101 protein-coding genes and 4 tRNA genes (2 of these 105 cut by a window edge) are annotated in these 114,863 nt (G+C 56.6%); 45 read left to right on the top strand and 60 right to left on the bottom strand.

The features are described from left to right. Nucleotides 1–2,721, top strand: the 3' portion of a protein-coding gene (locus ACP4CD_RS06715) for a hypothetical protein (protein ID WP_426994022.1). 510 nt of this gene lie to the left of the window's left edge; 2,721 of the gene's 3,231 nt are visible here — the last part of the coding sequence; its start codon lies beyond the left edge, outside the window; it ends in the stop codon at nt 2,719–2,721. A 141-nt stretch (nt 2,722–2,862) separates the two neighbouring features. Here the strand turns inward: ACP4CD_RS06715 and tnpA are convergent, their stop codons facing one another. The 3 genes from tnpA to ACP4CD_RS06700 all read right to left on the bottom strand — a co-directional run bounded on the left by tnpA (nt 2,863) and on the right by ACP4CD_RS06700 (nt 7,252). Further along, nucleotides 2,863–3,294: an IS200/IS605 family transposase gene (gene tnpA / locus ACP4CD_RS06710; protein ID WP_426994021.1), complete on the bottom strand. Its 432-nt coding sequence runs from the start codon at nt 3,292–3,294 to the stop codon at nt 2,863–2,865. A gap of 890 nt (nt 3,295–4,184) precedes the next feature. Next, nucleotides 4,185–5,828 (bottom strand): methyl-accepting chemotaxis protein, encoded by a 1,644-nt coding sequence (locus ACP4CD_RS06705; RefSeq protein ID WP_426994020.1) that lies wholly within the window; start codon nt 5,826–5,828, stop codon nt 4,185–4,187. Nucleotides 5,829–6,754: 926 nt separating this feature from the next. Next, complete coding sequence (locus tag ACP4CD_RS06700) at nt 6,755–7,252, bottom strand: DUF3016 domain-containing protein (protein WP_426994019.1); 498 nt, start codon at nt 7,250–7,252, stop codon at nt 6,755–6,757. Between the two features lie 736 nt (nt 7,253–7,988). On the opposite strand from ACP4CD_RS06700, the gene ACP4CD_RS06695 reads away from it, so the two are divergent. Next, nucleotides 7,989–9,083, top strand: a complete 1,095-nt coding sequence (locus ACP4CD_RS06695; RefSeq protein ID WP_426994018.1) for an L-dopachrome tautomerase-related protein — start codon at nt 7,989–7,991, stop codon at nt 9,081–9,083. Here ACP4CD_RS06695 and ACP4CD_RS06690 read toward each other — a convergent pair. After that, entirely contained in the window at nt 9,080–10,015 is a 936-nt protein-coding gene (locus ACP4CD_RS06690; protein WP_426994017.1) for a LysR family transcriptional regulator, read from the bottom strand. The two genes, ACP4CD_RS06695 and ACP4CD_RS06690, sit on opposite strands and share 4 nt — an antisense overlap. A 251-nt stretch (nt 10,016–10,266) precedes the next feature. Between ACP4CD_RS06690 and amoA the strand changes: the two genes are divergently transcribed. The 4 genes from amoA to ACP4CD_RS06670 are packed head-to-tail and all read left to right on the top strand — an operon-like array spanning nt 10,267 to nt 14,341. Then, nucleotides 10,267–11,019 carry a bacterial ammonia monooxygenase, subunit AmoA gene (gene amoA, locus ACP4CD_RS06685; protein ID WP_426994016.1) on the top strand — a complete coding sequence of 251 codons (753 nt, stop codon included), beginning with the start codon at nt 10,267–10,269 and terminating at the stop codon, nt 11,017–11,019. A 12-nt stretch (nt 11,020–11,031) separates the two neighbouring features. Further along, nucleotides 11,032–12,270: a bacterial ammonia monooxygenase, subunit AmoB gene (gene amoB, locus ACP4CD_RS06680; RefSeq protein WP_426994015.1), complete on the top strand. Its 1,239-nt coding sequence runs from the start codon at nt 11,032–11,034 to the stop codon at nt 12,268–12,270. A gap of 15 nt (nt 12,271–12,285) precedes the next feature. Then, a complete protein-coding gene (gene amoC, locus ACP4CD_RS06675; protein ID WP_426994014.1) occupies nt 12,286–13,059 on the top strand; it encodes a bacterial ammonia monooxygenase, subunit AmoC in 774 nt (257 codons plus the stop codon). 28 nt (nt 13,060–13,087) lie between these two features. Continuing rightward, nucleotides 13,088–14,341, top strand: coding sequence for an MFS transporter (locus ACP4CD_RS06670; RefSeq protein ID WP_426994013.1), 1,254 nt, complete (start codon nt 13,088–13,090; stop codon nt 14,339–14,341). A gap of 271 nt (nt 14,342–14,612) precedes the next feature. Here the strand turns inward: ACP4CD_RS06670 and ACP4CD_RS06665 are convergent, their stop codons facing one another. The 7 genes from ACP4CD_RS06665 to ACP4CD_RS06635 form a co-directional block, all read right to left on the bottom strand. Then, a complete protein-coding gene (locus tag ACP4CD_RS06665) occupies nt 14,613–15,077 on the bottom strand; it encodes a c-type cytochrome (protein ID WP_426994012.1) in 465 nt (154 codons plus the stop codon). A 65-nt stretch (nt 15,078–15,142) separates the two neighbouring features. Further along, nucleotides 15,143–15,850, bottom strand: a complete 708-nt coding sequence (locus ACP4CD_RS06660) for a cytochrome b/b6 domain-containing protein (protein ID WP_426994011.1) — start codon at nt 15,848–15,850, stop codon at nt 15,143–15,145. Nucleotides 15,851–15,865: 15 nt separating this feature from the next. Further along, the gene (locus ACP4CD_RS06655; RefSeq protein ID WP_426994010.1) at nt 15,866–16,759 is read right to left on the bottom strand and encodes a dienelactone hydrolase family protein; all 894 of its coding nucleotides are present in this window, start codon (nt 16,757–16,759) and stop codon (nt 15,866–15,868) included. 168 nt (nt 16,760–16,927) lie between these two features. Next, nucleotides 16,928–17,341: an ExbD/TolR family protein gene (locus ACP4CD_RS06650; protein WP_426994009.1), complete on the bottom strand. Its 414-nt coding sequence runs from the start codon at nt 17,339–17,341 to the stop codon at nt 16,928–16,930. Further along, complete coding sequence (locus ACP4CD_RS06645; protein WP_426994008.1) at nt 17,341–18,099, bottom strand: MotA/TolQ/ExbB proton channel family protein; 759 nt, start codon at nt 18,097–18,099, stop codon at nt 17,341–17,343. Before ACP4CD_RS06645 ends, ACP4CD_RS06650 begins: the two co-directional genes overlap by 1 nt. Before the next feature lie 8 nt (nt 18,100–18,107). Next, nucleotides 18,108–18,293: an energy transducer TonB family protein gene (locus ACP4CD_RS06640; RefSeq protein ID WP_426994007.1), complete on the bottom strand. Its 186-nt coding sequence runs from the start codon at nt 18,291–18,293 to the stop codon at nt 18,108–18,110. Between the two features lie 62 nt (nt 18,294–18,355). Then, nucleotides 18,356–18,919 (bottom strand): hypothetical protein, encoded by a 564-nt coding sequence (locus tag ACP4CD_RS06635; protein ID WP_426994006.1) that lies wholly within the window; start codon nt 18,917–18,919, stop codon nt 18,356–18,358. A 910-nt stretch (nt 18,920–19,829) separates the two neighbouring features. On the opposite strand from ACP4CD_RS06635, the gene ACP4CD_RS06630 reads away from it, so the two are divergent. Beyond that, a complete protein-coding gene (locus ACP4CD_RS06630; RefSeq protein ID WP_426994005.1) occupies nt 19,830–20,894 on the top strand; it encodes a sigma-54 interaction domain-containing protein in 1,065 nt (354 codons plus the stop codon). 315 nt (nt 20,895–21,209) lie between these two features. Here ACP4CD_RS06630 and ACP4CD_RS06625 read toward each other — a convergent pair whose 3' ends face one another. The 5 genes from ACP4CD_RS06625 to ACP4CD_RS06605 form a co-directional block, all read right to left on the bottom strand. Then, nucleotides 21,210–21,392 carry a hypothetical protein gene (locus tag ACP4CD_RS06625; protein ID WP_064025595.1) on the bottom strand — a complete coding sequence of 61 codons (183 nt, stop codon included), beginning with the start codon at nt 21,390–21,392 and terminating at the stop codon, nt 21,210–21,212. Between the two features lie 74 nt (nt 21,393–21,466). After that, complete coding sequence (locus ACP4CD_RS06620; RefSeq protein WP_281023080.1) at nt 21,467–22,150, bottom strand: Fe2+-dependent dioxygenase; 684 nt, start codon at nt 22,148–22,150, stop codon at nt 21,467–21,469. 3 nt (nt 22,151–22,153) lie between these two features. After that, entirely contained in the window at nt 22,154–22,699 is a 546-nt protein-coding gene (locus tag ACP4CD_RS06615) for a PepSY-associated TM helix domain-containing protein (protein WP_426994004.1), read from the bottom strand. Between the two features lie 270 nt (nt 22,700–22,969). Further along, entirely contained in the window at nt 22,970–24,637 is a 1,668-nt protein-coding gene (locus ACP4CD_RS06610; RefSeq protein WP_426994003.1) for a TonB-dependent receptor, read from the bottom strand. Further along, on the bottom strand, nt 24,634–25,170 hold the full coding sequence (locus ACP4CD_RS06605; protein WP_426994002.1) for a TonB-dependent receptor plug domain-containing protein: 537 nt from the start codon (nt 25,168–25,170) through the stop codon (nt 24,634–24,636). The genes ACP4CD_RS06610 and ACP4CD_RS06605 overlap by 4 nt, the downstream gene beginning before the upstream one ends. A gap of 576 nt (nt 25,171–25,746) precedes the next feature. On the opposite strand from ACP4CD_RS06605, the gene ACP4CD_RS06600 reads away from it, so the two are divergent. Genes ACP4CD_RS06600 through ACP4CD_RS06590 form a run of 3 tightly spaced genes read left to right on the top strand, consistent with a single transcriptional unit; the run spans nt 25,747 to nt 26,531 of the window. Continuing rightward, nucleotides 25,747–25,953, top strand: a complete 207-nt coding sequence (locus ACP4CD_RS06600; RefSeq protein ID WP_426994001.1) for a hypothetical protein — start codon at nt 25,747–25,749, stop codon at nt 25,951–25,953. A gap of 26 nt (nt 25,954–25,979) precedes the next feature. After that, complete coding sequence (locus ACP4CD_RS06595) at nt 25,980–26,228, top strand: hypothetical protein (RefSeq protein WP_064025606.1); 249 nt, start codon at nt 25,980–25,982, stop codon at nt 26,226–26,228. Between the two features lie 9 nt (nt 26,229–26,237). Next, nucleotides 26,238–26,531, top strand: coding sequence for a hypothetical protein (locus ACP4CD_RS06590; protein WP_281023083.1), 294 nt, complete (start codon nt 26,238–26,240; stop codon nt 26,529–26,531). Between the two features lie 36 nt (nt 26,532–26,567). Here ACP4CD_RS06590 and ACP4CD_RS06585 read toward each other — a convergent pair whose 3' ends face one another. From ACP4CD_RS06585 to ACP4CD_RS06565, 5 genes are all read right to left on the bottom strand, one after another. After that, a complete protein-coding gene (locus ACP4CD_RS06585; protein ID WP_426994661.1) occupies nt 26,568–28,142 on the bottom strand; it encodes a TonB-dependent siderophore receptor in 1,575 nt (524 codons plus the stop codon). Continuing rightward, entirely contained in the window at nt 28,028–28,546 is a 519-nt protein-coding gene (locus tag ACP4CD_RS06580; protein WP_426994000.1) for a TonB-dependent receptor plug domain-containing protein, read from the bottom strand. The genes ACP4CD_RS06585 and ACP4CD_RS06580 overlap by 115 nt, the downstream gene beginning before the upstream one ends. Nucleotides 28,547–29,352: 806 nt before the next feature. Then, the gene (gene glyA / locus ACP4CD_RS06575; protein WP_281023085.1) at nt 29,353–30,612 is read right to left on the bottom strand and encodes a serine hydroxymethyltransferase; all 1,260 of its coding nucleotides are present in this window, start codon (nt 30,610–30,612) and stop codon (nt 29,353–29,355) included. A gap of 24 nt (nt 30,613–30,636) precedes the next feature. Beyond that, nucleotides 30,637–31,977 (bottom strand): glycerate kinase type-2 family protein, encoded by a 1,341-nt coding sequence (locus ACP4CD_RS06570; RefSeq protein WP_426993999.1) that lies wholly within the window; start codon nt 31,975–31,977, stop codon nt 30,637–30,639. Between the two features lie 17 nt (nt 31,978–31,994). After that, nucleotides 31,995–32,852, bottom strand: a complete 858-nt coding sequence (locus ACP4CD_RS06565) for an NADP-dependent methylenetetrahydromethanopterin/methylenetetrahydrofolate dehydrogenase (RefSeq protein ID WP_064025617.1) — start codon at nt 32,850–32,852, stop codon at nt 31,995–31,997. A 212-nt stretch (nt 32,853–33,064) separates the two neighbouring features. On the opposite strand from ACP4CD_RS06565, the gene ACP4CD_RS06560 reads away from it, so the two are divergent. Further along, nucleotides 33,065–34,042, top strand: a complete 978-nt coding sequence (locus tag ACP4CD_RS06560) for a malate dehydrogenase (RefSeq protein ID WP_064025619.1) — start codon at nt 33,065–33,067, stop codon at nt 34,040–34,042. A 144-nt stretch (nt 34,043–34,186) separates the two neighbouring features. Here the strand turns inward: ACP4CD_RS06560 and ACP4CD_RS06555 are convergent, their stop codons facing one another. The 4 genes from ACP4CD_RS06555 to ACP4CD_RS06540 form a co-directional block, all read right to left on the bottom strand. Then, on the bottom strand, nt 34,187–35,101 hold the full coding sequence (locus ACP4CD_RS06555; RefSeq protein ID WP_426993998.1) for a hypothetical protein: 915 nt from the start codon (nt 35,099–35,101) through the stop codon (nt 34,187–34,189). Between the two features lie 528 nt (nt 35,102–35,629). Then, nucleotides 35,630–37,105, bottom strand: a complete 1,476-nt coding sequence (locus ACP4CD_RS06550) for an efflux transporter outer membrane subunit (protein ID WP_426993997.1) — start codon at nt 37,103–37,105, stop codon at nt 35,630–35,632. Then, the gene (locus ACP4CD_RS06545) at nt 37,098–40,280 is read right to left on the bottom strand and encodes an efflux RND transporter permease subunit (RefSeq protein ID WP_071160679.1); all 3,183 of its coding nucleotides are present in this window, start codon (nt 40,278–40,280) and stop codon (nt 37,098–37,100) included. Before ACP4CD_RS06545 ends, ACP4CD_RS06550 begins: the two co-directional genes overlap by 8 nt. Before the next feature lie 3 nt (nt 40,281–40,283). Next, complete coding sequence (locus ACP4CD_RS06540) at nt 40,284–41,492, bottom strand: efflux RND transporter periplasmic adaptor subunit (protein WP_426993996.1); 1,209 nt, start codon at nt 41,490–41,492, stop codon at nt 40,284–40,286. Nucleotides 41,493–41,594: 102 nt separating this feature from the next. Between ACP4CD_RS06540 and ACP4CD_RS06535 the strand changes: the two genes are divergently transcribed. Then, nucleotides 41,595–42,215 carry a TetR/AcrR family transcriptional regulator gene (locus ACP4CD_RS06535; RefSeq protein WP_064025625.1) on the top strand — a complete coding sequence of 207 codons (621 nt, stop codon included), beginning with the start codon at nt 41,595–41,597 and terminating at the stop codon, nt 42,213–42,215. A gap of 153 nt (nt 42,216–42,368) precedes the next feature. Beyond that, nucleotides 42,369–42,896 carry an SRPBCC family protein gene (locus ACP4CD_RS06530; protein ID WP_064025627.1) on the top strand — a complete coding sequence of 176 codons (528 nt, stop codon included), beginning with the start codon at nt 42,369–42,371 and terminating at the stop codon, nt 42,894–42,896. Nucleotides 42,897–43,373: 477 nt separating this feature from the next. Here ACP4CD_RS06530 and ACP4CD_RS06525 read toward each other — a convergent pair whose 3' ends face one another. From ACP4CD_RS06525 to ACP4CD_RS06500, 6 genes are all read right to left on the bottom strand, one after another. Next, complete coding sequence (locus ACP4CD_RS06525; RefSeq protein ID WP_426993995.1) at nt 43,374–45,815, bottom strand: TonB-dependent siderophore receptor; 2,442 nt, start codon at nt 45,813–45,815, stop codon at nt 43,374–43,376. 756 nt (nt 45,816–46,571) lie between these two features. Continuing rightward, nucleotides 46,572–47,582: a FecR family protein gene (locus tag ACP4CD_RS06520; protein WP_426993994.1), complete on the bottom strand. Its 1,011-nt coding sequence runs from the start codon at nt 47,580–47,582 to the stop codon at nt 46,572–46,574. A gap of 6 nt (nt 47,583–47,588) precedes the next feature. After that, nucleotides 47,589–48,086, bottom strand: a complete 498-nt coding sequence (locus ACP4CD_RS06515) for an RNA polymerase sigma factor (RefSeq protein WP_426993993.1) — start codon at nt 48,084–48,086, stop codon at nt 47,589–47,591. Nucleotides 48,087–48,366: 280 nt separating this feature from the next. Next, nucleotides 48,367–48,822, bottom strand: coding sequence for a hypothetical protein (locus ACP4CD_RS06510; protein ID WP_426993992.1), 456 nt, complete (start codon nt 48,820–48,822; stop codon nt 48,367–48,369). Between the two features lie 332 nt (nt 48,823–49,154). Continuing rightward, the gene (locus ACP4CD_RS06505) at nt 49,155–50,015 is read right to left on the bottom strand and encodes a transglutaminase family protein (RefSeq protein ID WP_064026146.1); all 861 of its coding nucleotides are present in this window, start codon (nt 50,013–50,015) and stop codon (nt 49,155–49,157) included. 4 nt (nt 50,016–50,019) lie between these two features. Further along, the gene (locus ACP4CD_RS06500; protein ID WP_064026148.1) at nt 50,020–50,817 is read right to left on the bottom strand and encodes a transglutaminase domain-containing protein; all 798 of its coding nucleotides are present in this window, start codon (nt 50,815–50,817) and stop codon (nt 50,020–50,022) included. Nucleotides 50,818–51,170: 353 nt separating this feature from the next. Here ACP4CD_RS06500 and ACP4CD_RS06495 point away from each other — a divergent pair, with 353 nt between their 5' ends. Beyond that, nucleotides 51,171–51,869: a 4'-phosphopantetheinyl transferase family protein gene (locus ACP4CD_RS06495; protein ID WP_064026150.1), complete on the top strand. Its 699-nt coding sequence runs from the start codon at nt 51,171–51,173 to the stop codon at nt 51,867–51,869. A 940-nt stretch (nt 51,870–52,809) separates the two neighbouring features. On the opposite strand, the gene ACP4CD_RS06490 is transcribed toward ACP4CD_RS06495, so the two are convergent. Together ACP4CD_RS06490 and ACP4CD_RS06485 are read right to left on the bottom strand one after the other, a co-directional pair. Beyond that, entirely contained in the window at nt 52,810–53,940 is a 1,131-nt protein-coding gene (locus ACP4CD_RS06490) for a hypothetical protein (protein ID WP_426993991.1), read from the bottom strand. A gap of 265 nt (nt 53,941–54,205) precedes the next feature. Then, nucleotides 54,206–57,826 (bottom strand): hydantoinase B/oxoprolinase family protein, encoded by a 3,621-nt coding sequence (locus ACP4CD_RS06485; protein WP_426993990.1) that lies wholly within the window; start codon nt 57,824–57,826, stop codon nt 54,206–54,208. A 152-nt stretch (nt 57,827–57,978) separates the two neighbouring features. On the opposite strand from ACP4CD_RS06485, the gene ACP4CD_RS06480 reads away from it, so the two are divergent. Next, nucleotides 57,979–58,761, top strand: coding sequence for a hypothetical protein (locus ACP4CD_RS06480; protein WP_426993989.1), 783 nt, complete (start codon nt 57,979–57,981; stop codon nt 58,759–58,761). 40 nt (nt 58,762–58,801) lie between these two features. On the opposite strand, the gene ACP4CD_RS06475 is transcribed toward ACP4CD_RS06480, so the two are convergent. Continuing rightward, on the bottom strand, nt 58,802–59,647 hold the full coding sequence (locus tag ACP4CD_RS06475; protein WP_426993988.1) for a PEP-CTERM sorting domain-containing protein: 846 nt from the start codon (nt 59,645–59,647) through the stop codon (nt 58,802–58,804). A 378-nt stretch (nt 59,648–60,025) separates the two neighbouring features. On the opposite strand from ACP4CD_RS06475, the gene ACP4CD_RS06470 reads away from it, so the two are divergent. Genes ACP4CD_RS06470 through ACP4CD_RS06455 form a run of 4 tightly spaced genes read left to right on the top strand, consistent with a single transcriptional unit; the run spans nt 60,026 to nt 64,479 of the window. Next, entirely contained in the window at nt 60,026–61,006 is a 981-nt protein-coding gene (locus ACP4CD_RS06470; protein ID WP_426993987.1) for a cytochrome-c peroxidase, read from the top strand. Further along, the gene (locus ACP4CD_RS06465) at nt 61,003–61,554 is read left to right on the top strand and encodes a DAHL domain-containing protein (protein WP_426993986.1); all 552 of its coding nucleotides are present in this window, start codon (nt 61,003–61,005) and stop codon (nt 61,552–61,554) included. The genes ACP4CD_RS06470 and ACP4CD_RS06465 overlap by 4 nt, the downstream gene beginning before the upstream one ends. Continuing rightward, nucleotides 61,488–63,065 (top strand): ATP-binding protein, encoded by a 1,578-nt coding sequence (locus tag ACP4CD_RS06460; protein WP_426993985.1) that lies wholly within the window; start codon nt 61,488–61,490, stop codon nt 63,063–63,065. The genes ACP4CD_RS06465 and ACP4CD_RS06460 overlap by 67 nt, the downstream gene beginning before the upstream one ends. Further along, complete coding sequence (locus ACP4CD_RS06455) at nt 63,055–64,479, top strand: sigma-54-dependent transcriptional regulator (protein ID WP_426993984.1); 1,425 nt, start codon at nt 63,055–63,057, stop codon at nt 64,477–64,479. Before ACP4CD_RS06460 ends, ACP4CD_RS06455 begins: the two co-directional genes overlap by 11 nt. Nucleotides 64,480–64,570: 91 nt before the next feature. On the opposite strand, the gene ACP4CD_RS06450 is transcribed toward ACP4CD_RS06455, so the two are convergent. Beyond that, on the bottom strand, nt 64,571–65,758 hold the full coding sequence (locus tag ACP4CD_RS06450; RefSeq protein ID WP_426993983.1) for an OmpA family protein: 1,188 nt from the start codon (nt 65,756–65,758) through the stop codon (nt 64,571–64,573). Nucleotides 65,759–65,919: 161 nt separating this feature from the next. Here ACP4CD_RS06450 and ACP4CD_RS06445 point away from each other — a divergent pair, with 161 nt between their 5' ends. From ACP4CD_RS06445 to ACP4CD_RS06425, 5 genes are all read left to right on the top strand, one after another. Beyond that, nucleotides 65,920–66,363 (top strand): tetratricopeptide repeat protein, encoded by a 444-nt coding sequence (locus ACP4CD_RS06445; protein ID WP_281023101.1) that lies wholly within the window; start codon nt 65,920–65,922, stop codon nt 66,361–66,363. 6 nt (nt 66,364–66,369) lie between these two features. Further along, complete coding sequence (gene gltX, locus ACP4CD_RS06440) at nt 66,370–67,773, top strand: glutamate--tRNA ligase (protein WP_426993982.1); 1,404 nt, start codon at nt 66,370–66,372, stop codon at nt 67,771–67,773. Between the two features lie 44 nt (nt 67,774–67,817). Next, nucleotides 67,818–67,893 (top strand) — tRNA-Ala (locus tag ACP4CD_RS06435). An 18-nt stretch (nt 67,894–67,911) separates the two neighbouring features. Then, nucleotides 67,912–67,987 (top strand) — tRNA-Glu (locus tag ACP4CD_RS06430). A gap of 58 nt (nt 67,988–68,045) precedes the next feature. Continuing rightward, nucleotides 68,046–68,121, top strand: a tRNA-Glu gene (locus ACP4CD_RS06425). 214 nt (nt 68,122–68,335) lie between these two features. Here ACP4CD_RS06425 and ACP4CD_RS06420 read toward each other — a convergent pair. The 5 genes from ACP4CD_RS06420 to gshA are packed head-to-tail and all read right to left on the bottom strand — an operon-like array spanning nt 68,336 to nt 72,666. Next, nucleotides 68,336–68,611, bottom strand: coding sequence for an SGNH hydrolase domain-containing protein (locus tag ACP4CD_RS06420; protein ID WP_426993981.1), 276 nt, complete (start codon nt 68,609–68,611; stop codon nt 68,336–68,338). Continuing rightward, a complete protein-coding gene (locus ACP4CD_RS06415) occupies nt 68,536–69,675 on the bottom strand; it encodes an acyltransferase family protein (protein WP_426993980.1) in 1,140 nt (379 codons plus the stop codon). Before ACP4CD_RS06415 ends, ACP4CD_RS06420 begins: the two co-directional genes overlap by 76 nt. Beyond that, complete coding sequence (locus ACP4CD_RS06410) at nt 69,669–70,301, bottom strand: acyltransferase family protein (RefSeq protein ID WP_426993979.1); 633 nt, start codon at nt 70,299–70,301, stop codon at nt 69,669–69,671. The genes ACP4CD_RS06415 and ACP4CD_RS06410 overlap by 7 nt, the downstream gene beginning before the upstream one ends. Nucleotides 70,302–70,346: 45 nt before the next feature. Further along, nucleotides 70,347–71,075 (bottom strand): phosphoadenylyl-sulfate reductase, encoded by a 729-nt coding sequence (locus tag ACP4CD_RS06405; RefSeq protein ID WP_426993978.1) that lies wholly within the window; start codon nt 71,073–71,075, stop codon nt 70,347–70,349. Nucleotides 71,076–71,079: 4 nt separating this feature from the next. After that, nucleotides 71,080–72,666 carry a glutamate--cysteine ligase gene (gshA, locus tag ACP4CD_RS06400; RefSeq protein WP_064024848.1) on the bottom strand — a complete coding sequence of 529 codons (1,587 nt, stop codon included), beginning with the start codon at nt 72,664–72,666 and terminating at the stop codon, nt 71,080–71,082. Between the two features lie 197 nt (nt 72,667–72,863). Here gshA and recQ point away from each other — a divergent pair, with 197 nt between their 5' ends. Then, complete coding sequence (gene recQ, locus ACP4CD_RS06395) at nt 72,864–74,987, top strand: DNA helicase RecQ (protein ID WP_426993977.1); 2,124 nt, start codon at nt 72,864–72,866, stop codon at nt 74,985–74,987. Here recQ and ACP4CD_RS06390 read toward each other — a convergent pair. From ACP4CD_RS06390 to ACP4CD_RS06380, 3 genes are read right to left on the bottom strand one after another with little or no spacing between them, the layout of a single operon-like run. Continuing rightward, the gene (locus ACP4CD_RS06390) at nt 74,975–75,418 is read right to left on the bottom strand and encodes a DUF1249 domain-containing protein (RefSeq protein ID WP_064024830.1); all 444 of its coding nucleotides are present in this window, start codon (nt 75,416–75,418) and stop codon (nt 74,975–74,977) included. The two genes, recQ and ACP4CD_RS06390, sit on opposite strands and share 13 nt — an antisense overlap. Nucleotide 75,419: 1 nt before the next feature. Further along, nucleotides 75,420–75,824, bottom strand: coding sequence for a 6-pyruvoyl trahydropterin synthase family protein (locus ACP4CD_RS06385; protein WP_426993976.1), 405 nt, complete (start codon nt 75,822–75,824; stop codon nt 75,420–75,422). 35 nt (nt 75,825–75,859) lie between these two features. Beyond that, complete coding sequence (locus ACP4CD_RS06380) at nt 75,860–76,159, bottom strand: PilZ domain-containing protein (protein ID WP_064024826.1); 300 nt, start codon at nt 76,157–76,159, stop codon at nt 75,860–75,862. A gap of 238 nt (nt 76,160–76,397) precedes the next feature. Here ACP4CD_RS06380 and ACP4CD_RS06375 point away from each other — a divergent pair, with 238 nt between their 5' ends. From ACP4CD_RS06375 to ACP4CD_RS06325, 11 genes are all read left to right on the top strand, one after another. Then, nucleotides 76,398–77,411 carry a tryptophan--tRNA ligase gene (locus tag ACP4CD_RS06375; RefSeq protein WP_426993975.1) on the top strand — a complete coding sequence of 338 codons (1,014 nt, stop codon included), beginning with the start codon at nt 76,398–76,400 and terminating at the stop codon, nt 77,409–77,411. Nucleotides 77,412–77,452: 41 nt separating this feature from the next. After that, on the top strand, nt 77,453–78,208 hold the full coding sequence (locus tag ACP4CD_RS06370) for a YdcF family protein (protein WP_426993974.1): 756 nt from the start codon (nt 77,453–77,455) through the stop codon (nt 78,206–78,208). A gap of 73 nt (nt 78,209–78,281) precedes the next feature. Further along, nucleotides 78,282–80,096: an ABC transporter ATP-binding protein gene (locus ACP4CD_RS06365; protein ID WP_426993973.1), complete on the top strand. Its 1,815-nt coding sequence runs from the start codon at nt 78,282–78,284 to the stop codon at nt 80,094–80,096. A gap of 593 nt (nt 80,097–80,689) precedes the next feature. Continuing rightward, a complete protein-coding gene (locus tag ACP4CD_RS06360) occupies nt 80,690–80,920 on the top strand; it encodes a hypothetical protein (RefSeq protein WP_426993972.1) in 231 nt (76 codons plus the stop codon). Nucleotides 80,921–80,933: 13 nt separating this feature from the next. Next, nucleotides 80,934–81,164: a hypothetical protein gene (locus ACP4CD_RS06355; RefSeq protein WP_426993971.1), complete on the top strand. Its 231-nt coding sequence runs from the start codon at nt 80,934–80,936 to the stop codon at nt 81,162–81,164. A 13-nt stretch (nt 81,165–81,177) separates the two neighbouring features. After that, on the top strand, nt 81,178–81,417 hold the full coding sequence (locus tag ACP4CD_RS06350; RefSeq protein ID WP_426993970.1) for a hypothetical protein: 240 nt from the start codon (nt 81,178–81,180) through the stop codon (nt 81,415–81,417). Between the two features lie 3 nt (nt 81,418–81,420). Beyond that, complete coding sequence (locus tag ACP4CD_RS06345) at nt 81,421–81,951, top strand: REP-associated tyrosine transposase (RefSeq protein ID WP_426993969.1); 531 nt, start codon at nt 81,421–81,423, stop codon at nt 81,949–81,951. 35 nt (nt 81,952–81,986) lie between these two features. Beyond that, nucleotides 81,987–82,226 carry a hypothetical protein gene (locus ACP4CD_RS06340; RefSeq protein WP_426993968.1) on the top strand — a complete coding sequence of 80 codons (240 nt, stop codon included), beginning with the start codon at nt 81,987–81,989 and terminating at the stop codon, nt 82,224–82,226. Nucleotides 82,227–82,229: 3 nt separating this feature from the next. Next, on the top strand, nt 82,230–82,760 hold the full coding sequence (locus tag ACP4CD_RS06335; RefSeq protein ID WP_426993967.1) for an REP-associated tyrosine transposase: 531 nt from the start codon (nt 82,230–82,232) through the stop codon (nt 82,758–82,760). 101 nt (nt 82,761–82,861) lie between these two features. Then, entirely contained in the window at nt 82,862–83,098 is a 237-nt protein-coding gene (locus ACP4CD_RS06330; protein ID WP_426993966.1) for a type II toxin-antitoxin system VapB family antitoxin, read from the top strand. Beyond that, nucleotides 83,067–83,450, top strand: a complete 384-nt coding sequence (locus ACP4CD_RS06325; RefSeq protein WP_426993965.1) for a type II toxin-antitoxin system VapC family toxin — start codon at nt 83,067–83,069, stop codon at nt 83,448–83,450. The genes ACP4CD_RS06330 and ACP4CD_RS06325 overlap by 32 nt, the downstream gene beginning before the upstream one ends. Nucleotides 83,451–83,507: 57 nt before the next feature. On the opposite strand, the gene ACP4CD_RS06320 is transcribed toward ACP4CD_RS06325, so the two are convergent. The 7 genes from ACP4CD_RS06320 to ACP4CD_RS06290 form a co-directional block, all read right to left on the bottom strand. Next, complete coding sequence (locus tag ACP4CD_RS06320; RefSeq protein WP_426993964.1) at nt 83,508–84,359, bottom strand: DUF4435 domain-containing protein; 852 nt, start codon at nt 84,357–84,359, stop codon at nt 83,508–83,510. Then, on the bottom strand, nt 84,343–85,713 hold the full coding sequence (locus ACP4CD_RS06315; protein WP_426993963.1) for an AAA family ATPase: 1,371 nt from the start codon (nt 85,711–85,713) through the stop codon (nt 84,343–84,345). The genes ACP4CD_RS06320 and ACP4CD_RS06315 overlap by 17 nt, the downstream gene beginning before the upstream one ends. A 24-nt stretch (nt 85,714–85,737) precedes the next feature. Then, complete coding sequence (locus ACP4CD_RS06310) at nt 85,738–85,899, bottom strand: hypothetical protein (RefSeq protein ID WP_426993962.1); 162 nt, start codon at nt 85,897–85,899, stop codon at nt 85,738–85,740. 11 nt (nt 85,900–85,910) lie between these two features. Beyond that, nucleotides 85,911–86,306 carry a type II toxin-antitoxin system VapC family toxin gene (locus ACP4CD_RS06305; protein WP_426993961.1) on the bottom strand — a complete coding sequence of 132 codons (396 nt, stop codon included), beginning with the start codon at nt 86,304–86,306 and terminating at the stop codon, nt 85,911–85,913. Further along, nucleotides 86,303–86,569, bottom strand: coding sequence for an AbrB/MazE/SpoVT family DNA-binding domain-containing protein (locus ACP4CD_RS06300; RefSeq protein ID WP_426993960.1), 267 nt, complete (start codon nt 86,567–86,569; stop codon nt 86,303–86,305). Before ACP4CD_RS06300 ends, ACP4CD_RS06305 begins: the two co-directional genes overlap by 4 nt. Nucleotides 86,570–87,115: 546 nt before the next feature. Further along, nucleotides 87,116–89,479, bottom strand: a complete 2,364-nt coding sequence (locus tag ACP4CD_RS06295) for a TOTE conflict system archaeo-eukaryotic primase domain-containing protein (RefSeq protein WP_426993959.1) — start codon at nt 89,477–89,479, stop codon at nt 87,116–87,118. Then, nucleotides 89,472–90,023: a hypothetical protein gene (locus ACP4CD_RS06290; RefSeq protein WP_426993958.1), complete on the bottom strand. Its 552-nt coding sequence runs from the start codon at nt 90,021–90,023 to the stop codon at nt 89,472–89,474. Before ACP4CD_RS06290 ends, ACP4CD_RS06295 begins: the two co-directional genes overlap by 8 nt. 234 nt (nt 90,024–90,257) lie before the next feature. On the opposite strand from ACP4CD_RS06290, the gene ACP4CD_RS06285 reads away from it, so the two are divergent. Beyond that, entirely contained in the window at nt 90,258–90,491 is a 234-nt protein-coding gene (locus ACP4CD_RS06285) for a helix-turn-helix transcriptional regulator (RefSeq protein WP_426993957.1), read from the top strand. After that, nucleotides 90,488–91,750: a type II toxin-antitoxin system HipA family toxin gene (locus ACP4CD_RS06280; protein WP_426993956.1), complete on the top strand. Its 1,263-nt coding sequence runs from the start codon at nt 90,488–90,490 to the stop codon at nt 91,748–91,750. The genes ACP4CD_RS06285 and ACP4CD_RS06280 overlap by 4 nt, the downstream gene beginning before the upstream one ends. A gap of 146 nt (nt 91,751–91,896) precedes the next feature. Here ACP4CD_RS06280 and ACP4CD_RS06275 read toward each other — a convergent pair. The 3 genes from ACP4CD_RS06275 to sbcB all read right to left on the bottom strand — a co-directional run bounded on the left by ACP4CD_RS06275 (nt 91,897) and on the right by sbcB (nt 94,788). Next, nucleotides 91,897–91,983 (bottom strand) — tRNA-Leu (locus tag ACP4CD_RS06275). Nucleotides 91,984–92,071: 88 nt separating this feature from the next. Then, nucleotides 92,072–93,253 carry a pyridoxal phosphate-dependent aminotransferase gene (locus ACP4CD_RS06270; RefSeq protein ID WP_426993955.1) on the bottom strand — a complete coding sequence of 394 codons (1,182 nt, stop codon included), beginning with the start codon at nt 93,251–93,253 and terminating at the stop codon, nt 92,072–92,074. A gap of 83 nt (nt 93,254–93,336) precedes the next feature. Further along, on the bottom strand, nt 93,337–94,788 hold the full coding sequence (gene sbcB, locus ACP4CD_RS06265; protein ID WP_426993954.1) for an exodeoxyribonuclease I: 1,452 nt from the start codon (nt 94,786–94,788) through the stop codon (nt 93,337–93,339). 114 nt (nt 94,789–94,902) lie between these two features. On the opposite strand from sbcB, the gene ACP4CD_RS06260 reads away from it, so the two are divergent. From ACP4CD_RS06260 to ACP4CD_RS06250, 3 genes are all read left to right on the top strand, one after another. Further along, nucleotides 94,903–95,496 carry an SRPBCC family protein gene (locus tag ACP4CD_RS06260; RefSeq protein ID WP_281023122.1) on the top strand — a complete coding sequence of 198 codons (594 nt, stop codon included), beginning with the start codon at nt 94,903–94,905 and terminating at the stop codon, nt 95,494–95,496. An 87-nt stretch (nt 95,497–95,583) separates the two neighbouring features. Next, entirely contained in the window at nt 95,584–96,537 is a 954-nt protein-coding gene (locus ACP4CD_RS06255) for a beta-propeller fold lactonase family protein (RefSeq protein WP_426993953.1), read from the top strand. Between the two features lie 62 nt (nt 96,538–96,599). Next, on the top strand, nt 96,600–96,884 hold the full coding sequence (locus tag ACP4CD_RS06250) for a hypothetical protein (RefSeq protein WP_064029855.1): 285 nt from the start codon (nt 96,600–96,602) through the stop codon (nt 96,882–96,884). Between the two features lie 128 nt (nt 96,885–97,012). On the opposite strand, the gene ACP4CD_RS06245 is transcribed toward ACP4CD_RS06250, so the two are convergent. From ACP4CD_RS06245 to lexA, 4 genes are read right to left on the bottom strand one after another with little or no spacing between them, the layout of a single operon-like run. Continuing rightward, a complete protein-coding gene (locus ACP4CD_RS06245; RefSeq protein WP_426993952.1) occupies nt 97,013–100,237 on the bottom strand; it encodes an error-prone DNA polymerase in 3,225 nt (1,074 codons plus the stop codon). Next, complete coding sequence (locus ACP4CD_RS06240) at nt 100,221–101,702, bottom strand: Y-family DNA polymerase (RefSeq protein WP_426993951.1); 1,482 nt, start codon at nt 101,700–101,702, stop codon at nt 100,221–100,223. Before ACP4CD_RS06240 ends, ACP4CD_RS06245 begins: the two co-directional genes overlap by 17 nt. Next, a complete protein-coding gene (imuA, locus tag ACP4CD_RS06235) occupies nt 101,702–102,313 on the bottom strand; it encodes a translesion DNA synthesis-associated protein ImuA (protein WP_426993950.1) in 612 nt (203 codons plus the stop codon). The genes ACP4CD_RS06240 and imuA overlap by 1 nt, the downstream gene beginning before the upstream one ends. Then, the gene (gene lexA, locus ACP4CD_RS06230) at nt 102,310–102,918 is read right to left on the bottom strand and encodes a transcriptional repressor LexA (protein ID WP_426993949.1); all 609 of its coding nucleotides are present in this window, start codon (nt 102,916–102,918) and stop codon (nt 102,310–102,312) included. Before lexA ends, imuA begins: the two co-directional genes overlap by 4 nt. A gap of 326 nt (nt 102,919–103,244) precedes the next feature. On the opposite strand from lexA, the gene ACP4CD_RS06225 reads away from it, so the two are divergent. From ACP4CD_RS06225 to ACP4CD_RS06215, 3 genes are all read left to right on the top strand, one after another. After that, nucleotides 103,245–105,794 (top strand): bifunctional diguanylate cyclase/phosphodiesterase, encoded by a 2,550-nt coding sequence (locus ACP4CD_RS06225; RefSeq protein WP_426993948.1) that lies wholly within the window; start codon nt 103,245–103,247, stop codon nt 105,792–105,794. Between the two features lie 917 nt (nt 105,795–106,711). Further along, nucleotides 106,712–109,621, top strand: a complete 2,910-nt coding sequence (locus ACP4CD_RS06220; RefSeq protein ID WP_426993947.1) for a hypothetical protein — start codon at nt 106,712–106,714, stop codon at nt 109,619–109,621. Beyond that, nucleotides 109,564–111,321 carry a hypothetical protein gene (locus ACP4CD_RS06215; protein ID WP_426993946.1) on the top strand — a complete coding sequence of 586 codons (1,758 nt, stop codon included), beginning with the start codon at nt 109,564–109,566 and terminating at the stop codon, nt 111,319–111,321. The genes ACP4CD_RS06220 and ACP4CD_RS06215 overlap by 58 nt, the downstream gene beginning before the upstream one ends. 405 nt (nt 111,322–111,726) lie before the next feature. Here the strand turns inward: ACP4CD_RS06215 and ACP4CD_RS06210 are convergent, their stop codons facing one another. Together ACP4CD_RS06210 and ACP4CD_RS06205 are read right to left on the bottom strand one after the other, a co-directional pair. Then, nucleotides 111,727–112,875 carry a GGDEF domain-containing protein gene (locus ACP4CD_RS06210; protein WP_313728068.1) on the bottom strand — a complete coding sequence of 383 codons (1,149 nt, stop codon included), beginning with the start codon at nt 112,873–112,875 and terminating at the stop codon, nt 111,727–111,729. Further along, nucleotides 112,868–114,016 carry an FIST N-terminal domain-containing protein gene (locus tag ACP4CD_RS06205; protein ID WP_426993945.1) on the bottom strand — a complete coding sequence of 383 codons (1,149 nt, stop codon included), beginning with the start codon at nt 114,014–114,016 and terminating at the stop codon, nt 112,868–112,870. The genes ACP4CD_RS06210 and ACP4CD_RS06205 overlap by 8 nt, the downstream gene beginning before the upstream one ends. Before the next feature lie 432 nt (nt 114,017–114,448). Here ACP4CD_RS06205 and ACP4CD_RS06200 point away from each other — a divergent pair, with 432 nt between their 5' ends. Further along, entirely contained in the window at nt 114,449–114,715 is a 267-nt protein-coding gene (locus ACP4CD_RS06200) for a hypothetical protein (protein ID WP_426993944.1), read from the top strand. Between the two features lie 82 nt (nt 114,716–114,797). Here ACP4CD_RS06200 and ACP4CD_RS06195 read toward each other — a convergent pair whose 3' ends face one another. Then, nucleotides 114,798–114,863, bottom strand: the 3' end of a protein-coding gene (locus ACP4CD_RS06195; protein WP_313728064.1) for a peroxiredoxin. The gene runs 414 nt beyond the window's last position; only the last 66 of its 480 coding nucleotides appear in the window; the start codon falls outside the window, past its right edge; the stop codon is at nt 114,798–114,800.

The raw sequence follows: 114,863 nt of genomic DNA, 5'->3' as shown, positions 1-114,863 counted from the left end.
GATAGCCGGAATGAAAACGATAAACGCATACTCTCAAAACTCGCGGGTGATCGGCCTTATGATGAGTTAGAACAAGAATTTCAAATTCTTACTCAACTAGATGACGCACCCGTTTGGTCAATAGATTCAATCCGAGGCGTCATTTCAAAAATTGATCTTATTTATGCAATTAAAGGCGTAGTAACTAGCGCAGATTTATCAAGGTATTTTGAAGTCGCACGACTAGTGCTTGGCGAAGACGATCCGTCATTAGATTTGGAAGAAAGCAAAAGATGGATCGCCAATATATATGGTAAAACTCGAGTATTTTCTAGTATATTAAGAAAAAGTATCTCAGAAACTTTGGTTTTACTGTCTGTTAATGCATCTTTATTTAATAAGCGGCTTGGCTTTGATGCCGAAATGGAAGCGGCAAAAGTGGTGCGTGACTTAATGTCTACACCACTCACAGCACGCACTCTTGAAGCTAATAATTACGATCTTTCTACCTACGCAGAAGCTGCACCGGATACGTTTTTATCCATTTTAGAGAGTGATTTAAAATCAGGAAAACCGGCTGCATTGGAACTCATGCGCCCAGTTGCGTCGGGAATATTTGGAAACACTCCCAGTCGCTCAGGATTACTTTGGGCGCTTGAAAGCTTGGCTTGGAATCCTGAGACATTGTTACGCACAACTCGTATCCTTGCCAGACTTGCCCAAATTCAAATAAACGACAACTGGAGCAACAAGCCAATTAATTCGCTGAAGTCGATTTATCGATCTTGGATGCCGCAAACTGCGGCTAATCATCAACAACGATTTGGTTGTATTAGAAAACTAGTAAAAGAATTTCAAGATATTGCATGGGAACTTTGTTTAGATCAATTCGGGCAATTTTACGGAACTGGAGAATACACTCAAAAACCACGCTGGAGACATGATGGTTATGGCTTTGGCGAGCCGTTGTCGAATACAAATGAAATTAATGCTTTCGTTAAAGATATAGTTGAAATGGCTTTGACTTGGCAAAACTATTCGCTGGAAATGCTGCGCGAATTGGTGACGCGTCTTTATGGTTTAAGTCCTCAAGACCAAGATCGTGCATGGGAGCTGATTGTGAAATGGGCCAAAACCAAAGCTACAGACGATGAAAAAGCTGCGCTGCGCGAACACATTCGAGTTTCCACGTTGTCCAGAACCGCAGCTATGCGCGCTAAAAGAATGGGCCATACAGTAGGATTAACTTCCAATGGTTCAGCGGCCTACCAAGCACTTGAGCCCAGAGATATTCTGAACAAGCACGCTTGGTTATTTCGTGAAACTTGGGTTGCCGAGTCGGCAGACGAGATTGAAGAAATTGATGATCTCGATATAGTTAAACGTAATATGCGCATTAACAAATTGAGAAGCGATGCATTACGACAAATTTTAGCGGAGCGAGGAATAGACGGAATTTTAACGCTTGCAGCACGCGGCAAAGCTGATTTAGTGATTGGTGATATTTTGGTTACTCAAGCAATTGTTTCAGAACAGTCACTGCTAGAGATAATACAGCTTGCATTTCAGAAGATTACTAATGCTAAGCATGATAGTGTTAGCGCTAAAAACCTAATAAGAGGTGCATTACACGCTATATCTGACGAACATACTCGAGAAGCACTGATTTGTGCATTTATGACAAATCATGGGGAAAAAGAAGCAATCCAACTTTTTTTGTTGGCTCCATTTTGTCATAGCACATGGAAAATGATTGATAAACTAAGTGAAACATCAATTCCACAATATTGGGCGGAAGTGACGCCACAAAATATAAGTAACAATGAAATGGAAGCCCGCGAAGCCGTTGAACGACTTTTAAAAGCCGAACGCCCTCGCGCTGCATTTTGGTATATTCAATATCATCCAGAGCAATTAGAGACAATTACGCTGTTTAAATTACTGACAAAAATAACTCAAGGCGGTAAAGACAAGTCTGGGGAGTATATGCTCGATGAATATCGTCTTGAAGAAGCATTTAAACTATTGAACAATTGTTCGGAATTAACTATAGAGCAAAAAGCTAGTTTAGAGTTTTATTATATAGATGCCCTGGGAAAACCAATCGGACTAAGAAGCGGTTATGGTATCCCAAACCTTGAACGTTACATTCAAGAGCATCCTGAGTTTTTTGCACATGCCGTTGCCTTTATCTATAAGCGCAAAGACGAAAAACCTGACCCTGCAGAATTACAGATTCCAGCAGATCAAGTAACAGCAATGGCGGAGCGGTGTTATAAGCTGTTGGAGGCAATTGAAAGAATACCAGGACGGAATGAATTCGATGAATTGAACACAAATTATCTTGCAAAATGGATAGCCACCGTGCGTCAGTTGGGCAGAGAGTTAGGGCGGGCGGATATTACCGATGATTGGATTGGCAGGTTATTATCGCAAGCACCTTTAGGAAAGGATGACGTATGGCCTTGCGAACAAGTACGAGAAGTATTGGAAGAAATTCAATCGATTCCGATGATTGAGGGTATGCGCGTAGGGGTTTACAACGCAAGAGGTGCACATTGGCGTGCTGAAGGAGGCAGTCAGGAACGCGTACTTGCCGAGAAATACCACAAATGGGGTAATGCACTTCGGGTAAGTCATCAATTTGTAGCGACTAGCTTATTGTTTGCCTTAGCTAAAGATTATGAACGAGATGCAAATAGAGAAGATACCGAAGCAGATATTAATAGGCGTATTTCTTGAAATCTATTGGAAGTTATTTGTACACACCATCCTAGTAAATATCCACCGGCAAAGCCGGGGGCTTTATGTTGTGAACCGCTCAAAGCGGTAAATAGGGTCGCTAACGCGGCCCTTTAACTTTAGCCGCCAATAGGCGGCGACTCATTGCCAAAGGTTCATTTGTTCGATTCGTTGGTCTTCCTGTTCTTGATGACGGATATACTCCCGTATCATCCTTTCGTCCCGGCCCACCGTCGAAACAAAATACCCTCGCGCCCAGAAATGTTGACCGACAAAGTTACGCTTCTTTTCACCATAAACACGGGCCAAGTGAATCGCACTCTTCCCTTTGACGTAGCCAATCACCTGCGACACCGCATATTTCGGTGGAATCGATATCAACATATGCACATGATCCGGCATCAAATGCCCTTCCAATATTCGGCTTTCTTTCTGGCTCGCTAACCTTCGAAACACCTCGCCCAAATGCTTGCGCAACGCCCTATACAGCGTTCGGCGACGGCACTTGGGAATAAACACAACGTGATATTTGCACCCCCATTTCGAGTGGCTTAAGCTTTCGTTCTCGTCCATCAGGTTCTCCTCTTGCGTTTACTTGGCGGCTCACGCTCTCGAGTTTCCTGATGGACTCCTCTAAATGTCAAACTCCTGCTGTCTCCCCGGCAGAGCCGGGGATTTCTCATTTTTGGTTAATTGGTTAAGAAAATAATATTTTCTTTATGTAAAATTTTTCAATAAGGCCACCCTTTCAGCCCTAGTTAAAGTGCCAATCAAACTGGCAGCTAGTTGTAAAGTGTTGGTGACGGGTGGATTGATCCAGCGTTGGAAGCCGAGTTTCATGACGAAGCGCGGGATGCAGGCAAGTTTGCATGTTGGTCGTTGATTTGTTTATGATCTTTCCGACCGGATACCCCGACGGGGCAAAAAGCGGGTTTCGTCAGCTCGTTTCCGGTTTTCCATCCTGACAGCTTCACTTTGACGGAGTAGCAATGCTGCTGGCGTATTTTTTCCGGATACTGCAATTGGTATCTTGCCGGCGCAACGGGCGTTTCGAAATCAGAAAACCGGGGTGAGCATCGAGAATCTTTGGGATGGAATTTGCGTTTAGCTTCAAACCGATTCAGCATACAGCGAAACGTATAAGGAACATCTGTTAAAGCAACTAGCTTTTTTGTTGCTTAACTCCCCGAGCTTGACAGCATATGTTGTGGTTGAAGACTTCTTGGGGCGAATGTTTTCCATAGCCCGAGGAACGGCAAAAATTCGATTCCAATTCTACTTTGTCAGATTTGTGCAAGATCGGCATGTCTGTCGGGAAACGGGCATTCGGTGCCATGATGGGTAGGCTTAAATCCGTCCATGGCGTCCGGATTCGCTCCGCGCTCTAACGGGGCCTGCGATCCAGGCCGGAATCACGAGGTTTATTCAGTCATCCGACAACGTAGAATTGGTGTCAGACCCTATCAGACCACGGTAAAGCCGGACACGATACTTTCCAAGTTGCGAGCCAACGCCGCCAATTCCTGAGCCGAGCGCGCGGCGCCGCCGGCGGTTCGGCTATTTTCGGCGGCGCTATCGGCGATCAGTTTAATCCGGTGAGCCATTTCTCGGGTCGCGGCGGATTGCTCAGCTAGAATCCGAGTCATGTCGCCGATCGCTTCGGCCACCTGTTGGCTGCTATCGCGGATTTCCGAAATCGAGTCGGCGGCCTGGTTCGCCAAGTCAACGCCGTCGCCGACCCGACTGACGCCGGCTTCGATTTCCTTGGCCGCGCGTTGCGTGTTGACTTGGATTTTTCCGACCATATCGGTGATTTCCTGCGTTGAACTGGCCGTGCGTTTCGCCAACTCCCGGACCTCTTCGGCCACCACGGCAAAGCCGCGGCCTTGTTCGCCGGCGCGAGCGGCCTCGATCGCGGCATTTAGGGCCAGCATGTTGGTCTGATCGGCTATACCGCTAATGATGTTGACGATGCCGTAAATTTGCCGGGAAAAGTCTTCCAATTCCTGTATGGTCGTGGCAGTGGATTTGACCGCCGCCGCGACGTTCCCCATTTCGCTGGAGGTCTGATGTATGATGCGGCCGCTGGCGAGCGATAGGTTGCCGGACTCTTCGGCGATCTTGTGCACCTGTTTGGCTTGCTGGCCGATTTGCTCGAAGGACACCGACAGCTCTTCAACCGCGCTGGTCATCATTTCCGACGATTCCGCCTCGACTATACTGGCGCGCTCGCTTTGAACCGCGGCGGTCGCCAGCGAGTCGGCGGATAAATTCAAGGTCTTGGTGTTATTGACGATGACGCCTATGATCTCCAACAACCGCAAACGCATGCTATCCAACGTTCTGACCAGTTGGGCAATTTCGTCGCCTCCGGTCGTATCGGATGTCTTGGTTAAATCGCCGGTTTGGATGCGCTCGGCGATCTCCACACATTGCCGCAACGGCGTGGTAATTGAAATGGTCGCTATTCTTCCCAGCAATAATCCTAGGACTAACGCAGCGCCTATCAGCGCAATCAATATCAATTTACTTTCCGCGTCGGTGGCTTTGAGGTTTTGCAACGATAGTTTAACGTCGCCTTGAATCGCCGTTTCCAGCTTGTCGATTTCCTCGATAAAATCATCGAACGCCGCATCGAATTGGGCGTCCAGTTGATGAAACTCGGTCTCTCCCAGGTTTTGGCCCAAGGTCGCGTACCGGTTTTCCAGTGCCGTACGTAAAGTCCAGAGCTTTTCGTTTGAAATACTTAATTGGGCCAGCGTCGCGGGATTATCCACCGGGAAGTATTTGCCTTCGGCATTTTCGCCGCCCTTGCCGATCACGTTTAGATACCATTCGGCCTGATCCATTTTACTCTTAACGACAGTTATGGATTCATTCGCATCGCCACCCATGATTTCTTCGAATTTCAAATGCGCCTCGGTCGCGAGCAATTTGGATTCCATTACCGCATCGACCAAGGGTGCGGCGGATTCGCCGACGTAAATCCCGGTATTACCTACCTTGTCTACAAAGTAAATGCCGAACAGCCCGGTGGCCAAGGTAATCAGGGTGCTTACCAAAAATGCGCCGGTTAGCCGTGTGCCGATACCGATATTCTGAAACATATTCACCTCTAACTAACACGCTTTGCAATTAGTATTGCCGATAAACGGAATTTGCCAATGATAAGGCGGGTGATCGCCTTGGATTTTCCTGAACCACTCTACAATCGCAGCTGGAGCTTGGCTGATAGCCCTAGCCTAGTGGAATAGACGCTAGAATTGAGGCGAAGTCAGGGCAAGCGGTTTCGCATATGCCCAACTTCTGTTTAACACGCCAACCTGGGGAGCAAGTATGAGTACGACAATCGCTCCGATACCGCTGGCCGAGCATGGTGGAGGCAATTGTGGGCTTTTGGCCGGATTTTTTGCCGAAACTGTTGGAAGCCGCAACAGCTCGTGCCTGGTCCGGGTTGGAGAACAGCTTAGCCGAGAATTGACAAACCACCGTCAGACATGGCCGGTTCCGGGCGTTGCATGTCGTGCTTGGAGTCAACGAATCGGATCGAGAAATGGCAAATAATTGGAACATACCCGCTTGGCTGGAAGCGGAAGTCAGAGCAAGAGACAAGACTTGTGTTTACTGCGGCATTGAATTTACACCGGCCAAGGTGTCTTATAAATCCGCGGCCAGCTGGGAACACATCGTTAACGATGCGACGATTGTCACCAGAGAAAATATCGTTCTTTGTTGCCGTGGCTGCAATGCCAGCAAGGGACCGAAGAGACTGGCCGTATGGTTGCAGTCTAAATATTGCACGGAGCGAGGTATCACGTCGGCTTCGGTGAGTCCAATAGTCCAACAGGCAATTGCCAATGGTCAATAAGGCCACGGGTTACCCGGCGCTCAAAGGACGCTCCCCTCGGTTATTTACCCTTGGCTTTGAGGTGGGTCGCTTGCGAAATCCGATGAATCTTATCCTTGAACTTACCGGGGTGCGGGCGGTACCGTTTGAGCAATTGTCGCCTCCACGAAGCGGTCAACAGCGGTGCTAACGTTTTCCAAAGCTATCGGCGAACCATCGATCCAGCATCGCCTTTTCGTAACGCAAGGGATCGTTGTTTGGGTAGCGTGCCGAGTCCTGTAGCATCAGGTAATTCAGATCGCTGATCTGTTCCTGCTTCTCGGCTTTGATTTGGCCGTCCGGGCCGTACCAGCGGTAGTTCAATTTGATGCGCGGATAGTATAGGTCGCGGATGAAGCGGGTATTGGTGGCATTGGGCGTTTGCCAGGGTTCGAAGGCGCCGGCCATGTCGATGTCCTCGACCGCCAAATCCAGGCTGTCGCCGGCCGGCAAATATTGCCCCGCCAATTTGCGAAAATGCGCTTCGAATTGCTGGAGTAAATCCGCCTGTACTCTTGGGGTAGCGGCGCCGGACAGGGCTAAGTCGGTGTAGTGTTCGGCATTCTCGAAGCGGATGCTGATGTCCGCGCACGCTGCTTGAGCCATGACCAGCATAGCTATTGCCAGCAAGGTAAGTTTTGGCATGGAATTCCCCCGTCATATTGCGGTTATCGTAGCGCCGCCGCACACATGATTCACCCGGCCCTTAAATACCGCTCGCCTGTCGAAGGGCTGGCCAGCCTGGGCTTCGGCCAGCTCGGCCTGAACGGAATACCCGTAATAAATAGGACCGGGTTAATAGGCCAATGTGCCTATCGGTTGCTACTTGCGCGATATCGACCCGGAAATCCGATAAAAATTTCGTCGATGCGCAAATCCAGCCGGGAATTAGCGTTCTAAAGCCGAATACCAATGTCCGCGCGGCTGGTTGGAAGACGCTAGTCAGTCGCCGGAAACTTAAAACAGCCGGCTTCCGCCCGATCATGACCGCCACCAAATGGGCGGGGGCTTGGCAAGGCCATCGTCATAATACCCAAGAGTATTGGCATGCCGGGGTTGGAAATCAACACGCTCCATGGTTCCGATCTGAGCCGAGTCACGCAAGAGTTGGTTGGGCTGGCAATCGGCCACTTTGGGACATTCGAATATTTCAGCGAATTTCGGCAGTAACGCCTGAATCTCACAGGTTAACCCGTACGCTGGAACAAACCGGAGGGAATTCTTATCCCGAACTGATCGAATGAAAGCACGGTTTTGGCAAGATTAAATACTCAAATCGTCATCAATGTATTGAATGATGCGTGATTAAATTATGTCATTTAACAATGGTTTAACGATCCAGTATGGTGTTGTCCAACCCAACAACATACCGGAGAGGGTAGTGAATCTTGCAACTCTATTTTGCGCGGCCATGGTGTTTGCGACCAGTGACGCCTTGGCTGAAGGCAACTCTCATTTTGATGTATTCGCCAACCTCGATACCGGACCGGGCAATGTCACGGCGACGGCCAACGGCCGGATCATCATGAGCCAGCATCAGTTTTATCAACCGCAATACACCGTGGTGGAATACAAGGATCAAACCTTGGTCCCTTTTCCGAATAAGGAACTGTCCGCAGCCGATTCGACCGCGCCGATTAAGCTCGACTCGGTGCTAGGTATCCGCTCCGATAGCAACGGCATCGTCTGGATGCTGGACAACGGCATGCGTAGCGGGGTGACGCCCAAGCTGGTTGGTTGGAATACCAAAACCAACAAACTGCAGCGGCTGATTTACCTGCCGGCCCCGATTGCCCCGAAAGATGCGTTCGTTAACGACTTTGCGTTGGACACCCTTCACAATCATGCCTTCATCAGTGACCCGGCCGGTGGCGCGAATGCCGGCTTGATCGTGGTCAACCTATCGACAGGCGCGGCGCGGCGGGTGCTGGAAGGCCATAAAAGTGTGGTGCCGGAAAACGTCGATTTGGTCATCGACAATGTACCGATTCAGGTGAAAACCCCGTCGGGCGAACTCGTCAAACCGCATATAGGTGTGAATCCGATTACCGAGGATTTGGCCAACGAATGGGTCTATTTCGGGCCGATGCACGGCCTCAGCCTTTACAGGATTAAAGCCGCCGACCTGATCAACGAGTCGTTAACACCTGAAGAACTCGCAAAACAGGTTGAACGCTACAGCGACAAACCGATTTCGGACGGCATCAGCATTGACGAGAACAACAACATTTATCTGGGGGACTTGGCCAATAACGCGATTGGCGTGATCGCGCCTAACCGACAATACCGGCAATTGGCGCAATGCCCAAGATTGTCTTGGGTCGATTCCTTCAGTTTTGGCGCTAACGGACAACTCTTTGCCGTCGTTAATCGCTTACATCGTTCGGCCACACTGAACGGCGGCGACAATCAATCCAAACCGCCTTACTTTTTGTTGAAAGTCAAAGCCTTAGCCGCAGGCTTGCCAGGACGTTAAAGACTGATTTGGGATGCGCTTATTTTCCGGCCTATGCTGCTGATTTGCTCGCGCAACCAGCCATGAGCCGGGTCTTTTTCCCACAACGGATGCCAAATCATCGCCAAATCGTAGTCCGGCAAACTCACCGGCACCGGCAACACTTGCAGTGGCACTAGTTTCTGAAAGGCGATGGCCAAACGATAGGGTAAGGACAAAATCATATTGGACTGGGCCACGATCAAGGGCGCCGATAAAAAATGCGGCACGATGAAATTAATGCGCCGCTCCAAGCCCAACTCGGTCAATTTCTCGTCTATCACCCCCAATTTATCACCGGTTCTGGAGATCAGCATGTGCGTGGCGGCCAAATACGTCTCCAGCGACGGTGGCGCTTTTATGCTGGGATGATCCTGCCTAACCACGCACGCCATGCGATCCATGAATAAATGTTGGCAGTACAAATGCGCCGGCGGATTCAATACCGAGGCAAAGCCCAACACCACATCCAGGCTACCGTTTTCCAACTGCGCCAACGGAAACGCAGATTCCGTGCGTTTGACATGAATATCCACGCCCGGCGCCGACTGCTCAAGCAATTGCGACAACTCGGGCAAGATCAAAAACTCCATGTAATCGGTCGCGGCGATGGTGAAACGGCGCTGACTGGACGCCGGATCGAAGGCTTGTGGTGCCTCGAGCAAGCGTTCCATTTCCTGCAAAAGGCTACGTACCGGCTCCACCAATGCCAGCGCCAGCGCGGTCGGTTGCATGCCGGCGGGCGACTTAACCAAGACCGGATCGTTCAATTGCTGACGTAAGCGATGCAGGGTATGACTCATCGCCGACTGGGTGACGAACATGCATTCCGCCGCGCGGGTGACATTGCGCTCCCGCATCAATACATCGAAAGCCAGTAACAGGTTTAAGTCGAAAGTACGCAGATTGGCCATGTGGATATTTCCCCTAAAGAAACTGGCTGCATACTAAACAAAATCGCTGCTGGCCGGCATGAACAGTCTTGATGATAACGGATGAAATTTGACCATTTCACAGCTCATCAAATTCTCCTTACCTTATATCGCGAGCGTGTCGTTCAACCTATATGACGTTACTCCCCCAAGGGTAGCTTTCGGTTGGCGACACGCCCAGTTTCGATGGCTATCGCCGTCATTCACTATAAAACGTTACGGGGGAAGCACACATGTCCGCACAAATTCCAATTTCCACGTTCAAACCCTACCGCGGCGAGAAAGCTCGGTTGGCAAGAGCCTACGACTATTTGATACTGGTCCTGGCTTTATTTCTGTTCATCGGCTCGTTCCATCTACATTTTGCCCTGACCGTCGGCGACTGGGATTTCTGGGTCGATTGGAAAGATCGGCAATGGTGGCCGTTGGTCACGCCATTGATCGGCATCACCTTTCCAGCCGCCGTGCAGGCGGTGTTGTGGGACAAGTTCCGACTGCCTTTGGGCGCCACGCTGTGCGTTGCTGCCTTATTGCTCGGCACCTGGGTCACCCGCGTGTTTGCCTACCACTACTGGAACTTCTTCCCCATCAACATGGTGTTGCCGGCGACCATGGTGCCGGGCGCATTGGTATTGGATACCTTGCTGATGCTCACCAACAGCCTGACCATCACCTCCATTTTTGGCGGCGGCGCGTTTGCCTTGTTGTTTTACCCCACCAACTGGCCGATCTTCGGCATGTTCCACCAAGCGGTCGAATACCACAACAGCCAGCTGACTGTCGCCGATTTATTCGGTTTCCAATACATCCGCACCGGCATGCCGGAATATTTGCGCATCATCGAGCGCGGCACCTTACGCACCTACGGCCAGTACGCCACACCGTTGGCGGCGTTTTGTTCAGCGTTGTTATGTTCATTGATGTATCCGCTCTGGTGGTACATCGGCAAATGGTTCGCCAATACCAGCTATCTGAAAAAAATCTAAGGAGGAACGGTCATGAAATCACTATTTAAACCTTGGCTGTTGGCAGTGCTTTGCATCAACGTCTTGTCGATATTTGCAGTACCGACTGCGCAGGCGCATGGCGAAAAAGCCCTGGAGCCGTTCATTCGCATGCGCACCATCCAGTGGTACGACGTGCAATGGTCCACACAAACATTCAACGTCAACGATGAAGTCAGCGTCAGCGGCAAGTTTCATGTCGCCGAAGACTGGCCGATCAGCGTGCCGAAACCGGAAGCCAGCTTCTTGAATATCTCCACCCCAGGACCGGTGCTGATTCGTACTGAGCGCTACCTGAACGGTAAGCCTTGGACCAACTCGGTATCGCTGGAGCCGGGCGGCGACTACGAGTTCAAGGTGGTCATGAAAGGCCGTTTGCCGGGGCGTTATCACATTCACCCGTTTTTTAATTTAAAAGACGCAGGTCAGGTGATGGGGCCGGGCGTGTGGCTGGAAATCGGCGGCGATCCCGGCGATTTCAGCAATACCATTCAAACCATCAACGGTGAATTGATCGACATGGAAAGCTTCGGCTTTGCCAATGGTGTGTTTTGGCATCTGTTCTGGGGCGCATTGGCGGCTGCCTGGCTGTTGTGGTGGGTACGTCGGCCATTGTTCATCAGCCGTTACCGCATGCTGGATGCCGGTTTGGAACATGAACTGATCACCGATCAGGACAAACTGATCGCTAAGGCGGTGCTAGTCGGTGTGCCGGTATTGGTGTTGGCGCTAAATGCCGTCACCGCCAACCAGTATCCGGACGCCATCCCATTACAGGCAGGCTTGGATCGGATTTTACCTTTACCGGCGCAAGTCAATGCCGGGATGGTTAATGTCGACACGCTAAAAGCGGAATACAACGTGGCTCAGCGTGCCATGCTGTTCCAGCTCAGCGTCGACAATCGCAGCCAAGGGGCCGTCAGGATAGGCGAATTTTCCAGCTCTAACGTGCATTTCATGAATGCCGACTTGGCCGATGTTAGGAACATGCCCGGCAAGGGTGACGTCAGCAATAACGGCCTGACTCTGGATAACAATGCACCTATCGAGCCTGGCGAACAACGCACCGTCACGATTGAAGTGCGCGACGCCGCCTGGGAGTCGGAAAAGCTGGATGGACTGATCAAAGACGCGGATAGCCGAGTGGGTGGTTTGCTGTTTCTTTACGACGACGTGATGGGGAAACGCTATATCTCCAGCATTTCCGCCGCCGTCATTCCCAAATTCAATTAATTCAGGAGAAAAATCATGGCTACCACGACAGAACACGTGCGCTTAAGCACCGAAAACCCCAAAACCTTGCCTTGGTATTTGATCGACTTACCCAAATATTTAAAGGGCTTTGGCTTTTTAACCGTTATGTACATCAGTTTACGATTGTATCAGGGCGCTTTTGCCATAGCGCACGGTTTGGATTCCACGGAACCGGCGTTCGAACAATACTGGATGCGGTTGTTTTATATCGAACTGGCGGTGATTGCCGCCGTCGCCAGCGGCTTCTGGGGGTACTTATGGACCACCCGCGACCGGAACCTGGATCAATTGGCCCCCAAGGAAGAAATCCGCCGCTATTTCACCTTGACGATGTGGATCAGCATCTACACCTTTGCCGTGTACTGGGCCGGCAGTTATTTTGCCGAACAGGACAACTCCTGGCACCAGGTGGCGATCCGCGATACGCCGTTTACCGCTAATCACATCATCGAGTTTTATTTCAACTTCCCGCTGTATGTGATCTTGGGCGGCTGTGCCTGGCTATACGCCAGAACCCGCTTGCCCTTGTATGCCAAAGGCATCTCGCTGCCATTGACCTTGGCGGTATTCGGGCCCTTCATGATTCTGGTCAGCGTCGGTTTCAACGAGTGGGGACATACCTTCTGGTTTAGAGAAGAATTCTTCGCCGCGCCGATTCATTGGGGCTTTGTGATCGGGGTTTGGTTTGCGTTGGGCGTCGGGGGCATTTTGTTACAAGGCGTGACTCGGCTGATCGAGTTACTCGATCGGATTCCGGACGCCGAATAACACTATTTTTCTCTACATCTACACGACCATGTTTCAGCCAAAGTCCGATGTCATCATGCCCAAGAGTCGTTCCGATTCAGTTCACTATGCCTGGGTAGTTCTCGCGGTTACGTTTCTGTGCTTGTTTGTTGCATCGGCACTGCGCTCCGTTCCAGGGATCATCATGCTGTCCCTGGAACAGGAGTTTGCCTGGAACCGGGAAACCATTAGCGGCGCGATTTCACTCAATCTGCTGTTATTCGGCCTTGCAGGGCCATTTTTAGGCCGATTGATGGATGTCTACGGCGCTAAACGGATCAGTGTTATCACGTTGATTTTGTCGGTAGCAGGCGCCGGTGGCAGCGTTTTTATGCAGGAATCCTGGCAACTGTATGTGTTTTGGGGATTGCTGATTGGCGCGGGTTCGGGCGGCACTTCGATGATTATGGGGTCGGCATTGATCAATCGCTGGTTCCATAAACACCGGGGGTTGGCATTAGGCATATTGGGGGCCGCCTTCTCCTCCGGCCAGTTGGTGTTCACCCCGCTGCTCATGCAAATCAATGTTCATGAAGGCTGGCGAGCGGCGACGCTGTTTATCGCCGTAGGCTTAGGCCTGGTGGCCTTACCTTTGGTCCTGAAATTGTTGAGAGACGATCCCGTATCAAAAGGCTTGTTGCCTTATGGTGACCATGGCGTTCATGGAACAGTACTTAAGCCCGATCGACATCCCATGCGATCGGCCATGAGCAGTCCGCAATTCTGGCTGTTGGCTTCGAGTTTTGGCATTTGCGGATTAACCACCTCCGGATTGTTTCAAACCCATTTGATTCCGCACGGCATCGAACACGGCTTTACCGAAATGACCATGGCCATGTCCTTAGGGGTCATGGGCGCGGCCGATGTGTTCGGCACTATTTTATCCGGCTGGTTATGCGACCGGTACGGCAAGCGCTGGCCGCTGGCGTTCTATTATGTCGTCAGAGGCGCGACGCTGATCGTTCTGCCCAGCATAGCTACCACCGGACAGTTGATGCTGTTCTCGATTATTTACGGCATGAATTGGTTGTCCACTATTCCGGCAACCTCGGCCTTGACAGCGGATTTATTCGGGAAACAAAACGTTGGCGTGGTGTTCGGCTGGATCTGTTTTGCCCATCAAATCGGGGCGGCCATTGCCGCCTACAGTGCAGGGTACGTCCATAGTCTGATGGGCGACTACCACCTGGCTTTTGTGGCGTCCGGCCTGTTTGCTTTTGTCGCAACCGGCATCGTTGTTTTTATTAAAGAACCCGGCGGCTAAAAATGAAAATATTGCTGACATAGGCTCAAATGAGGTGACTGGCAGCAAGGCTCGTAACAAGACGCTCAAGTGCTGTTGCGATTTCCCGCCGGCGGTCGGTGTTTCTTGTAAGCGAGCGTTTAAAACGATGGTGGAGAGGCGGGGACGGGTTAGATGGGGCAATGCGAGCGGATCGGACGGTGCCATCGTTTGAGGGTGGCGGGCGGCCAACCCTCGAATGCAAATAGCCCGGAAAGCCGCCCGTCTGGGCTGATTTCCGGGCGAGGCGGTTTTATTCTCTGACCCGAATCAAGTCGTGGCAACCTTTGCACGACGCGCCGAGTTTACCGAATTGCGCTTTGATATCCGCAACATCGCCGTCGTCGGCGACCTTTTGCAATTCGTTGGCTTCCTTAATAAAAGTGGCTTCCAGTTCTTTGACTTCCGCTTGTTTTTGAAAATATTCCGGCTTTAGACGGGTGGGTTTCCAGCCGGTGCCTTGATCGGTGCCGGGGCCGTACAACTGGTCTAGGATGCCGGAATTGGCGGCGGCCGCGATGGCGTTGGCGGCGGCTATCACTTGGTCCTTGTTGAAGGTTTCCGGGTGATCGACGGCCTGAGCCTTGATTTTCGCGGTGTTCCAGCCCAGGAAGGAATAGGCGGATTGGCGGAAACGGATTTGTTCTTCTATCGGCCCGGCCAGTGCCGCCGTGGTGACGGCGCTCAGCGCCAGTGCGATAGTCAGTTGGGATTTCATGCGTTGCTCCTATGGGTGATAAAAACTCGGTGTGGGGTTTCGTTCGGTGAAGCCGGGCCTGCGCCTCAGCGGCCGCCGGCTTGCGCCGACCGCACGCTGGCCAACGGCGGCAAATAGCGCAAGGGGTCGCCGCCCCAGACGCTCCAGACCACCGTCGCGGCGATCAGCAAACTGGCGGTCAGCCGCAAGACGCCGGCCGGACGTGCGTCGGCCGGGGCCAGCGAGCGGGGCAGGCGCTTCTTGCCGGTCAGCATCGGCACGACCAGATCGGCCTTTTTGACGCGTTGGTAAAACGCAATGGCCGCGATGTGGGCGCCGACTAAAAACAGCAGGACGTTAACGCTACGGATATGCCAGCCGCTGAGTTTGTCGCTGAAATCCTTGTCGATCAGATCGAACAGCGGGCCTTCGAAAGCGATGTCGTCGTTGGCGAACAAACCGGTACCGACCAGCACCGCCAACACCGTCAGCAACGCGAACACCGCCAGCGCGCCGGCCGGATTGTGACCGACGCCTTGCCAGTCGCCCCGGACGTAAGCCAGCAGGCGGGACAGCGTCGGGAAAAAGTTGACGAAGCGGGCGTGGGTATTGCCGACAAAGCCCCACAGCAGGCGGAACACCACCAGGCCGAGGGTCAGGCTGCCGAAGCGGCCGTGCCAGTCGGTCCATTCGCCGCCGGCCTTGCCGGTCAAATAGGCACCGGTGACCGCCAATACCAACAGCCAATGAAACAGCCGTAATGGCCAATCCCAGACATGTACTTCCACTTTCACGGTAACCTCCGCGCGTTAGCTGTCGCGTAAATAAGCGTTGAAGAAGGCGACAGTGCGGTCCCAGGCCAGTTTGGCGGTACCGGCGTCGTAGCGCGGCGGCGTGTCGTTGTTGAAGCCGTGCTGGACGCCGGCATAGGTGTGGGCTTCGTAATTGGTGCCGGCTTTTTGCAGGGCCGCTTCGAAGGCCGGCCAACCGGCGTTGATGCGGTCGTCGACGCCCGCGTAATGAATCAGCAAGGCGCCCTTGATCTTGGCGACATCCTCGGCCGGCGGCTGGGCGCCGTAGAACGGCACGCCGGCGGCCAAGTCGGGCAGGTGGGTCGCCAGGAAGTTGACGATGCCGCCGCCGTAACAAAACCCGACCGCGCCGAGCTTGCCGTTGCCGCCCGGCAGCTTTTTCAGGGCTTGCGCGGCGGCCAGAAAATCGTTTTGGGTTTTGGCTTTGTCCAGTTTCTGGAACAGTTCCCTGGCCTTGTCTTCGTCGCCCGGATAGCCGCCCAGTGTGAACAGTGCGTCGGGCGCGAAGGCAATGAAGTTTTCCAGCGCCAGCCGGCGGGCGATGTCTTCGATATGCGGGTTCAGCCCGCGATTTTCGTGAATCACCAACACGACCGGCAGTTTGCCCTTGGCGTTGGCCGGTTGCGCCAGATAGCCGCGCACCTTGCCGTTGCCCTGCGGCGACGGATATTCCAGGTAACTGGTTTTGATGCGCGGATCGTTGCCGGCCACCTGCTGAGCCAGGGCGAAGCGCGGGTTCAGCGCATCCAGCAAGGCCTCGGCGGTCAGGCCGAGCAGCGCGTATTTGGGGACCGAGGACAGGAACTCGCGGCGGGAAATATCGCCGTGTACGTATTCGTCGAATTTTTTCAAGGCTTCCGGGTGGAAGTCGTTGGCGGTTTGGCGCGCCATGCAGCGTCTCCTAAAAACAAAAGCCATCCCGGCGCCGGCCCAGTGTCGTTAAGTTAAGCCGTTCGTGGTGAGCTTGTCGAACCATGAACGGCTTAACCATTCGCCCTTCGACAAGCTCAGGACGAACGGTCAAACGGCATTAGGGGCTGGCCGGGGTGGGAGGTACGGTTATTGGGGAGCGGTCAGTACCGCCAGTTTGGTGACGCCGGCCCGTTCGATCGCGGCCATTACCTTGGCGACGATGCCGTATTGCACGCCGTCGTCGGCATTCAGGTTCAGCGCCAGTTCCGGATCGGCGGCCTTGCGGTTTTTCAATTCGGTTTCGACCGCATCGACCGCGTATTCCTGTTTATCGATGAAGACTTTGCCGGTGGCGTCCACGCTCAGGTAGACGGCGGCTTTTTCCTCGGGCGGCGCGGTTTCGGTGGTCTTGGGCAGATTCACGTGGACCGCGTTGGTCAACAGCGGGGCGGTGACGATGAACACCACCAGCAGCACCAGCATCACGTCCACCAGCGGGGTGACGTTGATTTCACCCATCACGTCGTCGTCGCCGCCGTTGTCTTTGGTATTGATGGCCATCAGGCGTGCGCCTCCTTCGCGATTAAGTCTTCATGAGCGGCATCGCGGGTTTTTTTGCCGCCGCCGATTTCAGTCAGTTTGGCGGGCTTCGCGGCGCTGGCGCGCTCGATGACGAAGGCGTTTTTCAGGGCCAGATGCACGAAGTCGATCGCGAAGTCGTCCAGGAAGGCCCAGATCACTTTATTGCGGCGAATGAAGAAGTTGTAGCCGACCACCGCCGGTACCGCGACCGCGATACCGACCGCCGTGGCCACCAAGGCCTCGCCGATCGGGCCGGCGACCACTTCCAGACTGGCCGAGCCGCTTTTGCTGATGTTGGTCAGCGCGCCCATGATGCCCCACACCGTACCGAACAGTCCGACGAACGGCGAGATGCTGCCGATGGTGGCCAGCACGGCCAGGCCGCTTTCCAGCGAGCCGCGTTCTTTTTGCATTTGCTGGCGCAGACGCCGATCCAGCAACTCCTGACGATCCCAGGTATGTTCCAAGTCGTGGGTCGAGGCGCCGCTGTCGGTTTCGATCAAGGTCGAAAAGCCGATGCCCGCCACGCGGGCCGCCGGACCTTGCTGGTCCTGCAATTGGGCGGCGGCCTGAATGTCCGGTGCGCCCCAGAAGCGCTTGCTGAAATTGCGGTTATGGTAGGAAATCCGGATGTGCTGGATGCCCTTGATCAGGATCAGCGCCCAGGTGATCGCGGAAGCGCCGATCAGAGTGTTTAGTGTGCCGTCGACGATGACGGAGGTGGCGATATCGGACATGAAGTACCTCAAGATAAGTTAAAAGTAATCGGAACGGTCACGTAGCCGGCGACCGGCGTCTCGCCGCGCTTGGCCGGTACGAAGGACCATTTGGAAACGGTTTTGACCGCCGCGTCGTCCAGTACCGCTTGGCCGCTGGATTTGACGACGCTGACGCTATCCGGCTTGCCGTTGGGTTGAACGTGGACCTTCATCAGCACTTTGCCTTCCCAACCGCGCTCCTGAGCGATTTCCGGGTATTCGGGCGGCGGGTTGTTCAGGTAATCGGCGCCGGCCGTCGGCGGCGTGATTTTTCCTCGACCACCGGCGCCGGCGGTGCCGGTGGGGCGGGCGTCGGCGCGGCGTCGACGATCGGCGCCGGCGTTGGATCGGGTACCGGCGCTTGCTCGACGACCGGCTTCAACACCGGCTTGGGTTTTTCCTTGGGCGGCTTGAGCGGCACGACCTTGGGCTTGGGCGGCGGCGCTTGCACGATCGGCGGCGGCACCACCGGGCGCGGCCGGCTCAAGGTAATTTGCACCTTGGGTTCCGGTTTGGGCGATTCCACGAAATCCTGCTCCAGCGACGCGCCGCGAAATTGGTCCATCGCCGCGCTGTGAATCAGCACCGACAGCACGCCCAGCAAGACATAGTCGAACCATTTGTGGTCGCTGCTCGCGCTACGGTATTGAAAGCCTTGCAAAGCGCCGGCCAGCGGATTCAGCGCCAGCTCGCCGGCCGCCGCGCCGGTTGGCTCCAGCGGTAACAAACCGCCGGCCTGCCAGTTCGACCCGGCCGCGAGCGGCTGGAAATGGTGGCGTGTCGCGAAAAGATTGCTCATGTCGATATTCCTCGTTCATCGGTACGCATTGCTGTGAAAGTCGGCGCGGGGCTGGGTTCTCTGGCGGAGACCTTGCCGGTACCCGACTCGCCGGGTGTCAGCTCGATCGACGCGGTGTGTATCACTCGCCACCGCATCGGCGCGGATTTCGGCCGACTTCGCAACGACTTTCGCACGAGGCGTGCCAGCTTGCGCGAATCGCCGCCGAGAGGACGGGTTTTGTTCGGCGGGTTTGGCGACAAGATATTGATTGTTAATGGATACTTTATCCTTGGCCGCCGCCGCGCCCACGGGATCGGGCGACGCGGTGGCGCGTATCGCGGCTGGGTTCGGTGCTGAACAGGCACCAGATTTTGGGTCTTTCTGTTTGTAGGGTGTTGCTGGATCAACAGTTGTTCGGATCGGGGCTGTTTGACCGAATGAGGCTGGGTCGGTCGCGAATTTAAGCGCCCGGCGCGGGACAGGTTTGGTCGCCGCTAAAGCGCCGCCCATCTGAAAATGTCGGAAATATGCCCGCCAAGCGGTATTGCCCAATCGTCCGCTATTTAGCTAAAACACAAATTCGCTCGCGGGAGCGGCTTCAGCCGCGACTGAGGCCGGCCGGCGTTGGGCAAGGACTTAAAGCACCTCGCGCGCGGCAAGCCAAACATGGGCAACGCATCGGTCCGCCATCCCCGCGCTGTAAGCTATTTATCTGTAAATTCGATTTAATTTTCGAAAATTAACGTTTTATTCGCTATATGACCGGCTTGTATATTGATCCCGGAACAAGAATCACCGTTTCGCGGGTTTCGAACTGTTGCTCGAAAGTGCCGCGAAATTGGTACCGAGGCTTGCGCGAAGGCGCGATTCGGACGACTTGTGAACTATTTGATATGCGATGCAACGCTAGCCGGAATCCGGGGGACTTATGACTTTATTGGCTTTTGACGAACAACAATCGCGCTCGCTGGCCTTGTCGGTCCGGGCTAGCGCGTTGGTCTTCGAAGACCCGGTGTCGCGGCGCTTGCTGGAACAAATCGAACGGATCGCGCCCAGCGACGCCACGGTATTGATCATCGGCGAAACCGGCACCGGCAAGGAGCTGGTGGCCCGGCATATCCACGCCTTGAGCAAACGCCACCGGGAAACCTTCGGCGCGTTGAATTGCGCGGCCTTGAGCGAAAACCTGATCGAGAGCGAATTGTTCGGCCACGAGCGCGGCTCGTTTACCGGCGCGCTGTCCACCAAGTTGGGCTGGTTCGAGACCGCCAACAAAGGTAGCTTGTTTCTGGACGAAGTCGGCGACTTGCCGCTGGGTTTGCAAGCCAAATTGCTTAGGGTCCTGCAGGAACGGGAAGTGGTCAAGGTCGGCTCGCGCCATCCGGTGCCAGTGGACGTACGCATCATCGCCGCCACTAACGTCAATCTGGAAGACGCGGTCGCCGCCCAGCATTTTCGGGCGGACCTTTATTACCGCTTCAACGTGGCTGCGATCCAGTTGGCGCCGCTGCGGGAAAGGCCGGGCGATATCTTGCCGCTGACTGAACATTTCCTGAAAATCTACGCCGACCGCCTGGGCTACGGCGACGTCAAACTGACGCCGGCCGCCGAGGTCGCGCTGTTGAATTACGACTGGCCCGGCAATATCCGCGAACTGGAAAACGCCGTGCACAGAGCCTTGTTGGTGTGCCCAGGCAATCGGCTGCGGCCGGAGGATTTCAAGTTGTCGGGTGTTCGGGTGTCTGAACAGAGCCCGTCGATTTCGACGGTGTCGTTGGAAAACGCGCTGCAGCGATTGTTCGATCAAACCCCGCCCAAGTTATTTGAAATCATCGAGGAAACCGTGATTCGCTCGGCTTTCGAATACTGCGAGCGGAATCAGGTGCAAACCGCCAAAATGCTGGATATCAGCCGCAACGTGCTGCGCCACAAATTGGGCTTGTACGGCATGCTGGCCGCCAGCCGTCGGGTCAGCGAGCAGGAAGTCGCTTAAGTCATTTTCCCCGGTTCGACGCCGGTGGCGAGCCCGTACATCCCGGACCGATCAACTTCAAAGGTGTTGGCTGGCGCGTTGACTTCCGGCGTGCGGGTCTACGGTTGAGAGTATGTCGGTCGGCATTTTGCGCGGCAGGTCGGGCCTAGATAACACAATCAGAAGCGCGGCGACGATGACGGCATATCGGCGGTGGAGAGCTATTTGGACGATCCGCACGGCGCTTGGGTTTGAGCGCAGGCCGGCGGTGGTGGAGGGCCTCGGTCGGTGGGCAGTCGCTCAGCACGTGCTGCCGATACGGCAGCAGGCGGCGGGTCAGCGGCTGCGGTCGTCGAGATCCGCGTAGAGAGTGTCCACCAGCGTCTTAAACCAACGCGGGCGAAACAGCGATACGTACAAACCGATCGAACTGGCGATCGGAATCGGGCCGATGCTGAAGACCATGAACAGGATGAAGACCAGCGCGCATTTGATCCGGGCCGAGGTGGATGGGGTCATCGGCGTTCTCCGCAGTGGTCGACGTGACCGGGACACTACGCCGGACGCCAGCGAATAGCAAGCGGCGCTTGGTTTCAGACCTCGGCCCACATTCTGAGCAGGTTGTGGTAACAGCCGGTCAGATTGACGGCGGGCGCGGTATCGCCGCGGGTGGCGCGCAGTTCCAGGATGGCCATATCCATCTCGAACAGCAAGCGGCGCTTTTCGGTCTCGCGCACCATGCTTTCTATCCAGAAGAAACTGGCAATACGCGCGCCGCGAGTTACCGGTTCGACCCGGTGCAGGCTGGAGCCGGGGTATAGCACCATGTCGCCGGCGGCCAGTTTCACGGTGTGTCGGCCGTAAGTATCTTCGATGACCAGTTCGCCGCCGTCGTAACTGTCCGGATCGGTCAAAAACAGCGTGGCCGACAAGTCGGTGCGCACCCGTTGGCCGGTGACCGGACAATGGCGGATCGCATTGTCGATGTGGTCGCCGAAGGTATTGCGCTCGCCGGCGTAGCGGTTGAACAGCGGCGGGAAAATTTGCTTGGGCAGGGCCGCCGACAGAAACAGCGGGCTTTGGTTGAGAGCGTCCCGCACGATGGTCCGCAGCGCCTGGCTTTGCGGACTTTGTTCCGGTAGCTGATCGTTGTTTTTAACTTGAGCCGATTGGCTGCCGGCGGTAATCCGGCCGTCGGTCCACGGCGCGTCGGCCAACAGTTCTCGGCATTGTTGCAAGGCCTGGGCCGACAGCACTTCCGGAATTTCGATCAGCATCGCTTAGCCGCCTATCGCTTGCAGGATAAAAAACGTCGCGAGGGTTAACGAGCCGAAACCCAGCCCGGCGGCGGCCAAGCGGCTGCCGTGCAGGCGGGTCCACAGCAGCGTGCCAGTCACGCTCAGCAAGATCAGGCCGCCGGCCAAGGTATCGATCAACAATACCCAACCGACCCCCATGCCGGTACCTTTGTGCAGATTGTTCAAGGTTTGCAACAGGTTCGCGTCGCTTTGCTTGACGGTGACGAAGGCGTTGCCTTCCCAATAGTCCGCCGACAACAGGTGCTGTGGGTTGCGGATGTTGATTTGCCAGGACGCCGGTTGTTGAACCGGCTGATCTTGCCAAATCAGGGTTCGGGCCGGTTCGCGGCGGATTCGGGCGTGGCGGGTGTCCACGCTCAAGGTTTGCCCCAACCACGCGGCCAGCGCCTTCGGGTCGGCGGGGCGGGGATCGGGCAGCGCCAACTGGATTTCCCGAGGCTCCATGCGGCCGATCGGAATTTTCATCACGTCGCGGTGGTTCAGCAGGATGCCGGTAAAGCCGAACAATAGCCCCAGCGAGGCGCCCCACAGGCCGAACCAGGCGTGGGTGCGGCGCAGCCATTTTAAAAAGCGCCGCGCGAGAGCGAGTGGGGCAGGAATAAATAGCCGCCGTTCGGCTTATGTTGCGGGCGGCGAGCTGGCGTTGCGGTGGTGTCGGCGGTGGTATTCATGGGCGGGTCGTCGTTAAATTGGAAAGGTTTGCGGATGCCGCCGCCGAACTCGGTGCTTGAGCATTCGGGGCGGCAATCCGTCGTATCTTGCGCCAGTCGGGCTGAATTAATACTTAAAACCGACCGTCAATTGTCCGGATACCGGCGTGCCGGGTAAGGCCGAGTTGGTTTGACCGGATTCGTAATAGACCGTATCCGTCAGGTTAAACACGTTGAGCTGCACGTCGTAATGCTTTTGATGGTAGGCGACCACGGCATCCAGGCGAGCGTATCCGGGTAAAACCGCTTCGTTGACCGAGTCTGCGTAGCGGTGGCTGGCGTAATAGACACCGCCGCCGATTTCCCAGTTGTCGGTCAGGTGGTAGGTGGTCCAGGCCACGCCGCTGTGTTCCGGGACGTTCGTCGCGGTCATGCCCTCATAGGATTTCACTTGGCCGCTGACCGAGCCGGTGGCGGTGGTGTTGGATTTGATGATTTTCGCATCCAAATAGGCGTAGGTCAGCGACACGTCCCATTTCGGCAGGATTTCGCCGGCCAGGCCGGCTTCGAAGCCGTCGGTACGCTGTTCGCCGGCCAGGACTTGTAAAGTCGAGTCGACCGGAGATGTAGTGCGGGCGTTGGACTTTTCCAGTCGGAACAGCGCGGCGGTGGCCGACAGCTTGCCGTCGAACAAATCGAATTTGGCGCCGATCTCGTAATTGTTGTTCTGCTCGGGCGGCAGGTTGGCATTGTTGGCCGCCAGGCTCAGGCTTTCCGCCGACGGGTTGAAGGATTTGCCGTAGCTGAAATAGTAAGACTGCCAGCCAGTCGGTTGCCACAACAGGCCGCCACGCGGGCTGAATTGACTATCGCTACGGCTAAAATCCAGCGGGCCGATTTTATCGTCCTGCTGGGCTTCAAAAACATCGTAACGGGTGCCGCCCAGCAATTTGATTTCCGGGGTGATGTCGAATTGATCCAGCACGTAGCCAGCGTAGGTTTGAGTATGCGTCAGCCGGTTGGTCGCCAGGGTTCCGCTGAAATCGACCGCCGTCAGCGGCGTACTGGCCGTCAATATTGGGTCGAAAATCGAGATTGGAAACGTGGTTGTGGTGCCGTTGGCGCGCGTCGAGTTTTTCGACTTGAAATCGTATTCCTCCCAGCCGAATTCGCTGCCGAACATCAGAATATTGTTATGACCGAACAGCGGTTTTTTGTAGACGAAGTCGGTCTGGTTGTAAACGTTCTCTTGCGTGTTGAGGCGCAAGGCTTGAGTGCGGTTTATCGTCGGCGCCGCGCCGGCCGAGGCATTGCCGTTATACAGGTGCGTCAGATAGTTGCGCTCGTAATCGCCGTAGCGGACGGTGTTTTTGACCGAAAAATCGCTGGAAAAACGATGAGTCAGCGCCACGGTGGCCACATTGACATCGGTGTCCAACATTCGGTTGTTTATGAAGCCGTAATAGGTGTTGACCGGAACGCCGGCCGGACGGCCTTTGTACATCGGCACGCCGTAGTCGAAAACGCCGTCTTCCTGTTGATGGAGCAAATTCAAGGTCAGGTCGGTATCGGCGCTGATGTCCCATTTGAAGGACGGCGCGATGCCCCAGCGGTTGCTGTAGTTGTAGTCGCGGTAGGAATCGGCGTCCTGATACATCACGTTCAAGCGCGCGGCCAGGTCTTGATACTTGGTTTCGGCGTCGATCGCGGTCCGCTTGAAGTCGTACAAACCATAGGTGAAGCTGCCGCTGACGCCGGTCTTGCCGGTCGGTTTCTTGAACACCTGATTGATCACGCCGCCGGTGGCGCCCGGCCGAACAAGATCGACGAAGCGCCTTTCAGCACTTCGGCGCGCTCGATGAAAAAGGTATCGCGGTTGTATTGGCCGTTGTCTTTCACGCCGTCCAAATATTGGTCGGAATTGGCGGCGAAGCCGCGCAGCGTGATCGAGTCGCCGGTGCGGCCGCCTTCGCCGGCGGCGATCGTCAAACCGCTGACGTTGCGTAGCGCGTCGCGCAAGTTAAAGGCGTTCTGCGATTCGATCAATTCTTTCTTGACGACGCTGATCGATTGCGGAATGTCGCGGATCGCCATTTCGGTTTTGCTGCCGGTGGTCGAGGTATCGGCCTTGAAGCGGCTCGTCGGTTTGTCGCGTCCGGCTTTGACCTTGACGTCGTCGAGGACGATTTCCTGCTCGCTATCGGCGGTCTGGCCGGCAGGCGGTTCGGCTAGCGCCATGCCGCTCAAGGCCGCGCCAAGTGGCAACAAGGCGCCCAGTCGCCATTTGGCGGCACTGGGCTGGTTTCGGTTTGGATGAGTATCGGGCATAAGTTCCTCTGCAATTGGCATCAAAGTGGTTGGCTGCCTGGCGAGGAACGCTGGGTGGCTAGAGTATTCGCGGCCCGAATCGGCGTATCGTCTCAAGGTCGGTCCGGGCAAAACTTTCATCGCAATTTCACCCGAGAACATCGGAAATCAATTGCTTTCAAATAATAACGATTCTCATTTTATGGGGTTTTCCCGGCTTGTCAACCGACTTAGGCAGGTGCCTTCCGGGCTAATACGACGGCTGGAATACGGCGAATGAGCTTGGCGGGGGAGGTCAAAGCGTCCTTGACCGGATCCCTGTCAACTGTATTGGGGGTCGTGTTTGGGTTGACCAAAACCGTAACATTCCGAGTGTTTTTCCCTATTCCCAAGGGATTTTTCCACATCGAACGTCGAATATCGCCAACCTGAGTAATGGCTATTCTTTCAGCGGACTGGCTTCGCACTTTGCGAGCCGCAACGGCATTGCTTATTGAACGCGAATAGACCGTTTCATTAGAGGAGGCAAAAAAATGTCTTTACGTCTTAAATGAGAATAATTATTATCTAGTCAACTTCTCAAATTGCCCTGTCACCGTGAAAAGATTTTTCTCATTTTTCAGCAAGACGGAAAGCGTCAAGCTCGCGATAGCGCCAGATGTGTTGGCGGTATTGGTGGAGAAGGGCGAATTGCACGCTACCGATTTCCGCTGTCTGGATTTGGGCTCGAAACAAATCGTCTGGAAGATGTTTTTATCGCTGGCGGTCGCCAAACTTTGCGACCGGCAAACCCGCCACATCTGATTTTTATCAAACCCGAGGAACGACCGATGAGCAAGAAACCCTGTAATCACGAATACCTGGCCGCCACCGAATTCGGCAAGGCGCAAATTTGCCGGGAATGCGGCGTCGTACACTTGCACGTGCAGAATTTGACAATGCGCTTCGAAGTCGCCGATTTTCTTGGATTGGCCGATACGCTGGCCGATGCAGCAATCCAGGCTAGAACCGGCGGAGACAAGGATAAGGCCAAGCTCTCGGCATTTACCGTCGTCAAATCAAGCCAGCGCTTGAATTAGGCCTGGCTGATGCGCTACCACCCGCAAGCGTTGATCGTCGCGGCCTTGTCCGCGGCAATCGGCTCCAGCTTCGTCGTTAACATTCTGTTCCCGGAAACCCGCGCGAAGATCCTTGCCGCATTGGCTAGCGATGCCGCGCCCATTGTCTGGCTGGCCTTGCTGTCCGCGCTGATTGCATTGGTGTTTTTCGTGAAAGCCAACAAATCCATCATAGACAAGGTCTTGAGCGGCCGGGCGACGCCAGCCGAAGTCTGGCGTTCGTTCGTCAAGCCCGGCGCCACCCAATTCCGCAAGCGCGATTAGATTATCCCGGCGGACCTCGCCCGCCGGAATTGCTGCCTACCAGTTATAACGCAAACCCGCCAACACGTTGCGGCGGTCGCCGTAGTAGCATGAGCCTTCGCCGCAAGTCGCGACGTACTCGCGGTCGAACAAATTGCTGATATTCACGCCCAGCCGGGCGCCGCGCAGGCGGCGGTCCAGTTTGCCCAATTCGTAATGCACAGAAGCGTCGATCAGCGTGTATGACGGCGCTTTTTGGCTGTTGCTCAAATCACCGTAATTGCTGCCGGTATAGCGCACGCCGCCGCCCAGGCCCAATCCTGCCAGCGCACCGCTCGGCTGGGTGTAATCCAGCCATAGCGAGCCTTGAGTTTCCGGCGTGTAGCTAAGTTTCTTGCCGAGTTGGTTGGCCTCGTTGGTTTTGGTGACTTGGCTTTCGATCAGCGCCAAGGCCGCCGTAACGTCCAGGCCCATCTCCAAGCGGGCCTTGCCTTCCAGCTCGATGCCGCGCGAACGCGCCGCGCCGGTCTGGATGCTGAAGCCGACGTGCGCCGGGTCTGGGTCCGGCGTCACCACGTTTTGCTGGGTCAACTCGAATGCGGCCAGCGTAATCAAGGCGTTGACGCCGGGCGGTTGGTATTTGACGCCGATTTCGAATTGCTGACCGGTGGTGGGTTTGAACGGCGTGCCGGCGAAGGTGCTGCCGGCGGTGGGCTCGAAAGACTCGGAATAATTGAAGTAGGGGGCGACGCCGCTGTCGAACAAATAGCTTAGACCGGTGCGGTAGGTAAACGCGGCGTCGTCCTGGCGGGCGCCGGAGTAGCGGGGTTTGGCGTAATCGATGCGATCAGTATCAGAATCGTAATAGTCGGTGCGCAAACTGGTGTTGCTGGCCCAGTCGTAGCGTACCCCTATCGTCGCGATCCATTGCTTCCATTGGATTTGGTCCTGGCCGTACAAGCCGATCTGGTCCTGCTGCTGGTTGACCAAGGTCTCGATTTGCGGCGCGGTAAACGGCTGGCCGTACACCGGGCTGTACATATCCAGGTCGCTGGGAGAACCGAAACCGCGCTGGCGGTCGCCATTGATTTGGCGAAAATCCAAACCCAACAACGCCGTATGCCGCACATCGCCGATGGCGAAATCGGCTTGCGCGTGGTTGTCCAGGGTGAAAGTTCCGGCCTGGTCGCGGTACAGCCCCGCCAGCCGGCTGACCGTGCGGTAATCGACCGGCACGCTGTCGTTGTCGGTGACAAAACCCAGCGCAAACGTCACCGGATAGTCGCTTTTGACGTCGGCGTAGCGCAGATTTTGCCGCACGGCCCAGTGTCGATTGAAGCGGTGTTCGAAGGCATAACCGACCGCGAATTGCTCGCGCCGGTAGTGGTCGAAACCGGGCTCGCCGAGGAAGGTGCCGGTCGGCAGTCGGCCGTTGGGATTGCCGGCTACGCTGCCTTGGTAAGGCAGAAACTGCATGGTGTTGCCGGCGTCGTCTTTTTGATAATGGCTCAGAAAAGTCAACGAGGTGTTGGCGTCTGGCTGCCAAGTAAAACTGGGCGCGACGAAATAGCGGTCGTCCTTGCTGAAATCGACCTGGCTGTCGCTGCCGCGGCCAGCGCAGTCAAGCGGTATAAAAATTGGCCTTGATCGTCGAGCGGACCGCTGAAATCCAATGCTCCCTGCACCCGGCCGAAGCTGCCGCCCAACATTTGCAGTTCGTGAAACGGCTGCGCGGTCGGCCGTTTGCTGACCATATTGATCAAACCGCCCGGCGGATTTTGGCCGTACAACACCGATGCCGGCCCGCGCAGCACTTCGATGCGTTCCAGGCTGTAGGGGTCTATGCGCAGATTGGCGTAGTTGGCTCCGGCCAGCCGGGTACCGTCCAAATATTGCGGGGCGTCGAAGCCGCGCAGATTGAAATAATCGTCGCGGGTGCTGGGCCCGAACATGCCGGTCAACAAGCCCGGCGTATACGCCACCGCTTGGGTGATGTTCTGCGCGGCGCGGGCCGTGAATTCGGCATTGTCGATCACGCTGATCGCCTGCGGCGTTTCGACCAGCGGCGTATCGGTTTTCGAACCGGCCGTACTGCGCTTGGCGACGTAACCGTTATCCGCCTCGGTTTCCGCTTGCGCTTTAACTTCAATGGCCGGCAGGGTCGTGTCGCTATCGGTATCGGCGGCGTATACGCCGGGTTGACTGTGTAAAAAAGGAGCGTCGCGGCAACTGCCGGCGCGGCACCGTGTGCTTTGGTCAATGACATGGCTTGCTTCACCTTTGGTCGATTTAATAGGTTAGGCTGCCTGGCACGCGGCTGGGTGGCGGTGGCTTGTTGTTACATCGTTTTATTTTCTGTTATTTATGGCTGGATGCTAAACCGCGCCGGGTTTTCTGCTTCCCGGTCGTGGTTCGCAAGCTTACCGTCAGCGCATGTTATCACCAGAGGCAGGGTGGTCAAAATTGTTCACCATTTAAATCCAGTGGGCTCAAAAATCGTGTCCCTCCAGACTTTCCGTCGAAGGTATTCGCTTAGCCATATTCACACAATGTCGATTTTAGTTTCACCGGCTTTTGATGACATGCGTCGTCGGATCGGAAGGGAAGAACCGTAGCGCGGTATTATTGTTGGAACCCGGCTGCTTGGAAATCGATGCCCAGTTCCGGCTTGCCGGGCCGATGGTCGGGAAGCCGGGCGGGGTTGGTGCAATGGCGCTGAATCTTGCTTTGTAAGCGATTGGAAAATCCAAGGCTGCCCGTGTGGGAACGGCTTCCGTCGCGGCGAAAGCCCCTCCTACGGCCGGTATTGTTCTGCGTCGGGGCGAATTACGGTTGGTGGTCGCTAAGACGCGGAATACACCGGAAACCGCTTGCACAAAGCCGAGACTTTTTCCCGCACCGAGGCAATCACGCTGTCGTCTTCCAGGTTGTCCATCACGTCGCACATCCATTGGGCGATTTCGCGGACTTCGGCTTCCTTGAAGCCGCGGGTGGTTGGGGCCGGGGTGCCAACGCGGATGCCGCTGGTGACGAACGGCGATTGCGGGTCGTTGGGTACCGCGTTTTTGTTGACGGTAATGTGGGCGCGGCCCAGCGCGGCGTCGGCGGCTTTGCCGGTAATGCCCTTGGGGATCAGCGACACCAGCATCAAATGGTTGTCGGTGCCCCCGGATACCACGTCGTAGCCGCGTTCGATAAACACCGCAGCCATGACGCGGGCGTTTTTGACCACTTGTTCCTGATAGGCTTTGAATTCCGGCGTCAAGGCTTCCTTGAAGGCCACGGCTTTGGCGGCGATGACGTGCATCAGCGGGCCGCCCTGAATGCCGGGGAAAATGTTGGAGTTGAGTTTTTTCTCCAGTTCCGGATTGGATTTGCACAAAATCAAACCGCCGCGCGGGCCGCGCAACGATTTATGGGTGGTGCTGGTGACCACGTCGGCGATCGGTACCGGATTGGGATACAGGCCGGCGGCGACCAGGCCGGCGACATGAGCCATGTCCACCACCAAGTACGCACCAACCTTGTCGGCGATGTCGCGGAAACGCTGCCAGTCCCAGATACGGGAATACGCCGAGAAGCCTGCGATGATCATTTTCGGCTTGTGTTCCAAGGCCAGGGCTTCGACTTGCTCATAGTCGATTTCGCCGGTGGCTGGGTTTAGGCCGTATTGAATCGCGTTGTAGATCTTGCCGGAAAAATTGGGTTTGGCGCCGTGGGTCAAATGGCCGCCGTCGGCCAGACTCAAGCCCAGGATGGTGTCGCCGGGTTGCACCAAGGACATGAAGACCGCCATATTGGCTTGCGAACCGGAGTGCGGCTGGACGTTGGCGTAATCGGCGCCGAACAAGGCCTTGGCGCGGTCTATGGCCAGTTGCTCGACGACGTCGACATATTCGCAGCCGCCGTAATAGCGTTTTTCCGGATAACCTTCGGCGTACTTGTTGGTCAGCAAGGTGCCTTGAGCCTCCAGCACCCGTGGGCTGGCGTAGTTCTCGGAAGCGATCAATTCGATGTGGTCTTCCTGGCGGCGGCGTTCGTTTGCGATTGCCTGGTTCAGCTCGTCGTCAAAGCCGGCAATGGTCATCGATGCGTTAAACATGGTTTTCTCCTAATCAGGTTCGAGTTATTCGTTGGGATGCAGCAGCAGGATTTGCAGGTCCGCCACATTGGTGCCGGTAGCACCGGTAATCAGCAAATCGTCGGCCGCTTGCAGCGCGGGGTATGAGTCATTATCGGCTAGCCGTGCCGCCGGGTCGAGACCCGCCGCGCGAATTCTGGTCAAGGTGCCGCCGTCGACGATGGCGCCTGCGGCATCGGTCGGGCCGTCGCGGCCGTCGCTGCCGCCGCTCAACAGCGTCCAGCCGGCTGCCAGACCGATACGCTCGGCGCTAATCGCGAACGCCAGCGCCAGTTCCTGGTTGCGGCCGCCCTTGCCGCTGCCTTGCAAGGTGACCGTGGTTTCGCCGCCGGCGATCAGCGCGGTCGGTTGGCGGATTTCCGTCATCATGGCTTTAGCTTTCAATGCCCATTGCTCGGCGACGGCGCTGGCTTCTCCGCACAATTGCGTGCTGTAAAGCTGGGTTCGATAGCCCAGTTCCGCGGCTCTCTGCATTGCCGCGTTCACGCTGATTGTGTTGCCGCCGATCAAGGCGTGGCTGGTGCGAATAAACAGTGGGTCGCCGCTTTTCGGGGTTTTCGGGTGCAAGCCTTGCGCGCCTTGTCGTAAATGGTTTTGGACCGCGAGCGGTATTTGCCGGCCGATGCCGAACGAGTCCAGGATTGCAATCGCATCGGCATAGGTGCTGTCGTCGGGGACGGTCGGGCCGCTGGCGATCGCGCTCAAATCGTCGCCCAGCACATCGGAGAGTATCAAGGCATGCAAGTCGGCCGGCGCGGCGAGTCTGGCTAGGCCGCCGCCCTTGAGTCTGGAAAGATGTTTGCGCACGCAATTGATTTGGCGGATGTCGGCGCCGCAGGCCAATAGCGCTTGAGTGGTGGTGATTTTGTCGGCCAGCGTAAGCGATTCGGCCGGGTAGGGTAGCAAGGCAGAGCCGCCGCCGGACACCATGACCAGCACCAGTTCGCCGGCCTGGGCTTGGGCCAGTCGTCCGGCGACGGTTTTGGCCGCATGCAGGCCCGACGCGTCCGGTAATGGATGGCCGGCACCGAACACCTGGCAGTTTTTCACCAGATCGACGTTATCGTAGTTGGTGACAACGATGCCTTTCTCGGCCAGCCAGGCGTGGGGGATGATTTCCTGGGCGGCATCGGTCATCGCGCAGGCGGCTTTACCGAAGCCGATCAAATGAATGTGCCGCCAATTGCCGCTACGCAGACCTAAGAATAAGCGCTCGCCGTCGGTTTGCAGATGGCGCTGAATCGCTAGCCGGGGATCGGCGGCGATCACGCCGGCCTGAAAAATTTCGGAGGCTTGCGCGCGAAAGCGGTTGGCAAGAGCCGGCATGGGCTGGCGGCGCCTGCTTACGCCATCGCTTTGGCGAGGTCGAAAATAATTTCGGCGTCGAAGACCTGTTTGTTGCTTTCGAATAGTTTGGCGATGCAAGCGCGGTGCAACGCCAGTTTCAAGGTGCCGAAGCCGATGGCGCCCCAGATGATCTTGCCGTGGCGCAATTCGCCTCGGTCCATGACTTCGGTGCCGCCGATACCGACCGGCGGGGTGGCGTTGGCGTCGGCGAGGATTTCCAGGTGCGGATTGTCTTGCCAATGCTCGGGCTTGAGCAGTTCGACGCCGGCCGCGCCGGTGGCCAGCACGATATTCGCATCCTTGACCGCCTCGGCGCGGGCGTCCAGGTCGGCAGCCTCGACCGGCGTCAGGTCAACGTCGAAACGCTCCTTCATCGCGAAGCAGGCTTTTTCGGCGTTGAAAATATGCCGGGAGGTAATCGATACTTGCGCGCCTTCCAGAGCCATCATCGCCGCCGCACGTTGGCCGACCGGGCCGGTGCCGGCCAGAACGACAGCTTTCTTGCCTTTCAGGCTGCCGCTACTGGCGATTTTGGCCACAGCCGCCGCCGCCGTGGTGTTGCTGCCGTTGCTGTCCAGCATCACCGATACCTGAAAGCCGGGGAAAAAGTGCTGTTGCACGGCCGCCAACAAGTTCTGTCCCGCTTCCATATTGCTGCCGCCGATGAAAATCGCGGTGTATTTTTTGTCTTTAGGGGCGCGGGTAAAAATGCAGCCGTCCACCAAGGCGCCGACGTTTTCCGGGGTGAGGCCGCCGTGGCCGATGACATGATCGGCGCCGCCGTCGTATGCGACAACGGTATCGAAAACGGAGGGATGGGTATCGGTATCGAATTGAAATAACAACTTTTTCATTAACCTGCCTGTGTATCGGGAATGAGAGACGCGGCGCGGCGCGGAATCCGGCGGGCCATTATACAGAAAGTTGGCGGTGCCGCTCGAAAACGGCGACGGCGGCTAGGGGCGGGGAATTGCAGTTGTTTGCCCAAATACTTTATGTCATATTGAAAAGTCGAAAGTCGCCCTCCGGCGCGTGGATGACAGTCTAATAATAACGAGGACCGCGGATGAAAACCCCCATCGATATTGCCGTAACCGGGGCGGCAGGCCAAATCAGTTACTCTCTGTTGTTTCGGTTGGCGTCCGGCGAATTGCTGGGGCCGGAGCAACCCATCGTGTTGCGCTTGCTGGAAGTGCCTCAGGCCATGCAAACCTTGCAAGGTGTAGTCATGGAGCTGAACGACTGCGCCTATCCCTTGCTGCAAAAAATTGTCATGACCGACGATCCGAAGGTCGCGTTCGATAATATCGATTATGCGTTTCTGGTGGGCGCCAAACCGCGCGGTCCAGGCATGTTGCGCGCCGATCTGTTGAAGGACAATGCCGAGATTTTCCGCGTGCAGGGGAAGGCGCTTAACGAATACGCCAGTCGCCGCGTGAAAGTCTTGGTGACCGGCAATCCGGCCAATACCAACGCGCTGATCGCGATCAGCAATGCGCCGGACTTGGGGCCGGATTGCTTTACCGCGATGGCGATGCTGGATCATAAGCGAGCGATAGGGCAATTAGCCGAAAAGTGCGGTGTGATCAGCCGCGACATCAAAAACGTCATGGTCTGGGGCAATCATTCCTGCACGCAGTATCCGGATTTGCATCACGCCAAGGTCAAGGGGTTGGATGCGTTGTCGCTGGTGGAACGCGAGTGGTTTGTTAACGAGTTCATTCCGACCGTGCAACATCGCGGCACGGAAGTGATAAAAGTACGAGGTCAGTCCAGCGCGGCTTCCGCTGCACATGCGGCGATCGAACACATGCGGATTTGGGCGCACGGTACCGAGATTGACGACTGGGTCAGCATGGCGGTGGCCTCCGACGGCAGTTACGGTATCGAGGAAGGCTTGGTGTATTCGTTTCCGGTGACCGTCGCGGACGGCCGGATTAGCATCGTCAAGGCTCTTGATCTCAACGAATTTAGTTTGGAGCGCTTGCGCTTGAACGAAGCGGAGCTAAAAGAGGAGAGACAGGCTGTCAAACACTTGCTGTAAATTTGGAGTCGGCCGGGGCCGGCTTCCGATCCGGCCGGGCGGCCGCCCGCTGAAGGTGCCGCCATCCGTGGCGGCTTTTGTTAACGCGGTGTTCGGGTGGCGTGACCCTAGGCGCTACCGTTAACTGCAACGCCTATAGAGAACTCAAGCGGCCGACAGGCGACGGCGGTTGACGCCGATCATGCCGGCGATCGCGCTGCCGAACAGCCAGACGGCGCCGGGGACTGGTACCGGCGATGTCGCAAGATCCAATTTGTAGCCCGCGACACCGCTATTCCAGCGGTCGAAACCCACGCCGCCCAGATACAGCGAATAGACTTTGCCGGCTTCGGCGGTAAAGGTGTAGCCGATGGTATCGGTGACGTTGTCGCTATGACCGATATTGGTCAGGCCGGTGGTGCCGAACGGGTTTTCGGCGGTAAACGGTTTTGCCGGAGTGCAACCTGGGCAGTTCCAGGAGCCGTGGTGGCTGTAGTTACCGGTATTGGTATCCATGCCTTCAAATACGGTGACGCCGAAGCGGCTGAACAAACTATTGGTCGTGGACAAGTTGATCGTAACTTTTTGGGTAACGTCGGAGCTGATCAGGCCGATGTCGGTTTGATGTCTCCAACCGGTTGGGCCATTGACAGTGGCTTGGCCTTGCGCATTCAAGCCGTTGTCGTTCCAGGCACCGCCGCCGGTGTCGATTTCAGCTTGCGTGAAGCCGGTAACGGTACCCGCGTACTTGGCGGAATCGGCGGCGGAAATCACCGCGCTGTCGCCCGCTCCGCTCAATTGCACGGCCCAGTTCAAGTGAGAGGAGCCGCTGTAACTATACGGCAGCGCATTGCCGGTGGTGCCCACCCAAGGTACCAACGTGCCTTTGTTGCCCTGGCTTTCCGGACCGGTCGCCACGCTGTCAACGTCGGCGCCGTCGAACGTGCGAGTCCAGCCATCGGTCGCGGAAGTATCGGTGGTGGTAAAGGTGTTGTACATCGTTGTGGACGCGGCTGCCGAGCCGCTCAGAGCAGTGCCGGCGATGACCAATCCAATGGCTTTGGCTAATACGGATTTCATAAGACTTACCCTTGTTTTTTGCAAAATAAATTTAAGCGAATCTTGGTTGTCAAGGATCGGCTGATCGGAGCCTTGGCGTTGTTTCGCTTAATACATTAGGCAATCCTTATGCCAACCCCGGAAAGCCATGTAAGACGCGGCTTACAAGCGATCGGGGGTTGCCAAAAATTTTGAAACTGCGGCATATCACGCAGTCATGGCGTGATATGCCGCACTTTTTTAGAGGTAGTTCTCGTAATGAATTGCTGACTCATGTTAGCTGGCCGCTGGTTTTCATCAGGGACAAGGTTACAGGGTATCAGCAAGGACGGCGGCCGAGGGTGCGTTCGAGTCCTTGGGTCGCCGATGGGGGACGTCGATCTACCGGTCGCGCCGCCGGCAAGGCGTTAGAAGTCGCTCGGCCGGTCGTTCGTAGCATGGAACGGGAGAACGCCGTCAACCTTGGAAGGTCGATTTCGCAGCCATCGTGTCAGCACAGGCTTACCGATCGTTTGCCGTTGCGTCGGCCGGCCGATTCGCGAGAGCGCTTTATCGCGCGGTTGTTCGCGGCGCGGCTTCGGTTTGAGCTTGTGCGTCCGGCACGATCTGCCAACCGCCGCCCAGTGCCTTATAGACCGCCGCCAGTGCGGTCGCGGTGGCGGTTTGGCTTTGCGCCAGCAGGTCTTGGTTTGCCAGCAGTTGTCGGTCGGCTTCCAACACCGTCAAAAAGTCGGAGACGCCCTCGCGGTAACGCAAGCGCGCCAACTCGACGGCTTTTTCGCTGGCTTTGGCGGCGGTGGTCAATTCGGCGCGGCGGACCCGCTCCTGGTTATACGAGACCAACGCATTCTCGGTTTCCTCCAGGGCCAGCAACACGGTTTGCTGATATTGCGCCAGACTGGCTTCGCTACTGGCATCCGCGGCCTTGATCCGCGCGTAGACTCGGCCTAGGTCGAAGGCCGCCCAACTGATTTTCGGGCCGACCGAATACGATTCCGACCCCGGCGCGACGACATTGGACAAGGTACTGGCTTCCAGCGAAAGATTGCCGACGAAGGTTACGCGCGGGAACAGGTCGGCGGTGGCGACGCCGATTTGCGCGGTCGCCGCCGCCAGATTGCGTTCGGCGACCCGGATGTCGGGCCGACGTTGCAGCAACTGGCCGGGGTCGCCGATCTGAATCGTCTCGGGCGCCGTCGGTAGCGGCTTGTCCGGCGACAGTTCGCCGGTCAACGCATCGGGTAGGCGTCCAGTCAACACGCTCAAGCGGTGGATAGTCCGGCTGATCGCGGCTTCCAGATTGGGTATCGCCGCTCGGGTGTTGGCTAATTGCGCTTCGGCTTGGTTGGTATCCAGTTCGGTGCCGCGGCCGTTGATCAGTCTAACCTGAGTCAATTCCAGTGTTTGGCGTTGGTTTTCGGCGTTGTCGCGGTTGATGGCTAGCTGGTGCTGCAAGCCGCGCAACTCGAAATAATTGCGCGCCACTTCGGCGATTAGACTGACGCCGACATCGCGTAGCGTGGCTTGCTCCGCCTCGGTTTGGTCGTTGCTGGCCTCGACGCCGCGCCGCACCCGGCCGAACACGTCCAGCTCCCAGGACGCGTCGAAACCCATGTTGTACAGCTTCAGCTCGCGAGGTACGAAGGCCCGGTTGTTCAGCGCCGAGGTGCTGCGCTTTTGCTCGGTGTAATTGGCGTGGGAAGTCACGGTCGGCAACAGATTTAGGCCGGATTCCAAGTACAAAGCCCTGGCTTGTCCCAGATTGGCGCGGGCGGCCGCCAGGTCGTAATTGTGTTCAACCGCGGTATTGACCAAGTCCTGTAACTGGCTGTCGCCGAACAAGGTCCACCAGTGGACTTCGACATCGCCGGCGGCGAACTGCGGACCCTGGGCATTGGCGAAGCCGGCCGGCAGTTCGGTGGTCGGCGTTTGGTAATCCGGGCCGACCGCGCAGCCTGGCAAATAGGCGGCGAATAGCAAAGCGGGTAGCGGTCGCAAGACTATTGAGAAAATCGCTTTAGGCATCGTGTTCTCCCTGCGCGGGGCTAGAGGGGTGGGTCGGTTTCAAACGCTGGGCGATCGCTTGCACCGTCACGTAAAACACCGGCGTTAGCAGCAGGCCGAACACGGTCACGCCTATCATGCCGCTGAATACCGCGGTCCCCAACAGGCGCCGGGATTCCGCGCCGGCGCCGCTGGCGACGACCAGCGGAAACACGCCCATGATGAAGGCGAACGAGGTCATCAAGATCGGCCGCAAACGGATCCGGGCGGCCTCGACTGCCGCGTCGAAACGGTTAAGTCCCGATTCTTGCCGGTGCTTGGCGAATTCGACGATCAAAATCGCGTTCTTGCTGGCCAGGCCCACCAGCACGATGAAACCGATCTGGGTGAAGATGTTGTTATCCATGCCGGCCAACCAGACGCCGGTCATCGACGACAGGATACACATCGGTACGATCAAAATGACCGCGAACGGCAAGGACCAACTTTCGTACTGGGCCGCCAGCGCCAGGAATACGAAGACGACGCTGAGCGGAAACACCAGCAGCGCCACGTTGCCGGCCAAGACTTGCTGTAGGCTCAGCTCGGTCCATTCGAAGTCGAAGCCGGGCGGCAGCGAGGACTTTAGCAATTGGCTCATCACCGAGATGGCCTGGCCGGAACTGACGCCGGGCAAGGTAGCGCCGTTGATTTCGGCGGCCGGATACATGTTGTAGCGGGTGATCTTGTCCGGACCGCTGATTTCCTCGACCTTGGCCAATGCGCCGAGCGGCACCATGCCGCCGGTCTGGTTGCGAGTTTTCAGTTCGGCGATGTCCTTGGGTTTCATTCGAAACTCGGCGTCGGCTTGGGCGACTACTTGGTAGGTGCGGCCGAAGGCGTTGAAATCGTTAACATACAGCGAACCCAGATAAATTTGCAGCGTATTGAAAATATCGCTTAGCGGCACATCCATTGATTTGGCGCGGGCGCGATCGACATCGACGAACAATTGCGGCACGCCGGCCCTGAAGGTGGTGAACAAGCCCACCAAACCCGGTTGCTGATTGCCTTGGCCTATCATTTCGTTGGCGGTTTGCTGCAATGCGGCTATGCCGGCGTTGTTACGGTCCTGGATTTGCAATTTAAAGCCGCCGACCGAACTCATGCCGCGAATCGGCGGCGGCTCGAACACCGCGATGTAGGCGTCGCCGATGCCGGACAAGCGTTGACCCAAGGTTTTGACCAATTTGCTGGCGTGCAGGTCGGGCCGGCCGGCACGGGCGTCGAAACCGTCCAGCCGGGCGAACATCGTCGCGACGTTGGACTGGTTGGCGCCGGTCAGAATCGACCAACCGGCGTAGGCGTTGACGTGAGCGACGCCCTCGGTTTCCAACATGATTTTGGTGGCTTTTTGCACGACGTCCTGGGTGCGGCCGAGCGCCGCCGCATCCGGCAACTGCGCGTACAGAATCAGATAGCCTTGATCCTGCTGGGGAATAAAGCCGGTCGGCACTTTTTCGAAGGCCAGGAAGTTCAAGCCGTTCAGGCCGACGTATAGGATCAGCACCACCGCCGTGGTCCGGATCATTCGGCTGACCAGTTTGGAATAGCCGACGCTGATCCGATCGAAAAAGCGGTTGAACGGTACGAAAAACCAGCCGAAGGTTTTATCCACCAAACGGGTAAACCAGTCTTTGTCGCCGTGGGCGCGGTCGAGCAACAGCGCACACAAGGCCGGACTTAAGGTCAGCGAGTTAAACGCGGAAATCACCGTCGAGACCGCGATCGTCAGCGCGAACTGCTTGTAAAACGCCCCGGACACGCCGGTGATGAAGGCGGTCGGCACGAATACCGCCACCAATACCAACGCGGTGGCGATAATCGGCCCAACCACTTCGCGCATCGCCAGTTTGGTGGCTTCGCGGGCGCGCAGGCCTTCGGCGATATGGCGCTCGACGTTTTCGACGACGACGATGGCATCGTCGACGACGATACCGATCGCCAACACCAAACCGAACAACGACAAGGTATTCAGCGATAAGCCCAGCGCGGCCATCACGCCGAAGGTGCCGATCAGCGACACCGGCACCGCCAGCAGCGGAATCACCGCCGCTCGCCAGTTTTGCAGGAACACGATCACGACCAACACCACCAGCAGCAAGGCCTCGAACAAGGTTTTGACCACGGCGTCTATCGATTGCTGCACGAACACCACGGTGTCGTAAACCAGGATGTAATCCAGGCCCTCGGGGAAGCGGGTTTTCAACTCTTCCATCGCCTTGACCACCGCTGCCTTGGTTTCCAGCGCGTTGGAGCCGGGCAGTTGGAACATCGCCAGACCGACGGTGGGTTCGCCGTCCAGATACAGGCCGGCGTTATAATCTTTAGCGCCCAACTCGATGCGGGCCACGTCTTTCAGACGGGTGATCTCGCCGTTCTTGTCCTGCTTGATGACGATGTCGCCGAACTGTTCGGGTTCGGTCAAGCGACCCAGGGTACTGATCGTATATTGGTAAGCGGTCTCGCCGGCCGCCGGTTGTTGGCCGACCACGCCGGCCGCGACTTGGACGTTCTGCTCGCGGACCGCACTGACTACGTCGTTGGCAGTCAGGTTGCGGGCGGCGATTTGCTCGGGATTCAGCCACAGACGCATGCTGTAATCGCGAGCGCCGAACACCAAAATATCGCCGACACCCGGTAAACGCGCCAGCGTGTCGCGGATTTGCAGCAGGGCGTAGTTGCTCAGATAGACGCTGTCGTAGCGTTTGTCCGGCGAGACCAGATTGACGACCAGACTCAAATCGGGGCTGCGCTTTTTAACGCTGATGCCTTGCCGGCGCACTTCTTCCGGCAAGCGCGGCTCGGCCAACGCAACCCGGTTTTGGACCAGCACCTGAGCCTTGTCCAGATTGGTGCCGGGTTTGAAAGTGATGGTCAGAGACAAGTTGCCGCTGTTGGTCGAGTTCGACGACATATACAACATATCCTCGACGCCGTTGACCTCTTGTTCGATCGGCGTCGCCACCGTTTCGGCGACGACGCTGGCGTTGGCGCCGGGGTAGCTGGTGCTGACCACGACCGTCGGCGGGGCGATTTCCGGATATTGGGCGATCGGCAGGCCGATCAGCGCCAAGCCGCCGACCAACACGATCAAGATCGAAAGTACCGACGCGAATATCGGCCGGTCGATGAAAAAGCGGGTGAAATTTCCCATGGCTTAGGTTCCTTGTCCCGAGTTCAGGGCGATGCGTTCCGGATTAACCTTGGCGCCGGGCCGCAGCTTTTGCTGGCCTTCGACGACGACCCACTCGCCGGCCCGCAAGCCGTCGCTGATCACGCGCATTTCGCCGATCCGCGCGCCCGGCGTGACCTTGCGGTATTCGACTTGTTGTTCCTGATTCATCACCCATACGAAGCGCTGGGCTTGGTCGGTGCCGACGGCTCTATCGGGTATCAGCAACGCGTCGTAGGGCGCGCCGCCTTGCACGCGCATCCGGGCGAACAAGCCCGGACTGAGCAGTTCGTCGGGATTGGCGAATACGCCGCGCAGGGCGATCGTGCCGGTGGCGCGGTTCTCCTGCGGCGCCACGTAATCGAGCTGGCCGCGATGCGGGAAGCCGGATTCGTCAGCTACCGCCACTTCGGCCGGCGTGCCTTTCAGTTCGGCCGCGCCGGGCTTGCGTTGCAAGGCCTGGCGCCGGTATTTCAATAAGGATTGCTCGTCGGCATCGACATAGACATAGACCGGATCGATCGAGGTCACGTTGGTCAACACCGTCACGTCGCCGCCGGTGACCAGATTGCCTGCGGTCAGCATTTCCCGGCCCACCCGGCCGGCGATCGGCGCGCGGATCTCGCAGTATTCGACGTTGAGGCGGGCGGCGTAGACGTTAGCTTCGGCCGATTGCACCGCACCGTCCGCTTCGCGCCAGCCTTTGGCGCGGGTGTCGTATTCTTCGGTGGAAATCGCCTTGGCCTTGACCAGGTTTTCGGCGCGGCTCCAGTCGTTCTTGGCCAGTTCTCGCTTGGACTTGGCGCGCTCCAGTTCGGCGATGGCGTAGTTTAGTTGGGCCTTATAGGGCCGGGCATCGATGACGAACAGCAAGTCGCCCTTGTTGACCTTGGCGCCGGCCGTGAAATTGACCTTTTCCAGATAACCGCCAACTCGGGCACGGACTTCCACCGAGCTGATCGCTTCGACCCGGCCGGTATACTCGTCCCACTCGGTGACGCTCTGGGCCAGCGGCTGAGCGGCTTTGACGGCGGCCGGCGGCGGCGCGCCATTGGCGGCATTGCCGGTTTCGCCGCAACCGCTGAGTAAAAACTGCAGCAAGGCCAGTAGCGCCAGCACGCCAGGCGTGAACGGTGTCGAGAAAAATACGGCGGATTTTGCCGGCGGGACCGAGGGCTGATTTATTCGTGTCATGGCGGTTAACGCTCCTGCGCTATCTAAAACGGTAATACATATTACCGTTAAGTCTAGGGTATCATCTTGGTTCGAGTCAACTGAATTTATTGGGTTTTACCGATGGTGAAATGCGGACGCCCTCCCAAGGGCGCTGAGCAACAAAGCCGCGACCGCGTATTGGACGCGGCGCTGCAATTATTCCTGGAACACGGCTACGGCAACTTGGCCATGGAAACCATTGCTCGTGACGCCAGGGTATCGCTACGCACCATCTATAACGAATTCGGCGGCAAGGCCGGCTTGTTCGGAGCCTTGATCAAGCGTTGCAGCGACCGCATTATCGACACGTTGGCCGGCGACATAGTTCCGGAGGTGGCGCTGGTCGAATTCGGCACGCAATTCTTGTTTCGGGTATCGCGCCCGGAAGTGGTCAGGATGCGGGCCATTCTGATCGGCGAATCGCCGCGCTTTCCCGATCTCGCCATTCAATTCTACGAGCATGGCCCGCGCCGCACGTTGGACTTGTTGAGCCGTTACTTTTCCACGCAGCAGCAGCTGGGCCGAATTCGGCCGGGCGACCCGGAGTTTTTGGCCGGCCAGTTCGTCAGTGCCTTGCGCAACGAGCGCTTTCAGCGCCTACAACTCGGTCTGGAACCGACGCCGGACGAGGCGCAGGTCGAAGCTTGGGTCCGGCAATCCTGCGAATTGTTTTTGCGCGGTTGCGCGACCGGCTCCGGATAAGTCTAACGCATCTTGCGAGGCGGGCCGGGGTGCTGGACGGTTTGAGGTTAAAAACAATGAAATAAACCTGATAAAACTCAGGATATGTTCCCGAGTCTGACCAGGTCGCCGCCGTCGATAATGCCGGGCTTTTATCCACTACCGGTCATTAAGATGCAAAAATTGCTACTCTCCTTCGGTGCGCTGCTACTGTCCAATTCCGTTCTGGCGCACGGTCCGACCCCGCAAAAAGCCAAGGAAAGCGTCACTATTCAGGCGCCGGTCGCCAAGGTTTGGGAAGCGGTCAAAAATTTCGACGACATCGGCCAATGGCATCCCGATTTGAAAGCCGCCGAAGGCGACGGCAAAAATGCTAGCGGCGGCACCCGCAAACTCACCTTTCGAAACGGTGAAAGCGTCGTCGAGGAACTGGATTACTATAGCGAGCCCGAGCACGAATACAGCTATCGCTTGAAAGCCGAAAACGTCAAGGCCTTCCCGACCAGTTCGCACACCGTCGATTTGAAAGTCGCCCCCGGCGATGGCGCCGACAGTAGCGTGGTGACCGTGAAAAGCCGGTTTTATCGCGGCGACACCGGCAACACCCCGCCGGAAAACCTCAGCGACGAAGCCGCCGTCAGGGCCATGACCCAATTTATCAAGGACGGTTTGAGCGGGTTGAAGGCCAAGCTCGAGAAATAGTCGTTCCGCGACTGCGGCGGCACTTCGTGGTATCGAAAGCGGTGCCGCGAGACTTGGTTACACATGCCGGCGAACCGGGGCGTTGCCGGTTTGCCGAAAGCATTGCCTCGTCCCTCCCTACAACGATGGTTGCTTAGTGCTACGTCGTTCCGGCATGGATTGCCGGACCCGTTGGAGCGCGGAGCGAATCCAGACGCCAAGGACGGATTTAAGCCATACCATCCATGGAACTGGATGCCCGATTCCCGGCGGGCATGACGGTCTTGAACAAATCTGACAAAGTAGAATTACGTCGTTTTTAAAAACCAGAGTAAGGACACTTTGCTGGCGATACGCCCGGAGTCGCACAAAAATCGCGTGTTCCGGGGAGTCGAGAATGGAGCCGGATCGATTTGCGGCGAGTCGGTCGAAAGAACGTGGCTCGGTCGAGCGATTTTAAGTTTGCCATCACATTAGAATACCGGTTGCGGGGCATGGTTAAAATTCAACCTTAAGCGAGCCCAGGAACGTGCGCGGCGCTCCCGGAATGATGTCCGCGCGCGGAATCGCCGAATCGATAGCGTCGGTACCGACGTAATAAATCTTGTCCAGCAGATTGTTGACGTTGAATTGCGCGGTCATCGTCGATCCCATCGCGCGAAAGCGGTAACTGATCGCGCTATCCACCCGCACATACCCCGGCAGTTGCACGCTGTTTTCCTTGTCGCCCTGTCGCACGCCCGCCAGGAAAGCGCCGGCTGCCAAGCTCAGACCGCGCAGTGGTTCGGCATCCACTTCGTAACGAGTCCAGATACTGCCGGAATGGCGCGGCGCCAGCGGCAGTTGATGGCCTTGATTGCCGTCGTTGTCCTGGGTGATCTTAGTGTCGGTCCAGGCGTAGGCGGCGTTGATGCTGAGATTGTCGGTCAGTTTGCCGTTCAGATCGAACTCCAAACCTCGGCTGCGCGCGGCGCCGATCGCGGACTGATCGGTCAAATCGGTGACGGTTTGGGTGTTGGCGGTGAGTACGTTGCGTTTTTCCAAGTGATAAAACGCCAAATTCGCCGTTAGGCGGCCGTCCCAAAATTCGCTTTTGATACCGGTTTCGAATTGCGAGGAGGTTTCCGGCGCAAAAGGCCGGCCGTCCGCCGAGCGGCCGTTGTTGGTACCGAAGGCCTCGTTAAAATTGCCGAAGACCGACAACCATGACAACGGTTTGTACAAGATGCCGACGCGGGGACTGAAACGTTCGGTACGGTTGTAACTGAAATTGGCCTGCGCCGCGCTGAGCGAATCCGCAAAATTGTCGCCCCGCCCAGTCTCGGCCCAATCGTGGCGGCCGCCGCCGGTCAGAAACAGGTTGTTCAGCAACTGAATCTGATCTTGAAAATACACGCCGTGCCAGCGGTCCCTCATGACGCTGACTTGGCGAAAATCGCCCCAACCCGCAAAATCCACTAAGTCGACCGGTAATGCCGGAAATACCGGATTGAAAATATCCACCGCCGCGAACGGCGAGGTATCGAAGGCGTGGAAGCGGTAGAGGCTTTCCTTTTGGAAATAGTCGTACCCCAACAATACCTCATGTTTTAACCCGCCAGTCCGGAATTTGCCGGTCAGCGACAAGTCCGATGCGTAAAACGCCTGATCGTCGGTCTGGCCGACGCCGTTCCGGAACACGCGACGGTTGTCGTCCAGCAAAAATACTGGCTTGATGGCCCGGTCCATATAGGTTTTGTGCGGTACCGCCATGAAATGATGGCGGACGGTCCAGTTGTCGTCGAATTGATGATGCCAATTCAGATTGATCGCCAACTGGTCCTGATTGTCCAGCGGGTCTTTAGGATCGTTGAGAAAGCGACTAATGGGAATGTTGGCGGGGCGATTAAGCACGGCAGGTATGCCGTCGTCGCGTTGGAAGTCGTCGTTTTGAAACTCCAGACCGAGACTAAGCTCGGTGCGGTCTGACGGCCGCCAAGTCAAAGTCGGCGCCACCAATACCCGTTCCATCGACACGTAATCGCGAAACGAATTGTTGTCCTGATAGGCGATGTTCAAGCGGTAAAGCAAGGTTTTGTCGGCGTTTAGCGGACCGCCGAAATCCAAATGGGTGCGATAGAAATCGTAGGAACCGAATTGCTGTTCGATGGAATGGTAGTCGCGGTCCAAGGCTTGTTTGGTGACTATATTGACCAAACCGCCAGGCTGGCCACGGCCGTACAACATCGCCGACGGCCCTTTCAACACCTCGATCCGCTCCAGATTGGCGGTGTCGAAGTTAAATCCCTCCAAGCGCATACCGTTCCGGAAAACCGCCGAATCGCCGACAAAGCCGCGTAGCACGAATACGTTGTAAACGCCACCGTCGACCGGCATGAAACCCACGCCGCTGACGGTTTCCACCGCTTGCTGCAGCGAATTGGCTTTTCGGTCGTTCATGACGGCGCGCGGAACCACTTGTACCGAGAACGGCGTATCGATGATCGGCGTATCGGTTTTGGTGGCGGTTTGAGTGTTGGGTAAGCCGTAGTCCGGATTGTGGGGATCGTCCGCGGCATAAACCGGCGTGCCCAATACGGTTACCGGTGGCATCGCGGCGGGCGCTAAATCTAAGTGGCTGGCGCCGGGCTTATGGCGCGCATCCTGGCTCAACACCACCGCCTGTGGTGTCGTAAACCGAAAGTTCAGTCCGCTACCGCTCAGCAATTGTTTCAAGGCTGGTTCCGGTTCTAGGCGGCCGGCGAGGGCTGGGGCGTGCAAACCGTGCGTCAGTTCTTCGTTGAATGCGATGCGGATTCCGGTGGCTTGCGAATAGGCCAACAAGGATTGCGACAGGCTCTGCGCGGGGATGGCGAATTCCACCGGTTCGGCGGCGGCCGGTCGCGCGGCGAGAACGGCGGCCACGGCGAGGCTTAACGGCAGGCGGGGCGAAAAATCCATAAAAACTCCTTTTGCGAAATTCGTGGTTATTTAGAGCCGGTCTTGGCCCTTGAGAAATAAGACGAAACGCAAAATCGGAATTTTCAAATTATTTTTGCTCGATCGATTCGGCTGGGTTTGGGAGACGGCTCTAGCGGGATGTGTTTGGGTTGAGATGCGGATTACGCGGATGCGGCCGGGTCTACGCTTCGGCTCCGCTCAGCGAACGGTTCGGCTCCGCTCAGCGAACGGTTCGGCTCCGCTCACCGAACGGTTTGGCTCCGCTCACCGAACGGTTTGGCTCCGCTCACCGAACGGTTTGGCTCCGCTCAGCGAACGGTTTGGCTCCGATCAATGAACTGTTTGGTTAGGCTCAGGGAACGGTTCGACGTTTCGGTTCAACGCGGCGAGGAAGTTGGCGGTGACGGGACGTATTCGATCGGATCAGACCGTGTACTCGCGCGCTGTTCGAGTTTGGATGAGTCGCAAGTTACTCGATCCAGGAGACGCACAGGCTGATTGATAGGGCCGCCGGCTCAACTGAGCCGCCGCGCGGGCTGAGAAGGCTTGCCGTTGGCTGAATGTAGTCGCTACGGGCTGAGAGGGCTTGCCGTTGGCCGAGCGTAGTCACTGCGGGCTGACAGGGGTTACCGGTGGCTGAGCGCCGTCGCCGCAGGCTGACAGAGGTTACCGGTGGCTGAGCGGAGTCGAAGCCCCGGTCCTTAGGCGCTGCTCGGCGAGAGAGAAAACCTCGTAACCGGCGTTTTGGTGGAAGACTTATCCGCGCCGCAAGAATACCCAGCGTCCGGCAAGTTGGTAGGCGTGCAAGCCCAAGCTTTCGGTGATTAGAGCCAGGGCTTCGTCCGGACGGCTGGTGTCGAAAATGCCGCTCAGGCGAAGTTGTTCCAAATCCCGTTCGGCCAGAAAAATCCGGCCGCGCCGGTAGCGGTTGAGTTCGGCCACCACTTCCGAAAGCGGCCGGTTGAAATACTGTAGTTGTTGTCGGTGCCAGGCCGATGCGGTAGTGGTGTCGGCCTTGGCGTTAACCGGTTCCAAATCCTCCCCGAAGCCGACGGCGGTGCCTTCCGCCAACATCGGCAGGTGCGCGCCGTTTGCCAAGTCTATGCGCACCGCATGTTCGTAAACCGTGACCTCGGTGCGGTCGTCTTGTTCGGCGACGTCAAAGGCGGTGCCCAGCGCGCGCACCGTGCCTTGCCCAGTACTTACCTCGAACGGCCGGTCGGCGTTGGCGGCGACCCGGCACCAGATCTTGCCGCGGTGCAGCTCCAGTAGCCGGCGGGTGTCGCTGTAATGCACCGAAACGGCGGTATCGGTATCCAGCAACAGTTGCGAGCCGTCCGCTAACGCCACGGCCAACTGTTGGCCAGGCGCGGTGCGATGATCGGCCAGCCAGAGGCCAAGCTGGTTGCTCGACAAGACCGCCGCGACCAGAACGCCGGCCGCCAGCCCCAAGTGTTGAATTCCGAATCTGCGAGGCGAACGGTGGGCGTCGCTGATCGTAGCTGTAGCCATCGGCGCGGCCACGCCCAGTTGGGCGATGTCCCGCCACAAGGCTTGCGCCCGCCGCCAAGCTTCGTGATGCGTGGGATCGGCGCGCAGCCAGTCTTGAAACGCGGCCCGGTGACCGGCGTTCGCCTCGCCGGAGCTGATCAAGGTCAACCAATACAAGGCTTGTTCGTCGGCCGGGCCGGCCGGCAGCTCCGGGAAACCGTTCGCACCGGTGAGGCGGGCATCCGTTGGATCGGTGTGTTCTGATTCGGCCGACATCGTGGCTTAATCCGGCATGCGTTTCTGGCAGAACGATAGGGCTTCGTTCAGATACTTGAAGATGCTGTTATAGGCCAGTCCGGTGACTTGGCTGATTTCGGTGAACGATAAATGCCGGATGTGGCGCATCACGAAAATCTGGCGATTTTTCTCTGGCATTTCGGCAATGATGCGTTCCAACATCGCCATACGCTGGCGGGCGGCGATCGTGTCCTCCGGCGATGGCGCCGGATCGATCAATTCCGGCCACGCCTCGAACTCGATCCGCCGGTCGTCGGCGCGGCGTTGCTGGCGGATGTGGTCTATGGTTTGGTTGGCCGCCATTTTGTACAAAAACGCCCGTGGGTTTTGCACCTGATGACGCTCCAGGTAGTTGGAAAAGCGCATGAAGCAATCGTGCAAGATATCCAATGCCGTTTCCGGGCAATCGATCCGTTGCTTGATGAAACGCAGCAATTCGTCTCGGTGCAGGGCCAACAATTCGGCGGCGATCGGCTTGGACATGGGCATCTTCCTGATTCGTGGTTTTTTAGCTTATCCCGTTTGTCGGGAAGCTTTCAAGTGGGTAGCGCTTTTCCCCAATTCCCTCAAACTTAACGTCGGGTTCAAAAGGGTGGCGGGAATTCAAGATGGCATAGGGTGAGACTGAACGGCTTTTGGCTATTAGCCGCGACAGAAGGCGTCTTGCGCGGAGGTATTTCTATCGCACGTCTATCGGGATCGAGCCCGAGTGGAGACAGGCCAGCGGCCCCTTCGGCCGAGCGCCGAAGGGGTCGCGCGGGACTTAGGCGTAATACAGTTTGCGCAACTCCAACATCGACGGGGCGCTGAGTTCCTTGCCATCGCTGGCGCGGGTGACGCTGTACACGGTTTTCAGCAACGTGATTTCCTCGCCGGCGGCGGCGTATCCGACCACGTGGTGGGCGACGTCCAGATTCCGGCGTTGCAGGCCGCCGTTCAGACTGTTGAAGTCGGCAATCATGCCGGCGTGAGGCGGATTCGTCACCGCACCCCACCAGGGCAACTGTCCGACGTCGTGCGCCCAGGTGTCGCCGATGGATTCCGGCGGCAGGCAGCGTTCGACCAGCAAGTCGCCGATCACCGCGTATTGTTTGCGACTGATTTTCGCGGGTTCTTCGCCCACGGTGTCGCGGCATTCCAGAACCTCGCCATTAACGAAGCTGTCGGTTGCCGGAATGGTTTTGTTCCATTGGCCGTCTAAATTTTTGTGTTCGAACATATTGCCTCTCTCTAGGTTTAATGGAATGAAGAGCTGGCCCGGTTTGGGGGATTGCCCTTTGCCGGTAAGAAAACCGACAATTTGGCGGCGAGCCGGGTGTTTACAGATCGAAATTAGCAAAATCGCGGCCAATTTTCGCGAGCGGCTGGATGGTTTTTTTGGAATTTAAGTGATTGAAATTAAAGTGTTTACTTTCTAAATCCGCGTAAATGTTGCGGTTTTTAGGCGGGATTTAGACGTTCCCGCTGCGATGTGGGGTAGCCGATGGCTGCGACAAATTGGCGGTTTTGCGACAAGCGGCGATTGCTTTATCGAACCCGAGCGCATCGAGGTCAGCGCAACAAATTGACTTGTACGTTGACCAACATCCGAGTCGAGATTTGTCTGGGGCCGATGAAACTGCCCGATACCGGCGGGACGGTTTCCGGATTGCGGGCCACGGCGACCGCGATATGGCGGTTTCCGGTCATTTGGCCGACGGTCGGGTCGAAGCCTTGCCAACCTATCCCCGGAAAATAAACTTCGGCCCAGGCGTGGGTCGAGGCATTGCCGGCTTCTGTCGCCGGAGCGTGCAGATAGCCGCTGACGAAGCGGCTGGCCAGACCCAGCGAGCGGCAGGCTTCGATAAACAGCGTGGCGTAGTCGCGGCACGAGCCGCTGCCCAGATGCAGCGTGCGGAGCGGCGATTGCACGCCGGCTTCCTCACGGATTCGGTATTGGAATTTGTCGTGTATGGCCCGGTTCAAGGTGGTTTGCAAGTTCAGCGCGTTCAGCGTCTGGACTTTCAGACCGATTTCGCGCAGCCAACATTGCAACGCGGGCTGGTCCTGCTGAAAAATCGGCCGCTGGTAGGCCGCCAAGTCCGCTAATTCGCCTGCCTCGTAGCCAAAAGGGCCGGCGAGAGGAAAGTCGTCGGCACCGATGTCGCGTACCGGATCTTCGTAGTGCTGGATGACGACGTCGCTGCCGATGCGCAGCCGGTTGGAGGTTTGCTGAAAACGCACCAAAGCCAGCGAGTTGTCGAACACGTCGCGGTACCACTGGATGGCGTAAGTGGGGCTGATGTCCAGCCGCGACGATTCGATGCGCACGTCGTGGCCTTCGCGTGGCCGCAGCAACAGCCGATGACAGTTTAGCGTGACCGGCTGCGAAAACAGATATTCGGTAACGTGCTGTATCCGTAGCCGTTGCACGCCGTCATTCCCGCGCGTTGGCTAAACGCTCGACGCCGACCGCCATCCGGGTTGGAAATAGCGGCGGGCCGAATTGAGTGAATACGGCCACGTCGGCGGCATCGTGACCGTAGGCAACGATCACGCGGCCGCCGCGCGGTTCCCGCTGGGTTGGATCGAAGGCATACCAACGGCCGCCCACATAGGCTTCGAACCAGGCGTGAAAATCCATCGGCCGCAAGCCGTACAGGTAACCGACCACCATCCGCGCCGGGATGCACAGAGCTCGACACAAGGCAATGCCCAGATGCGCTAAATCCCGGCAGACGCCTTCGCCGGCCAGATTGACTTCCACCGCCGAAAGTTGGGACAGGCCGGCCGCCGGATTGAAGCGAATATTGGCGCGCAGCCAGCCATTGACGGCGTCCACTTGGTCGTAGCCCGGCGTGTAACCTCGGACGATCTCTTGCGCTAGGTCGATGAAGCGGTCCGATTCGCAATAGCGCGACGGCAGCAAATAGGTCAAGACCGTGTCGGGCAAGGTTTGCACTTCCTCGAACGGCGCGCCGGGCGCGACGTCGACTTGTTCGGAGGTGCGAATGTCGGCGTTGGTATGGATAGACAGAATCCCCGGCGGCGCGATCAAGCGCTGGCAAAGATTACCGTAACCGTCGGTGTATTCCAGAACCTGAACCGTCGGCTTGATCGTGTAGAACTCGCTGGAAATCCATTGATTCGCGCCGCTACGTGGCCGCAACATTAGAATAAACGGCGTGGGAACGCCAACTTCAAAACAGATGTCGCAACTGGTTCGCAGCCACATGATTCTCGCCCCGTTGGAAATCAATTGAGTCCGCAGTTTACGTGAATGTGCCCGGCACGGATATAGAAACCGATCGGATGACGGTCGAGCGTGCTTAGGCCCCGCGGCAAGCTCCGCGTTTTCAGGTCGTGCGGATAGGGAATCGCCGCGCGTCGATTTTAACGGCGGCTGGCCGTACAATTTCGGTTTTTGGGCTGTTGGATAGCGATGATCGAAACCCTTTTAATCGAGCGGCAAAGTGCTCAGCGGTACAGGCGCAGTCCGGCCGACTCATTTACCTCTAGAAGCAAATCGGCGAGATCGCCAGCGGCGCTCGAAGGGCAGTCGGTATCGCATCGACCCGGCGGGCGCCGATGAGCGGCGGCTTCGTTGACGTTTGGCAGGGTTGTTTGGATTTGCCCGAAGCGGTCACGACTCGGTTGGCCGAGGTCTTAAGCGCGGACGAGCGCGCCAGAGCCGCCGCGTTCAAGTTTGCGCATTTGCGCGATCGCTACGTGGTCGGGCGCGGTTTGCTCCGGCAAACCCTGGCCAGCTATACCGGTAGCGATCCGGCCGGATTGCGCTTCCGGGTCGGCGAATTCGGCAAGCCGGCCTTGTCCGGCGGGCCGGGCTTCAATGTCTCGCATACCGCCGACGCCTTATTAATCGCGGTCGCCGACGCGGCCGATATCGGTATCGACATCGAGGCGGTCAAGCCAACCAGAGATTTGTCCGGCTTGGCGGAACGCTGTTTTTCGGTAGACGAGTATGCGGTTTGGCTGAGCTTGGCGGAGTCCGAGCGCGTCGCGGCGTTTTACCGTTTATGGACCAAGAAAGAAGCCTTCGTCAAGGCAGTCGGTCGCGGAATCGCGCTGGGCGTGGAGCTCTGCGAGTTCGATGTAACGGCCGGCGGCGGGCTGCGCAAGGTGCCGGACGAATACGGACCGGTCGAAGCCTGGCGGGTCGAGGAGCTGGACGCCGGTGCTGATTTTAGCGCGGCGCTGGTCGGCCCGGCCCGGGCCTACCGCTTGCGACGACTGTTGCTGGCCGACGGGTATGGCGGCGGCATTTAATGCGACAACGTCGAACGGGGTGTTATACACAAAACTTGTGGATAACTCTGTAGGCAAGCCGTTAAGTGTGAGGCTAATTTTCTGAAAAATAAAAGAAATGATCAAATTGATCGAATATTGGTCAGCGCCAGGGCTTAAGGCGGAGGGTTTTTAATAAGTCGCTGAAATTTAAAGACTGAAATTGGCCTGTAACCTAGGCCGTATGGCAGATTCGAGTAAGGAGTCGCGATTTTTCCCAGCTTGTGCTCAACATCCTTGGATAAGCGCGAGAAATTCACAAAACTTGTGGATAACGCTGTCGCTAAGTCGTTTATGACGGTGATAAGTCACTGATGCGTATGATTTTCCGTTAAATTGGTTATTTTTTAGACAACTGGTTCATCGGCGGCTATGGTTGTTGACGTGTTCACGGAGGGCTGTGGGGCGTATTCCGATCAATCGCGCCCCCTGTCCCGATACAAATCCGGCCGGATTTTGTCGTTGCGTGCGGTGAGGTAAGGAAGCGCCCGGAACAATTGCACCGCGTCTCGAACGGTGTTAAGCGCCCAAGCATACCGCTGGTTTAATTCCGCTAGAGGCAATCCATGCCGCCAAAAAGCAATGGCTCGTCGATGCGGCTGTCGGGCCGAGAGGGGGCAAAGTGTCTTTTAGCCTGGCGCTAGGATCGACACCATTGAGTTTGACGGTGCCGAGCAGGGTTTTAATGTCGGCGGCACGTTGGCCGGCATCGACGCAAAACGTCACGATATTTTCATCGCAAGATGGCTATTGGATTCGATCGGGTCCTCGGCATGGACCTTAACCGGACGGCAGCGCAACATCTGTTTGCACACTTCGGAAGATGCCAGCGGATGAATCCGGGACGCGGTTGGGATGAACGGCTTTTCCCAACCGCGTTTTGGTTTAGTGACGTCCGACGGCCGTCGCCGGGCGGGGCCGGTTATTCGCAGCTCAGCGACGGATCGTTGCAATACGCCACGTTTTCCCACTGGAATGGCTGGGACTTTCTCGGATCGATGGTTAGGCGCAACCACTCCGACGGCGCGGTAGTGGAGCCTTGCACGGTAATACGGGTCAAGTTGGGCACCGCTTGGGTGTGGTGAATCACGCCGGTGGCGCTGCTGGGGTCGGCAAGCGGCCGGTCGGAACCGTAGACGTGCGAATCGCCGTTCAATAACAATACCTGACCACGAAAATCATCCGTTAAGTCGGCCAGTTTTTGCACGATCGGCGTGTAGGCGGAGAGTTCGTTGGTCGTGGCGGTGATGGCGGCCGGGTCCCACATGTCGGCTTGAATCGCGATGACGACGGCGCGGGCATGGTCTTTTTTCGCTTTCTTGAAGGTCGCTTCCAGCCAGCGCAAGTCGGCGGCGGTGCGTTCGGCCACTTCCTGATCCTGAGCGGCTTGATTGGCGAAAGTGCCGGCCCACGGCAGAGTGTCGTTATTCGAGCCAGGTACGTTCAAGGTGGCGAACACGACTTTGCCTTGTTGCCACATCGCGTTTTCGACAAATTGCGCGTCGCTTGGAAAGCTTGGGTCGAAGGCGCGCGCCTGACTGACGACTTGGGCTTCTTTACCTAAGGTAACACCCGGTTTCGCAAAAAACAGTCCGCGCACGCTGGCCAGTTCTTTTAAAGGGTCGCCGCTTTTGAATTGCTTGGATTTTTGGCAATCGGTCCATTCGTTGTCGCCTGGCGTATAGACGACGGGCTTATCGAATTGCTGAAATTGATAATAGATCTTTTGGTTGTAGCCCGGATTGGACAGCGGAATCGGCGGCAGGATGTCGGCGCTGGTGCAGGGCATGCTGCCGGCGTGAATGTCGCCCACGTGGATCAAGCGGCTGACCGCCGGGTCGGCGTTCACCGAGTCGATCAGCAAATGTGCATTGTCCAGCAGTAACGGGTTGTACGGCCAATCGCCGATGACCGCGATCGTGACCGGCCGGTCGGCGTTTTCGTCATCGCGTCGGTCGCTGTCGGCGTTGGCCGACGCGGCAAACACCAGGCTGGCGGCAGATAGCGCGGTAGCCCATGTCAGTTGGTTGAGGGTCAAAAATCGAGCATTCATCTGGGGGGGGCCTTTATTAATGGTTTTCGACGGGGACCGAGCGCGCGCTTGAAGCAGAAAGCCATGTCGGCGTCTGGCCAACAATAGGCCAATCGATTTGGCGGGCGAACGGGGCCGGAATCCGTTCACGAGACGGATGGCTTAGATGGTAGGGCGGGCATATTGCAAACAGATGACAAGGTCCGCCGAAGGAGGGGGCCGCGCTCGACCGGGGATTTGCGGGGGATAGGGCACGCCGCTGAATTTTACGGCGCGTTCGTCGGACTTAGGCCGCGCCGAATCCGCCGCCGCCCGGCGTTTCGATGACTAAGTTGTCGCCGGCTTGGACCTGGACTTCGGCTCGGCCGGGCAGGATTTGTTCGCCGCCGTCGGCGCGTAACAAACGGTTGATGCCAAGGGCGCCCGGTGCGCCGCCGTGCAGCCCGAACGGCGGCAGGCGCCGATGGCTGGACAGCAGTGAAACCCGCATCGCTTCGCGAAATTCGATGCGGCGAATCGCGCCGTTGCCGCCGCGATATCGTCCGTCGCCGCCGCTGCCGGGGCGTATCGCGAATGCTTGCAGTACCACCGGAAACCGTTGCTCCAAGATTTCCGGGTCGGTGATGCGCGAGTTGGTCATGTGGGTATGCACGGCGTCGGCGCCGTGAAAGCCGGCCCCGGCCCCGGCGCCGCCGCACAAGGTTTCATAATATTGATAATCCTGGTTGCCGAAGGTCAGATTGTTCATCGTGCCTTGCGAGCCGGCCAGCACGCCGAGCGCGCCGTACAGCGCATCGACCACGTATTGCGAAGTTTCGACGTTGCCGGCGACCACGGCGGCCGGTGGACGCGGATTCAGCAGGCAGCCCTCCGGAATCACGATGTCCAACGGCTTCAGACAACCGGCGTTGAGCGGGATGTCGTCGCGCAGCAGGGTACGAAACACATACAGCACGGCGGCCTTGCACACCGCCGCCGGCGCATTGAAATTGTCCGCCAGTTGCGGCGAGGTGCCGCTGAAATCGATGCGGGCGGTGCGCGCCGTCTGGTCTACCGTGATCGCGACCGCGATTTTCGCGCCCTGATCCAGTTCGTATTCGAAACGGCCGTCGGTTAGCGTTGCCAACAGCGCGCGGACGCAGGCTTCGGCGTGGTCTCGCGCATGGCGCATGTAGGCGTTGACTACAGGCAGGCCATAGCCGGGGATCAGCGCGGCCAATTCCTCGGCGCCCTTGCGGTTGGCGGCGATCTGGGCTCGCAGGTCGGCCAGGTTTTGCTCGGGATTGCGGGCCGGATGGCGATGGTCGCACAGCCATGTACGGATCGCGGCTTCCTGAAACTCGCCGCGCGCCAGGATTTTCAGGCCGGCGCTGCAGACGCCTTCATCGTCGATATCGCGGCTGTGGGCCGGCATCGAACCGGGCGAAATGCCGCCGACGTCGGCATGGTGGCCGCGCGAGGCGACGAAAAACAGTAGCTCGCGGCCGGCGGCGTCGAACACCGGCGTGACCACGGTGATGTCGGGCAAGTGGGTGCCGCCGGCGTAGGGCGAATTCAGCAAATACGCCTCGTCCGGTTCGAAGCGGCCGGCCCGGTTTCGTAACAGCGCAAGCACGCTTTCGCCCATCGAACCCAGATGCACCGGAATGTGGGGCGCGTTGGCGATCAGGTTGGCGTCGGCGTCGAACAGCGCGCAGGAAAAGTCCAGGCGTTCCTTGATGTTGACCGAATGCGCGGTGTTTTGCAGTACGAAGCCCATCTGTTCGGCGACCGACATGAAGCGCTGGTTGAATATCGCCAGCAGCACCGGATCGGGGCGGGCTGCCGCGTCGGATATTTTTGCCGCGTCGCGGCCGGATAACGGCTGGTCGCCGGCCGCGGCCGGGCCGCGTTGCAAGAGCAGATCGCCGCCGGCCAGCCGTTGCGCTTGCCAACCGGCTTCGACGACGATGGTCGAGGTCGGCTCCAGCACGATCGCCGGGCCGGCTAGGGTTTGGCCGGCCGCCAAATTCGCGCGGCGATAGACCGGCGCGGCGCGCCACTTGTCTCGGCTGAATATCCGGGTGAAACTCTCCGGCCGGCCATCGCGCGGTTCGGCGTCGGCCGGTGCGGCCGCGCTGATCTGTTCGGCGGCGGCAATGCATTCGACTTCGATCGTGGCGATGCAAATCGGCCGATCCGCGTAACAAAAGCCGAAGCGGCGGCGGTAATGTTGTTCGAAATTCGCCAGCACCGCCGGCGCCGGGCCGTATTCGACGCTTAACGCGGTGTCGGTGCCTTGGTAACGCAAGCTTAGGCGTTTTTCGCGGATCGGCTCCGAGTCGGCAACGCCTTGCTCGCGCAGCTCGGCCAGGGCTTGACCTTCCAGGGCCAGAAAAAGTCGATCCAGTTCGGCGGCGTCGATGTCGTCCCAGCGTCGTTCCAACGCCCGTTGTTTCAAGACCCGAAAATCCGCTAAACCCATGCCGTAGGCCGACAATACTCCGGCCAGCGGATGCAGCAACACGCGCGGCATGCCCAGGCGTTCGGCCAGCAAACAGGCGTGTTGGGCGCCGGCGGCGCCGTAGCAACACAAGGCGTATTCGCCGAGGTGATAACCCTTTTGCACCGAGATTTTCTTGATCGCCTCGGCCATGTTTTCGATCGCGACGCTGAGAAAGCCGGCCGCGACTTGTTCCGGGCCGCGCCGGTCGCCGGTTTCGCGGTGTATGCGTTCGGCCAATTCGGCAAATAAAGTCTTGACCAAGTCGAGGTCTGGCGGCATATCGCCGTTCGGACCGAACACCGCCGGAAAGTCGGGGAGTTTGCCGAGCAGCAGATGGGCGTCGGTGACGGTTAGCGGACCGCCGCGCCGATAGCAGGCCGGACCGGGATTGGCGCCGGCCGAGTCCGGGCCGACCCGGTAGCGTTGGCCGTCGAAATGCAGAATCGAGCCGCCGCCGGCGGCGACGGTATGGATTGCCATCATCGGCACCCGGATGCGCACGCCGGCAATTTCGCTGTCGCAGCTTCGCTCCAGCTCGCCGGCATAGTGCGCCACGTCGGTCGAGGTGCCGCCCATGTCGAAGGCGATGATCTTCGGCAAACCGGCCCGGCGCGCCACCGCGACCGCGCCGATCAGGCCGCCGGCCGGGCCGGACAACATGCAGTCCTTGCCTTGAAAATCGGCGGCGCGCACCAGACCGCCGTTGGATTGCATGAACCACAGCCGGGTGTTGGGGTCGTGGTCGGCCAGACCGTGTTCGACTTGTTCGACGTAACGGCGCAGCACCGGCGACAAGTAAGCGTCCACCACGGTGGTATCGCCGCGAGCGACCAACTTCGGCAAGGGGCTGACTTGGTGAGACAGCGAGATCTGCTTAAAGCCGACGGCCGCGGCGAGTTCGCCCAGCGCCAACTCATGCGCCGGATAACGCCAGGCGTGCATCAACACGATCGCGATCGCGCGTAGGCCTTGCCGGTAAAGCGCTTGCAATTGCTCCCTGGCCCGGTCGCGATCCAGCGCCTGCAACTCGCTGCCGTCGGCGGCCATACGGGCCTCGATTTCGACGACGCAAGCGTATAACGGCTCCGGGCGGCGGATGTCGAGCGCGAAAATATCCGGCCGGTTCTGGTAAGCGATGCGCAAACAGTCGCGGTAGCCTTGGTTGACCAGCAAGGCCAGCGGTTCGCCTCGGCGTTCCAACAAAGCGTTGGTACCGACCGTCGTGCCCATTTTGACATTGGCGATGCGGCGATCGGCGGCGCCGTCCAAAATATCGCGAATACCTTGCAAGGCCGCGTCCCGATAGCGCTCCGGATGGTCCGACAGCAGTTTGCGGGTGACGATGTCGCCGTCGGCCGAGCAGGCTACGATGTCGGTAAAGGTGCCGCCTCTATCGATCCAGAATTGCCAGCCCCTAGTCATTGAAAACCGCCAAGAAGAAATTGCCGATCAAAAATTGCGTCACTTTATGTGATGATAGTCGGTTTAAGAAAGGGTCCGTCGGCCGGATTCGTCAACGATATGCGGCGAATCCGGCCGGCAGGCGCAATAATAATCACTGGAGAGGGGAGTGCGTGGAAACTTTGTTCGATATCGCTTTGCTGGCCATTGCGGCGTATGCCGCCAGAGCTTATTTGCTGTTGCCGGAGACGGTGCAGGATAGAGACATCTTTCCGAGCCGGGCGGCGACTTTCGTGACCCGCTTGGTGCGCGAGCAAAATGTCCGCGATGTGGTTGCCGATCGTGCCAAACCGATTGCGATCGCCGGTTCGGCCGCGGAGGCCGACGCGGTGGAGGCTGTCGAAAACCCGGCCGCCGAGTTGACAACGGCGATCGAGGAAGCAGCCCTTGTCGAGACGCCGGCCAAGTCGGCGACAGTAACCGATGATGTCGAAACGGTGGCCGAAGCGGCGCCGCGCGTGCCGGAAGACTCCATCCTGAGCCGCCATTATTTCGCGCGACTGCTGGCTGAAAAAGCCGCGTTGGCCAATCCGTATCCGACCGAGTCGGTGCTGCGCCGGCACTATCGGCAACGTTTGGACGCGTTGCTTGATCTGCAATTGTCGGATTCCGAGAGCGCTAGCGACCGTGACGGAATCGAAGCGGCGTCCGACTTCGCCGATTCATCGGCGAATCTTGAGCTTGCCGATGGCGACGAGCGGATCGAAAGCGGCGCCGATAGTAGCGCCAGCGTTTCGGTCGTCGTCCCAACCGATTCGGTGTTGAGACGGCATTTTCTGGCGCAGCTACAGCGGGAACTCGAGGCCGAATGGCCGGATTGCCCGACCGATTCGGTTTTAAAACGTCATCGCCAACAGTGGTTGGAAGCGAAAATCGCCGCCCAACTTGGCGAATAATTCGAGCTGATTCGATAGGCCCGCCGGCGCTAGCCGGCGATTAAACCGCTTGCGGCGCGGTTTGTTTACGCTTGCCGGTGCCGAGCAGGCCCAACAAACCGCTCAAAAATAGCCAGGTGGCGCCCGGCAGCGGGACCGCGGAAACGCCGGTCAATGAAAAAGCTTGGTTGAACGGGGTGCCGCCGACAATATCGGTGCCGATCCGCAGCCAGTCGGGGGCCAGGTTTTCATCGCGTATCCAGGATTGCAGATCCGGCGAGAAGGGACCGCTGCCGCCAACGATGGGTTTGGCCGCCGACAACCACAGAAAATTGCCGTTCTTCAATTCCACCTGCGGCACGAAAAAGTAGTGATCGGCGTCCAGCGTAATGGCTCGGCTGAAATCGATACTAACGTTGATTTCTCGACCGCTGACGGTGCCTTCGCCGCCGGTGGTTTGGTTCGGTAGCGGGTGAATGCCGTTCAACACCGAGTTGGCGGCGGTGGCGACATCGCCGAGCACGCTGACGCTGTAGCTCAGCGTGTTATCGGCCGAACCGCGCGATTCGAATGCCACGTCGGCGGGTGAATTGACCCGGGTCGGGACCCGGCCGGACGGCGGATTGACCGAGTCTTTATCGAAAACCCGGTAAATTTCCACATTGACGTTGGCAATGTCGGCCAAGGTGGCGCCGTTGGCCAGCAAGCCGGTGAAACTGGCCTGGCGAAGTTGGGTTTTCTCGGCCAGGATGAAATCGTCGGCCGATTCGATCTCCAGGGCTCCGGCTTGGGCGCCGACAGCGATTCTAAAGTCGGGGTCGCCGGTGCTGAAGCTAAAGGCCGAGGCTTCGTAAGACGTCGCGAACAAAGCGAACAAGGTCAGGACGGGAATAAATTTGTGTTGCATGGTCGTTCTCCTAAATTGTAATGAGTCATGATGAGACGGAGTCTCCGATACCGAAACTGCTGACAGCTTCTGGCAATGACTATTGCGAGCAGCGTGCCAAGTCTGCTTTCGAAAATTAATTTTCGATTTTCATTGGTTTAGCCGAGACTGGCCTTGGATTTTTCCTGGCCGAGTCCGCGACGAAAGTTGCGGCGTTTTAGCCGAAATCCGCGGCGGACGCCGGTCGACGCCGGCTGACCTCATGCGTCGGCAAGGTGGACACGGCAACTTTTGTCGCAGGGGTGTCCGTGGCGGTTTAATAGTCGAGGGGTAGGGGCAGTGCCGATTCAAGCTAACCATTCATTCGCCGCATCCGGAAAAGCCAGCGGAGCGGCAAGCGTGAACCGGAAACGGTATCCGGGTATTTTGGCGATAGGCTGGCTCAGTCTCGCTTGCGCGGCTCTGGCGCGGGCGGAAGTACCGCCGACATTGCTGCCGCTGCCGACGACGGTTGGCGGAGATCCAAACCGTATTGCGCTGGGACAGCGTTTGTTTCACGAGCCCAAGCTGTCCGATCAAGCCGCTCGCTCCTGCGCTAGTTGCCACCCGCTCGACCGGGGCGGCATGGACGGCAAGGCTCGCGCGGTATCGGCCGATGGGGCGGCGGTTCTGCGCAATACGCCCAGTTTGTTCAACGTGGCGTTCAATTACTTTTTCAATTGGGACGGCGTCGTGACGACGCTGGAGGCGCATACCGAAAAAGTCATGCTGAATCCCAACATTATGAAAGCCAATTGGCCGGGGGTGATCGCCCGCTTGGCCGGCGAGGCCGATTATGTCGTGGCCTTCGCCAACGCGTATCCGGACGGATTGACGCCGGCCAACGTCGTCGATGCCGTGACCAGTTTCGAGCGCAGTCTGGTGACGCCGAACGCCCGTTTCGATCGGTTTCTGCGCGGCGACAGCACGGCGTTGAGCGCCGAAGAACAACAGGGTTACCGTTTGTTCAACGATCTGGGCTGCGTGGCCTGCCATCAAGGTATCAATCTGGGCGGCAATTTGTTTCAAAAGTTCGGCGTGTTTGGCAGGCCGCCCAGCGCGGCTGAACTCATAGACGCCGGTCGCTATCTGGTCACCGGTAATCCTAGGGACAGCGGCGTGTTTCGCGTGCCCAGTTTGCGTAATGTCGCCGCCACTGCGCCGTATTTTCACGACGGGCGAGCCGCCGATCTGGAGACCGCGGTCAGCACGATGGCCAAATACCAGCTCGGCAAGCCTTTGGCCGAGCGGCAACGCGATTTGTTGGTCAAGTTTCTACATAGTTTGACCGGCGAATATCGGGGCAAATCGTTGCTCGCCGAGCCTTCCGCCAAGCCATGACCGGCTTTTCCTGGAAACCCAGGTTGATCGTCGCCGCCTTGGTCGGTGCGATTACGTATCTTTGGATACAGAGTGCCAACCCGGAATTGGAACGGCGCAATCGCTTGCAGGCGACGCTGCGGATCATCGAATTGCGCGACGCGGAATTGATGCGCGACATCTTGCTGACTAGGGCCGGATTGCTGACCAATTACGACGCATTGACCCGGACCGGCCAATCTCTGCTGAATTTGTCTCGAGGTCTGCGCGACGAGCTGGCGGCTTCGGTAAGCCCCGAGCCGCGCCGGATGGGTGATCTGGCCGGCGCTTTATCGGCCGCGCTGCAAGACCGGCTGACGCAAATCGAATATCTGAAATCCGACAATGCCTTGTTGCGTAATTCGGTGATGTCCTTCAACGAGATCGGTAGAAACCTACAGCTAAGCGCCAAGCCGGCCGACAGCGCCAGGCTCACCAATTTGTGGCGGTTGATGGCCGGCTTTTGGAAAATGCCGGGCCTGAGTCGGCGCGGGAGCTTGAACAGGAGCTGGAGCGTTTATCCGGGCTGAATTCTCAGTCCGACGATTATCAGGTGTTAATTGCCCATGGCCGATTGATTGTCGAGGTTTTGCCCAAGGTCGACGCGGCGTTGCAATCCATCATCGGCCAGCCGATTTTAAGCCGGATCGACGACTTGCAACACGCTTTGCGCCTTTACGGCGACGGCGCCGAACGGCGCGCTGAACACTTTCGCTTGGCGTTGTATCTCGTGGCGGTGCTGTTGGCGGCGTATCTGTTGTATCAGTTCGCGTTGTTAAGGTCGCATACCTTGGCGTTGCGTAGGGCGCACGCCAGTTTGAAACAGGAGATAGGCGAACGCTTGCAGGCGGAGTCCTGGTTGCGGGAAAGCGAAGCCCGCTTGCGGGCTATTACCGATTCGGCGCGCGAAGCGATCGTTTCGGTGGATGCCGGCGGCAACCTCGTTTCCTGGAACCGGGGCGCGGCGTTAATGTTCGGGGAGGCTGCCGAAGAGGCCCTCGGGACGTCGAGCCAGCGTTTCTGGATGGCGATACAAGGGAAATTGCAAGCGGAAGCCGATGCGACCGACCGGATGATAAATCCAATCACCGAATCGCTTGGAATACGTCGGGACGGTGAGACGTTTCCGATCGAAGTCTCACTCTCCCATTGGACCCGAGGCGAGGAGCGCTTTTCGACCGCGATTATTCGGGACATCAGCGCACGCAGACAATTGGAAGCGGTGGCCAGACAACAGGAGCTGCAACTGATACAAGCCAACAAAATGACCGCTTTGGGCACTTTGGTATCCGGGGTCGCGCACGAAATCAACAATCCAAATCAACTGATTTTGTTGAACGCCGGTTTGCTGGCCGATATTTGGAGCGACGCGCTGGAGATTTTGGACGATCGCTACCGGGCCGGCGGCGAGTTCTCGTTGGCCGGTTTGCCGTATACCGAGTTGCGCGCTAGCGCCGGCGTCTTGATAGACGACATCGGAGACGGTGCCAAACGCATCGAGCGCATCGTGGCCGACCTGAAACATTACGCTCGTCCGCAAACCGAACAGGCCGACGCCGCATTTTCGCTGAACGAGGCGGTGGAGCGCGCGGTTCGTTTGGTTAGACACGTGATTGCTCGTAAAACCGATCACTTCGAAATCCGGTTGGATTCGGCGCTACCGCCGCTGCAAGGCGACCCGCGGCAGGTGGAACAAGTTATCGTGAATTTATTGATTAACGGGCTGGACGCTCTCACCGATACCGACCAGACGCTCGGCGTGACAACCCGCCGGCTGGACGACGAGGGCGAGGTCTGCGTCGAGGTCACGGATCAGGGGGGCGGGATTTCCCCAGAACACATTCAGCAACTGTGCGACCCGTTCTTTACGACCAAGCAAGCGTGCGGCGGTACCGGATTGGGTCTTGCGATCAGCGCTTCGCTGATGCGCTCCCACGGCGGCCGCTTGAACTTTTCGTCCGAACCGGGGCGGGGCACGGTGGCTCAAGCTATTTTTCCGGTTAACTCCAAACCCTGGTCGGCGGCCGAACATGCGGACTAAAGCGTTAAACCCGTTACCGATTTTATTGGTCGACGACGAATCCCAGATACTGCATAGCGCCAGTTTGGTCTTGCGCGGCGCCGGCCATGCCGAGGTATTGACGCTGGACGACAGCCGAGCGGTTTTACCGTTGTTGGCCGAACGGCCGGTTGGTGTGATCGTGCTGGACTTGACGATGCCGCATCTGTCCGGGTTGGCGTTGCTGGCCTCGATTGCCGCCGAATACCCGGAGATCGCCGTGATCGTGATGACCGCCACCAACGATTTGCCGACTGCGGTGGAATGCATGCGTAACGGCGCCAGCGACTATTTGCTGAAACCGGTCGAGCGCGATTGTCTGGTTGCCGCGGTACGCCGAGCCGTCGAAGCGCGGTTGCTGCGGGCCGAGTTGCTGTCGTTGAAGGACTGCTTGCTGGCCAACCAGCCGCATCAACCGGGCCGGTTCGAAGAAATCGTCACCCAAAGTTCGGCGATGTTTGCGATTTTTCGTTACATCGAAGCCGTCGCCGCGTCGCCGCAACCGGTGTTGATCAGCGGCGAAACCGGCACCGGCAAGGAATTGATCGCCCGCGCCCTGCATCGGCAGTCCGGCCGGTCCGGCGAATTGGTGGCGGTGAACGTTGCCGGATTGGACGACAACCTGTTTGCCGACACCTTGTTCGGTCACGCCAAGGGTTCGTTTACCGGAGCGGAGCGCGCGCGGGACGGTTTGATCGCCAATACCGGCGACGGCACGCTGTTTCTGGATGAAATCGGCGACTTGAGCATCGCGTCGCAGGTCAAATTGTTACGCGTGCTGCAGGATGGCTCTTACTATCCGATTGGCGCGGACCGGCCGCGCCAGAGCCGGGCGCGCATCGTGGTCGCCACGCATTGCGACGTCAAGCGCCAAGCCGAACAGGGCGGGTTTCGCAAGGATTTGTACTTCCGGCTGCGCACCCATCATATTCAATTGCCGCCGCTCCGCGAACGCCGCGAGGATTTGCCGCAACTGGCCTTGCATTTTGTCGAGAAAGCGGCGGCCAGTCTGGGCAGACCAGCGCCGAACGTGCCGCCGGCACTGTTTCAATGGTTGGAGAATTACCGTTTTCCGGGCAATATCCGCGAGTTGGAAGGCTTGATGTTCGATGCGGTCGCTCGCAGTCAGGGTTCGGTGCTATCGTTGCAAAGCGTGAAGGACGCGATCGCCGACGAAGGCTTCGGCAATCGGTCGGGCGACGCCGCCGGGGAATTTGCCGCGCCGGCCGCCGAATTTCCGGAGCGCTTGCCGACCTTGAAAGAAGCCGAGGAAGCCTTGATCGGCGAGGCCTTGCGCCGTGCCCAGGGTAATCAGGGCGTTGCCGCCGGCTTGCTGGGTATTAGCCGGCAAGCGCTGAACAAACGTTTGACTCGGCGCGACGCGGATGGCTTTTGACCGGCCGGTTGCCCCGAATGGCGAACCGGCGCGGCGCGGACAAAAAGGGAGGCCTAGGCCTCCCTCGTTTTACTCCGCCTGGCGGCGCGAATTAACGGTCGGTGCGTTTGTAGACGACGCGGCGGTTGTAAGCGCGGCCCTCGTCGGTTTCGTTGGTATCGACCGGTTGCGATTTGCCGAAACCTTCCGCGGTCAAACGTTTGCCGTCGACGCCTTGTTTGATCAACTCGTTTCTGACCGCGTTGGCGCGGCGTTGCGACAGTTTTTCGTTATAGGCGTCGCTGCCGTAGCTGTCGGTATGACCTTGAATCTCGACCGTCAGGCCCGGATTCAGCTTCATCACTTCGACCGCGTTTTGGATCAGCGGATGGTATTTGGATTTGATGTCGGATTTGTCGAAGTCGAACAATACGCCGCGGAACGCCCAGCAACCGTCTTTATCGACGATCGCGCCTTTCGGGGTGTCGGGGCATTTGTCGGCGCAGTTGTTCACGCCGTCCTTATCGTCGTCCTGCTTCGAGCAGTCGGCGACGGCTGGCGGATTGCCGGCTTTCAGGAATACGTTTTTAACGAAGTCGCTCATGCCTTTCGGCGAGCTGATTGCATCGGCCGTGGTCGAAAAGCCGCAACCGCCGGCATCGGCGATTTGTTGCAATTCGGCTTGCCCGGCAGCGTCTTCGTCGTTACCGACCCACACCGTGTAGATGCATAAGCGGTCGCCGTACTGAGCTTTCAGGGCGGCGGCGGCCGGGGCGGGCGAGGACTCTTCGATGCCGTCGCTCAATACGATCAGCGCCAAATTGCCGGTGCCGCCGGCCAGGTCTTGGTTGGTCGCTTCCAACGCGGTTGCCAACGGGGTACCGCCGCTGGAACAGGTCAACGAACTTAGCGAGCTTTCGAAACCGGCTTGAGTGTAGCTTTGCAGCGGCTGGTTCAACTTAGTCGCGCTCCAATCCAGGCAAGGGCCGAAACCGAAGCTGCGCAGGCCGGAAGTCAACGGGATGCTGGGAATGGATTTGTTGAATTTGTTGAGCAGGTTTTTCTCGACATCGAGTTTGGTACCGCTGTATTCGGCAGAATTGACGAAGGTGCGGCTCATCGAAGAGGACGAATCGTTGACGACCAGGAAGCTATTGGTTTTCTGAACCAGTTTTCCGGATTTGACCAAGGCGTTCAGGTCTTCGGGTTGGAATGCCTGGAAGGTATTGCTCGATTGAGTCGCGCAACCGGACAAAATAGCGCCCGCCAAGCCGGCCGTAACGAGTAAGGTTTTTTTCATGGTGGAATTCTCCTGTTGTTATTCTTGGTAGCGGCAAGGCCGAGTTTGGATGCCTTGGGTGCTTAAGTCTAACATCAAACCCTTAATTTTTTGTAGTACGTTCACCTGGATGCGGGGCCATGAAATAATGTAGGTTTGCGAATGGCCTTTTGGGGGGAATAATGGGCAGATTGATAGGGTTATGTTTGATATTGCTGCAACTGTCGTCAGCTTGGGCGGACGAGGTTCTGCAAGCCGCCGAACAAGGCAATCCACAGGCGCAAGCCAAGCTGGCATCCTTGTATTTATTGGGCCGGGACGGTTATGAGAAGAACGAGAAACTTGCCGCCGAATGGATGGAAAAGGCCGCCAAGCAGGGTGTCGTCGACGCGCAGGTGGTCATGGGGGCATTGTACGATCGCGGCCTGGGTGTGACCGGCGATACCGATAAGGCGACCCAGTGGTACGAAAAAGCCGCCGCGCAGGGCCATGCGACTTCGTTGGCGATCTTGGGTCGCAACGACGCCGCCAAGGGCAGCGTGCAATTCAATTATCAGGCGATGCGCTTGAATGCCGCGCGATCGATACCGACCGAATACGCTAAAAGATTTTTAACCAGTAAATAAGTGAAGATGAGTATTAGAACCCGATTTGCACCGAGTCCGACCGGTTACCTGCACGTGGGCGGCGCCCGAACCGCGCTGTTTTCCTGGTTGTACGCCCGCAAGCATGGGGGCAAGTTTATCTTGCGGATCGAAGACACCGATTTGGAGCGCTCCAGCCAGGAATCGGTCAATGCGATTCTGGAAGGCATGACCTGGCTGGGACTGGAATACGACGAGGGGCCGTTTTACCAAACCCATCGCTTCGATCGCTACAAGGAAGTCATTCAACAATTGCTCGATCAGGGCGATGCCTATTATTGCTATTGCAGCCGTGAAGAACTGGATGCGTTGCGAGAGCAACAAATGGCGGATAAGGAAAAGCCGCGCTACAACGGCAGATGTCGGAATAGCGCCGATCAGCCGGAACGGGAAAGAGTGGTGCGGTTTCGCAATCCGGATCACGGCGACGTGGTGATCGAAGATTTGGTCAAGGGCCGGATTGTGGTTGCCAACAAGGAGCTGGATGACTTAATCATCGCCCGTTCCGACGGCACGCCGACCTACAATCTGACCGTCGTCGTCGACGACATGGATATGGGCGTGACTCATGTGATTCGCGGCGACGACCACGTCAACAACACCCCCCGGCAAATCAATATTCTAAAGGCGCTTGGCGCAACCTTGCCGGTCTACGCGCACGTACCGATGATTTTGGGTTCCGACGGCGCGCGCTTGTCGAAACGTCACGGCGCGGTCAGCGTGATGCAATACCGCAACGACGGTTATCTGCCGGAAGCCTTGCTGAATTATCTGGTGCGCTTGGGCTGGTCGCACGGCGATCAGGAGTTGTTTTCGATCGACGAGATGATTGCCTTGTTCGAACTGGAAAAGGTCAATGTCTCCGCGTCGACCTTCAATACCGACAAGCTAATTTGGTTAAATCATCAGTACATCATGAACAGCGACCCGGCCCATGTCGCTCGGCATCTGGCTTGGCACATGGGCGAGCGGGGTATCGATCCGGTAACCGGCCCGGCCTTGATCGACGTCGTCAAGTTGCAACGGGAGCGTTGCAAGACGTTGGTGCAGATGGCCGATGAGAGTCTGTATTTTTATCGGGACTTCGATAGTTACGACGACAAGGCTGTCAAAAAGAACTTCAAGCTCGGCGTCGAGGACGTGTTACAGGCGGTGTGGTCCGGTTTCGACGCCTTGGCGGATTGGTCGGCCGAGCCCTTGCATCAAGTGGTGCTGGATACCGCCGAAAAGTTGCAACTGAATCTCGGCAAGGTCGCGCAACCTTTGCGCGTCGCGGTTTGCGGCGGCGCGGTGTCGCCGGCCATTGATGCGACGCTGGCCTTGCTGGGCCGCGAAAAAACCCTGGATCGGATTGCGCGCGCGATCAAATTTATCGAAGATCACGAAAATTGATAGACAGAGATTTTTAAGTCTGTATAATAGTCGGAATCAGCTACGGGGCCATAGCTCAGCTGGGAGAGCGCTTGCATGGCATGCAAGAGGTCAGGAGTTCGATCCTCCTTGGCTCCACCAATAGTTGATTTCGTCTTAGTCCCCATCGTCTAGTGGCCTAGGACACCGCCCTTTCACGGCGGTAACCGGGGTTCGAACCCCCGTGGGGACGCCAACGCACTCGGTGTGTTGTTCGAAAAGCAATTCTAAAATCCGCAGTAAAAATGTTCTTGGTCCCCATCGTCTAGTGGCCTAGGACACCGCCCTTTCACGGCGGTAACCGGGGTTCGAACCCCCGTGGGGACGCCACTTCTTGCAAACCTCGCTGGTACGCGTGAGAACGGTCTAAACCCGGTTCCGGGCTGAGTTGTCGCGAGCGACCACCCCATTCGCTATTTGCTCGTGCGTTTCTACAAACACCCACTTCCAGAAATTCCGGTAACCGATAGACGCTAGCTGGCGGATGTGTGGCGACCGGTTCGGTGTGGGGCCTAGGGATTCAGCGCGGATTGGAGTAGTGACACTAGGGGTCTTGGGAGCTAGGCGTTTCCAGTTTGGATAAGCCTAACTGCGGTACCGCCCATTCCGATCCTGCTACCGATAAGTGCCCGCCGTCTTTGTAAATCGACGTGCCGTCCGCCAACCGCGTCCGACAGTATCCATCCTCGCATAAAATATCGTCGAAGCGCAGTAAACTACTCCGACTGCGTTGTTGGACTTCGGTCAAGCTGTCGATAATGCCGCGCTGATAGACTTGGTGTTCTTCGAAGCGAAAATTGCAGTCGTTACGGCCAAGCACCAGCAAGCCGCTTTGCTTGTGTCGCCAACATTCGCCGACATCGAACCCAGGTCTGGGGGCGGGGCGATCAATACCGGTATTTTGCCGCTAGCGGTCAGTCTGGCGAGTGTGGTCAACATTTGTTCTACCGCGAGCGCGCGGTTGCCGACGATTTTTTTGCCTTGATAAAATTGCGTCAGTTCGCCTTCGTCGAAATAGCCGGAGTAGGGCGAACTCATGATCACGTAACGGATCGACGGACTGGATTCGATAAAGCGGATGGCTTTTTCATTGAAAGCCATACAGCGTTCGGCCCAAGTTTCATCGTAATTTTTGTCTAGCGAAGCCAGACCCAGGATTGGCGCGCAGGCTGCCATCGTAATCTGGATCATCGATTCGGCGATCGGTTTTTCGTTTTGCAAGCCGGGTATCAAATGCATCGTGTAACTATCGCCCCACAGCGCGTAGACCGGTTGCGCGGCGGAGCTGCATTGTTCCGGGTGCTCGAACACCAAACTGCCCGCGGAGCAAGCCTGCTTTAAGCCCCAATTCGGCGTCCTCGAGGTAGGTTTGGCGGCGGAGCCATTCCATGACCTGAGTAAATCGGCGGATAGCGGTGTTATAACCACCAACAGCGACGCGGCGGCCAGCCGTTTAAAGGTCTTATTTCGATTGACTTGCCAGCCGTAGCGGAAGCGCTGTTCCACGTATTCGAATTGTAGATAAGCCAGCACCAGTGCGGCGAGCAACAGCAGGTATTTGACGTATAACGGGACGGCGTCGAGATAGGCGGTTCTGGCCAATGCAAATAGCGGCCAATGTACCAGATAGAGCGAATACGACCAGTCGCCCAGTTTTTCGACGGCGCGGGTCAGTAAATTTTGTGCTAGCCAGTCACTATTGCCGGCAATCAGCAAGGCCGTGGCCATCACCACTAGCAGCGCATCAATACGGGGATGGGCGCTATCGATAGGCGCGGCGCATAAATAGCCAATCAGCAGCAAGGCCGGTAGTTTGACACGCTTGGTTACGTTTAAGGCAGGGGCTTTCAACATGCGCCAAGCCAGCAGCGATCCGGTCAGCATCTCCCAAGCGCGGGTGGGTAGGAAAAAAAGGCGGCAGTCGGCGAGTCGAGTTCGGGCAAGCGCCAATAACTCAGCCTAAAACTGACGAAAATCAAGCACAGGCTCAGACTGAGCAAGGTCGCGACTGCCAGTGCCGGAAAACGCCAGCGGGGCCTGATCAAATAAAGCATCAGTGGAATGCACAAGTAATATTGTTCTTCGACCGACAACGACCAGGTATGCAGTAGCGGCTTACTTTCCGCCGCGGTTTCGAAATAACCGGACTGAAACGGCAATACAATATTGGCGGTAAAGGTGACGGTCCCGATCAGTTGCTTAACGAAGTCGTCCCACTGTTCAGCGCTCAGCACCGTCGCGCCGAGCAGGCTGGTAAAAATCAACGTGCAATAGGCGGCGGGCAACAGCCTTTTGGCGCGTCTGGCATAAAAGCGCGGGAAGGAAAAGCGGTCGGCGGCCAGGTCCCGCAGGATAATCGACGTGATTAAATAGCCGGAAATCACGAAAAACACGTCCACGCCCAGATAGCCGCCGCTGAGCGGAACGACTTCCGAGTGGAAAATCAGCACGGCGAGGATCGCGATGCCGCGCAAAAACTGTATGTCGGGACGCACGGACGTGGTTTTCATGGCCGGCAAAGCTGGAGCAATGATTATAGGAATCCTGGGATTGGCTTACTCAGGCGTCTTGACGTTTCCTCCGTGCAAGCCGCATTCTTTCTTGGTGGCTTCTTCCCACCACCAGCGGCCGGCGCGTTCATGCTGATTGGGCAAAACCGGCCGGGTACAGGGCTCGCATCCGATACTGATATAGCCGTGTTGGTGCAAGTCGTTGAACGGCACCTGATAAGCCTCGATGTAATCCCAAACCTGTGCCGACGACCAATTCAGCAGCGGATTGAATTTGATTAGCTGCTTGCCCGGTCCGGAAAAGCCGGCGTCCAGTTGCACTTCCGGAATATCGCCGCGCGTGTCCACGCTTTGATCCTTGCGTTGGCCGGTGATCCAGGCATCCAAGCTAGCCAACTTGCGTTTCAACGGTTCGACCTTGCGGATGCCGCAGCATTGCTGGTGGCCCTCATCGTAAAAACTGAACAAGCCTTTTTCCTTGATGAAGGCTTCCAGACTGACGTAATCGGGGCTGAGAATCTCGATCGCGATGCCGTAATGTTTGCGTACCCGGTCGATAAAGCGGTAAGTCTCGGGATGCAGCCGGCCGGTATCCAGCGAAAACACCTGTATGTCTTTTCTGATTTGCAGGGCCAGATCGATCAATACCACATCCTCGGCACCGCTGAATGAAATGGCGATATTGTCGAAATGGGCCAGCGCGGTTTTCAGGATGGTGCGGGGATTCTTGCCTTGTAGTTCGGATTCAGCGGTAATAAGGTCGAATGCGGTCATCGGTTCAGCTCTGGGCGAAATAACGGGATAAATATTCGTCGAAGTCCAACGTGTCCGAGGCTTCGATGTCGCGTTGTTTTTGTAGCGAAGCGGCGGCCATCGCCTCGAATTGTTGCTGGGTCGCATCGTCCAGCGGCTCGGCGTTGAAATAATGCTTGTGCAGCGCCGATGTGTTGCTGGCGAAACAGCCGAATTCCTGGCCGTTCTCGCGCATGCAGGCCAGGATGCGCGCCGATGGCGTCAAGGCCGGATTGTCCACCACCGCCAGTTGCTGTTGCAAGGCCAATTGATAGGGTCTATCCAGGCTGCCTCGGTCCAGCACCGCGCAGATTGCTTGCATCGCGTAGAGAATATCGTGGGCCCATTGTTGCAAGGTCAGGGTTTGGCCGTTGCGGCTCAGCTCCAGTCCGGGGCGGCGGCCTTGATTGGCTACCAACAACTGGTTGCTATTGTTGACCTGAAACTCGTCCGGGCATTGCGGTGGGCTGTCTTGGAGCAGACAGTACAGCAAAAACGCTTCCACGAAGCGGGCGGTGCTTTCGTCGATGCCGATCGGATTCAGCAGATTCAAATCCAGCGAGCGCATTTCCACGTAAAGCACCCCGCGTCGCTTCAGCGCCAGCGTCGGTTTTTCGCCGGATTGGGCGATTTGCTTGGGCCGCATCGTGCTGTAAAACTCGTTCTCGATTTGCAGGATGTTGGCGTTCAGTTGTTGATATTCGCCGTCGACCTTGACGCCGATTTTTTCGTAATCCGGGTAAGGGGTGCTGATCGCGGCCGTCAAACTGTCGACGTAACCGTCCAGCGAGTTGTAGTCGATTTTCAAGCCCGCCTGGTTTTTGCTCTTGTAGCCGATGTCGCTCATCCGCAGCGAGGTGGCGTAGGGATGAAATAGTGTGTGTTCGTCGAATTCCTTGAATTGCTCCATCAACTGCGGGCGGCTTTTAAAGAAGCTTTTGCAGATGGCCGGCGATGCGCCGAACAAGTATAAAATCAGCCAGCCCTGGCGGTGGAAATTGCGGATCAGCCCGAAATAGGCCTTGGAAATAAACTCTTCCAACGTGGCGCCGTTGCCGGCGTAGCTATATAAGGCCGGCCACAGGGCTTCCGGAACCGAATAATTGAAATGAATGCCGGCGATGGCTTGCATCGTCCGGCCGTAACGGTGCCATAAACCCTTGCGGTATACGTGCTTCATCTTGCCGATGTTGGAGCGGCCGTATTCGGCGATCGGGATACTCAAGTCGCCGTCGATACCGCAGGGCATGCTGGTGGCCAGCAACATCTCGTCGCCCAGATGCGGATAGACGAACTGGTGCAACTGGTGCATGTAATGCAAGGTTTGCTTGATGTCGGAGAACGGCGGCGTGATGAATTCCAGCAGCGCTTCCGAATAATCGGTGGTCAGGTAAGGATGGGTCAGCGCCGAACCCAAGGCCTGCGGATGCGGGGTTTGGGCAATCACACCGTGCTCGGTAATGCGCAGGCTTTCCTTCTCTATGCCTTTCAGCCCCTGTTTTAGTAGATATTGTTGATCGTTGTCGATCAGGTACTTCAGGCGGTCGGGTAACTCGCAATAGGTGATGTTCATCGAATCAGTGATTAAGCGCCGAGGCGTCTCCAAGAAGCCCGGCATTATATAGGGGAGGGGGATTTGTTGAAATCGGTCGACCGTTCGGCGCGAATTGCTGTTTGGGATCGGAGGCGCGTGCCGGGCGGCCGCCGGCGCCAACTATGTTTTAATATGCGATGCTTTCGTTCCGATCTATCCATTTCTAATATCGATTCATGACCGCCAATCCCGCCCTGGACGTCCTGCGCAACGTGTTCGGCTATGCCAGTTTTCGCGGCCCGCAGCAGGCCATCATCGATAGCGTCGTCGCCGGGCAAGATGCGTTGGTGCTGATGCCGACCGGCGGCGGCAAGTCGCTGTGTTACCAGGTGCCGGCCTTGGTCAGGGACGGCGTCGGCATCGTCATTTCGCCGCTGATCGCGTTGATGCAGGATCAAGTCAGCGCCTTGCACCAGCTCGGCGTGCGCGCGGCGTATTTGAATTCGACGCTGGATTTGGAACAGGTTCGCGCCACCGAGCAGGCTTTGCTGAACGGCGAACTGGATTTGCTGTACATCGCGCCGGAGCGGCTGGCGAATGCCCGAACCCAGGCCTTGTTCGGCCGTTGCCGGATTGCGTTGTTCGCGATCGACGAAGCGCATTGCGTCTCGCAATGGGGCCACGATTTTCGCGCCGATTATCTGCTGCTGTCGGTGTTGCACCAACAATTTCCGCAAGTACCGCGCATCGCGCTGACCGCTACCGCCGACGAGCGCACCCGCCAGGAAATCATCGTCCGTTTGGGTCTGGAGCAGGCGCGGGTCTTCGTCAGCGGCTTCGACCGGCCCAATATTCGCTACCGCATCGTTCAAAAAGACAACGCCCGTCAGCAACTGCTGAACTTCATCCGCACCGAACATCCCGGCGATACCGGCATCGTTTATTGTTTGTCGCGCAAAAAAGTCGAGGAAACCGCCGATTGGCTGAATCAAAAAGGTTTGCGGGCCTTGCCTTACCACGCCGGCATGGATCATGCTCAGCGCCAGAAAAACCAGCATCAGTTTTTGATGGAGGATGGCCTGATTATCGTCGCGACCATCGCTTTCGGCATGGGCATAGACAAACCCAACGTGCGCTTTGTCGCTCATCTGGACTTGCCTAAAAGCGTCGAAGCCTACTATCAGGAAACCGGTCGGGCCGGCCGCGACGGCCTGCCGGCCAACGCGTGGATGGCTTACGGCTTGCAAGACGTGTTGACGTTGCGGCAAATGTTGGCGTCGTCGAACGCCGACGAGGCGCATAAGCGGGTCGAGTACCACAAACTGGATGCGATGTTGGCTTTATGCGAGATGGTCAGCTGCCGGCGCCAGGCGCTGCTTGGCTATTTTGGCGACGAACTGGAGCAGGGTTGCGGAAACTGTGATACTTGCCTGGAGCCGGTGGCGACCTGGGATGGCAGCGTGGCCGCCCAGCAGGCTTTGTCCTGCATTTACCGCACCGGCCAACGCTTTGGCGCGACATATTTGATCGACGTATTATTGGGTAAGAGCGACGAGCGAATTCGCAACAACGGCCACGACCGGCAATCGACCTTCGGCATCGGTAAGGCGCTGGACGAAAAAACCTGGCGCTCGGTGTTTCGCCAGTTGGTCGCCAAGTCGTTGGTCGAAATCGACTTCGAGGGCCACGGCAGCCTGAAACTGACCGAAGCGTGCCGGCCGGTATTGCGCGGCGAACAAACCTTGATGCTGCGTAAGGATGTACAAACCGCGAAGGTTGGCCGCGACCGGGTCGAAAAACGCCAGCCCGGCGGCGCGGCCGACAGCGCGCTGTGGGAAGCCTTGCGCGCCAAGCGCCGCGAACTGGCCGATGCGCAGGACGTGCCGCCCTATTTCATCTTCAACGACGCGAGCTTGATGGCGATGGTCGAAAACCGGCCGCGCGATCACCAGCAATTCGCGCGCATCTCCGGCGTCGGCCAGCGCAAATTGGCATTGTACGGCGACGATTTTCTGGCCGTGTTGGCCGAGTTCGACGACCGTCCGTCAGGCGACACCGTTGGCGAAAGTTTGGCCTTGTTCCGCTTGGGCTACAGCGTCGAGCAGGTAGCCGGCCAGCGCGGTCTGACGGCGGAAACCGTGTACAGCCACATGGCCAAGGCGCTGGAAGCGGGGCTCGTCGAGCTGAATGAAGTATTGAGTTTAGGCTCGAACGAAATCGCCGAAATCGAGCAAGCGATATTGGCTCTGCCGGAGGCGCAACGCAATGCGTTAAAACCGGTTTACGAACAATTGGGCGGGGCTTACGGTTATGGCGTGCTGCGCTGCGTGCGGGCCGCCTTGCAGCGTCAGACGGCGTGAGGCCTGGAATCGAAGCGGTATTCGGTTTTCAGGCAGTGGTCCAGCCACTTTTCCAGGAAGTAATTCAAGCGCCATTTGTAATTCTGGATTTCCAGTAAACGGCCCGGATTGGGGAATACCTGATCGACGGCTGGCCGTTCGTGATCGCGGATTGCTTCGGCCAGTTTGGCGTCCAGGTAAATGCGGATCTTGACCGCCGGTACCATCAACTCGCTCAAATGGGCGCCGAAGCAGTGGCTGAGTTCTATCGTCAAGGTATAAGGATTGCGCTCCAGCACTTCCAGATGCAGGGCCGGCTTGTTGCCGGTGATGCCGACCGCGGTCTTATCGAAGGCACTCAGATTGGGGATTAGCCGGAACAATTTCTGGTAGTTGGATTCGCACAGCTTTTCCAGGCACAACGAGGTATTGACCGGGTGAACCAGGCTCATGTCAGTCTTCCCGGTAACAGGCGCAGGCGCTGGCGGTTTCCCACAGTACCACCTGATCGACGTCGAAGCCGCGTTGCTTGACGTATTGGTAAATCATTTTACTCAGCACTTCGGCGGTAGGATGCTCGTCCAGCGCTAGAAATTGCTCGTTGTGTGCCGTCAGAGCCGGAATCAGCGGATCGTCCTTGTGTAACAGAAAATTGTGGTCCAGCACGTCGTCGATGAAAGTTTCCACGCAGGCCTTGACGTCGGAAAAGTCGCAGACCATGGCTTGCTCGTTCAAACTGTCGCTACGGATCGAGATGCTGGCCTTGACGCTATGGCCGTGCAGGTTGCGGCACTTGCCCGGATGGTTCATCAACCGGTGGCCGTAGCAAAAATAAACTTCTTTGGTGATGACGAACATAGATTTGAGTTTACTTCCCTGTCGAGGGTGGCGGGTCAATTACCCTTGATGCTTTTAATCGAGGCGGCGATTTCATAGCTGGCATCGGCTTGCCGAACGCTACGCACCACCTCGATGAAGGCCGTCATCGGCGGGGTGATCGAGGTTTTCGGGATAATGCTGACTTCCATCGCCGCGCCGATGTCGAAGGACCGTTCCGCGATAAACGACACGCCGGCTCCGCTCAAGGTCAAGCAACGGCCCACCTTGATTTCGTCGGAATCCGCCGCCCGGTAAGTGATGTCACAGTCCACATCCATCCGGATGTAATCGCGTTTTTCGTCATGAGTCAGCATGGGCCCTCCGCGTGGTTCCAGCAGTGATAGTAAATAAACCGGATTGAGTGTACATAAAAACGGGCGATTCTGCTTGGCAAATAGCCCTGAGTTCGCGGCCGCGCCCGGCCTTTTTGTCCGGCTTGTGACGGCTCCGACAAGCCGACGCGTAACGGCTTAGCCCGCGTTTTGCGCCTGACGCGGCGGGGCGATTTGTGTAAAATCCCGCCACTTTTCTCGACAGTCTTTAGGCATACGCATGAGCAAATCCATCGTTCTGACCGGCATCACCACCACCGGCACGCCGCATCTGGGCAATTACGCCGGGGCGATTCGGCCGGCCATCCAGGCCAGCAAGGACGAGCAGGTCCGGCCGTTTTATTTTCTGGCCGACTATCACGCGCTGATCAAATGCAACGAGCCGGCCAGGGTCAAGCAATCCAGCCTGGAAATCGCCGCCACCTGGCTGGCGCTGGGCCTGGATACCGCCAACGCGGTGTTCTATCGCCAATCGGACGTGCCGGAAATTCTGGAACTGACCTGGATGCTGACTTGCGTGACCGCCAAGGGCTTGATGAACCGCGCGCATGCGTATAAGGCCGCCGTCGCCGAAAACGAGGAAACCGAGGGCAACGATCCGGACAAGGGTATTACGATGGGCTTGTTCAGCTACCCGATCCTGATGGCGGCCGACATCTTGATGTTCAACGCCAACAAGGTGCCGGTCGGCAAGGATCAAATCCAGCACATCGAAATGGCCCGCGACATCGCCAGCCGCTTTAATCATATCTACGGCGAGCACTTCGCGTTGCCGGAAGCGGTATTGGACGACAACGCCGCGACCTTGCTGGGTCTGGACGGCCGCAAGATGAGTAAAAGCTACAACAACACGATACCGCTGTTCGAGCCGGAAAAGAAACTGCGCAAGCTGATCAACAAGATCAAGACCAATTCGCTCGAGCCTGGCGAACCCAAGGACACCGAAGGCTGCACGCTGTTCGGCATCTACCAGGCCTTCGCCAACCCGCACGAAGTCGAGGCGATACGCCAGCGCTACGCCGAAGGCATAGGCTGGGGCGAAATGAAGCAAGTACTGTTCGAAAAAATCAACGACGAGATCGCCCCGGCCCGCGAACGCTACGAAGCCTTGCTGGAAGCGCCCGAGCATATCGAACAGCAATTGCGGGAAGGCGCCGAAAAAGCCCGCGCCATCAGCCGGCCGTTTATCGAAACCTTGCGCGAAGCGGTGGGGATTTCCCGGCTGCACGGCTAAGCGCGCCGTCGGCGGTGGCGGGTTAACGGACACCGGCGCCGATGTCGTTCATCGCGCTCTATATCGCCAAAGCGTTGTTGTTGCCGCCTATGGGCTTGCTGTTGGCGGCGATCCTGGCGCTGGCCGGCAAACGCAAATCCGGAGGATGCGTGGCGCTGATTTGTCTGATCTTGCTGTTGCTGTTGAGCTTGCCGGCGGTCGTCAATCGCCTGGCGCTGGCTTGGGAACGCTTTCCGCCGTTGGCACGGGATGCTTACTCGCAAGTTCAACCCCAAGCCCTGGTGGTGATCGGCGGCGGCTTGCTGTACGGCGAAAGCGAATACCCCGACGGCGTGACCCTGCATCCGCGCAGCCTGATTCGGGCGCGGTACGCCGCCAAATTGGCGCTGGCCTTGAATCTGCCGGTGTTGGCCTCCGGCGGCGGCAGTCCGGAAGCGCCGGAGATCAGCGAAGCCGGCTTGATCGCGGAGATGCTGGAAAACGAATACGGCGTCCCACAACCCTGGCGGGAAACCGCCAGCCGCAACACCGCCGAAAATGCCCGTTTCAGTTACGCGCTGTTGCACGAGCTCGGCATCGACAGCATCGTGCTGGTCACCCAGGCCTACCACATGCCGCGCGCCGAGCTGGAGTTTCGCAAGGCCGGTTTTCAAGTAGTGCCGGCGCCCACCGCCTTCATCGGCCACCAAGGTCCGTTGAGTTGGGCCGATTGGGTGCCGTCGTTGTCGGCCTGGCCGAACGTGTTCTTGCTGGCCCACGAAGCGGTCGGCATGTTCTGGTACCGTTTACGGTACTGATTCGAATCCCGCCAACCGGGCGCGGGTCGGCCGATTCGTTATAATGGCCCTTGCTTCGTTCCCCGTTTCCGTCATGCTCAAATCCCAGTCTCCGGCGGACTTGCGCCGTTCCGCCGACGCGCCCGCGCTGCCCACCGGCTTGTTTCGTTTCGTATTGTTTTGTCTGCGGCCCTACCGTTGGTTACTGTTGCTGATGTTGATCCTGGAGACCGGTCAGGCGGCCGGCGGCATCCTGGTGCCTTACGCGGTGAAGGCCTTGATGGATGCGGTGGCCGCCGCGCCGCCGGGCGGCGATTGGTGGGCGGTGTTCCGCGAACCCTTGATTCTGCTGGCGGCGCTGAATCTCGGCGAAATCGTTTCCAGCCGGGCCAGCGGCGCGGTGCTGATTCTGATCGGTCCGCGTTTGCGCCAAAACACCACCCGGATGCTGTTTGCTTATCTGCAATGCCACGCGCCGCGCTACTTCGCCAACCACTTCGCTGGCGGCCTGGCGCACCGGATCAGCGAAACCGCGATCAGCGTCAATCACACCACTTGGTCCGTCATTTGCGATTTCTGGCCGATCGGCGTGACCTTCGCGGTATCGATCGGCCTGTTGCTCAACGCCCATCAAGGTTTGGGCGGCTATGTCGCCGGCTGGGTCGGCGTGTACGTGCTGATTTCCTATTGGCTGGCGACCCGTTGCCAGCCTTACGCCCAAAACTACGCGGCCACCCGCAGCCTGGTTAACGGCAAGATCGTCGATGCCGTGACCAATATCCTCAACGCCAAGTTGTTCGCCCGCCTCGGCGCCGAGCGCGAATACCTGGACGGCTATCTGGATACCGAATTGAAAACCGCCCGCCGCACCTTCTGGTACATGGAGCGGGTGCGCTGGTTTCAATTCACCGCCGCCGCGATCCTGAAGATCGGCACGATCGCCTATGCCTTGCAATTGTGGCGCGACGGCGCGATCGGCGTCGGCGACTTCGCGATGGCGACCGGTTTGGCCTTGCTGATCATCAACGACGCCCGCAACCTGAGCCGGCGCTTTCTGGAGTTCTTCGAATACGTCGGCAACGTCGCCAACGGCGTCGAAACCATCGTGCAAAGCCACGAAATCGTCGATGCGCCGGACGCGCAAGCCTTGCAAGTCAGCCAGGGACGGATCGAGTTTCGCCAGGTCTGTTTCGGATACGAGCCCGAGCGCCGTGTGTTCGACCGGCTTAACGTCACGATAGAACCGGGCCAGCGGGTCGGGCTGGTGGGCTTCTCCGGCTCCGGTAAATCGACGTTCGTCAACCTGATCCTGCGCAACTTCGAGCCGCAATCCGGGCAAATCCTGATCGACGGCCAGGACATCGTCGCGGTGACCCAGGCATCCTTGCACAGCCAGGTCAGCTTGATCCCGCAAGACCCCAGCCTGTTCCACCGCAGCCTGCGTGAAAATATCGGCTACGGCCGGCCGGATGCCGACAGCGCAGCCATCGCCGCCGCCGCCCGCCTGGCCCACGCCGATGGCTTCATCGACGCGATGCCGGAAGGCTACGAGTCGCTGGTCGGCGAGCGCGGCGTCAAACTCTCCGGCGGCCAGCGTCAACGCATCGCCATCGCCCGCGTCATGCTCAAGGACGCGCCGATTCTGATCCTGGACGAAGCCACCTCCAGCCTGGACTCGGTCACCGAAAAAACCATCCAGGAAAACCTGGAGCGGGTGATGGGCCAAAAGACCGTCATCGCGATTGCCCACCGTCTTTCCACGATCGCCCATCTGGACCGCATTCTGGTATTCGATCAGGGCCGCATCGTCGAAGACGGCAGCCATCAGGAATTGCTGGACCGGCAAGGCTTTTACCACCGCTTGTGGACGATGCAAGCCGGCGGGTTTTTGCCGGAGGACGTGGTTTAGCCGCGCGATCAGGCCGGTTTGCGCGCTTGGTTTTTCGGGTGCGCGAGTGACGGACGGCCAGCCGATGCCGATACAGGCCGAGGTTTGGTGGATGAGGTTACGCTAAGCCGATCGGCGAACTTCTCGTCCGGGCCTCGGAACTCGACCAATGCCTTGCCGGCACAAATGCCTAAACAGCTCGCCGGATCGGCGGTCACCTCTAGCGGCAACAAGCCGAGCGCCAGCTGCAACGCCTGCATTTTGCCAAAGCCGCACAGAAACGGGATCGCGAATACCAGCCCTGTAGGGTGGGCACGGTTTTTGTGCCCACACGGATTTCTTCGTCCCCCATCAATTGAAAAAATGTCTCGTTTGATGGGTGCCGAAAATCGGCCCGCCGACGCCAACTTTTTGGTCCATCGCGTGTGATTTTCGACGGTAGTCGCCAACGGTCGGATGGTTGGTGCGTTCCGGTGAGCCGTTGGCGCCAACGGCCGGATTGGTGGCGCGTTCCGGTGAGCCGCTGGCGGCAACGGCTGAATTATCATCGTTCCCACGCTCCGCGTGGGAATGCAGCCCCGGACGCTCGGGCGTCTTTATGAATCAAGTAAAGCATGGGAAGAAGCCGTTATCTCATCACCGAAGCCGACAAACCCCATTTCATGACTTGCACCGTCGTGGAATGGCTGGCCGTGTTTACCCGCCCGGAAACCGTGCAAATCGTCCTCGACAGTTGGCAATACCGACGCCAACACACAGATTTAAAACTCTACGGTTACGTGGTTTATCATCGTTCCCACGCTCCGCGTGGGAATGCAGCCCCGGACGCTCGGGCGTCTTTATGAATCAAGGTAAAGCGTGGGAAGAAGCCGTTATCTCATCACCGAAGCCGACAAATCCCATTTCATGACTTGCACCGTCGTGGAATGGCTGGCTGTGTTTACCCGCCCGGAAACCGTGCAAATCATCCTCGACAGTTGGCAATACCGACGCCAACACACAGATTTAAAACTCTACGGTTACGTGGTTTATCATCGTTCCCACGCTCCGCGTGGGAATGCAGCCCCGGACGCTCGGGCGTCTTTATGAATCAAGGTAAAGTATGGGAAGAAGCCGTTATCTCATCACCGAAGCCGACAAACCCCATTTCATGACTTGCACCGTCGTGGAATGGCTGGCCGTGTTTACCCGCCCGGAAACCGTGCAAATCATCCTCGACAGTTGGCAATACCGACGCCAACACACAGATTTAAAACTCTACGGTTACGTGGTTTATCATCGTTCCCACGCTCCGCGTGGGAATGCAGCCCGGACGCTCGGGCGTCTTTATGAATCAAGGTAAAGCATGGGAAGAAGCCGTTATCTCATCACCGAAGCCGACAAACCCCATTTCATGACTTGCACCGTCGTGGAATGGCTGGCCGTGTTTACCCGCCCGGAAACCGTGCAAATCGTCCTCGACAGTTGGCAATACCAACGCCAACACACAGGTTTAAAACTCTACGGTTACGTGATTTTGGAAAACCATCTGCACTTTATCGCCCAAGCCCCGGAACTCGACAAATGCGTTGCCAGCTTCAAAGCTTATACCGCCCGCCGGATCATCGACCACCTCCAGCGGCAACACGCCGAGCGCCTGCTGCAACGCCTGCATTTTGCCAAAGTCGCACATAAACGGGATCGCGAATACCAGTTCTGGCAAGAGGGCGTACATGCCGAAATGATTTTGAACGAAGCAATGATGCGGCAGAAGCTGGACTACATCCACGCCAACCCGGTCAAGCGCGGTTATGTCAACTTACCGCAGCATTGGCGTTATTCCAGTGCCGCCAACTATCAAGGCTCGGCGGGGGTGATGGAGATAGACGTTTGGTGATGGACGCTGGAGCGTCTTTATGAATCAAGTAAAGCATGGGAAGAAGCCGTTATCTCATCACCGAAGCCGACAAACCCCATTTCATGACTTGCACCGTCGTGGAATGGCTGGCCGTGTTTACCCGCCCGGAAACCGTGCAAATCGTCCTCGACAGTTGGCAATACCGACGCCAACACACAGATTTAAAACTCTACGGTTACGTGGTTTATCATCGTTCCCACGCTCCGCGTGGGAATGCAGCCCGGACGCTCGGGCGTCTTTATGAATCAAGGTAAAGCGTGGGAAGAAGCCGTTATCTCATCACCGAAGCCGACAAACCCCATTTCATGACTTGCACCGTCGTGGAATGGCTGGCCGTGTTTACCCGCCCGGAAACCGTGCAAATCGTCCTCGACAGTTGGCAATACCAACGCCAACAAACAGGTTTAAAACTCTACGGCTACGTGATTTTGGAAAACCATCTGCACTTTATCGCCCAAGCCCCGGAACTCGACAAATGCGTTGCCAGCTTTAAAGCTTATACCGCCCGCCGGATCATCGACCACCTCCAGCAACAACAAGCCGAGCGCCTGCTGCAACGCCTGCATTTTGCCAAAGTCGCACATAAACGGGATCGCGAATACCAGTTCTGGCAAGAGGGCGTACATGCCGAAATGATTTTGAACGAAGCAATGATGCGGCAGAAGCTGGACTACATCCACGCCAACCCGGTCAAGCGCGGTTATGTCAACTTACCGCAGCATTGGCGTTATTCCAGTGCCGCCAACTATCAAGGCTTGGCGGGGGTGATGGAGATAGACGTTTGGTGATGGACGCTGGAGCGTCCGAGGCTGCGTTCCCACGCGGAGCGTGGGAACGATTAAAAATATTTGATACAGTACATCATCAGAATTGATGTCGAGAAAACACCATGAGAACCACCGTAACCATTGACGACACCTTGTATCAAAAAGCCCTGGAAATGGCCGATCCGGACATGGACAAGGCCGAAATCTTCCGGGAAGCGATGAAAACCTTCGTGCGGATTCAGGCCGCCAAGCGCTTGGCTGCGTTAGGTGGAACCATGCCGGAGATGGCGGATATTCCCGAGATCGCCGACAAACCGAACCGTCTGCATGATATTGGTCGATACCTCGGTTTGGGTTGACCATTTCAAAAATCGCAACGAAGACCTGGTGCGTTTGCTTGTTTCCGATTCGGCGTTGATTCACCCGCTGATCGTTGCCGAATTGGCTTGCGGTACGCCGCCCGCGCCGAGAACCCAAACCCTGAACAACCTGCGTCAGCTAAGGTATTGCAATCAAGCTGGTTTGCAGGAAGTGGAAGACTTTATCGAACGTGAAGCGCTATATGGCTTGGGTTGCGGGCTAATCGATTTGCAGTTGCTAGCCTCGGTTTTGATCACGCCCGGCGCCAAGCTGTGGACGTTGGACAAGCAGTTGGCGAAACTTGCCGAGCGGTTTGGTGTGGCTTATCAAGCTTCGCCGACTACGAATTGATTTACATGTTCCGTGCGGTTCGTTACCTCACCGCACGCCACGAAATACTGGGCTTCGCTATGTGGCTACGAATTTTTTGGACTCATTCAATAATTCAACATTGCACCTTATTGCAAGACGTAATTTAATATTTATATTTGTGGCTTTAGATTTGGTAATAGTTCTGAAGCGTGTTAATAGAAGCGGTAATAAATAATCTTTTGCAGATACATAAACATATAAGCTGTCATGATTAATAGGAACTATCGACTCGATTTTCTTTCTTACAGCATCAATTTTCTCATGACTTACTTTTCTTGATACTTCATTTCCTAAATATTTTATTCTTTTTTCTATCTTGTCTTTATCCACAATCCCTTTGTCTGAAGAGACTAACTTTGTTATTGGGTAACTGACAGTTTGTAACTCTGGAGTCAAGGTAAAGCTTATTCCATATTCAATAAAAAGATAAAGAAGATGAGTGTAATTGTCCTCAAGCCACTCGGTATAATTAAACTTGTGTATTAATTCATCTCGATCAATTACGTGGCTTTCTTCGTTCAATAATTGATAGATTTGGTCGATGTCCAGTAAAATATTCTCAACGCAATAACATGGCAATACAAACAGACCTCTTTCGCTTCTTAATCTATTTTCTTGCATTAAAAATAGGTCGCCATCAACAACAAAGAGAGTTGGTCTTTTTAAATTGCTGCATTGCTTGCGATGCTCCCTGACTACTGCACATCTATCTCCTAAAGGAAATACTTTTGAAACTTTGTAATGTCCTTGGAAGACTCGACTGAAGAGTTCTTTGAATATTTTTTCGTATCCTTCAGCGGTGTCTTCAATATATATATCAATATCGTTAAAATCTTCGAATAATACTGACTTGGCTGACTTAGCAGCGAGACTACGTTCTGGAAGCATTTTGTTGCCTACATTTAATGGCTTTATTTTTGTTAATTCCAATTATCTCTGGGGAGTGAGTGGCAAGTAAAAACTGAGAAGATGGTCCTATTTTTAAAATGGTTTCTGCAAATTTTTCTTGCCAAACTAAGTGTAGAGAGAGTTCGGGTTCGTCAATAATAAATACAGTATTCTTACGGCCATATTGGTTAAAAAAGGCATGAGCAAATATTACTAGTAATTGCCTCTCCCCTGAGGAAAGTCCCTCAATACTGCAATGCTTGCCATCTGGTCTTTCTACATCTAAGCGGCCTACAGTATCTATAGAAAGCTTTTTATTTGAGTCTTCATAGAATTCGTTAACAGTAGATAAAAAGTCATTAATTGGTTTGAAAAGGGCGTCAATTTTTGATTTGTGCTCATCGATTACTTCAACTACCTTTGATATACGGTCAATCTGAGCTTTGTTTGTAAGCCATTCTATAGTTACGCCACCTTCATCTTTTGTTAATTGCATAGTTTCGAACAATGATGTTAATCGGTCAAAAAATGTATCAACTTCGGTTATTAATCGATTATCTCGAGTGCCAATTTTTGAAAGAGCGTCTTTAATTTCTTTACGCCTAGCCAGCAAACTTGTTTTTTCAGACCAGAAATCTTCTTTGTTAGGTGTCAAACTGAAGTCAAATTCTGTATATTGAAATGATGATGACAGAATGCTATCTCTTAGTTTATCGGCTTGCTTTTCTTCACTGTTTTTGAGCTCTCGATACGCATTTTGAACTAGAAACTCTGTTTCCATAAGGCTAATACCTAAGGAGCCTCTAATCAATCTTTTAGCAGAGACCGCTCTACTATTTAATGAATTCTTTAGCCATAATTCTCTTTCCACATAATAGCTTCTATTCTCCGTTTCTCCGTTTTCTCGGCGTCGCTCTAGGCCAAGAAATATTGGCGAGGGAAGTTTCGATATTTTTTTAATTATCTGGTGGTCAGCATACTTTCTATTGGTTTCGTTGATTAGCTCATCCATTCCTTCCTTTTTTGCGGCATAAAACTCAAATTCTTCTTTAGAATAATTGGGCAGATCTAGTTTTTCATCAACATCATTGATTGACAGCTCGACGTATTCGCTATTAGCTTTGGCTTGGATATTGACAATCTGTTCATTGTGATCAATAGTTAGTTCTATCGAATCAAAAGATATGGTAAGTAATTCTTTAAAGTTCGGAACTAAAAGCGCATTTATCAACTTTAACGCAGTTGTTTTTCCTGTGCCATTTCCACCAACTAAAAAATTTATATCCTTGTTAAAAGAAATATCAAAATCAAGATAACCATAGACATTTATTGCCTTGAATGTTTTTAAGAACATTAGATTTAATCCTATAATTAATATTTAACGAATAATCAATACGCCTGTGCCCCAAACTTCAAGGCCATAAGCCGCAATAACCAACGGGCATTGCGCCGTATTGGGCCATGTTGTTTTGGTGATGTTCTTATTGGGCTGACGAGTCGTATCTGCCCGGTTTATTGAAAGGGCATTGCCGTTGGACATATGTCAGCGCTTCAAATCGGTAAAACCCGCACTTCCGGCGTGATACCGGCCTCGCGCGCTGACTTGCAAAACTCGCGATCGAAGGTATGCATCACGGCTTTACCGCAAGCCGCCAGATGCAACGCATCGGCAAAATCGGCGCCTTGCGCGTACCATTCCAGCGCATGACTGACGGCTTCGGCATCCTCGACCACCGTGTTGTCTACTTCCAGCAATGCCGAGAAAAATGCGCTGAGTTGGTCGCGGGTTTTCTTGTAGCGAGCGCGCAGCACCCATTCGGTTTCCAGCAGAACGGTGCGCGAGATAAAAATACTATTGCTGGCAATCAATTGGCGAACCACGGCGACCTGTTCCGGATGATCGTCCACCAGCGCCCGCACCAGCAGGTTGGTGTCAAAGGCGATCATGAGGCATCCGAACGGTCTTCTTCGTTGAGGTCTACCGGCTGGCATAAGGCTTCAGTGGAAAGCGCCGGACCGTCATGCTTGAGCATGCCGATCAAGTCAGACAAATTGCTGCCGGTTTTCTTCGGCACTGCTTTAAGGGTAACGCCTGAGGCATTGGCGATCAGCGTCAACTCCGTGCCGGCTTCCCAATGCAGTTCGTCGCGTATTTCCTTGGGGATAACAACCTGGCCCTTGCTGGATAGGGTAATCGTGGCGGTAGACACTGGCATACTCCTTCGAGTAAGACAAAAAGTAAGCCGGATTATCCGCTGGCGATGGCTCGTTGACAAGTTTGGGGTGGTGTCTATATCTGGATAGCTTTTGCGGCTCCATGTTGCTTGATGGAAACGGATTTCGACATCGACACCCCGATAATGATCTAGGAAAGACACCTCAATGAATAATCTGCACAATTTTCAGATCCGTTCCAAGGCTTCCTGGCCACAGTGTGTACTTGGCTAATTTTCGTTGGATGGCGCCGAACAATAAAAAACCCGCGAAGCCAGTAAACTTGCGGGTTTTTGAATTGGGTTGCATCCGTTTGGATGCATAAATGGTGCTCAGACCGGACTAGAAATATAGCTAATCATATGAAATAAAACGTAAATTATTTGATAAAAATCGGAAGTACACGATCGAGTACACGATTTTAGGTTTTGCTCTTTGCCTCGGTTTTACCGTCTCCATCAAAGTAGTAAACTTTTTATCAACTTTCGAAAATGCTACGGGTTCAATTCTCAAATGACCAATCGAATTCGAATGCTTGTTGATCAGCTTGGGGCAGCCATTCGGTAGCCCATTGCCCGATATCCGCGTTGACGTTTGTCCCACATACGCAGTAGAGCCGGGTGGCCTGTGTCGACAAAATCGATAATCCGAACATCGGTTTTGGTGGCGTGTTCTCGGTGTAAGCGTCCGGCGTATTGTTGCAGAGTTCCTTTCCATGAGATCGGCATGGCCAGAACCAAGGTATCCAGTGGTGGGTGATCAAAACCTTCGCCTACCAATTTACCAGTTGCTAACAATACCCGGGGTGCGTCAGGCGGCAACCCTTCGAGCTTCGTGATCAAAGTTGCTCGTTGCTTTTTCGATATTCGACCGTGAAGCACAAAAGGCGGCGGTAGCTTGTTATCCAGTGCTACCAAAATAGCATCCAGATGTTCGGTGCGCTCAGTCAGTACCAGCACTTTTCGCCCCTGATCAAAAGCCGCGATGATCTCTTTGGCAATCGCTGCAGTGCGTTCCACATCATTGGCAATGTGACGAAATAAATCTTGAATGGGGGATTCCTGAGGCAGATCGATTGCCTTGTAAATCATCTGCGGAATAACTTCCAGATCACTTGGCGCATTATCAGGTTTGGCAGCGGTATAGCGGATGGGTCCGCACTGCATGAAAATGATGGGCTGTTGTCCGTCGCGGCGCACAGGGGTGGCAGTAAGCCCCAACACATATTTTGCTTTAACCCGTTTCAAGATGGCATCAAATGAAACGGCGCCGATGTGATGACATTCGTCGACGATCACGTGTCCATAATTCTCTACCAATGGATTGACTTCACCTTGCCGCGACAAGGACTGCATCACCGCAATATCGATTTTTCCTGTTGGTTTGGCTTTGCCGCCACCAATGGTTCCAACCACGCCTTTGCCAACACCGAGGAAAGATTGCAAACGCTCCTGCCATTGTTTGAGCAGTTCGGTTCGATGGACCAGAATCAGGGTATTGATGCCTCGCCGAGCGATAATCGCGGCCGCAGTCACCGTCTTACCAAATGCGGTAGGCGCACAGAGCACACCCGCGTGGTGTTGCAACATTTCACTGACTGCCAGTTCTTGATCCGATCGCAGAGTACCGGCGAATGCAATGTCGATTGCTTGTCCATCAAAGCGTTCATCCTTTAAATCATAGCGAATACCATTTTCCTTCAATAAATTAAAGGCGCCATCCAGGCAGCCGCGCGGTAATGCAATATGGTTCGGATAGTTTTCGGCACACCCAATGACACGTGGCTTATCCCAAACCGGGAAGCGCATAGCCTGTGCTTTATAAAACTCAGGATTCTGAAAGGCCGCGAGACGTATCAGTCGATTTGCCAAAGGTTGTGGCAGCTCGGATTTCTCAAAATAGATCAGGTTAGCCAGAGTAATAGACAGTGAATCAGGCAACGGCCCGGCAAGTTTGGCATTTTTGCTATCAGACCGCTTCCAAGGTTCTTTGTGATCTTCCTCATCGATAAAAGTGACATCCAATGGATGTGCATTGCCCGTGGCCCGCAAAATAGTTGGCTCAATATCCACGGTAGCCATCGGCAGAATACTGGCTAAAAAGCCCCACTGGTCGGGATAGGGCTGTAAGTGTTTGTCGACAAACACGCTAAACCCATTCTCCCGTGGTTTTTTCTGCAAGGGCAATGCGATCAAATTGCCAAAACCACCTTTGGGCATGGTGTCTTGATTAGGAAATAGGCGATCGTAGGAAGTCAGCTTCAGTTGCCGAGTCCGAGAGCAGGTATGGCTGATGATGGCAGTGCCAAGTCGTCTGGCATCACGCGCGGAAACCTTGCTCGCGAAGAAAATCCAAGCATGAGCACCATTGCCGGAACGCGATATTTCCAGTGCTGCCGGTACCCCTAGCCCTAGTTCAGAGCATGACTGGACAAATGCCCGTGCATCTTCCTTCCAATCGGCCTCGTCGAAATCGACTGCCAGAAAATAACAACTGTCGTCAGCCAGCAACGGATAAACGCCAATCGTGTGTTCGCTGGAAAGATGGCTATAAATGACCGCGTCGGACAAAGTGCTCAGTTGCCGGACGCCACAATCGGAACATTTGATGCGAGGCTTGTGGCAAATACCGGGCCGCCATTCATTCGCGCAGGCTGGCGCATAGCCAGATTTTCCGGTGGTTTTGCTTTCCCAGCGAACGGGATATACGTCGGACCTGCCGCGAAACAAGCGGCGAAATAACGCAACTTTTTCGATTGTTGAAAGAGCTGATAATTCCGGTTCAATTGAGACAGTATTGGGTGGAGGTTCTGGCGGTACTCGCCACTCGATGTTATGCGCTTCGAGTAAAGCAATCAGCCTTGCGTTTTCAGCTTGGAGATCGGCTAAAAACTCATTGCTAGTCATCGATGCCATATTCGGCTAACAATATTTCCATGTCGTCGCCAACACCCCAGCCGACGTTTGGGCCTTGCAGCGCAACTTGCTCGAGTCTGTCTATAAACGGTGGGCGTTTGGCTTCCGGCAATGCGATGACATATTTCAATGCTTGTTCGAACATTCGTACCAAGGCATCAAAATACCCTTCATCGTCCATGCCGCAGTAACCCAAGAAAACAAATACTTCTTCGCAATAGAAAATTGACAGTTCGGCCAGTCCTTCAGGTTGACCGACTGCTTTTTTGTAATCAGTAATCGCTTTCTTCGCTTTGGCCACTGAAATAGGTTGATTACGCATGACATCCGGACAAATCCAGCGGGAAATCGTGTCCTTATAGGGTTTAAGAATATCCTCGCCCAACCCGAATCGGGCATGTAGAAACGTTTGATTATCTTTATTGGCTGCGTATAGATCTTGTATCAGACCGATCAGGCCAACACGATCGACGTCAGCCAATTTGGATTTAACGTCGCTCCAGGTTGCTTTGGATTTTTTCTGTTTGCTAGTCATTTGCTGTCGGTTGTTTTCACTTGGTTCGTTTTTGCAATTACCCTAAGTTATATCATCAGCATTCAGCGCTAACCATCAAAGTCAGATAGACTTGACACAGAAAGGGGCTATTTTTCCCGAACGGGAACTTCGATGCTTGTCTCTCGTAAATTCTAAATTAATTTTCCCGTACGGGAAATTAAACTTGAATATTAATTGTTTTCGCCTAATAATTTCCCGAACGGGAAGAACACTATGATCAACATCCAATCGACCCAACAACTTGGCCAAGCGCTACGCTCTGCCCGCAAACAACTCGAATTAACTCAATCCGAATTAGCGTTGGCGGCAGGTGTTGGCGTTCGCTTTATCGTCGACCTCGAAGCAGGCAAGCCGACCGCGCGTCTGGAAACAGTGATGCGCGTGATTGAAGCACTGGGTGGGCAGGTCATGCTCGATGGCCTGCCGGACATAACCGAAGCACCATGAGCCATTTGCTTGCAGTATATTTATTCGAACGCCGGGTGGGAGATTTGGCGCTAGTTGAGGGTAGTCTGCAATTTAGCTATAGCGCCGACTGGTTGCAACAAGCCGATGCGATCCCGCTCTCCTGTTCGCTGCCGTTGCAAGTTGAGCCGTTCAACGATCAGCAAACGCGGCCGTTCTTTGCTGGATTGTTACCGGAAGGCAAGTTACGGCAATTGATAGCCCGCCAGTTTCAGGTTTCGAAACAAAACGACTTTGCCTTGCTCGACCATATTGGTGGCGAATGCGCCGGTGCCGTTTCGCTATTGTCGCCAGACCAATTACCCACTGTATCTGAACCAGCGAACGAGATCGACTGGTTATCCGACTCTGACGTAGTTACCTTGTTGGATGAATTGCCGCAGCGGCCGATGCTGGCTGGTCGCGATGGCTTGCGCCTGTCCTTGGCGGGCGCACAGGATAAGTTGCCGGTGGTGTTTGATGGTCAACGAATAGGCTTGCCCCGCAATGGCACGCCCAGTACCCACATTCTCAAACCGACCATCGCTGCCGTGAAAGACAGTGTGATCAACGAAGCTTTTTGCATGACCTTGGCCAGAGCAATGCAACTTGATACCGCACAGTCGCAAATTGGCAGCATTGGCGAGCGCCAATTTCTGTTGGTTGAGCGTTACGACAGAACACTGGCTGCAAATGGCCGACGCGTGAGACTGCATCAGGAAGATTTCTGCCAGGCACTTGGCATAGTGCCCGAATTGAAATACCAGAACGAGGGTGGGCCGGGGTTGGATCAGTGCTTTGACTTAGTCCGCCGCGTGACCCGACCGAGTGCGCCGCAGGTGTTGCGTCTGCTGGATGCGGTCATTTTCAATGCTTTAATCGGCAACCACGACGCCCATGCCAAGAACTTTTCTATCTTGTATGCCGACAAGTGCGCCGTTCTGGCGCCGCTCTACGACGTATTGTCAACCGCCGTTTATCCCAGCCTGACGCCCAAGATGGCGATGCAGTTGGGTGGCAAATACAAATTCAGCGAAGTGCAAGCCCGACATTGGGATCGCTTTGCCCAAGCGGCGGGCTTATCGGTAGCGCAAACCCGAAAACGTATCCTCGGCTTGTGCCAACGGCTACCGCTTGTCGCGCGCACTTTGCAAGCATCGGCGGATCATGACTTTGTCGGAAATCCGGCGGTTGAACGAATCGTACAGCTGATCGAGCAACGCGCGGCGCTGACGGTCAGGCGGTTGAATGATAAGACCTAAAGCCAATCGGCTGGCGTTGATTTTGGCATCGCTTCTAAGTGTGTGCTGGACTCGTTTTCGTTGGATGGCGCCGGACAATAAAAAACCCGCTAAGCCAGTAAACTTGCGGGTTTTTGGATTGGGTTGCACCCTGTTGGATGCATAAATGGTGCCTCAGACCGGAATCGAACCGGTACGACCTTTCGGTCGCGAGATTTTAAGTCTCGTGCGTCTACCTATTTCGCCACCGAGGCCCGGTGCTGTCGCGGAGACAGTAGCCGGCGAATTCTAAAGCAAAGCGCCGAATTGTCAACGTAAAGTTGGCCGTCCGGCGCGGCTTGCTCAGACCGCTTGCTTGATGCGGGCCAAAGCGTTTTCCAGATTGGCCATGCTGGTGGCGATCGAGATGCGGATGTGGCCTGGGCAGCCGAAGGCCGAGCCGGGCACCAGCGCGACGCCGGCTTTTTCGATCAGGTATTCGGCGAATTCCAGGTCGTCGTTGATGCCGTCCAGGCGGGCGATCAGTTTGTCCACATTGGGGAAGACGTAAAAAGTACCGTCGGTCGCCAGGCATTCGATGCCGTCTATCGTGTTCAACTCGGCGACGACGAAGTCGTGGCGTTTCTTGAACTCGACCATCATCGCGTCGATGCAGCCTTGATCGCCGTTCAGCGCGGCTTCGGCGGCGACTTGCGAGATCGAGGTCGGGTTGGATGTGCTTTGAGATTGAATGATGCACATTGCGTCGATCAAGTCGGCAGGTCCAGCGCAATAGCCGATCCGCCAGCCGGTCATCGAATAGGCTTTGGAGACGCCGTTCAACACGATGGTACGGTCGTAGAAGCCGGGGTGGGCGTTCAGAATGTTGACGAATTCGCCCTTGTTCCACAGGATGTGTTCGTACATGTCGTCGGTGGCGATCAACACGTCCGGGAAATCCACCAACACGTCGCCCAGCGCTTTCAGTTCATCCAAACTATAGGCGGCTCCGGTCGGGTTGGACGGGCTGTTGATCACCAGCAAGCGGGTTTTGGCGGTGATCGCGGCGCGCAACTGGGCCGGCGTGATCTTGAAACCTTGCGATTGGCCGGCTTCGACGATGACCGGCACGCCGTCGGCCAGCAACACCATGTCCGGATAGGACACCCAGTACGGGGCCGGGATGATGACTTCGTCGCCGGGGTTCAGCAGCGCTTGAGCCAGATTGTAAAAACTTTGCTTGCCGCCGCAGGACACCAGGATTTGCTTGGGCTCGTAATCCAGACCGTTGTCGCGCTTGAATTTGGCGATGACGGCTTTCTTCAGGCCGGCGGTGCCGTCCACGGCGGTGTATTTGGTGAAGCCCGAGTTGATCGCATTGATGCCGGCGGTTTTAATGTGTTCCGGCGTGTCGAAGTCCGGTTCGCCGGCGCCCAGGCCGATGATGTCTTTACCGGCGGCGCGCATGGCGGCGGCTCTGGCGGTGATGGCCAGGGTAGGGGACGGTTTGACTGCTTTAACGCGGTCGGACAATGTGATGCTCATGCTTCCTCGGTCGAAATTTACTCAAATGGCCGGCATTATACGGTAATTTGCCGGTTACGCTTGGTTTGGCGCGCTAAAACCGATTATTTTTTAGGGTTTGCCAATTTTGCGGCCAGTTCGTCGGCATACGCCAGCAGTTGCGCCAGTATCGCCGGATCTTGCTTGTCGGTATCGGGCGACAGGGCGGCGATGCTGGCTTTAAAACTTTCCAGCGCGCTGGGCCGGTCGGGCGCCGGTTCCAGCAGGCGCCGCCGGCAATGCGCCGACCAAAGCTCTCGCTCTTCGGCGGTCAGGGTTTCCGGATAATTGCGAGCCCGGTAGCGAAACAGCATTTCCGGCAAGCGGGCATCGTCGAAGCCCGGATCGAAGTCGGCCAGTTCGGCTGGCGGCAATTGGCGGATTCGATTCATCGCGGCTTTGTCGCCGGCACTGAAGAAGCCGCCGCTGTAGATCATCAAGTCCGGATCGTCGGGAGCGTCGGCGTAGTCGCGGCGAAACACCGCGCCCAGTTTGTCGGCCAACGGCGGCGCGGCTTGCAGTTGTTGCAGATGTATCTGGCAACAGCCCAAATCCAGTTGCAATCGCTCGGCGTCGGCCGGCCGGATCACCGACAGCGGCGCCAGCACCGGCGCTTTGTTGACGTGCACGGTTTTCAACGGGATGCGGGTGACGCCCTCCGGTAAGTCGTCGTTGGCAACAAATAGGCGCTCGCGGATTTGTTCGGCCGAAAGATCGAGCAAGGGTCCGGGATCGGCGGACAGATCGTAAACGATGATTTCGTTGGCGTTGACCGGGTGCTGGGCCAGCGCGACGACCACCGCCAGACAGTGGTTGCGAGCCGGGTAGCGGGCGGAAATATGCACCAGCGGCGTGAAACTGCCGAGTTTCAACAAGCCGAGCGCTTGGCTTTTTAGGCGGTGCTCGAACAAGTAGTTGAAAAGCTTGGGTTGGTGTTGCTTAATCAGCTTGGCGACCGCGATGGTGGCACGGACGTCGGCCAGCGCGTCGTGGGCGTCGGCGTGGCCGATGCCGTTGGCGCGGGTCAGTTCTTCCAAACGAAAGCTGGCGACGCCTTCGGCATTGTCCGGCCAGTGAATACCGTCCGGGCGCAATGCGCGGGCGGCGCGGGCGATGTCGATCAAATCCCAGCGCGAGTTGCCGTTTTGCCATTCGCGGGCGTAGGGATCGTAAAAATTGCGGTACAGCAGATTGCGGGTGACTTCGTCGTCGAAACGCAAGGTGTTGTAACCCAGCGCGCAAGTGCCGGGTTGGGCGAGTTGGGCATGGATGCGCGCGGCGAATTCGGCTTCGCACACGCCGCGCTGGCGGGCCACTTGCGGGGTAATGCCGGTGATCAAGCAAGCTTCCGGGTGGGGCAGGTAGTCGTCCGGCGGTCGGCAATAGACCATCAGCGGTTCGCCGACGATATTAAATTCGTAGTCGGTGCGCAGTCCGGCGAACTGGCAGGGCCAGTCGCGGCGCGGATCGGCGCCAAAGGTTTCGTAGTCGTGCCAGAAAAAGCTGGGTGTGGTCATGGTGGCTCGGGTGACGGGAAAAATTCCGCAAACTTGCGTTTGCGGCGACTAGCCGGCGGATTTTATCTTATAATCGCCGCCTTATTTTTACGCGACCACCATAGGAAACCGTTTATGAAAAAAACCTCGCTACTCGTTTCAGCGGCTCTGATGTTGTTTACCGGCTTGGCCAACGCGCACGGCCCGGTCAGAGCTAAACTGACCGCGACCCTGACCATCGATGCGCCGGCTGCGAAAGTTTGGGACTTAATTAAGAATTACAACGATATGTCCTGGCATCCATCGATTAAGAGCGTCGAAGGCGGCGACAACACCAAAGGTTCGGTGCGTACCTTGCATCTGCAAAGCGGCGGCACTATCAAGGAAGAGTTGAAATCCTACGAAGACGCCAAAATGGCCTACAAATATAAAATCATCGACATGAGCTCGACCGGCACCATTAAACACGCCGGCCAAGACGAGCCGCTGCCGGTACTGCCGGTCGGCAACTACGCCGCCGAATTGTCGGTGGCCGATAAAGGCGGCAAGGCCGAAATCGAGTGGGTGGCGACTTACTACCGCGCCTACGTCAACAACAATCCGCCGGCCGAGTTGAACGAAGAAGCGGCCGACAAAGCCGTCACCGAAGTACTGACCACCGGTCTGGAAAACGTTTCGCGCAAATTGACCGGCCACGCTGGCAAGGTCGAAATCGAGATGAAACGCTAAACCATGCTCTCAGGATAGAGACGCGCGCTAGCGTCTCTATCGCCTCGGCCGGGTTTCGCTCGGTCCACTTGTTGCTTTCTCGTCATCATGACTCATTTCCGCAAGCCCGTATTGATCGCGACGTTAATGCTGAGTGCCTGGAATGTCCGGGCCGCGCCGGCCGCGTTCATCACCAATCAACTCGACAATTCGGTGTCGGTGATCGATACCGACAAGCAGAGCGTCGTCGAAACCGTCAAGGTGGAAGGCAAGCCGGCCGGCGTCGCGGTGAATTCGGTATTGAAGCAGATTTACATCAGCACGCCGGAAGGCGGCGGTTTCGCGGTGTTGGATAGCGAGCGGCTCAAGGTGCTCAAAGTCGTCAAGGTCGGCGGCGCCTCGCTGGGCATCGCGGCCGACCGCAAGGGCGAGCTGGTGTTCGTGGCCGATTGGTACGAGAACTCGGTCGCGGTTTTCGACGCCAAGACCTTCGCGAAAATTAAGACTATCACGGTCGGCAAATCGCCGTCGGGCATGACGGTCAGTCCCGATAACCGTTGGCTGTACGTGGCCAATCGGATCGACGATTCGATTTCTCAAATCGATCTGGCCAAATTGACGATCCGCAATACCACCAAGGTTGGCGAGCATCCGTTCGGCATCGCGGTGGACGGCAAGGGCAAACGCTTGTATTCGGCCAATGTCGAGAGCGACGACGTTAGCGTGTTGGACGCCCACAGTTTAAAACGCTTGGCGACGATCAAGGTTGGCTCCCGGCCTTACGCGGTGGCGCTGGCCTTGAACGATAGCCTGCTGTTCGTGACCAACCAGGACGACGGCACGGTCACCGCGATCGACACCGCGGCCTTGAAGCCGGTCGCGGTGATCCCGGTCGGCGACAAGCCCGAGGGCATCTGCACCCATCCCAACGACAGTCAGGTCTACGTCGCCAATTGGTTTGACAACAACGTGTCGGTCATCGACGCCAAGACGCTCAAAGTGGTCAACACCATCGGCACCGGCGAGGGTAGCCGGGCCTTCGGCGAGTTCTTCAGCCGCTAAGCGTCGTATTTTGCGGCCGCTGTGCTAGACTGCGCGCCGCTTACACCATTTTTGAGAAGGCTATGGCTGAAAACGTTGAAGATTTGACCATCCGTTACGAAGACGGCGGCGTCGAAACCGTGAAGGAACTGGATAAAAAAATATTGAGCAAAGGCGCTTGGGCGACGGTGCTCTACCGCTATCAGGATTGGGAGCCGGCTAAGAATCAATACAGCGCCGACCGCTTCAGCATCCGCCGCTATCAAAAGCGCAACGGCGAGTATCAGCAAAAATCCAAATTCAATATTTCCAGCGAAAAGCAGGCCTTGGAATTGATCGAAGCCTTGCAAGGCTGGCTGAAACCGTAAGCGGTTTTGCCGCCGGACTGAATCGGTCTGGCGGAAATGACGCCGGCGATTTCTCGCCGGCGGTGCTCCGTGTTTTTAACACGCCTCTTCGTGGCCCGGCGCCGCGCCGTCCGCCTTTCGGCGAAGGTTTAGTGAAAATCCCTCGATTTGGCCGCCAGTTCGCTGATCCAGTCGCTCCAATCTTCCAATTTGCCGGCGATCAAATGCAGCACGCCGTCCTGCTGCTGGACGATGCCGGCCACGCCCAGCAAGCGCGCCTTCAGCAAGGGTTTGCGCTGGGCCAGCGCGGTTTTCGGCCAGACGATCAAGTTGACTTGGCCGGTTTCGTCTTCCAGGGTCACGAAGGTCACCCCGGCGGCGGTCATCGGCCGCTGCCGGCAAATCACCAGGCCGGCGACCTGGGCGATGCTGCCGTTGCGGCGTTGCCATAGGCTTTGCGCGGTGATGACGCCTTTCGCGCCTAGCTGTTGTCTTAGCAACGCCAGCGGATGCTCGCGCAAGGTCAGGCCGACGCTGGCGTAGTCGGCAATCGTGTCCTGTACCGGCTGCGGCGCTTTCAGCAGCGGCGTGGCTTCGATGATGCGCGGCACGCCGAATACCGGTAGCGGCGCTTCGACGCCGCCGGCCGCCCAAAACGCTTGATGGCGATTGCCGGCCAGCGCCTGCAAGGCATCGGCGGCGGCCAGGGCTTCCAGGTCGCGTTTATCCAGCTTGGCGCGTTCGGCCAGATCGGCGACGCTGTCGAAGCCGCGTTCGGCGCGGGCCGCGCCTATCCGTGCCGCCGCAACGGCGGACAAACCCTTGACTTGATTGAAGCCCAGTCTTAACGCCGGCGGATTTATTAGTCCGGCTTTATCGTTTGTTGGTATGCCGCTCGAGATGCGCTCTTTGGCTGTGTTCATAACAGGCTTGTCGCAACCTGATGTGCTTCGTCCTTTGACAAGCTCGGGGCGAACGGTATTTAACGGCCGGCGGTCGTGCTCCAAGCCGCAATCCCAAGCGCTATGCCGCACATCGACAGCCCGCACCTCGACGCCGTGGCGGCGGGCGTCCTGTACCAGTTGCGCCGGCGCGTAAAAGCCCATCGGCTGGCTGTTCAGCAAGGCGCAGCAAAATGCCGCCGGATGATGGCACTTCAACCAGGCCGACACGTAGGCCAGCAACGCGAAGCTGGCCGAATGCGATTCCGGAAAGCCGTAATCGCCGAAGCCCTTGATTTGTTGAAAGATGCGCTGGGCGAAGTCGTCGCGGTAGCCGCGTTCGCGCATGCCGGCCAGCAATTTTTGTTCGAAGGGTTCTAGGCCGCCCTTGCGCTTCCAGGCTGCCATCGCCCGGCGCAATTCGTCGGCCTCGCCGGGGGTAAAGCCGGCGGCGACCATCGCGATTTGCATCACCTGTTCCTGAAAAATCGGAATCCCCAGCGTGCGCTCCAACACTTGTTTGATTTCTGGGCTGGGGTAGTCGATAGCTTCCAGACCGTTGCGCCGCGCCAGATAGGGGTGGACCATTTCGCCTTGAATCGGGCCGGGGCGGACGATGGCGATTTCGATGACCAGATCGTAATAATTGGCCGGCTTCAAACGCGGCAGCATGCTCATCTGCGCCCGCGATTCGACCTGGAACACGCCGATGCTGTCGGCTTGTTGCAGCATCGCGTACACGGCTGGGTCCTCGGCCGGAATGTCGGCCAGATTCCAGGCACGGCCGGTGTATTCGCCAAGATAGGCTAGCGTCTTGCGGATCGCGCTGAGCATGCCCAAGGCCAGCACGTCCACTTTCAGCAAGCCCATCGCTTCCAGATCGTCTTTTTCCCACTGAATCACGGTCCGCTCGGCCATCGCCGCATTTTCGACCGGCACCAGCCGGGTCAGCTCGTCGCGGGCGATCACGAAGCCGCCGACATGCTGCGACAAATGCCTTGGAAAACCACGGATTTGCTCGACCAAGGCGCTCAACTGGCGGATCACCGGGCTGGCGGGATCGAAACCGCAATCGCGCAAGGCCTCCGGCATCAGTTTATAACCGTCCCAGCGATCGACGTTGCCGGCCAGCCGGTCCAGTTGGCCGGCGTTCAAACCCAACGCCTTGCCGACGTCGCGCACCGCGCTGCGGCTGCGATAGGTAATCACCGTCGCCGCCAGCGCGGCACGGTGGCGGCCGTATTTGCGGTAGATATATTGAATGACTTCCTCGCGGCGCTCATGCTCGAAATCGACGTCGATGTCCGGCGGCTCGTTGCGTTCCCGCGATAGAAAACGTTCGAACAGCAGATTCATCCGGCCGGGATCGACTTCGGTAATCCCCAGGCAATAGCAAACTGCCGAATTCGCCGCCGAGCCGCGACCTTGGCAAAGAATGTTTTGGCTTTTGGCAAAGGCGACAATGTCGTGGACGGTCAAAAAGTAGGGTTCGTAGGCCAGATCGGCAATCAAGGCCAACTCGTGCTCGACTTGTTGCCTGACCTTGGCCGGCTCGCCGTCCGGCCAGCGCTTTTTCAGGCCGGCTTCGGTCAAATGCCTGAGCCACGAGGCCGGCGTGTGGCCGTCCGGCACCAGTTCGCGCGGGTATTCGTAGCGCAGTTCGTCCAGCGAGAATCGGCAGCAGGCGGCGAGTTTGACGGTTTCGTCCAGCCAGGCTTGCGGATAAATCTCTGCCAGCCGTTGCACGGGCCTGAGATGGCGCTCGCCGTTGGCGAACAAGGCATAGCCCAGCTCGGTCAATGGCCGGCTAAGGCGGATCGCGGTCAAGGTATCCTGCAAGCATTGCCGGGAACGAAGGTGCATGTGGACGTCGTTGCAGGCGACGATGGGAATATCCAAACCGCCGGCCAAATTTTCGGCGGCGGCGATCCATTTCCGGTCGCGACCGGACAAAAATAGCCCGGAGCCTAGCCATAGATCGGTGCCGAATAGACTTTGCAGCCAGCAACCGTCTGATGGTTGCGGGTTTGCCAAGTCCGGCAGCCAGATCGCCAGACAGCGGGCCGGAAAGTGTTGCTGAAAATCGCTGCGGCTCAGCCGGTAGCTGCCTTTGTCGGCTTGACGGCGGGCGACGCTGATCAGATGCGACAAGTTGCCGTAAGCGATGCGGTCGGTTGCCAACAGCAGCAGTTTCAAGCCGTCGTCCAAGCGCATTTGGCTGCCGACGATCAAATCGATGCCGTGCTTTTGGGCCGCCAGATGGGCGCGGACGATGCCGGCCAGCGAACATTCGTCGGTCAAGGCCAGCGCCCGGTAACCCAGGCGGGCGGCTTCGGCGACCAATTCTTCCGGGTGCGAGGCGCCGCGCAAAAAGCTGAAATTGGACAAACAATGCAGCTCGGCGAAGGCCGGTGCATCAGCCGAACAGGCCATGACAATACCAGCCGCCGTTCGGCTTCAAGTCTTGAAACACCCACAGTTTGCGGCCGGCGCGGTCGTGGGCGATGCGGTAATCGCGGCGGACCGGCGCGCCGTCCCACCAGCCGGATGCGATGCGTTCGCGGTCCTGCGCGAAATGCAGCTCGGCCGGATTTAGCGGCTTGGGGATGCTCAATAGCCACAGCGGGCGCGGCGGCAGTTCGGCTTGCTCGGCTGCCGATTCTAGACCAAACACGCCGGCCCGTTCCGGCCGATGTTCGGCGGCGGCGGTCGGATATTGCAAGGCTTGATGGCCCAGCCGGCTTTGCAATTGCTCCAGCGCGCTTTGCCAGTCCTGTTCGCGGATTTCGTCGTCGAACAAACTAAAGCTGCGCGGCTGGAACGGTACGACGGCTTCGCTGAACAATTTGACCGCCAATACCGGTGCCGGCAGCGGCGTGCGTTCCAGTTTTTCCCGCAGCAAGCGGGCGCAATGCAGCGGGTCGCGGCTGGCGTGGCGCAAGCTTAATTCGACCGGCGTGGCCGGACGCCGGTAATGCTGCAAGCGCAGTTCGACGGCCTGGACGGCGGCGTCGCGCCGGCGCAGAAACTCGGCCAGTTGCTCGAGCAGTTGTTCGACCGCCGGGAAGAAGTGATCGAGTTTGTCCAGTTCGGCCGGCAGTTCGCGGCCGGCGGTGAAACGCGGCGGGCGGTGGAACTGCTTGGGTAGGCGCGAGTCGTGGCCGGCCAGTGCGTCGAGCCGGGCTAGCAGTTCGGGGCCGTAACGCCGAGCCAAGCCATCGCGCGGCAGCCGCCAGACGTCGGCCAGGGTTTGCACGCCGGTCCGCGCCAGACGTTGCGACAGCTTGGCGTCGAATCCCGCCGCCGCCAGCGGCAACGGGCCGAGCAGGGAGCGCAGTTTGGCCGGTTGCGCGACGACGACTTCCAGATTCAAACGTGCCAGCATTTCGGCGGCCGCCGGCGACGGCGCCAAGGCCAGATGGGCGCGATGGCCGATGCCGGCCAGGGTTTGGCGCAGTTGTTCGCGTAGTGATTCGGCGCCGCCGAACAAACGCAAGCAGCTCGATACTTCCAGCAGCAGGGCTTGCGGCAGGTCGCGGCTGACCCACGGGCTAAAGTCCAACCCGGCGTCGGCCAGAAGGTCTAGCGCGATGTGCTCCAATTGCGGGTCGCGGTTTTGTATCTGCAAACCGGGGCAGAGCGCCAGCGCGGCGGCGGGCGTCATGCTGGGTTCGACGCCGGCTAGCCGGGCCGCTTGCGAAACCGCGTACAGCGAGGGCCGGCCCTTGACGGTTTCCTGCAGCGCGCAAGCTAGTCTTGAATCCAGACCGGCGGCAGTCAAGGCCAGATCGGGGAAATAGGCGCACACCCAGAGTTTGGGTCGATGGGCGGCGGGCGCGACTTCGCTGTGCCGGGGCGGTAAATATCTGGGCGCTAGGGCGCGGGCGGTGGCGGCCATCAGATTGCCAACAGCAAATCCAGTTGGCGCAGACTGCCGCGCGCCTTGGCTATCCGCAGTCGCAAGCCGCCGCTTTCGCGCCGCAAGGCCAGTTGCAATGCGGCGTGGCGGGCTTGCGCGGCGTGACCGACCGCGAACAGCACCGCCAGCGCGTTACCGGCCTCGGCGGCTAATTGTAAGCGGCGAGTTTGGTGCGCGGCCAGCGGCCGTTTGGGCCAGGCCAAGGCCATGCCGCAGCCGCCGCTACGGAGTAGGACTTCCAAGGCCCACGGCAGATCGGCGGCTTCGGGGCAGGCGACGACCAGCAATTGCCCGAGCTCGACGCCGGCTTGCTGCAAGCCCGGTGCGTAAGCTTGGTAGGGCGGCGCCAACCAGACGATACGCCGGCCTTGTCGGCTCAGCGAGGCCATCGCCGGCAGCAGCAACGGCAATTCGCCGACGCCGACCTGGGGCAGCTGCCAATGCATTAACGCGCCGCTCGGCCAGCCGCCGCCGGGCAGCAGCGCGTCCAGTTCGGTAAAACCGCTGGCGATGCCGCTGGCCGAGTCGGTTTGCAGGCCGCGCCAGACTTGGTCTTGGCCGCGCAGTAGTTGTTCCAGTGCCGGCTTCATGGCAAGTCGCGGCGGATCACGCCGACGACCACGCCTTCGATGCTCAGCGTGTCGCGTTCCAGATCGACGGTCAGTACCGCGAAGTCGGGGTTGGCCGGCTCCAAAAAGGCTTTATTGCCGTCCAGGCGCAGGCGTTTGACGGTGGCTTCGTCGCCGATGCGGGCGACGACGATTTGGCCGTTGTCGGCAGTCGGCGTCCGCCGCACCGCCAGCAGGTCGCCGTCGAGGATGCCGGCGTCGCGCATGCTCATGCCATGCACCCGCAACAGGTAGTCGGCGCGGTCGCGAAACAGCTCCGGGCCGAGCCGGCAATAGTCTTCGATATGCTCCTCGGCCAGTATCGGTTTACCGGCGGCGACCCTGCCCACCAGCGGCAGGCCGGCTTCGACTGTCGGCTTCAATAAACGAATGCCGCGCGACGCCGACGGCACCAGTTCGATCGCGCCCTTACGCGCCAGGGCCTGTAAGTGGCCGCGGATGCTATTGGTCGAGCGCACGCCGAACGCGGCGGCGATCTCGGCGATGGTCGGCGGAAAGCCGTCCTCGCCGAGGCGGTGCTCGATGAAGTCGAGGATGGTTTGCTGGCGGTCGGTTAATGGTTTCATGCTGTTTTTATATTCACTGCTTTTATAAGCAGTATAGTGGTTTTTTATCAGCGGATTCAAGTCGGCAAATCGGGTTAGCGGGGTCGATCGGGATTGGCCGGTATGCTCGAGCCAGAGCCGAGTCGCGGCGGGAAAACGTTTCGGTAGATGCGGATTTCCGGGCGTTTACGCCGGCGTTGTCCAGTTGAGCGGCGACTGCCGGCCCGAGGCACCCATGTCGGGCCGGCGACTTTAAAAGCATAGAGTGGTTGGGAAATCGACGCTAAAGGCTAAGCTTATGTAAACCGGCAAATCGCGCCCATTTATTTCTCCAACCGTTTTATTGCATGTTTTGTCCGAATAGAAGCCCAAAAAGCCGTACCCTGTTGATGCTGTGCTATTTGGCGATTTTATTGGCTTTGCAAATCGTCGTCGCGTTGGCGCCGTTGCCGGATGGCTGGAAGGGAATCGCCAATTACGCGCCGCTGCATACGCTGTTGGAAACCTTATCCATCGTCGTGTCGGCGCTGGTGTTCGCGGTCGGCTGGAGCGTTTACCAGCGCGAGCGCTCCGGCAATTTGATGTTGCTGGCGTGTTGTTTTGCCGGTGTCGCGCTGTTGGACATGCTGCATACCTTGTCGTATCAGGGCATGCCCGATTTTGTGACGCCGAGCGATCCGCAAAAGGCGATCGATTTTTGGCTGGCGGCGCGCGGCTTGGCCGCGCTGGCCTTATGCTCGGTCACCGTTTTACCGAATTGGGACTTACAACAAACCAACGGGCGTTGGTGGATGTTGGCCGGCGTGCTCGCCGCGGTGGCCGGGGCGGCTTGGGTGGTGCTGTTCCACGCCGATTGGGTACCGGAAACCTTCGTGCCCGGCGTCGGCCTGACCGGGTTCAAGCGGATCAGCGAATACGGTTTGATAACGGTTTATCTGGCGCTGGCCTTGGGTTTGTACCGGCGCGGTCTGTATCCGCAGAGTTACGACGTGCAGGGCTTGGCCGGCGCGGCCGTGGTGATGGCGCTCAGCGAAATTTTCTTCACGCTGTATGCCGACGTGACCGACATCTTCAACTTATTCGGCCACCTCTATAAAACCGTTGCCTACGGCATGATTTATCGCGCGGTTTTCATGAATTGCGTCGAAATTCCCTACCACCGTCTTTATCAATCCAAGCAAGCCCTGGCGGCCAGCGAAGCCAAGTTCCACGCCATCATCGACGCATCGCCGATTGCATATTTGTTATACGACGGTCGGAACCATATTGCTTACTTGAATCCGGCTTTCGTCGAAACCTTCGGTTACAGCCGAACTGAGTTGCTGGAATGGGAAGATTGGTGGCGGAAGGCGTTTCCGGATGCCGAATACCGGCGGATGGTCCGGAGCGATTGGGAAGAACGCGCCCAGTTGGTTCTGAGTGGCGGTCACGGGTTTCCGTCGATGGAACTGGACGTCGTCTGCAAAAACGGCGCTAAAAAAATCGTGTTAGTCAATTTGGTGGCATTGAGCGCGGATCTGGCCGGGCATCAGGTCGTCATATTGTCCGACATCACCGAACGGGTCCGGGCGCTCGACGTGATCTGGAAACAAGCCCATTTGGACCCGTTGACCGAATTGCCTAACCGCAGTCTGTTTTTGAGCAAATTGGCGCAAGAGTCGGCGGCGGCCGCCAAATCGGGTTTGCGGATGGCCTTGTTGTTTATCGATTTGGACCGGTTTAAGGACGTCAACGACACGCTGGGCCATTTCATGGGCGACATTTTGTTGCGGGAAGCCGCGCGGCGCCTGCGGCAAGCCTTGCCCGAGGCGTTGACGCTGTCCCGCATCGGTGGCGACGAATTTACCGTGATCATTGGCGGTATGAAGGAAAAACCGGAGGTCGAGGCGATTGCCCGGATCGTGTTGCGCGGTCTGGCCGAACCGTTTCGTTTGGGCGACGACACCGTCTATTTGTCGGCCAGTATCGGGATCGCGTTTTATCCGGACGATGCCAGGAAAAGCGACGAGTTGTTGAAAAATGCCGATCAGGCGCTTTACGAAGCCAAAAAGCGCGGCCGGGACCGTTTCAGTTATTTCACCAGCGAATTGCAGCAACGCGCCCAAGTACGCTTGCGCTTATTGAGCGAATTGCACGCGGCCTTGCGCAAAGACCAATTCGAGGTTTACTACCAACCTATCGTCGATATGGCGACGCTAAAAATCGTCAAGGCGGAAGCCTTGTTGCGCTGGCGTCATCCGGCGTTGGGGATGGTGAGCCCGGCCGAATTCATCCCGCTGGCCGAGGAAACCGGCTTGATTGTGGACATTGGCGAATGGGTGTTCGACACCGTGTTGCAACAAGCGGCGATCTGGCGAAGGCTTTACCATCCCGAGTTTCAAGTCAGCATCAACAAATCGCCGGTTCAGTTTCTCAGTGCCCGTTACGATTACAAGCGCTGGCCGGAAGATTTAGCGCGGATGGGCATCAGCGGCGCGGCGATGGTCGTCGAAATCACCGAAAGCCTTTTGCTCGACGCCAACGATATCGTGCGCGAACAGCTGCAAGCGTTTCATGCCGCCGGCATTCAGGTGGCCTTGGACGATTTCGGTACCGGCTACTCGTCGTTGACCTATTTGAAGAAATTCGACATCGACTATATCAAGATCGATCAAGCCTTCGTCCGAACCTTGCCCGTGAATGCCAGCGACATGGCGGTTTGCGAGGCCATCGTCGCGATGGCGCATAAATTGGGGATACTGGTGGTCGCGGAAGGCATAGAAACCGGCGAGCAGCTGGCGCTGTTGCAAAAAATCGGCTGCGATTTCGGTCAAGGTTACCACTTCGCCAAGCCGATGCCGGCCGCTGGCCTGACGGCGATATTCGAACAAGCGCTGGGTGTAGCGGTTTGCAATTGAAAACGCGCAAACCTGCAATCAGCGCAATTTTCGACCAGGAATAAATGCAACTGACGGGTGCTCAAACCGAGATTATTTGCAACTGACACCCGTTCCAGAAACTCCTCGCCAAGGAAACAATATGGACGTTGATTCATTGACGAGATAGTTGGACTATCAAGGTCTGATTCGGCGTGAAGGGCATCTTGGCAAGACAAACGTCCGGAAAACGGACGTATTCTGGACTGGTCATTTTTCGAAGTAGGTGTCAGCAGCGACTTGGCCGACAAAAACCGACCCCTATGTATAGTGCCGAACTATGGGTAGAAGCGATTTATTTCGACTTGCAACCCACGCCGGGCCAGACATTACTGACATTGCGCTATACATAGTTTTGACGCTTGGAGAAGCCTCATCAATTTCTCACCAACCGGAAGACAACAATCAATCCTATTGATATACGGCGACAGCCAACCAATGCGACGTGAAAGCATTAACATAGAGTCCCAATTGGCTCTCAGGAACCCAGATTAATTTGGGTGGTAGGCGGATTTCATTAAAATCTCTTGAGGCAAGTGAATTTCAGCTTTAGAACAACGGCAAAACTATGTAAAGCTTATTGACTGATAGTTGGCTCACATGTCAGAGAAACCAAGCTTTACCGCCGATAGCAATTTACAGCTATACATAGTTGGGCACTATACATAGGGGGCGCTATGGATAGCTATCCATAGCGACCCATCTGAGACATAGAACGGGTTCCAGCAAACGACCGCTGAAATCCAGTTTGCAGTCATTTAACTAGTGCGATTTGGTTACAAAATCATAAATTTCCATACTCAGTTTTCGCCGAGCGTGCCACGGCAAAGATAAGCGACACAAGCTAATCTACCGTCATGTTTTTTCCAAGATCAATTTCCATTTAATCTACCTTATTCATGTCAACCAAAGCGAGCGGGAAAAGTAAAAAGAAGCAACCGCTGGAAAATCTCCGTAATCAACTCTTAAAGTTAGAGCCTGCTGGACCAAACGGCTTTGAGGGTTTAGTTGCGACAGCATTGTCCGACTTAACCGGATTAACCTTTCGCCTCGCAAAGAGTGGATCGCAATTTGGACGAGATGCCAGCACGCCTCGCAGTCGTTTTGCAATCGCAATGGAAGCAAAGCGTTACACGGAGTCGCTCCGACTCGAAGATGTTGCCGGAAAAATTTGGCTTGCTTCCAATGAACTGGCGTCGGATGTTGATCTGTGGGTACTCTGCGCCACTTCCGAAATGGGGGACGGAGTTCTTCAGAAGCTTGAAGAGATGCTGGAAGAAAAAGGCATTACTCTGCTGATGCTCGATTGGACGGAGGCACCGTTACCTCGTTTGGCGGTACTCTTGGCAGCCACGCGATCAACGGTCATACAATGGTTCATCAATCATACGTCAAAGGAAATTGCTGAAACTATTGATGCAGAACTGAATACCCTTCAAGCGGATAACAACTTTATCCCCGCTTGTGATCAACTAATCAGAGATACAAGTGCTAGTTATTGCGGACTGGCGGCGCTCAGGAAGATCAACCAGGATTGGAGTAATCGAGTATTTTCTAATCGAATTAATTCCCGAACCGCATTTGGACAATACCTTACGGTATTGGATGATCAGAATCGGGCAATTACCCGTCCCCAGCTTAATGCGGCCCTCACCGAGGCTATTAACGAATCTTCGTGTGTTGCCATTATTGGCCCGGAGGGGGCAGGAAAATCCTGGTTAGTCGCCAATTGGTGGGCCGCTTGTGATGACAAGCCTATCCTGGTGATGGGAGGCGCCTGGATGGCGGATCGGATCGATTCAAGAGATCCTTCACTAACATTGGCTAGGTTGTTGGCTGCTCAAAGCGAAGATGGAATAATCGATTCGATCGATCGTTGGTTAAGGCGTTTGAAACGCTGGCGAGAACAGGGACCAGTTTCGAACGCAGAACAACTCAGATTCTTGGTCGTTCTTGACGGACTCAACGAAAGAAGTGGAATGTCTTGGGCAAACACCATTTTTCTTCTAAAAGCGGAAGTTGAAAAACTCGGCGGTTGCCTAGTTACAACCTGCCGTGAAGGATTTTGGGATAGGGAGATTGCGCCTCGGTTAACCGGAGGCACGGTTAAGATCGTCCGAGTGGACGGTTATACGCTGGATGAATTATCTGATTTGCTCAAGCAGCGTGGCATAGCAATTGAAACAATCCCCGGTCAAGTGCGTGACTTTATCCTTAATCCGCGTATTTGTTCGATTGCCATCGATTTTCTGGAAAACCTTTCTCTGCAGGTTGATGCATTAACCGTTGAACGGCTTCTTCTGGAATACTGGCGGCGGCGACTTGAGGAACGAGGCGACTTGACCGGCCATAGCATTCCAGATTTCGAAAAATTGCTTAGGTCCCACGCTAAGTGCTTTCGCGAAGCGCCAGGCGTTCAATTCGATCGCGATGATTGGCGTGAGCATTCAGGCGCCGCAAAACGCGCTGACGGTCGATCGGTTGAAAACGACTTAACCGATATTGAAGAAGGCGCATTTTTGCGAATCGCCCCTGACCGGGACGGATTTTACGAGTTCAAACCGGATACAGTCCCTTTTGCATTGGGATTGCTGATAGTGCAAGAATTACAAGACGAACTTCGAAAACCGAACCAAGAACCCAGGGAACTAATTGATCGCATTGTTGATGAGATTCGCGGTTTTGATTTAGTCGGAGAAGCAATACGCGCAGCCGCTGGTATTGGTTGTTTTAAAGAAAATTATCCGGCGTGGGGACGAGCAGCTCTCATTTCGGCTTGGCTTGAGTTGCAAAATATTGACGATTCAGCGTATGACGCTCTTGTTGCCTATGTTTCCGCGTGTCCAGAAGCCGTTCTGGATACCGTCGAAATCCAATTCGATGAACGTTCTTACGGTAGTCGGAGAGATTGGCTTGTAGCAGCGCTATTACAGAAGCGCAGTCAACAAAATATCCAATCAGCAATAAGTGCTCGGATTAATCGATGGCTTGGTCGTTGGTCTCGAGTGCCACAAATCTGGGGAGCACGAGACGAGCAAACACAATCTCAGCTTAGTGAGAAAGCCAAGCCTATTTTGGATAAATTGGAGAAACTGACTCAGATTGAAAATGACTTCTTAACAAAGGTATGCAATGAAGTCGATTCACCAGAAGCAGCTCAACTCGATTCGGTCGCCGCCAAGTTGATGGCTGGCATCTCTCAAGCGGGGTATGCCGAAGGGGTTTTAGCTTGGGCTTTCACTTGGGCTATCACCGGTGGTTACCGGTACGGTGAAGCTGATTTGTGCTGGAGTGTCCGGTTGAATACTACCGATTTTGAAGCGTTTGAACTCACACTCAGGCAAGCTATTGACCGACTACTTACCAAGTCGCACTCCGATGTCAGCAAAAAAGGCGTAGCGATTGTGCTACGTCTGATCGGTACTGTAAATGGTACCCTGGAAGCTGAACAATTAAACCCTCGTGAATATCGAAAGGGATGGAGGGCTAGGGCTGTCGAAAATTATTGCGCGACTGATCCATATGATCCTGATTCTGATCGACCGGAAAATTTAGAAAACGCAATTAATTTGGCAAAGACTTTAAATCCTGAGATTCTTTGGACGCAATTCTCTGTATCCCAGGAAAACCATGAGCTGGAATTGATAACTCCTGCTTTAGTTCGTTTCCAACCGGATCTGATTGTTCATATTGTTCGCGAAGTATGCAAAACAATTGAAACTCGAAGTGAACTCCCATTGCGCCAACTTAGTTGGAATCTACCAAGATTCAGCCCCTTTTTGACGAAGATACGCTTAAATCCGTTGTAACAGGCTATGAACGGATAGTAGCGCAGCCCGATCTTGTGGATGAAAACGATAAAACATTCGTTACTGGATTTATTCTACTAAGTCTATTGCCGCACTATTCTGCGAACGAACAATTAGCGCTGTTTCTGAGACTGCCCGCTGAAGTTGGCGAAATGTATGCGTTTCGCGATGTGTTCAAGGCACTTGATGAGACGGAAATTGAAATGGCTTTAATTGTTGCTCAGTCGGATCCGGGGAAATTGAGACGAACTTGTTTTTTTATATCAGCCCATCGTCCAACGTTAACAAATCGCAGTCGTGAAATTTTGGGTTTGGCTCTCACAGATAATGATCCTCTTGTCGTTACTTGCGCTTCCGATGTTGCCTTTATCGCACAGGATAAATTCCTTGATAAATTGGTGATTACAGCAGTTAAGCAGCGAGGCACCAGCAACAATACTAGAGAAACATTTCACCGAGACAGGGCTATTGCCGACGCTGTAGTGTCACTCGATCTCCGCGAAGAGATATATTTAATTGCGCCGCGTTTTTTGGGTCTAGCAGCTTCGAAGCTCAACGGCGAACTGGCCGACAGAGTTGAAGATGAAATTGAACATGCAGTTAATCGTTTGTTAAAACCTGTTCGGGCTAACGTACCTAGTTTGGGGACGTTAAATCTCGATATTGATCAAACCGCACGAGATCCTATGATTCGTGTCGAGGAACGTGTCCGAGATTTTACGGGCAGTGCAAATAACGATTTGCAAACCTTAGCAGAGTCTTTTTCTTTGGATCAGCACTCAGAGAGACTGCGACTCCGAGACCTGGAAATCAGAAGCTACATCGAGCAGCTTGAAATGGAAGGGGCTCTATGCCTTATCCAAGAACCTGACCGAATGGCTTTAACGCAACTTAGCAGACGAAATCCGAGTAAAACCATAGCCTTGGCGAATCGAATTCTCGAAGAAACAAATCCTGAAAGGTTGAATGCAATTCGAAGTTTTGCCCTAGCTCTTGCGGAATCATTGGCAGATACCAATCCGACCACTACGTCTGATTTATTCAACCATCTTTCCAGTGTCGACAGTCTAGTAAATATCAACATTGGTGACGCCAAAGTACCTCAAGAAGCAATCACTTTGTTTGCAGGGCCAGACCATGAGGTTTTATCTAAATTAAGAAAAAAAGCGCTGGTACAAGCAAAAACTGATGCCGAGCTACAAACTCTGATTTATGCAGCCGAACGAGCCGAGCATATTGACTGGCTTGAACGCTGGATAGCGAAAGAAGTAGCAACAGAAGTACCGGGCCGCATTGCAAGAGGATTGATGGCTGAAGGTCTTCGAAATTTCGGCTCCGTAACATCGCCACTTCTATCGCGTGATTGGGGTCCCGGATTTTTGGGCGAGGTTGCAAAACAAGCTCGCCATGCGCATGAACGAAATGTTTGGGCTCAAACTTGGGCGAGTAAAGTATTTCAAGCAACGAGCCCTTTAGATTTTTGGCGTTGGGGCGAACTTACTTTAGGTGTTGCCGACGTTCGGGCTTTTCATTGGTTCAACCTAAAATTAGATAGCCCGCTGGTAAAACAATTTGGCAAAGAGCTTTTCGGACGGATCCGAAGTGAGTCTGAAAAAAGAACCAAAAAAAGAGAAGAGACGCTATTTGGCCTCAAAAAACCGAACAGAATACTTATCGAATCCCAAAAGCTAACTAGTTAAATTAGCGCTATCTATTTGAAAATGAATGGCTGAAAACTGCTAATGCTAGTCATTCAAAGCATCAATTTGACTGTCTTAATTTGGCCGATTGCCGCCAATGGTCAACGACATATGTTCATATGTTAGTTGCAAATAATCTCGGTTTGAGCGCCCGTCAGTTGCATTTATTCTTGGTCGAAAATTGCGCTGATTGCAGGTTTGCGCGTTTTCGATTGCAAGCCGCTATAGCTAGGCGCGCCGAGCAACGCCGTGGATGCGGCAGGCGCTGCATGGCTTGAGCAAAACGCTACCGGAGAATGTGATCGCGAGCCATGAGGGCGCGTTAACGGCCCTGGCCCGACGAGAACCGTGAAGCAGCTGGATTGCAGCCGGCGACGGCGCGGGCCGGAATTGAATGGCGTGCGCCTAGATCGGAGCAGGTTCCCAGGACTGGCCGAAGCGCGTGACGCGATTGCGGCCGTTGGCTTTGGATGCGTATAGCGCGCTGTCGGCCGCCTCGATCAATTCGCCGCCGGATTGGGCATCCTCGGGATAGCTGGCGACACCGAAGGAGGCGGTCAGCGCTATCGGCGTGCTTTTCCAGGCCACGCGTTGCTCGGCCAGGCATTGTCTCAGGTACTCGGCGCGCTCGCGGGCCACTTCGACGGGCGTGTCGGGCATCAACAATAAAAACTCTTCGCCGCCGTAACGGCAGATGATGTCGCTAGATCTGGCGTGTTGCCGCATCAGATCGGCCAGATGTTTTAACGCGGCATCGCCGCCGGGATGGCCGTAACGGTCGTTGACCGATTTGAAAAAATCCAGATCGGCAATCACCGCGCTGACCGGATAGCCGTGCCGGGCGGCCAGCGCGATGGTCCGGTCCAGGTTTTCGGCTAAAAACAAACGATTGTAAAGCCCGGTCAGCGCATCGTGCAGGGCTTGGTCGCGCAGCCGCGTTTGCAATGCCTCGATTTCCCGCTCCGCTCCGAGCCGCTCGGTAATGTCCGCCCAAACCGCGATCAGCGCCGGACGGCCGCCAATATCCAGCGGCGCCTTCCCCGACATTTCGACGTTGATGATCCGACCATCCTTGCGTACGGCCCGAGTCGTAAAGGTCAGTTGCTGGAATTCCCCGTTCAATGCGCGGCGAATCACGTCCAAAACCTGGGGCAAGTCTTCGGCCGGGGTAATGTCGGCCGGACCGAGTTTCAGAATTTCCTCGACGCTATAGCCCAGAATTTCGGCGAACTTCGGGTTGGCGTAGTGAAAGCGTTGGTCGATCGTCATTGAAATGCCGACCAAGGATTGATCGAGCACGCAGTGAAATTTTTGTTCCGCTTCGCTCAGCGCGCGGTTGATGGCCCGGTTTTCTGCCAGCGCCGCTTCCAATTCCTGAGTGCGGCGTCGTACCAAGTCTTCCAGCATCACCGTTGCCTGGACTTGATCGAAATAGGAGTTTCCCAAATCGCCGCTGTGTTCGACACGGTCCATCAAGACTTGGACGACTTTGTTCAAGCGGGCGATTTCAGCCTGCAAAGCCGGGAGGCTGGGATTGGCGTTTGGGTCAGTCATGTTCGGATGCCGTAGCCGGAGCGCCGATCGCCACGGCCGCGAAGGTTTGGTTGATGTGGATGCCGCGAAACTGTTCGCCGTAGGTGTGAAAGCCGACCACGCGGTTGTCGGTCATCAAGCGGTTCAAGTCATCGAGCTGATCGGCGGCGGCAACTTCCAGTTTTCGCAGGATGCAATCGCAGCCGAGCGTCACCAGCGGCTGGCCAATGACTTGACGGACGCGACCGAAGGCCGCCGCCAAATTTTCCAGCAAGTTTTCGCCTTGAGCGATGCGCAACACCAAGCCTTCCTCGATCGCGCAGTAAAAGGTCAAGCTGCCGTCCGGATTGGCGCGTTGCAGGCCGCGCACGTAATAACTGCCGTCGATCTTGACGACGACCGGATATGCGGCGAACAACGCCGGCGTGAGTTGGTCTAGCGGATAGCCGATCAGTCGCGCGTACTCCTCGGCGGCCGGCAGACCGTTGATTTCGTGGACGGTGCGCCGGCCGATGTCGGCGGCGGTGACCACCATCCTGTGCTCGGACGGTAAGAAGTGTTGAGTCCGGTAAGCGTACACCGGCAGCGTGGTGCTGATTAACAGCATGACCGCGTGGTTCGGGTGGAACGCACCTCCCCAATAAACCCACGTATCCTGAAACCTCAAACCGTCGCCGGCCGAACCGCCGACCAGCGGAATGTTGCCGAGCATCCGTTGAATGTCCAGGGCGACCGGTTCTTCTTTCAAAGACAGACCGTCTATCAATAAAAAACCGAAACTGTTGGACGAACAGGCGTACGGCGCCAAATCCAATAGCGCGTTCAACCGAGATTGGGCGAAGTCCTTGGTTTGCTCGGCGGACAGACTCCGTAAGTCGCCGAGCAGGCCGCCGACGGCGCTGCACACCGATGCAGAGAAGCCGACGCCGACCAGACTGCGTTCGCAAAGCCCGGCTGGTCCGATTTCGCCGGCCGTCGTACAACCGACGACCGGCAGGTCCTTAAACGCCAACGATAATGCGGCTGCCAGCGCCGTTAGGTCGTAATCGGCCGAACAAAAAAATATCACGGCGGCCAGCCGTTCCTGAACCAGGCCGGCATGTAGCTCGTTGACCGCCGTTGTCGGGTCGACGGCACTCGAATGGGCGATACGAATAGGCATGGCTGGGCTGGGCATGGAGCGATTTCGTGTGTCTGTGATGGCTTACAAGCGAATTTTATCGTATCGCCGCCGACGAAGCTCGATACAGCTATCGAGAGGGCGACGGCTGTCGTAAAAGACCTTGAAATTTTGGGCCGTAAGTCCGTTTATAGGCTAAGGCGAATTCCAGTATAACGTTGCGCATTCCGGCCACCGTAACCGAATGGATAGTCGGAGAAGAGGTTTTTTGGAACTTGCCGTTCCAGGGATCCAGTTGCGGCACGGCGGGGGCGTGCGGACTGGCGCGTTAACGCAGGCGCCAAGTCAAGAGGTCGACCAAGGGCGCTACAACACCGTGGCCGAAGCGGCGCTCCGAATTGGTAGTCGTTAACGGTTTTTGGGTGGGGTTTTAGCCAAACTAACGCCATCGTTAACGACAAAGAGGTGACGCTGATGTGTGGAAAATTCGGTGGCAACGAAGTGGAAAGCCTGCAAAACATGATGTCGATGGCCGTACAGCTGGTCATCGCCGATACCTTCGATTTGGATGTGGACGACGTTTCTTTGGATAGCGATCTACAAAACGATCTGGGTATGGATGCCGACTTGCGGGATAAGCTGGATAGCTCGATCATGGAAATGTTTAACGAACTTCATCTGGACTTCAGCCGTATCAAAACGGTGGCTGACGTGGTAAAGCAAGTCGTCACGCTACATTGAGTTCGCTGCTAGTTCGTAAAAAAGCCGGGGAACCCCGGCTTTTTTGGGCAGAAAATGGCCGGCGATGGTTCCAAGATGTATCTCAGACGGGCAGGCTTTTGACAATATCCAGTACCGCTTGCGCGTGTCCATCCGGGCTAACGCCGTA

This window comes from Methylomonas stagni, assembly GCF_050154735.1.
GTDB lineage: Bacteria > Pseudomonadota > Gammaproteobacteria > Methylococcales > Methylomonadaceae > Methylomonas > Methylomonas koyamae_A.
This window is presented reverse-complemented; position numbering and strand designations above follow the sequence as displayed.

What these genes read in the sequence shown, in the direction of transcription:
- tnpA (WP_426994021.1), bottom strand. Translation starts at nt 3,294, where the DNA reads ATGGACGAGAACGAAAGCTTAAGCCACTCGAAATGGGGGTGCAAATAT.
- ACP4CD_RS06705 (WP_426994020.1), bottom strand. Translation starts at nt 5,828, where the DNA reads ATGTTTCAGAATATCGGTATCGGCACACGGCTAACCGGCGCATTTTTG.
- ACP4CD_RS06700 (WP_426994019.1), bottom strand. Translation starts at nt 7,252, where the DNA reads ATGCCAAAACTTACCTTGCTGGCAATAGCTATGCTGGTCATGGCTCAA.
- ACP4CD_RS06690 (WP_426994017.1), bottom strand. Translation starts at nt 10,015, where the DNA reads ATGGCCAATCTGCGTACTTTCGACTTAAACCTGTTACTGGCTTTCGAT.
- amoA (WP_426994016.1), top strand. Translation starts at nt 10,267, where the DNA reads ATGTCCGCACAAATTCCAATTTCCACGTTCAAACCCTACCGCGGCGAG.
- amoB (WP_426994015.1), top strand. Translation starts at nt 11,032, where the DNA reads ATGAAATCACTATTTAAACCTTGGCTGTTGGCAGTGCTTTGCATCAAC.
- amoC (WP_426994014.1), top strand. Translation starts at nt 12,286, where the DNA reads ATGGCTACCACGACAGAACACGTGCGCTTAAGCACCGAAAACCCCAAA.
- ACP4CD_RS06670 (WP_426994013.1), top strand. Translation starts at nt 13,088, where the DNA reads ATGTTTCAGCCAAAGTCCGATGTCATCATGCCCAAGAGTCGTTCCGAT.
- ACP4CD_RS06665 (WP_426994012.1), bottom strand. Translation starts at nt 15,077, where the DNA reads ATGAAATCCCAACTGACTATCGCACTGGCGCTGAGCGCCGTCACCACG.
- ACP4CD_RS06655 (WP_426994010.1), bottom strand. Translation starts at nt 16,759, where the DNA reads ATGGCGCGCCAAACCGCCAACGACTTCCACCCGGAAGCCTTGAAAAAA.
- ACP4CD_RS06650 (WP_426994009.1), bottom strand. Translation starts at nt 17,341, where the DNA reads ATGGCCATCAATACCAAAGACAACGGCGGCGACGACGACGTGATGGGT.
- ACP4CD_RS06645 (WP_426994008.1), bottom strand. Translation starts at nt 18,099, where the DNA reads ATGTCCGATATCGCCACCTCCGTCATCGTCGACGGCACACTAAACACT.
- ACP4CD_RS06640 (WP_426994007.1), bottom strand. Translation starts at nt 18,293, where the DNA reads ATGAAGGTCCACGTTCAACCCAACGGCAAGCCGGATAGCGTCAGCGTC.
- ACP4CD_RS06635 (WP_426994006.1), bottom strand. Translation starts at nt 18,919, where the DNA reads ATGAGCAATCTTTTCGCGACACGCCACCATTTCCAGCCGCTCGCGGCC.
- ACP4CD_RS06630 (WP_426994005.1), top strand. Translation starts at nt 19,830, where the DNA reads ATGACTTTATTGGCTTTTGACGAACAACAATCGCGCTCGCTGGCCTTG.
- ACP4CD_RS06625 (WP_064025595.1), bottom strand. Translation starts at nt 21,392, where the DNA reads ATGACCCCATCCACCTCGGCCCGGATCAAATGCGCGCTGGTCTTCATC.
- ACP4CD_RS06620 (WP_281023080.1), bottom strand. Translation starts at nt 22,150, where the DNA reads ATGCTGATCGAAATTCCGGAAGTGCTGTCGGCCCAGGCCTTGCAACAA.
- ACP4CD_RS06605 (WP_426994002.1), bottom strand. Translation starts at nt 25,170, where the DNA reads ATGCCCGATACTCATCCAAACCGAAACCAGCCCAGTGCCGCCAAATGG.
- ACP4CD_RS06595 (WP_064025606.1), top strand. Translation starts at nt 25,980, where the DNA reads ATGAGCAAGAAACCCTGTAATCACGAATACCTGGCCGCCACCGAATTC.
- ACP4CD_RS06590 (WP_281023083.1), top strand. Translation starts at nt 26,238, where the DNA reads ATGCGCTACCACCCGCAAGCGTTGATCGTCGCGGCCTTGTCCGCGGCA.
- glyA (WP_281023085.1), bottom strand. Translation starts at nt 30,612, where the DNA reads ATGTTTAACGCATCGATGACCATTGCCGGCTTTGACGACGAGCTGAAC.
- ACP4CD_RS06570 (WP_426993999.1), bottom strand. Translation starts at nt 31,977, where the DNA reads ATGCCGGCTCTTGCCAACCGCTTTCGCGCGCAAGCCTCCGAAATTTTT.
- ACP4CD_RS06565 (WP_064025617.1), bottom strand. Translation starts at nt 32,852, where the DNA reads ATGAAAAAGTTGTTATTTCAATTCGATACCGATACCCATCCCTCCGTT.
- ACP4CD_RS06560 (WP_064025619.1), top strand. Translation starts at nt 33,065, where the DNA reads ATGAAAACCCCCATCGATATTGCCGTAACCGGGGCGGCAGGCCAAATC.
- ACP4CD_RS06555 (WP_426993998.1), bottom strand. Translation starts at nt 35,101, where the DNA reads ATGAAATCCGTATTAGCCAAAGCCATTGGATTGGTCATCGCCGGCACT.
- ACP4CD_RS06550 (WP_426993997.1), bottom strand. Translation starts at nt 37,105, where the DNA reads ATGCCTAAAGCGATTTTCTCAATAGTCTTGCGACCGCTACCCGCTTTG.
- ACP4CD_RS06545 (WP_071160679.1), bottom strand. Translation starts at nt 40,280, where the DNA reads ATGGGAAATTTCACCCGCTTTTTCATCGACCGGCCGATATTCGCGTCG.
- ACP4CD_RS06540 (WP_426993996.1), bottom strand. Translation starts at nt 41,492, where the DNA reads ATGACACGAATAAATCAGCCCTCGGTCCCGCCGGCAAAATCCGCCGTA.
- ACP4CD_RS06535 (WP_064025625.1), top strand. Translation starts at nt 41,595, where the DNA reads ATGGTGAAATGCGGACGCCCTCCCAAGGGCGCTGAGCAACAAAGCCGC.
- ACP4CD_RS06530 (WP_064025627.1), top strand. Translation starts at nt 42,369, where the DNA reads ATGCAAAAATTGCTACTCTCCTTCGGTGCGCTGCTACTGTCCAATTCC.
- ACP4CD_RS06525 (WP_426993995.1), bottom strand. Translation starts at nt 45,815, where the DNA reads ATGGATTTTTCGCCCCGCCTGCCGTTAAGCCTCGCCGTGGCCGCCGTT.
- ACP4CD_RS06520 (WP_426993994.1), bottom strand. Translation starts at nt 47,582, where the DNA reads ATGTCGGCCGAATCAGAACACACCGATCCAACGGATGCCCGCCTCACC.
- ACP4CD_RS06515 (WP_426993993.1), bottom strand. Translation starts at nt 48,086, where the DNA reads ATGTCCAAGCCGATCGCCGCCGAATTGTTGGCCCTGCACCGAGACGAA.
- ACP4CD_RS06510 (WP_426993992.1), bottom strand. Translation starts at nt 48,822, where the DNA reads ATGTTCGAACACAAAAATTTAGACGGCCAATGGAACAAAACCATTCCG.
- ACP4CD_RS06500 (WP_064026148.1), bottom strand. Translation starts at nt 50,817, where the DNA reads ATGTGGCTGCGAACCAGTTGCGACATCTGTTTTGAAGTTGGCGTTCCC.
- ACP4CD_RS06495 (WP_064026150.1), top strand. Translation starts at nt 51,171, where the DNA reads ATGAGCGGCGGCTTCGTTGACGTTTGGCAGGGTTGTTTGGATTTGCCC.
- ACP4CD_RS06490 (WP_426993991.1), bottom strand. Translation starts at nt 53,940, where the DNA reads ATGAATGCTCGATTTTTGACCCTCAACCAACTGACATGGGCTACCGCG.
- ACP4CD_RS06485 (WP_426993990.1), bottom strand. Translation starts at nt 57,826, where the DNA reads ATGACTAGGGGCTGGCAATTCTGGATCGATAGAGGCGGCACCTTTACC.
- ACP4CD_RS06475 (WP_426993988.1), bottom strand. Translation starts at nt 59,647, where the DNA reads ATGCAACACAAATTTATTCCCGTCCTGACCTTGTTCGCTTTGTTCGCG.
- ACP4CD_RS06465 (WP_426993986.1), top strand. Translation starts at nt 61,003, where the DNA reads ATGACCGGCTTTTCCTGGAAACCCAGGTTGATCGTCGCCGCCTTGGTC.
- ACP4CD_RS06455 (WP_426993984.1), top strand. Translation starts at nt 63,055, where the DNA reads ATGCGGACTAAAGCGTTAAACCCGTTACCGATTTTATTGGTCGACGAC.
- ACP4CD_RS06450 (WP_426993983.1), bottom strand. Translation starts at nt 65,758, where the DNA reads ATGAAAAAAACCTTACTCGTTACGGCCGGCTTGGCGGGCGCTATTTTG.
- ACP4CD_RS06445 (WP_281023101.1), top strand. Translation starts at nt 65,920, where the DNA reads ATGGGCAGATTGATAGGGTTATGTTTGATATTGCTGCAACTGTCGTCA.
- gltX (WP_426993982.1), top strand. Translation starts at nt 66,370, where the DNA reads ATGAGTATTAGAACCCGATTTGCACCGAGTCCGACCGGTTACCTGCAC.
- ACP4CD_RS06415 (WP_426993980.1), bottom strand. Translation starts at nt 69,675, where the DNA reads ATGCTGACCGGATCGCTGCTGGCTTGGCGCATGTTGAAAGCCCCTGCC.
- ACP4CD_RS06410 (WP_426993979.1), bottom strand. Translation starts at nt 70,301, where the DNA reads ATGAAAACCACGTCCGTGCGTCCCGACATACAGTTTTTGCGCGGCATC.
- ACP4CD_RS06405 (WP_426993978.1), bottom strand. Translation starts at nt 71,075, where the DNA reads ATGACCGCATTCGACCTTATTACCGCTGAATCCGAACTACAAGGCAAG.
- gshA (WP_064024848.1), bottom strand. Translation starts at nt 72,666, where the DNA reads ATGAACATCACCTATTGCGAGTTACCCGACCGCCTGAAGTACCTGATC.
- recQ (WP_426993977.1), top strand. Translation starts at nt 72,864, where the DNA reads ATGACCGCCAATCCCGCCCTGGACGTCCTGCGCAACGTGTTCGGCTAT.
- ACP4CD_RS06390 (WP_064024830.1), bottom strand. Translation starts at nt 75,418, where the DNA reads ATGAGCCTGGTTCACCCGGTCAATACCTCGTTGTGCCTGGAAAAGCTG.
- ACP4CD_RS06385 (WP_426993976.1), bottom strand. Translation starts at nt 75,824, where the DNA reads ATGTTCGTCATCACCAAAGAAGTTTATTTTTGCTACGGCCACCGGTTG.
- ACP4CD_RS06380 (WP_064024826.1), bottom strand. Translation starts at nt 76,159, where the DNA reads ATGCTGACTCATGACGAAAAACGCGATTACATCCGGATGGATGTGGAC.
- ACP4CD_RS06375 (WP_426993975.1), top strand. Translation starts at nt 76,398, where the DNA reads ATGAGCAAATCCATCGTTCTGACCGGCATCACCACCACCGGCACGCCG.
- ACP4CD_RS06370 (WP_426993974.1), top strand. Translation starts at nt 77,453, where the DNA reads ATGTCGTTCATCGCGCTCTATATCGCCAAAGCGTTGTTGTTGCCGCCT.
- ACP4CD_RS06365 (WP_426993973.1), top strand. Translation starts at nt 78,282, where the DNA reads ATGCTCAAATCCCAGTCTCCGGCGGACTTGCGCCGTTCCGCCGACGCG.
- ACP4CD_RS06360 (WP_426993972.1), top strand. Translation starts at nt 80,690, where the DNA reads ATGGGAAGAAGCCGTTATCTCATCACCGAAGCCGACAAACCCCATTTC.
- ACP4CD_RS06350 (WP_426993970.1), top strand. Translation starts at nt 81,178, where the DNA reads ATGGGAAGAAGCCGTTATCTCATCACCGAAGCCGACAAACCCCATTTC.
- ACP4CD_RS06345 (WP_426993969.1), top strand. Translation starts at nt 81,421, where the DNA reads ATGGGAAGAAGCCGTTATCTCATCACCGAAGCCGACAAACCCCATTTC.
- ACP4CD_RS06340 (WP_426993968.1), top strand. Translation starts at nt 81,987, where the DNA reads ATGGGAAGAAGCCGTTATCTCATCACCGAAGCCGACAAACCCCATTTC.
- ACP4CD_RS06330 (WP_426993966.1), top strand. Translation starts at nt 82,862, where the DNA reads ATGAGAACCACCGTAACCATTGACGACACCTTGTATCAAAAAGCCCTG.
- ACP4CD_RS06325 (WP_426993965.1), top strand. Translation starts at nt 83,067, where the DNA reads ATGATATTGGTCGATACCTCGGTTTGGGTTGACCATTTCAAAAATCGC.
- ACP4CD_RS06320 (WP_426993964.1), bottom strand. Translation starts at nt 84,359, where the DNA reads ATGCTTCCAGAACGTAGTCTCGCTGCTAAGTCAGCCAAGTCAGTATTA.
- ACP4CD_RS06315 (WP_426993963.1), bottom strand. Translation starts at nt 85,713, where the DNA reads ATGTTCTTAAAAACATTCAAGGCAATAAATGTCTATGGTTATCTTGAT.
- ACP4CD_RS06310 (WP_426993962.1), bottom strand. Translation starts at nt 85,899, where the DNA reads ATGTCCAACGGCAATGCCCTTTCAATAAACCGGGCAGATACGACTCGT.
- ACP4CD_RS06305 (WP_426993961.1), bottom strand. Translation starts at nt 86,306, where the DNA reads ATGATCGCCTTTGACACCAACCTGCTGGTGCGGGCGCTGGTGGACGAT.
- ACP4CD_RS06295 (WP_426993959.1), bottom strand. Translation starts at nt 89,479, where the DNA reads ATGACTAGCAATGAGTTTTTAGCCGATCTCCAAGCTGAAAACGCAAGG.
- ACP4CD_RS06290 (WP_426993958.1), bottom strand. Translation starts at nt 90,023, where the DNA reads ATGACTAGCAAACAGAAAAAATCCAAAGCAACCTGGAGCGACGTTAAA.
- ACP4CD_RS06285 (WP_426993957.1), top strand. Translation starts at nt 90,258, where the DNA reads ATGATCAACATCCAATCGACCCAACAACTTGGCCAAGCGCTACGCTCT.
- ACP4CD_RS06280 (WP_426993956.1), top strand. Translation starts at nt 90,488, where the DNA reads ATGAGCCATTTGCTTGCAGTATATTTATTCGAACGCCGGGTGGGAGAT.
- ACP4CD_RS06270 (WP_426993955.1), bottom strand. Translation starts at nt 93,253, where the DNA reads ATGAGCATCACATTGTCCGACCGCGTTAAAGCAGTCAAACCGTCCCCT.
- sbcB (WP_426993954.1), bottom strand. Translation starts at nt 94,788, where the DNA reads ATGACCACACCCAGCTTTTTCTGGCACGACTACGAAACCTTTGGCGCC.
- ACP4CD_RS06260 (WP_281023122.1), top strand. Translation starts at nt 94,903, where the DNA reads ATGAAAAAAACCTCGCTACTCGTTTCAGCGGCTCTGATGTTGTTTACC.
- ACP4CD_RS06255 (WP_426993953.1), top strand. Translation starts at nt 95,584, where the DNA reads ATGACTCATTTCCGCAAGCCCGTATTGATCGCGACGTTAATGCTGAGT.
- ACP4CD_RS06250 (WP_064029855.1), top strand. Translation starts at nt 96,600, where the DNA reads ATGGCTGAAAACGTTGAAGATTTGACCATCCGTTACGAAGACGGCGGC.
- ACP4CD_RS06245 (WP_426993952.1), bottom strand. Translation starts at nt 100,237, where the DNA reads ATGGCCTGTTCGGCTGATGCACCGGCCTTCGCCGAGCTGCATTGTTTG.
- ACP4CD_RS06240 (WP_426993951.1), bottom strand. Translation starts at nt 101,702, where the DNA reads ATGGCCGCCACCGCCCGCGCCCTAGCGCCCAGATATTTACCGCCCCGG.
- imuA (WP_426993950.1), bottom strand. Translation starts at nt 102,313, where the DNA reads ATGAAGCCGGCACTGGAACAACTACTGCGCGGCCAAGACCAAGTCTGG.
- lexA (WP_426993949.1), bottom strand. Translation starts at nt 102,918, where the DNA reads ATGAAACCATTAACCGACCGCCAGCAAACCATCCTCGACTTCATCGAG.
- ACP4CD_RS06225 (WP_426993948.1), top strand. Translation starts at nt 103,245, where the DNA reads ATGTTTTGTCCGAATAGAAGCCCAAAAAGCCGTACCCTGTTGATGCTG.
- ACP4CD_RS06220 (WP_426993947.1), top strand. Translation starts at nt 106,712, where the DNA reads ATGTCAACCAAAGCGAGCGGGAAAAGTAAAAAGAAGCAACCGCTGGAA.
- ACP4CD_RS06210 (WP_313728068.1), bottom strand. Translation starts at nt 112,875, where the DNA reads ATGACTGACCCAAACGCCAATCCCAGCCTCCCGGCTTTGCAGGCTGAA.
- ACP4CD_RS06205 (WP_426993945.1), bottom strand. Translation starts at nt 114,016, where the DNA reads ATGCCTATTCGTATCGCCCATTCGAGTGCCGTCGACCCGACAACGGCG.
- ACP4CD_RS06200 (WP_426993944.1), top strand. Translation starts at nt 114,449, where the DNA reads ATGTGTGGAAAATTCGGTGGCAACGAAGTGGAAAGCCTGCAAAACATG.